The sequence below is a fragment of the Acidocella sp. C78 genome (genome assembly GCF_907164655.1).
The window spans coordinates 54,814-168,779 of record NZ_CAJQZK010000111.1 but is presented as its reverse complement, the minus strand read 5'-3'; the positions used below and the strand labels follow the sequence as shown (position 1 = coordinate 168,779).

Annotated in this window: 96 protein-coding genes, 2 tRNA genes, 1 other RNA gene, 7 pseudogenes and 1 riboswitch (2 of these 107 only partly in view); of the genes and pseudogenes, 30 read left to right on the top strand and 76 right to left on the bottom strand. The window is 66.5% G+C overall.

Annotation, left to right across the window (positions count from 1 at the left end):
• The 3 genes from hpnD to ACIDOCELLA78_RS83320 all read left to right on the top strand — a co-directional run.
• On the top strand, positions 1-456 hold the 3' portion of the coding sequence (hpnD, locus tag ACIDOCELLA78_RS83330) for a presqualene diphosphate synthase HpnD (RefSeq protein WP_249675071.1). Its footprint begins 411 nt before the window's first position; 456 of the gene's 867 nt are visible here — the last part of the coding sequence; the start codon falls outside the window, past its left edge; the stop codon is at positions 454-456.
• Positions 453-1,685 carry a hydroxysqualene dehydroxylase HpnE gene (gene hpnE, locus ACIDOCELLA78_RS83325; RefSeq protein WP_201727803.1) on the top strand — a complete coding sequence of 411 codons (1,233 nt, stop codon included), beginning with the start codon at positions 453-455 and terminating at the stop codon, positions 1,683-1,685. The genes hpnD and hpnE overlap by 4 nt, the downstream gene beginning before the upstream one ends.
• A 317-nt stretch (positions 1,686-2,002) precedes the next feature.
• On the top strand, positions 2,003-3,037 hold the full coding sequence (locus ACIDOCELLA78_RS83320; RefSeq protein ID WP_201727480.1) for an IS630 family transposase: 1,035 nt from the start codon (positions 2,003-2,005) through the stop codon (positions 3,035-3,037).
• A gap of 102 nt (positions 3,038-3,139) precedes the next feature.
• On the opposite strand, the gene ACIDOCELLA78_RS83315 is transcribed toward ACIDOCELLA78_RS83320, so the two are convergent.
• Positions 3,140-4,336: an ROK family transcriptional regulator gene (locus tag ACIDOCELLA78_RS83315; RefSeq protein WP_201727802.1), complete on the bottom strand. Its 1,197-nt coding sequence runs from the start codon at positions 4,334-4,336 to the stop codon at positions 3,140-3,142.
• Between the two features lie 377 nt (positions 4,337-4,713).
• On the opposite strand from ACIDOCELLA78_RS83315, the gene ACIDOCELLA78_RS83310 reads away from it, so the two are divergent.
• The gene (locus tag ACIDOCELLA78_RS83310; RefSeq protein WP_201727801.1) at positions 4,714-6,186 is read left to right on the top strand and encodes a hypothetical protein; all 1,473 of its coding nucleotides are present in this window, start codon (positions 4,714-4,716) and stop codon (positions 6,184-6,186) included.
• A gap of 181 nt (positions 6,187-6,367) precedes the next feature.
• Here the strand turns inward: ACIDOCELLA78_RS83310 and ACIDOCELLA78_RS83305 are convergent, their stop codons facing one another.
• The 7 genes from ACIDOCELLA78_RS83305 to ACIDOCELLA78_RS83275 all read right to left on the bottom strand — a co-directional run bounded on the left by ACIDOCELLA78_RS83305 (position 6,368) and on the right by ACIDOCELLA78_RS83275 (position 11,636).
• Positions 6,368-6,847: a hypothetical protein gene (locus ACIDOCELLA78_RS83305; protein ID WP_201727800.1), complete on the bottom strand. Its 480-nt coding sequence runs from the start codon at positions 6,845-6,847 to the stop codon at positions 6,368-6,370.
• Positions 6,848-7,000: 153 nt separating this feature from the next.
• The gene (locus ACIDOCELLA78_RS83300) at positions 7,001-7,384 is read right to left on the bottom strand and encodes a hypothetical protein (RefSeq protein ID WP_201727799.1); all 384 of its coding nucleotides are present in this window, start codon (positions 7,382-7,384) and stop codon (positions 7,001-7,003) included.
• 14 nt (positions 7,385-7,398) lie between these two features.
• Positions 7,399-8,115 carry a hypothetical protein gene (locus tag ACIDOCELLA78_RS83295; RefSeq protein ID WP_214006269.1) on the bottom strand — a complete coding sequence of 239 codons (717 nt, stop codon included), beginning with the start codon at positions 8,113-8,115 and terminating at the stop codon, positions 7,399-7,401.
• Positions 8,116-8,143: 28 nt separating this feature from the next.
• On the bottom strand, positions 8,144-8,860 hold the full coding sequence (locus tag ACIDOCELLA78_RS83290; protein ID WP_201727797.1) for a C39 family peptidase: 717 nt from the start codon (positions 8,858-8,860) through the stop codon (positions 8,144-8,146).
• A 23-nt stretch (positions 8,861-8,883) separates the two neighbouring features.
• Complete coding sequence (locus ACIDOCELLA78_RS83285; RefSeq protein ID WP_201727796.1) at positions 8,884-9,204, bottom strand: hypothetical protein; 321 nt, start codon at positions 9,202-9,204, stop codon at positions 8,884-8,886.
• 66 nt (positions 9,205-9,270) lie between these two features.
• The gene (locus tag ACIDOCELLA78_RS83280) at positions 9,271-10,263 is read right to left on the bottom strand and encodes a hypothetical protein (protein WP_201727795.1); all 993 of its coding nucleotides are present in this window, start codon (positions 10,261-10,263) and stop codon (positions 9,271-9,273) included.
• Positions 10,264-10,514: 251 nt separating this feature from the next.
• Positions 10,515-11,636: a sigma-54-dependent Fis family transcriptional regulator gene (locus tag ACIDOCELLA78_RS83275; RefSeq protein WP_249675068.1), complete on the bottom strand. Its 1,122-nt coding sequence runs from the start codon at positions 11,634-11,636 to the stop codon at positions 10,515-10,517.
• 515 nt (positions 11,637-12,151) lie between these two features.
• Here ACIDOCELLA78_RS83275 and ACIDOCELLA78_RS83270 point away from each other — a divergent pair.
• Positions 12,152-13,378, top strand: coding sequence for a hypothetical protein (locus tag ACIDOCELLA78_RS83270; RefSeq protein ID WP_201727794.1), 1,227 nt, complete (start codon positions 12,152-12,154; stop codon positions 13,376-13,378).
• 121 nt (positions 13,379-13,499) lie between these two features.
• On the opposite strand, the gene ACIDOCELLA78_RS83265 is transcribed toward ACIDOCELLA78_RS83270, so the two are convergent.
• The 4 genes from ACIDOCELLA78_RS83265 to ACIDOCELLA78_RS83250 are packed head-to-tail and all read right to left on the bottom strand — an operon-like array spanning position 13,500 to position 17,352.
• Positions 13,500-14,309 carry an ABC transporter permease subunit gene (locus tag ACIDOCELLA78_RS83265; protein ID WP_201727793.1) on the bottom strand — a complete coding sequence of 270 codons (810 nt, stop codon included), beginning with the start codon at positions 14,307-14,309 and terminating at the stop codon, positions 13,500-13,502.
• The gene (locus ACIDOCELLA78_RS83260; protein WP_201727792.1) at positions 14,306-15,163 is read right to left on the bottom strand and encodes a 2-aminoethylphosphonate ABC transporter permease subunit; all 858 of its coding nucleotides are present in this window, start codon (positions 15,161-15,163) and stop codon (positions 14,306-14,308) included. Before ACIDOCELLA78_RS83260 ends, ACIDOCELLA78_RS83265 begins: the two co-directional genes overlap by 4 nt.
• The gene (locus ACIDOCELLA78_RS83255) at positions 15,160-16,245 is read right to left on the bottom strand and encodes an ABC transporter ATP-binding protein (protein ID WP_201727791.1); all 1,086 of its coding nucleotides are present in this window, start codon (positions 16,243-16,245) and stop codon (positions 15,160-15,162) included. Before ACIDOCELLA78_RS83255 ends, ACIDOCELLA78_RS83260 begins: the two co-directional genes overlap by 4 nt.
• A gap of 48 nt (positions 16,246-16,293) precedes the next feature.
• The gene (locus tag ACIDOCELLA78_RS83250; RefSeq protein WP_201727790.1) at positions 16,294-17,352 is read right to left on the bottom strand and encodes a 2-aminoethylphosphonate ABC transporter substrate-binding protein; all 1,059 of its coding nucleotides are present in this window, start codon (positions 17,350-17,352) and stop codon (positions 16,294-16,296) included.
• Positions 17,353-17,514: 162 nt separating this feature from the next.
• Here ACIDOCELLA78_RS83250 and ACIDOCELLA78_RS83245 point away from each other — a divergent pair, with 162 nt between their 5' ends.
• From ACIDOCELLA78_RS83245 to ACIDOCELLA78_RS83225, 5 genes are all read left to right on the top strand, one after another.
• Positions 17,515-18,726 (top strand): glycosyltransferase family 1 protein, encoded by a 1,212-nt coding sequence (locus ACIDOCELLA78_RS83245; protein WP_249675066.1) that lies wholly within the window; start codon positions 17,515-17,517, stop codon positions 18,724-18,726.
• Entirely contained in the window at positions 18,723-19,769 is a 1,047-nt protein-coding gene (locus ACIDOCELLA78_RS83240) for a hypothetical protein (protein WP_201727789.1), read from the top strand. Before ACIDOCELLA78_RS83245 ends, ACIDOCELLA78_RS83240 begins: the two co-directional genes overlap by 4 nt.
• A gap of 112 nt (positions 19,770-19,881) precedes the next feature.
• The gene (locus ACIDOCELLA78_RS83235) at positions 19,882-21,039 is read left to right on the top strand and encodes a GNAT family N-acetyltransferase (protein WP_201727788.1); all 1,158 of its coding nucleotides are present in this window, start codon (positions 19,882-19,884) and stop codon (positions 21,037-21,039) included.
• Entirely contained in the window at positions 21,036-22,034 is a 999-nt protein-coding gene (locus ACIDOCELLA78_RS83230) for an NAD(P)-dependent oxidoreductase (protein ID WP_201727787.1), read from the top strand. The genes ACIDOCELLA78_RS83235 and ACIDOCELLA78_RS83230 overlap by 4 nt, the downstream gene beginning before the upstream one ends.
• The gene (locus ACIDOCELLA78_RS83225) at positions 22,031-23,326 is read left to right on the top strand and encodes a capsule biosynthesis protein (protein WP_201727786.1); all 1,296 of its coding nucleotides are present in this window, start codon (positions 22,031-22,033) and stop codon (positions 23,324-23,326) included. The genes ACIDOCELLA78_RS83230 and ACIDOCELLA78_RS83225 overlap by 4 nt, the downstream gene beginning before the upstream one ends.
• A 122-nt stretch (positions 23,327-23,448) precedes the next feature.
• Here the strand turns inward: ACIDOCELLA78_RS83225 and ACIDOCELLA78_RS83220 are convergent, their stop codons facing one another.
• Positions 23,449-24,489, bottom strand: a complete 1,041-nt coding sequence (locus tag ACIDOCELLA78_RS83220; protein ID WP_249675064.1) for a polysaccharide biosynthesis/export family protein — start codon at positions 24,487-24,489, stop codon at positions 23,449-23,451.
• A gap of 599 nt (positions 24,490-25,088) precedes the next feature.
• On the opposite strand from ACIDOCELLA78_RS83220, the gene ACIDOCELLA78_RS83215 reads away from it, so the two are divergent.
• The gene (locus ACIDOCELLA78_RS83215; protein WP_307850861.1) at positions 25,089-27,113 is read left to right on the top strand and encodes a type I polyketide synthase; all 2,025 of its coding nucleotides are present in this window, start codon (positions 25,089-25,091) and stop codon (positions 27,111-27,113) included.
• Between the two features lie 33 nt (positions 27,114-27,146).
• Here ACIDOCELLA78_RS83215 and ACIDOCELLA78_RS83210 read toward each other — a convergent pair whose 3' ends face one another.
• Positions 27,147-28,823 carry an IS1634 family transposase gene (locus tag ACIDOCELLA78_RS83210; protein WP_201727475.1) on the bottom strand — a complete coding sequence of 559 codons (1,677 nt, stop codon included), beginning with the start codon at positions 28,821-28,823 and terminating at the stop codon, positions 27,147-27,149.
• A 158-nt stretch (positions 28,824-28,981) separates the two neighbouring features.
• Between ACIDOCELLA78_RS83210 and ACIDOCELLA78_RS83205 the strand changes: the two genes are divergently transcribed.
• Complete coding sequence (locus tag ACIDOCELLA78_RS83205) at positions 28,982-29,557, top strand: FkbM family methyltransferase (RefSeq protein ID WP_201727819.1); 576 nt, start codon at positions 28,982-28,984, stop codon at positions 29,555-29,557.
• 17 nt (positions 29,558-29,574) lie between these two features.
• Here the strand turns inward: ACIDOCELLA78_RS83205 and ACIDOCELLA78_RS83200 are convergent, their stop codons facing one another.
• Together ACIDOCELLA78_RS83200 and ACIDOCELLA78_RS83195 are read right to left on the bottom strand one after the other, a co-directional pair.
• Complete coding sequence (locus ACIDOCELLA78_RS83200) at positions 29,575-30,906, bottom strand: glycosyltransferase family 1 protein (RefSeq protein WP_249675059.1); 1,332 nt, start codon at positions 30,904-30,906, stop codon at positions 29,575-29,577.
• 130 nt (positions 30,907-31,036) lie between these two features.
• A complete protein-coding gene (locus tag ACIDOCELLA78_RS83195) occupies positions 31,037-31,273 on the bottom strand; it encodes a TetR/AcrR family transcriptional regulator C-terminal domain-containing protein (protein ID WP_249675057.1) in 237 nt (78 codons plus the stop codon).
• An 827-nt stretch (positions 31,274-32,100) separates the two neighbouring features.
• Between ACIDOCELLA78_RS83195 and ACIDOCELLA78_RS83190 the strand changes: the two genes are divergently transcribed.
• The 5 genes from ACIDOCELLA78_RS83190 (at position 32,101) to ACIDOCELLA78_RS83170 (ending at position 39,046) form a co-directional block, all read left to right on the top strand.
• Complete coding sequence (locus ACIDOCELLA78_RS83190) at positions 32,101-33,429, top strand: efflux transporter outer membrane subunit (protein WP_249675078.1); 1,329 nt, start codon at positions 32,101-32,103, stop codon at positions 33,427-33,429.
• Positions 33,426-34,610, top strand: coding sequence for an efflux RND transporter periplasmic adaptor subunit (locus ACIDOCELLA78_RS83185; protein WP_201727783.1), 1,185 nt, complete (start codon positions 33,426-33,428; stop codon positions 34,608-34,610). Before ACIDOCELLA78_RS83190 ends, ACIDOCELLA78_RS83185 begins: the two co-directional genes overlap by 4 nt.
• Before the next feature lie 7 nt (positions 34,611-34,617).
• A complete protein-coding gene (locus tag ACIDOCELLA78_RS83180) occupies positions 34,618-37,680 on the top strand; it encodes an efflux RND transporter permease subunit (RefSeq protein WP_201727782.1) in 3,063 nt (1,020 codons plus the stop codon).
• A 25-nt stretch (positions 37,681-37,705) separates the two neighbouring features.
• A complete protein-coding gene (gene cueR, locus ACIDOCELLA78_RS83175; RefSeq protein ID WP_201727781.1) occupies positions 37,706-38,119 on the top strand; it encodes a Cu(I)-responsive transcriptional regulator in 414 nt (137 codons plus the stop codon).
• Between the two features lie 132 nt (positions 38,120-38,251).
• Positions 38,252-39,046 carry a YiiX/YebB-like N1pC/P60 family cysteine hydrolase gene (locus ACIDOCELLA78_RS83170; protein ID WP_201727780.1) on the top strand — a complete coding sequence of 265 codons (795 nt, stop codon included), beginning with the start codon at positions 38,252-38,254 and terminating at the stop codon, positions 39,044-39,046.
• An 88-nt stretch (positions 39,047-39,134) separates the two neighbouring features.
• Here ACIDOCELLA78_RS83170 and ACIDOCELLA78_RS83165 read toward each other — a convergent pair whose 3' ends face one another.
• Both ACIDOCELLA78_RS83165 and ACIDOCELLA78_RS83160 read right to left on the bottom strand, forming a co-directional pair.
• Positions 39,135-40,916, bottom strand: coding sequence for an IlvD/Edd family dehydratase (locus tag ACIDOCELLA78_RS83165; RefSeq protein WP_201727779.1), 1,782 nt, complete (start codon positions 40,914-40,916; stop codon positions 39,135-39,137).
• 11 nt (positions 40,917-40,927) lie between these two features.
• Entirely contained in the window at positions 40,928-41,680 is a 753-nt protein-coding gene (locus ACIDOCELLA78_RS83160; RefSeq protein WP_201727778.1) for an SDR family oxidoreductase, read from the bottom strand.
• Positions 41,681-41,806: 126 nt separating this feature from the next.
• On the opposite strand from ACIDOCELLA78_RS83160, the gene pncA reads away from it, so the two are divergent.
• The gene (gene pncA, locus ACIDOCELLA78_RS83155; protein WP_201727777.1) at positions 41,807-42,418 is read left to right on the top strand and encodes a bifunctional nicotinamidase/pyrazinamidase; all 612 of its coding nucleotides are present in this window, start codon (positions 41,807-41,809) and stop codon (positions 42,416-42,418) included.
• A 13-nt stretch (positions 42,419-42,431) separates the two neighbouring features.
• Positions 42,432-45,530 carry an AsmA-like C-terminal region-containing protein gene (locus ACIDOCELLA78_RS83150; protein ID WP_201727776.1) on the top strand — a complete coding sequence of 1,033 codons (3,099 nt, stop codon included), beginning with the start codon at positions 42,432-42,434 and terminating at the stop codon, positions 45,528-45,530.
• 77 nt (positions 45,531-45,607) lie between these two features.
• On the opposite strand, the gene ACIDOCELLA78_RS83145 is transcribed toward ACIDOCELLA78_RS83150, so the two are convergent.
• Positions 45,608-45,693 (bottom strand) — tRNA-Tyr (locus ACIDOCELLA78_RS83145).
• Positions 45,694-45,758: 65 nt separating this feature from the next.
• Here ACIDOCELLA78_RS83145 and rlmB point away from each other — a divergent pair.
• A complete protein-coding gene (gene rlmB / locus ACIDOCELLA78_RS83140) occupies positions 45,759-46,589 on the top strand; it encodes a 23S rRNA (guanosine(2251)-2'-O)-methyltransferase RlmB (protein ID WP_201727775.1) in 831 nt (276 codons plus the stop codon).
• On the opposite strand, the gene pqqE is transcribed toward rlmB, so the two are convergent.
• The 8 genes from pqqE to ACIDOCELLA78_RS83100 form a co-directional block, all read right to left on the bottom strand.
• On the bottom strand, positions 46,571-47,686 hold the full coding sequence (gene pqqE / locus ACIDOCELLA78_RS83135; RefSeq protein WP_201727774.1) for a pyrroloquinoline quinone biosynthesis protein PqqE: 1,116 nt from the start codon (positions 47,684-47,686) through the stop codon (positions 46,571-46,573). The genes rlmB and pqqE overlap by 19 nt on opposite strands.
• On the bottom strand, positions 47,683-47,958 hold the full coding sequence (pqqD, locus tag ACIDOCELLA78_RS83130) for a pyrroloquinoline quinone biosynthesis peptide chaperone PqqD (RefSeq protein ID WP_201727773.1): 276 nt from the start codon (positions 47,956-47,958) through the stop codon (positions 47,683-47,685). Before pqqD ends, pqqE begins: the two co-directional genes overlap by 4 nt.
• Positions 47,955-48,695 (bottom strand): pyrroloquinoline-quinone synthase PqqC, encoded by a 741-nt coding sequence (gene pqqC / locus ACIDOCELLA78_RS83125; protein WP_201727772.1) that lies wholly within the window; start codon positions 48,693-48,695, stop codon positions 47,955-47,957. The genes pqqD and pqqC overlap by 4 nt, the downstream gene beginning before the upstream one ends.
• A complete protein-coding gene (gene pqqB, locus ACIDOCELLA78_RS83120; RefSeq protein ID WP_201727771.1) occupies positions 48,692-49,615 on the bottom strand; it encodes a pyrroloquinoline quinone biosynthesis protein PqqB in 924 nt (307 codons plus the stop codon). The genes pqqC and pqqB overlap by 4 nt, the downstream gene beginning before the upstream one ends.
• 58 nt (positions 49,616-49,673) lie before the next feature.
• Positions 49,674-49,751 carry a pyrroloquinoline quinone precursor peptide PqqA gene (gene pqqA / locus ACIDOCELLA78_RS83115; protein ID WP_174504788.1) on the bottom strand — a complete coding sequence of 26 codons (78 nt, stop codon included), beginning with the start codon at positions 49,749-49,751 and terminating at the stop codon, positions 49,674-49,676.
• Between the two features lie 218 nt (positions 49,752-49,969).
• On the bottom strand, positions 49,970-50,764 hold the full coding sequence (locus ACIDOCELLA78_RS83110; RefSeq protein ID WP_201727770.1) for a xanthine dehydrogenase family protein subunit M: 795 nt from the start codon (positions 50,762-50,764) through the stop codon (positions 49,970-49,972).
• 12 nt (positions 50,765-50,776) lie between these two features.
• Complete coding sequence (locus ACIDOCELLA78_RS83105) at positions 50,777-53,182, bottom strand: xanthine dehydrogenase family protein molybdopterin-binding subunit (RefSeq protein ID WP_201727769.1); 2,406 nt, start codon at positions 53,180-53,182, stop codon at positions 50,777-50,779.
• A 66-nt stretch (positions 53,183-53,248) separates the two neighbouring features.
• Positions 53,249-53,746, bottom strand: a complete 498-nt coding sequence (locus tag ACIDOCELLA78_RS83100; RefSeq protein WP_201727768.1) for a (2Fe-2S)-binding protein — start codon at positions 53,744-53,746, stop codon at positions 53,249-53,251.
• A 188-nt stretch (positions 53,747-53,934) separates the two neighbouring features.
• On the opposite strand from ACIDOCELLA78_RS83100, the gene ACIDOCELLA78_RS83095 reads away from it, so the two are divergent.
• From ACIDOCELLA78_RS83095 to ACIDOCELLA78_RS83085, 3 genes and pseudogenes are all read left to right on the top strand, one after another.
• Positions 53,935-54,375: a GtrA family protein gene (locus ACIDOCELLA78_RS83095; protein ID WP_201727767.1), complete on the top strand. Its 441-nt coding sequence runs from the start codon at positions 53,935-53,937 to the stop codon at positions 54,373-54,375.
• A gap of 51 nt (positions 54,376-54,426) precedes the next feature.
• Positions 54,427-55,911, top strand: a complete 1,485-nt coding sequence (locus ACIDOCELLA78_RS83090; protein WP_201727766.1) for an exopolysaccharide biosynthesis polyprenyl glycosylphosphotransferase — start codon at positions 54,427-54,429, stop codon at positions 55,909-55,911.
• Positions 55,901-56,392 (top strand): annotated as a pseudogene (locus ACIDOCELLA78_RS83085) (glycosyltransferase family 2 protein); the annotation flags it as partial. The gene ACIDOCELLA78_RS83090 and the pseudogene ACIDOCELLA78_RS83085, both read left to right, overlap by 11 nt.
• 531 nt (positions 56,393-56,923) lie before the next feature.
• On the opposite strand, the gene ACIDOCELLA78_RS83080 reads toward ACIDOCELLA78_RS83085, so the two are convergent.
• Positions 56,924-57,703: a ComEC/Rec2 family competence protein gene (locus tag ACIDOCELLA78_RS83080; RefSeq protein WP_283770812.1), complete on the bottom strand. Its 780-nt coding sequence runs from the start codon at positions 57,701-57,703 to the stop codon at positions 56,924-56,926.
• Entirely contained in the window at positions 57,592-58,254 is a 663-nt protein-coding gene (locus tag ACIDOCELLA78_RS83075) for a ComEC/Rec2 family competence protein (protein WP_283770809.1), read from the bottom strand. The genes ACIDOCELLA78_RS83080 and ACIDOCELLA78_RS83075 overlap by 112 nt, the downstream gene beginning before the upstream one ends.
• On the opposite strand from ACIDOCELLA78_RS83075, the gene ACIDOCELLA78_RS83070 reads away from it, so the two are divergent.
• Positions 58,241-58,390: a hypothetical protein gene (locus ACIDOCELLA78_RS83070; protein WP_249675051.1), complete on the top strand. Its 150-nt coding sequence runs from the start codon at positions 58,241-58,243 to the stop codon at positions 58,388-58,390. The genes ACIDOCELLA78_RS83075 and ACIDOCELLA78_RS83070 overlap by 14 nt on opposite strands.
• A 67-nt stretch (positions 58,391-58,457) precedes the next feature.
• Here ACIDOCELLA78_RS83070 and ACIDOCELLA78_RS83065 read toward each other — a convergent pair whose 3' ends face one another.
• The 26 genes and pseudogenes from ACIDOCELLA78_RS83065 to ACIDOCELLA78_RS82940 form a co-directional block, all read right to left on the bottom strand.
• Positions 58,458-60,191, bottom strand: coding sequence for an IS1634 family transposase (locus ACIDOCELLA78_RS83065; RefSeq protein ID WP_201727483.1), 1,734 nt, complete (start codon positions 60,189-60,191; stop codon positions 58,458-58,460).
• A gap of 75 nt (positions 60,192-60,266) precedes the next feature.
• Positions 60,267-60,893, bottom strand: coding sequence for a DUF4131 domain-containing protein (locus ACIDOCELLA78_RS83060; protein WP_249675049.1), 627 nt, complete (start codon positions 60,891-60,893; stop codon positions 60,267-60,269).
• Positions 60,894-60,944: 51 nt separating this feature from the next.
• Positions 60,945-61,319 (bottom strand): hypothetical protein, encoded by a 375-nt coding sequence (locus tag ACIDOCELLA78_RS83055; RefSeq protein ID WP_201727816.1) that lies wholly within the window; start codon positions 61,317-61,319, stop codon positions 60,945-60,947.
• A 198-nt stretch (positions 61,320-61,517) separates the two neighbouring features.
• Positions 61,518-63,083 (bottom strand): cell division protein FtsZ, encoded by a 1,566-nt coding sequence (ftsZ, locus tag ACIDOCELLA78_RS83050; RefSeq protein WP_201727765.1) that lies wholly within the window; start codon positions 63,081-63,083, stop codon positions 61,518-61,520.
• 64 nt (positions 63,084-63,147) lie between these two features.
• Positions 63,148-64,455, bottom strand: coding sequence for a cell division protein FtsA (ftsA, locus tag ACIDOCELLA78_RS83045; RefSeq protein WP_201727764.1), 1,308 nt, complete (start codon positions 64,453-64,455; stop codon positions 63,148-63,150).
• A 13-nt stretch (positions 64,456-64,468) separates the two neighbouring features.
• A complete protein-coding gene (locus tag ACIDOCELLA78_RS83040; RefSeq protein ID WP_201727763.1) occupies positions 64,469-65,347 on the bottom strand; it encodes a cell division protein FtsQ/DivIB in 879 nt (292 codons plus the stop codon).
• Entirely contained in the window at positions 65,335-66,240 is a 906-nt protein-coding gene (locus tag ACIDOCELLA78_RS83035) for a D-alanine--D-alanine ligase (RefSeq protein WP_201727762.1), read from the bottom strand. The genes ACIDOCELLA78_RS83040 and ACIDOCELLA78_RS83035 overlap by 13 nt, the downstream gene beginning before the upstream one ends.
• A pseudogene (gene murB, locus ACIDOCELLA78_RS83030) lies at positions 66,237-67,161 on the bottom strand (UDP-N-acetylmuramate dehydrogenase). Before murB ends, ACIDOCELLA78_RS83035 begins: the two are co-directional and overlap by 4 nt.
• Entirely contained in the window at positions 67,158-68,597 is a 1,440-nt protein-coding gene (gene murC, locus ACIDOCELLA78_RS83025; protein ID WP_201727761.1) for a UDP-N-acetylmuramate--L-alanine ligase, read from the bottom strand. Before murC ends, murB begins: the two are co-directional and overlap by 4 nt.
• A complete protein-coding gene (gene murG, locus ACIDOCELLA78_RS83020; protein ID WP_201727760.1) occupies positions 68,594-69,730 on the bottom strand; it encodes an undecaprenyldiphospho-muramoylpentapeptide beta-N-acetylglucosaminyltransferase in 1,137 nt (378 codons plus the stop codon). The genes murC and murG overlap by 4 nt, the downstream gene beginning before the upstream one ends.
• Positions 69,727-70,890 (bottom strand): FtsW/RodA/SpoVE family cell cycle protein, encoded by a 1,164-nt coding sequence (locus ACIDOCELLA78_RS83015; RefSeq protein WP_201727759.1) that lies wholly within the window; start codon positions 70,888-70,890, stop codon positions 69,727-69,729. The genes murG and ACIDOCELLA78_RS83015 overlap by 4 nt, the downstream gene beginning before the upstream one ends.
• Positions 70,890-72,275, bottom strand: a complete 1,386-nt coding sequence (gene murD, locus ACIDOCELLA78_RS83010) for a UDP-N-acetylmuramoyl-L-alanine--D-glutamate ligase (RefSeq protein WP_201727758.1) — start codon at positions 72,273-72,275, stop codon at positions 70,890-70,892. Before murD ends, ACIDOCELLA78_RS83015 begins: the two co-directional genes overlap by 1 nt.
• On the bottom strand, positions 72,272-73,360 hold the full coding sequence (mraY, locus tag ACIDOCELLA78_RS83005; RefSeq protein WP_201727757.1) for a phospho-N-acetylmuramoyl-pentapeptide-transferase: 1,089 nt from the start codon (positions 73,358-73,360) through the stop codon (positions 72,272-72,274). The genes murD and mraY overlap by 4 nt, the downstream gene beginning before the upstream one ends.
• Positions 73,360-74,715 carry a UDP-N-acetylmuramoyl-tripeptide--D-alanyl-D-alanine ligase gene (gene murF, locus ACIDOCELLA78_RS83000; RefSeq protein WP_201727756.1) on the bottom strand — a complete coding sequence of 452 codons (1,356 nt, stop codon included), beginning with the start codon at positions 74,713-74,715 and terminating at the stop codon, positions 73,360-73,362. The genes mraY and murF overlap by 1 nt, the downstream gene beginning before the upstream one ends.
• A complete protein-coding gene (locus ACIDOCELLA78_RS82995; protein WP_201727755.1) occupies positions 74,712-76,157 on the bottom strand; it encodes a UDP-N-acetylmuramoyl-L-alanyl-D-glutamate--2,6-diaminopimelate ligase in 1,446 nt (481 codons plus the stop codon). The genes murF and ACIDOCELLA78_RS82995 overlap by 4 nt, the downstream gene beginning before the upstream one ends.
• A gap of 4 nt (positions 76,158-76,161) precedes the next feature.
• Positions 76,162-78,252, bottom strand: a complete 2,091-nt coding sequence (locus ACIDOCELLA78_RS82990) for a penicillin-binding protein 2 (RefSeq protein ID WP_201727754.1) — start codon at positions 78,250-78,252, stop codon at positions 76,162-76,164.
• Positions 78,249-79,103 (bottom strand): hypothetical protein, encoded by an 855-nt coding sequence (locus ACIDOCELLA78_RS82985; RefSeq protein ID WP_201727753.1) that lies wholly within the window; start codon positions 79,101-79,103, stop codon positions 78,249-78,251. Before ACIDOCELLA78_RS82985 ends, ACIDOCELLA78_RS82990 begins: the two co-directional genes overlap by 4 nt.
• Complete coding sequence (rsmH, locus tag ACIDOCELLA78_RS82980; protein WP_201727752.1) at positions 79,100-80,041, bottom strand: 16S rRNA (cytosine(1402)-N(4))-methyltransferase RsmH; 942 nt, start codon at positions 80,039-80,041, stop codon at positions 79,100-79,102. Before rsmH ends, ACIDOCELLA78_RS82985 begins: the two co-directional genes overlap by 4 nt.
• Complete coding sequence (gene mraZ, locus ACIDOCELLA78_RS82975; protein ID WP_201727751.1) at positions 80,038-80,496, bottom strand: division/cell wall cluster transcriptional repressor MraZ; 459 nt, start codon at positions 80,494-80,496, stop codon at positions 80,038-80,040. The genes rsmH and mraZ overlap by 4 nt, the downstream gene beginning before the upstream one ends.
• A gap of 308 nt (positions 80,497-80,804) precedes the next feature.
• Positions 80,805-82,547, bottom strand: a complete 1,743-nt coding sequence (locus ACIDOCELLA78_RS82970; protein WP_201727750.1) for a S49 family peptidase — start codon at positions 82,545-82,547, stop codon at positions 80,805-80,807.
• 83 nt (positions 82,548-82,630) lie between these two features.
• The gene (locus ACIDOCELLA78_RS82965; RefSeq protein ID WP_249675046.1) at positions 82,631-83,209 is read right to left on the bottom strand and encodes a lipocalin family protein; all 579 of its coding nucleotides are present in this window, start codon (positions 83,207-83,209) and stop codon (positions 82,631-82,633) included.
• A gap of 91 nt (positions 83,210-83,300) precedes the next feature.
• Positions 83,301-86,182 (bottom strand): annotated as a pseudogene (gene gcvP / locus ACIDOCELLA78_RS82960) (aminomethyl-transferring glycine dehydrogenase).
• 14 nt (positions 86,183-86,196) lie between these two features.
• Positions 86,197-86,571 (bottom strand): glycine cleavage system protein GcvH, encoded by a 375-nt coding sequence (gene gcvH, locus ACIDOCELLA78_RS82955; protein ID WP_201727747.1) that lies wholly within the window; start codon positions 86,569-86,571, stop codon positions 86,197-86,199.
• A gap of 11 nt (positions 86,572-86,582) precedes the next feature.
• Entirely contained in the window at positions 86,583-87,683 is a 1,101-nt protein-coding gene (gene gcvT / locus ACIDOCELLA78_RS82950) for a glycine cleavage system aminomethyltransferase GcvT (RefSeq protein WP_201727746.1), read from the bottom strand.
• A gap of 146 nt (positions 87,684-87,829) precedes the next feature.
• Positions 87,830-87,938, bottom strand: a riboswitch (glycine riboswitch).
• 122 nt (positions 87,939-88,060) lie between these two features.
• Complete coding sequence (locus ACIDOCELLA78_RS82945; RefSeq protein ID WP_201727745.1) at positions 88,061-88,240, bottom strand: hypothetical protein; 180 nt, start codon at positions 88,238-88,240, stop codon at positions 88,061-88,063.
• 89 nt (positions 88,241-88,329) lie between these two features.
• Positions 88,330-89,735, bottom strand: a pseudogene (locus ACIDOCELLA78_RS82940) (NAD(P)H-hydrate dehydratase).
• Positions 89,736-89,873: 138 nt separating this feature from the next.
• Between ACIDOCELLA78_RS82940 and ACIDOCELLA78_RS82935 the strand changes: the two are divergent.
• Together ACIDOCELLA78_RS82935 and ACIDOCELLA78_RS82930 are read left to right on the top strand one after the other, a co-directional pair.
• Positions 89,874-90,419, top strand: a complete 546-nt coding sequence (locus tag ACIDOCELLA78_RS82935) for a ParA family protein (protein WP_249675043.1) — start codon at positions 89,874-89,876, stop codon at positions 90,417-90,419.
• A complete protein-coding gene (locus ACIDOCELLA78_RS82930; protein WP_201727744.1) occupies positions 90,416-90,847 on the top strand; it encodes a hypothetical protein in 432 nt (143 codons plus the stop codon). The genes ACIDOCELLA78_RS82935 and ACIDOCELLA78_RS82930 overlap by 4 nt, the downstream gene beginning before the upstream one ends.
• A 367-nt stretch (positions 90,848-91,214) precedes the next feature.
• On the opposite strand, the gene ssrA is transcribed toward ACIDOCELLA78_RS82930, so the two are convergent.
• Positions 91,215-91,558: a transfer-messenger RNA gene (ssrA, locus tag ACIDOCELLA78_RS82925) on the bottom strand.
• A 60-nt stretch (positions 91,559-91,618) separates the two neighbouring features.
• Here ssrA and thyX point away from each other — a divergent pair.
• The 3 genes from thyX to ACIDOCELLA78_RS82910 all read left to right on the top strand — a co-directional run bounded on the left by thyX (position 91,619) and on the right by ACIDOCELLA78_RS82910 (position 94,031).
• Complete coding sequence (gene thyX / locus ACIDOCELLA78_RS82920) at positions 91,619-92,551, top strand: FAD-dependent thymidylate synthase (RefSeq protein WP_201727743.1); 933 nt, start codon at positions 91,619-91,621, stop codon at positions 92,549-92,551.
• Between the two features lie 131 nt (positions 92,552-92,682).
• The gene (hemA, locus tag ACIDOCELLA78_RS82915) at positions 92,683-93,909 is read left to right on the top strand and encodes a 5-aminolevulinate synthase (RefSeq protein WP_201727742.1); all 1,227 of its coding nucleotides are present in this window, start codon (positions 92,683-92,685) and stop codon (positions 93,907-93,909) included.
• Between the two features lie 47 nt (positions 93,910-93,956).
• Positions 93,957-94,031: transfer RNA gene (locus ACIDOCELLA78_RS82910), tRNA-Thr, on the top strand.
• 48 nt (positions 94,032-94,079) lie between these two features.
• Here the strand turns inward: ACIDOCELLA78_RS82910 and ACIDOCELLA78_RS82905 are convergent.
• From ACIDOCELLA78_RS82905 to rocF, 20 genes and pseudogenes are all read right to left on the bottom strand, one after another.
• The gene (locus ACIDOCELLA78_RS82905; protein WP_201727741.1) at positions 94,080-94,511 is read right to left on the bottom strand and encodes a CBS domain-containing protein; all 432 of its coding nucleotides are present in this window, start codon (positions 94,509-94,511) and stop codon (positions 94,080-94,082) included.
• A 291-nt stretch (positions 94,512-94,802) separates the two neighbouring features.
• Positions 94,803-96,257 carry an NADH-quinone oxidoreductase subunit N gene (locus tag ACIDOCELLA78_RS82900; protein WP_201727740.1) on the bottom strand — a complete coding sequence of 485 codons (1,455 nt, stop codon included), beginning with the start codon at positions 96,255-96,257 and terminating at the stop codon, positions 94,803-94,805.
• A complete protein-coding gene (nuoM, locus tag ACIDOCELLA78_RS82895; RefSeq protein WP_201727739.1) occupies positions 96,254-97,771 on the bottom strand; it encodes an NADH-quinone oxidoreductase subunit M in 1,518 nt (505 codons plus the stop codon). Before nuoM ends, ACIDOCELLA78_RS82900 begins: the two co-directional genes overlap by 4 nt.
• Positions 97,768-99,624 (bottom strand): NADH-quinone oxidoreductase subunit L, encoded by a 1,857-nt coding sequence (gene nuoL, locus ACIDOCELLA78_RS82890; protein WP_201727738.1) that lies wholly within the window; start codon positions 99,622-99,624, stop codon positions 97,768-97,770. Before nuoL ends, nuoM begins: the two co-directional genes overlap by 4 nt.
• A 4-nt stretch (positions 99,625-99,628) precedes the next feature.
• The gene (nuoK, locus tag ACIDOCELLA78_RS82885; protein WP_174502903.1) at positions 99,629-99,937 is read right to left on the bottom strand and encodes an NADH-quinone oxidoreductase subunit NuoK; all 309 of its coding nucleotides are present in this window, start codon (positions 99,935-99,937) and stop codon (positions 99,629-99,631) included.
• 4 nt (positions 99,938-99,941) lie between these two features.
• Positions 99,942-100,442: an NADH-quinone oxidoreductase subunit J gene (nuoJ, locus tag ACIDOCELLA78_RS82880; protein ID WP_201727737.1), complete on the bottom strand. Its 501-nt coding sequence runs from the start codon at positions 100,440-100,442 to the stop codon at positions 99,942-99,944.
• Positions 100,443-100,473: 31 nt separating this feature from the next.
• On the bottom strand, positions 100,474-100,986 hold the full coding sequence (gene nuoI / locus ACIDOCELLA78_RS82875; RefSeq protein WP_007423370.1) for an NADH-quinone oxidoreductase subunit NuoI: 513 nt from the start codon (positions 100,984-100,986) through the stop codon (positions 100,474-100,476).
• 13 nt (positions 100,987-100,999) lie between these two features.
• Positions 101,000-101,971 carry an NADH-quinone oxidoreductase subunit NuoH gene (gene nuoH, locus ACIDOCELLA78_RS82870; protein ID WP_201727736.1) on the bottom strand — a complete coding sequence of 324 codons (972 nt, stop codon included), beginning with the start codon at positions 101,969-101,971 and terminating at the stop codon, positions 101,000-101,002.
• On the bottom strand, positions 101,968-103,293 hold the full coding sequence (locus ACIDOCELLA78_RS82865; protein ID WP_374223221.1) for a molybdopterin-dependent oxidoreductase: 1,326 nt from the start codon (positions 103,291-103,293) through the stop codon (positions 101,968-101,970). The genes nuoH and ACIDOCELLA78_RS82865 overlap by 4 nt, the downstream gene beginning before the upstream one ends.
• 155 nt (positions 103,294-103,448) lie before the next feature.
• Positions 103,449-104,675 carry an NADH-quinone oxidoreductase subunit NuoG gene (nuoG, locus tag ACIDOCELLA78_RS82860; RefSeq protein ID WP_249675040.1) on the bottom strand — a complete coding sequence of 409 codons (1,227 nt, stop codon included), beginning with the start codon at positions 104,673-104,675 and terminating at the stop codon, positions 103,449-103,451.
• Positions 104,672-105,976 carry an NADH-quinone oxidoreductase subunit F gene (locus ACIDOCELLA78_RS82855; protein WP_201727735.1) on the bottom strand — a complete coding sequence of 435 codons (1,305 nt, stop codon included), beginning with the start codon at positions 105,974-105,976 and terminating at the stop codon, positions 104,672-104,674. Before ACIDOCELLA78_RS82855 ends, nuoG begins: the two co-directional genes overlap by 4 nt.
• Positions 105,976-106,473, bottom strand: coding sequence for an NADH-quinone oxidoreductase subunit NuoE (gene nuoE / locus ACIDOCELLA78_RS82850; RefSeq protein WP_201727734.1), 498 nt, complete (start codon positions 106,471-106,473; stop codon positions 105,976-105,978). Before nuoE ends, ACIDOCELLA78_RS82855 begins: the two co-directional genes overlap by 1 nt.
• A pseudogene (nuoC, locus tag ACIDOCELLA78_RS82845) lies at positions 106,460-108,237 on the bottom strand (NADH-quinone oxidoreductase subunit C/D). Before nuoC ends, nuoE begins: the two are co-directional and overlap by 14 nt.
• 10 nt (positions 108,238-108,247) lie before the next feature.
• Entirely contained in the window at positions 108,248-108,943 is a 696-nt protein-coding gene (locus ACIDOCELLA78_RS82840; RefSeq protein WP_201727733.1) for an NADH-quinone oxidoreductase subunit B, read from the bottom strand.
• A 4-nt stretch (positions 108,944-108,947) separates the two neighbouring features.
• The gene (locus ACIDOCELLA78_RS82835) at positions 108,948-109,346 is read right to left on the bottom strand and encodes an NADH-quinone oxidoreductase subunit A (protein ID WP_201727732.1); all 399 of its coding nucleotides are present in this window, start codon (positions 109,344-109,346) and stop codon (positions 108,948-108,950) included.
• A 373-nt stretch (positions 109,347-109,719) separates the two neighbouring features.
• Entirely contained in the window at positions 109,720-110,262 is a 543-nt protein-coding gene (locus tag ACIDOCELLA78_RS82830; RefSeq protein WP_201727731.1) for a hypothetical protein, read from the bottom strand.
• Between the two features lie 281 nt (positions 110,263-110,543).
• A pseudogene (locus ACIDOCELLA78_RS82825) lies at positions 110,544-110,969 on the bottom strand (ornithine cyclodeaminase); the annotation flags it as partial.
• A 25-nt stretch (positions 110,970-110,994) separates the two neighbouring features.
• On the bottom strand, positions 110,995-111,822 hold the full coding sequence (locus tag ACIDOCELLA78_RS82820; RefSeq protein WP_201727504.1) for an IS5 family transposase: 828 nt from the start codon (positions 111,820-111,822) through the stop codon (positions 110,995-110,997).
• 79 nt (positions 111,823-111,901) lie between these two features.
• Positions 111,902-112,549, bottom strand: a pseudogene (locus ACIDOCELLA78_RS82815) (ornithine cyclodeaminase); the annotation flags it as partial.
• Positions 112,546-113,514: an arginase gene (rocF, locus tag ACIDOCELLA78_RS82810; RefSeq protein WP_249675038.1), complete on the bottom strand. Its 969-nt coding sequence runs from the start codon at positions 113,512-113,514 to the stop codon at positions 112,546-112,548. The pseudogene ACIDOCELLA78_RS82815 and the gene rocF, both read right to left, overlap by 4 nt.
• 115 nt (positions 113,515-113,629) lie before the next feature.
• Between rocF and ACIDOCELLA78_RS82805 the strand changes: the two genes are divergently transcribed.
• Positions 113,630-113,966, top strand: partial view of an Lrp/AsnC family transcriptional regulator gene (locus tag ACIDOCELLA78_RS82805; RefSeq protein ID WP_201727730.1) — the 5' portion only. It continues 110 nt past the right edge of the window; the window shows 337 of its 447 coding nt (coding positions 1-337); its start codon is at positions 113,630-113,632; its stop codon lies off the right edge, out of view.

Sequence of the window (113,966 nt, the reverse complement as noted above, 5' to 3'; positions counted from 1 at the left end):
GTGGGGCGGCTGTCGATCAGGGTGTTCGGCGAGGTTTCGGCCCAGGGCGACAGGGTCGCGCATCATCTCGGCCGGGCCCTGCAACTGACCAATATCCTGCGCGATGTCGGCGAGGATGCGGCGCGGGGGCGGATTTATCTGCCGCGCGAGGCGCTGGAGGCCGCAGGTGCGGCCGCCGATCCGGGAACGCTGCTGGCCGATCCGGGACTGAAGCGGGCAATGGCCGAGATCGCCGGTCTGGCGGAGCAGCATTTCGCCGAGGCCGACGCCGCGATGCGCGGCTGCGACCGCCGCGCGGTGCTGCCGGCGCGGATGATGGCGGACGCCTATCGGCCGCTGCTCGGCGTGATGCGCGAGGCCGGGTTCGCCCATCCCGAGCGGCGTCCCAGCCTACCCGCCTGGCGCAAGCTGCGCCTGGCCGCTGAGCTCCTCATCCGGACCGACCGGCGCCGATGAGCCGCGTCCATGTGATCGGTGCCGGCATGGCGGGGCTCTCCGCCGCCACCGCCCTCGCCGCGCGCGGGCGGCAGGTCGTGCTCCACGAGGCGGCGAAATGGGCGGGCGGGCGTTGCCGTTCCTATCACGATACCGCTCTTGGCTGCCGCATCGACAACGGCAATCACCTGCTGCTGTCGGGCAACCACGACACGATGGCCTATCTGCGCCGAATCGGCGCCGAGGACACGCTGACCGGGCCGGACCGCCCGCTGTTTCCCTTCATCGATCTCGCCTCGGGCGAAGCCTGGACGCTGCGGCTCAACCACGGAAAGCTGCCCTGGTGGGTGCTGCGCCGGAGCTGGCGCGTGCCGGGCACGGGCGCGCTCGACTATCTCGCGCTGCGGCGGTTGGAGCGCGCCGGGCGGGACGACCTCGTGGCCGGAATGCTGGGCGGGCTCGGCACGCTGTATGACCGGCTGCTCGAACCGCTGGCGATCGCAGCACTCAACACGAAGCCGGAGGCCGCCTCCGCCGCGCCGCTGGCGGCCGTGGTGCGGGAGAGCCTCGCGCGCGGCGGCGCCGCGACCATGCCGCGGATGCCGAAGGTCGGGCTTTCGGAAAGCTTCGTCGATCCCGCCCTCGCCTATCTGCGCACGCACGGCGCCGAATTGCGGTTTGGCGCGCGGGTGGCCGGGCTGACGGTGACGGATGGGCGGGTGAGCGGCCTGGCCGGCCCGAATGTGGATGAGATCGTCGGTGCGGAGGATGCGGTGATTCTGGCGACGCCGCCCTGGGTCGCGGCCGAGCTGCTGCCGGGGCTCACGGTGCCGCAGATGCACGAGGCGATCATCAACCTGCATTTCCGTGCCGGAATCGAACCCGGACCGGCGGGGCTCTATGGGCTGATCGGCGGCACCGCGGAATGGGTGTTCGAGAAATCCGAGGTCGTGTCGGTCACCATCAGCGCCGCCAATGACCGGCTCGGACAGGATACGGACGAGCTGGCCGCCGAGGTCTGGGCCGACCTCCGGCGCGGTTTCGGGTTGCCGCGGACGATCCCGCCCTATCGGGTGGTCAAGGAAAAGCGCGCAACCTTTGCCGCAACGCCCGCGCAACTCGCCCGGCGGCCCGAAGCGCGCACCGCTCTGGCCAACCTGATTCTCGCCGGCGATTATACCGCGACGGGCCTGCCCTCGACCATCGAAGGGGCGATCCGGTCGGGCGGCAGCGCGGCAAACGAGATCTGATCTCGACTTTCGAGTCCCAGGAAAGCCGAAAGCCCAGGGCCGACGCCGTACTGGCACCGCACTGCCGCAACATTCCGTTTCAGACGGAAAATCAGGGATTTGGCATTATTTCGATGCTATCTCGCAACGGTTTCATGGCGCGCCGACAGCTTTGCAAATCTGCAACACTCGGCATTCGTTAGTTCGGCGGCCCCGCGATCCGGTTATTTCCGCTTGACCGTCGGTGACTTAGGCGGAATGGTTGACATTACTCACCAGTCGGTAATTAAGACGACATTTTGCTAGTCGTATGTTTGCGGGGATGATATAATTCTGGCATGAAACGGGACGGTCGCAGATTTGATCATCGCACCCTGGAAACCATCCGGCTGATGGCTGTAGAGCGGGTGCGCGAGGGCGAAGCGGCCTCTTTGGTGATTGCCTCATACGGGTTCAGCCGCACAACAATCTATAAATGGCTCAGCGCGGCATCGAAGCCTGGGGTCGGGGTGAAAGCCTTGCGGTCACGGCCGGCAACCGGCCGGCCGCGGCGTCTGACGCCGCGCCAGGAGCAGCAGGTGTTGCGTTGGATCAATGGCCGCGATCCGCGCCAATACGGCCTGGATTTCGGGCTGTGGACCCGGCACGTTGTGGCCGAACTGATCGAGCGCAAGTTTGGTATCAAACTCGGTGTGACGGCTGTGGGCGAACTGCTGTCGAAACTGGGCCTGACGCCGCAAAAGCCGTTGCAGCGTGCCTATCAGCGCGATCCGGAGGCGATCGAGGCATGGCGACGTGAGCGGTTTCCTGAAATCGCCAGGCAGGCCAAGTCCTGTGGCGGCGAGGTCTTTTTCTGGGACGAGTCCGGCTTTCGGGCCGACGCCGTGCATGGCAAGACCTGGGGCGTGAAGGGACAGACGCCGATCGTCGAGCGTCCGGGCCAACGGCAATCGATCAGCGCCGCCTCGGCGGTGACAGCCCGCGGCGGGTTCTGGTATTGCACTTATGAAGGCGGCCTGAATGCTGAGTTGTTCGTAGCGCTGCTACGCCGGATGATGCGGCACCGCACGAGGCCGGTGCACCTGGTCCTCGACGGGCTGCCTGCCCACAAAACAGCGCTGGTGAAAGCCTACGTGGCGTCGACCAATGGAATGCTGACGTTGCATTTTCTGCCAGGCTACGCCCCTGACCTGAACCCAGATGAACTGGTCTGGAGCCACATGAAGCGGACGGGCGTCGCCCGGACTCCGCTACGCCAAGGCGAAAAGCTTCAGGACAAAATCGAAGCCCAACTCGCCGCCATCAAGCGCAAACCACGTCTCGTGCAATCATTCTTCAAAGCACCAACTGTCGCCTATATTACCGACTGCTGAGTAATTTGTAAGAGTCATGGCGCGCAAGAACAGCGCCGGCATCGGGAGGCAACGGGAAACGGCATGCGCGCCTGCGGCATGACTGATCGTCTGGGCAATCGTTCACGACTCGATCATGGGCCGGGCGCGATCGAGGCGAACCGGCGGATCATCGAGGAATTGCTGGAGCGCGAGCGCGATGCCGCCCATGGACGCGGCGATGCCGCTCATTTCGGAGACGACGATCTCGACATCCCGGTAGATCGCGGCGAGCGCATTGGCTTCCAGCGTTTCCATCGCCGCGGGCAGCAGGAACGGCGCGAGTTGCGCGAGGCTGCCGCCGAGCACGATGCGGCGCGGGCTGATGATATTGATCAGGTTCGCAAGGCCGAGGCCGAGATGACGGCCGGCTTCGGCCATCACCGACCGCGCCACCGCATCGCCGGCCTCGCAGGCTTCGCGCGCGGCCGCAACATCGCAAGCGCGGTGGCCGCGGGCGGCAAGATCGCCCAGGATCGCGCGTTCGGAAACATAGGCCTCGAAGCAGCCGCGCGCGCCACAGCCGCACGGGCGCCCGCCCGGGACGATCTTCATGTGGCCGATTTCGCCGGCGAGCCCGTGCGGGCCGCGATAAAGCTCGCCCATCAGATAGAGCCCGCCGCCGATGCCGGACCGGCCCATGACATAGATGAAATCGGCAATGTCGCGACTGGCGCCGAACAGATGCTCGGCAAGGGCTGCGGCCTTCACGTCGTTCTCGACGCGGACGGGAACTTTCATCCGCGCGGTGAGCGTGCCGGCCAGGTCGAGATCCCGCCAGCCGATATTCGGCGCGAAGACGACGCGGCCGCCGGTGGTGACGAGCGCAGGCACCGCGACGCCGACCGCGAGCAGCATGCTGCGCGGGGCCCGGAGCGCGCGCAGGGCGGCGGTTATGCCGGCGCGCACGGCGGCGATCGCATCCTCGGGGGAGGTGCTGCCCGGCACGACGAGATCGGTGCAGGCGGCGCCATCGATCGTGGAGATCAGGATGCGGATGGCATCGGGCTCGACGCCGATGCCGGCCAGATAGCCGGCGCGCGGATCGAGACTGAGCGCGGTGGTCGGCCGACCGGCGCGGCCGGTCGGCGCCTCGGTATCGCGGCGGACGATCCCGCCCGATTCGAGATTGCTGATGATGATCGAGATGGTCGCGGGATCGATCCCCGAAATCTGCGAGAGCTTCTGCTGCGAGATGCCCGGATTCTGGCGGATCATGTGGAACAGCCGCGCCGAATTGATCCGCCGGACCAGTGCCGAATTGACGCGCGCCCGGGTCATTTCCCCTCCCCCGGCGGCCGGATCATCGCGCCCTGCCGGCCGCGAAACCGACGCCATGAATCTTTCTTGACATTGAAAACGCTCCTCTCTACTGGTTTCTTAAAGAGTAAAAATAATTCGTGCAAGCGAGATGCAGAGCGCACCGCACGAAGAACAGACGGGGACGAAACGATGCCGGTTGCGGCAACTGAACGACAGCATCGGGTTTGCGGACACCCGCGCGCGGCACAAGCCCGGCGCGCTTTCCACGCGGCATGGCCTGGCGCGGCCATCGCCTCTGTCCACCCGCCGCAGATGGCGAAGCGGCGGGCTGGATCCGCGCGCATGGCGCGGATTTCGCCAACAAAAAAATCTTTCAACATGGAGGTTCAACCATAATGCGAAACATCGGCAACCAGGCGGGCAGCGCCCCGGCCCGGTCCGCGACGCGGAAGCTGCGCCACGCCGCATGCGCCGCGGGCGTGATCAGCCTTTTCGGCCTCGCTCCGCTGGCGCACGCGCAAAGCCTGGGCGACGCGCTGCGGCAGACCACGTTCCAGGGCATGGTCGGCGCGATCCACTTCGACTATGGCAACAACGGTCACTCGACGAAGAGCACGCACTCCTTCGCGATCGGCGGCCATCTGATCGCCCATACCGGCTCGTTCGACGGGTTCAGCGTCGGCCTCGGCGGGTATACCGCACAGTCGCTCGGCCTCTACAGCAAGAACAACGCCGGTGACAAAGTTCACTACGATGGCGAACTCACCGGTTCGCATTACGGCATCCAGTCGTTCCGGCAGGCGTATCTGCAGTATCAGACGCCGAAAGTGGAAATCCGCTTCGGCCGTCAGCTGATCCAGACGCCGTATGCCAACCAGGATTACTACACGTTCAACCCGCGCGCCTTCATGGGCGTTGCCGGCGTTGTGAACGTGCTCGGCGACGGTTCGAACAAGGTCGATGCCGGCGCGCTCAGCCTCGATGGCAATCCGGCGGCGTTCAGCGTCTTCATGACGCGGATGTTCACCTATGAAAGCCGCTATGCAAGCTCCTTCGTTGCCAACAACCGCTATTCCGGCACCAAGCCGACCAACGGCTTCATCGCGATCGGCGCGCGGTATCACGGCAATGTCGGCTCGACCCAGCTGACGGCGCAGGCGTGGTATTACGATTTCTACCAGTACGCGCAGCTCCTTTATGGCCAGGTCGATCTCGTGCAGCCGCTCGCCAACGGCCAGGCCATCTTCGGCTCGGTGCAGGGGCTGACCGAGGGCAACTCGGCCGGCAATGCGTCGCGGATCGAGGCTTTCACCAGCAACAGCTCGAACTCGATCAATGCGCATCTGTACGGCGCCAAGCTTGGCTACTCGTTCGGCGACGGCAGCATCGCGCTCATCGGCAACTATGCTCCGACCGAATACAACTCGTTCCATCACGGCGGCGTGCTGCACCCCTATAACGACAATACCGGGACCAGCTTCACCGACACGATGCAGAACGGCGTTCCGAATCTCGGGCCGGGCTATGCGTACGGCATCACGTCCAACTACGACTTCCTCAACAAGAAGCTGAAGGTGGGCGTGACTTATGTGCGGTATCTCGTTCGCTACGGCTATGGCGGGGATGCGCAAAACTACACGAGCTATGCGGGCCCCTACAGCTTCCCGAATGCCAACTACATTCCGAACCAGCAGCTCTGGGCGCTCGACGCGAATGCGTCATACGATCTGTCCTCGATCCTCAAGGGGCTTTCGGTGGCGGAAGACACGGACGTGACCGTTGCGGAAAACCGGGCGGGCTATACCGGTACCGCGCATTACAACAACCCTTACTTCAGCAGCCGCTTCTACCTCGAATATAATTTCTGAGGTTTCCGGCCAAAACGACGCGCCCGGGTCAATGGCCCGGGCGCGTTTTCTTTTGCACGGCTCGGCAATGCCAATGCCGGATCAGACAGGCCCGGACGCAGGCCGGTTGCAGGAGGATGAGGCACAACAATTAGCCGATCAGAGAAGTCCCTCCGATCGGGCGAGGCTCCAGGACGGCGCTTCAAAGATGCCGGCCGCGCTCCACCAGAAACTGCGCCGGCAGCACATTCGCGCCGACGAAGAGCAGCGTCATCAGGCGGCCGTTCCAGTAAGGACGGAAACACAAGGGCTGCTGCTTGCCCTTCAGGCTCCAGCATGCATCCTTCGGATTGACCGACTGGATGCCAGTCTCATCGACGACGTGCCCCTCGGGACTGACCACGCGCATGGTGAGTTGGCCGCCCGGCGCAACATAGATCGAGGTCCGCCCGCCATCCGCAAGCGGGCGATACAGCGTGTTGCCCAGGGTCAGATGCAGGAAGCCGATCTTGGTCAGCGGCTGGCCGTAATTCGAATAGCCGGTCCCAAGGCCGGGGCCGGCGGCCGGTGCCACCGCGCTGGCGGACGCCGCGGCACTTCCGGAGGCAGGCTGCGCGCCCGTTTGCAGGCCATGACTCGACATGCAGCCGCCCAGAGCCAGGGCGGGGATCAGCCACGCCAAATGCCGCAAGCCTCGCGCTCGCCCCGGCGCAAAAGCAGAACGGTTCCGTTCCGCCCGCATCGACTTCACTCTCATGCTGCTATCCGATCCGGCAGGTTATCGTCGAGTTGCGGACATACCGGCCAGGTCTCGCATCGGCCGCGGCGCCGGGCTTCAGTGAACAATATTCAGGCTCACATTGCCATCCGATATGGGATTGGGCGCCGATATCCGGCCAGGTACCACTTCATCCCAGAGCAGAACGCCATTGCCTCCCTTCGATTGCGCGGAGAGCGAGGGGGCAACTGATGGGATGCCCTGGGCGGTGGCCGAGGACATCTGTTGAACCGATAGCGGCGAGAGGGGCAGACCGATCTTCTGGATGGTCACCAATTCGACATGGCCGCCAGACCGCACGGCGCGCTCCGCGCCCTGCGCTCTTGCAAGTCCGGGGGCGAGGGCGCTGGCGGCTACCGCCACGCCGAGCCAGAAGCGAAGAGATCGCACCAGTGCGGATTTTCCAGGAAGAGGCCCGAAGCCTCCGTGCATTTTTTGCATGAGCGGGTTCCATCTCACCGTGGCAGCATGGCCTGCATTACATGGTTGGCCTGGGCGGCATTCAGAAGCTGGGTCTGCATTCCGCTGATGTCGATGTTCAGCGTGCGGGTCTGCTGGATGATCTGGCCATTCACCGGGTTCTGGATCAGCGTCGACATTCCCGAAGAACCGACGGTATTGGCGATCATCGTGTAGAGCTGGTTACCCGAGACGCCACCGCCATTACCACCCGCCGGCGGAACGAAGCTTGTGAAGGTCGTGCCCGTGGGCGTCGAACTCTGCTTGTTGATGACGCCTGCAGGTTTGGCCGTATTAATGACATCGCCGAACGATGAGACCCTCTGCGGAGTCTGGGAGGTGGACGTGTATCCCTGCCCATTCAGGACGCCGCTCACCATATCGGGTGAAGTCGAGCGGAAGGCGGGGGAAATCTGCTGGGTCAGATGGCTGATGTCGCCTGACAGGTTCTGCACGGCCTGCCCGTTGACGAGCGTCTGGATCGAGAAGCCGAAATCGATGCCGATGCCGCGATCATTGGGCAGCGAAAATCCGCCGCGCATCCGGGCAAGTATCGCATCCGGCACAATCGGCAAGCCATGTGAGGCAAAGCCGCCCGCGCCGGCGGAAACGGCAAAGCCCGGCGATCCCCCGCCGGGCGGACTGGCCGCGGCCGAAGCCCGGCCGATCGAGAGAGGCAGGACGCTGGCGGTACCCAGAAGCATGATCAGCATCGAGCGTGACATGACGCGCACCATTTCCCTAAAACGTGTTTTGCAGCTGCCAGCCATTGGCCGGCAGTCCGAGATCGCGAAGCTGGAAGTGAGCCAGAGACACCGGCGGCTGCGGCACGGCGTTCCAGACCGCCGGATTGTTGAAGGCGAGCCGCGCCTGCGGCAGATCTGACGTGATCGCGAAAAAAATGCCGCTCCACTGCTTCGCGAAGGTGGCAACCGGCTCGGCCCTCAGGCCGAGGCTGGGATCGGAGAGCAGCACCTCGCCATCGCGCACGCCGCGGACGAGAACAAAATGATGATACCCGTGATAATCTATGAGGACGATCGCCGGCACCCGAACCTCGCTCAGCTTCGCGAGGCTGGCCTTGAACCCGTTCGACGGGATGTGATGCCGGGCAAGATAGTTCTTCATGTCGAGCAGGGAAAAGCCAAGCCGGCGGATCTTTGCCTCGTCGCCATGCCGGTACATGCTTTTGAAAACCGTCTCCTCGCTGACCGGCACGTGATAGACATAGGTCAGAAGCGTCGCCAGCGCCGCGGAGCCGCAGGAAAAATCATATTTCTGATGGACCGTGCTGGTGAATTTCATATCCTGCCAGCTGCGCACGTGCATATAGGCGCCGCTGATCGCGGTGTTGGGCAAGGCGAACTGCAAGACATCGGCCCGGGCCTGGGTGGAGGCGAGACAGGCCGCCACAACCAGGGCGATGGCTCTGCCAAATCTGAAAACCGACCCGAACATCGCGCCTCGCCCCCGATCGCGGCTTAGTGGTTGAGCGTGATGTTCACGACCGTCGAGGTCTGGAACAGCGCATTGCTACCGGTGTTCTGGATGACCGTGGTCAGCCCCTCGTTCCCGGAAATCGAGTTGCTGTTCGATATCGCGCCGGTGGTGCCGGATGCCGAATTGCCGAAGGACGTTGCCTTCAGCTTGCTCATCGGAATGTCGCGCCCGTGAGATGCGGCAAGGGCGGAGGCGGAAACCGGCGTGCCGAACGGATTGCCGCCACCGGCTGCATATCCGGCAACCGGGACCGCGATGATTGACAGCGCGAGGATGTAGGTGGCTGGGATCTTTTTTGGCATGAAGGCCGCTCCTCAGGAGAATGCGTGCACATCGCGAGGATGTGCACGCCAGGCTCACACGCGGCGTTAGCGGACCGCAGCCACGGAAACCGAGTTCTGGATCAGGCTGTTGGCGCCCGTATTCTGCGAGGCCTGCAGCACGCCCTGCGCACCGTTGAACGAGCTGTCCATGCTCACCTTGGCCGAACCGTTGGCGAGGTTCGCGGTATTGCAGTAGACGCCGCCATTCGTGTTGGCGTTGGCGACAGCGCCGGCGAGGGCGTCGGAGCTCGCCGCAACCAGCTTGACCGTTCCGATCGCGGCCGAATTCTGCATCAGGCTGTTCGCGCCGGAGTTCTGGTTCACGTTGACCACGCCGTTCACACGGTCGAAGGACTTGGTGATGGTCGAGGAGGCATTGGCGCTGTGCTCACGGGCGTAGTTGCCGGCGACGGCACCCTGATTGTCCGCATCGGCGAGCGAACCGGCGAGGGTCAAGGCGGTGCCGCTTACCGGGTTGACCGCCGCAACGGCCGCCGAGTTCTGCAGCAGGCTGTTGTTGCCGGCGTTCTGGTTCAGCTGGGCGACACCATTGAAGCCCTCGTAGGAGTTGCCGACCGTGGCGGTCTGGGTCACGCTGCCATCGTCACGGTCCCAGGAGCTGCGCGGGCCGATCTCATCCTCGTTGCCCATCACGCCGCCATAATTGCCCGCACCGGCAACCGCGAGACCGAGGCCGACCGTGTAGCTCTTGCCCTTCGGGTTGTGGACATAGGCGAGCGCCAGGGAGTTCTGCAGCTGGCTGTTGGCGCCGGCATTCTGCGCCTGGTTCGAAACGCCCTTGGCGCCCGAATTGTAGGAATTGGTCAGGCTGGCGCTGTTGGTCTGGCGGCCCATGTTCGCTTCGTTGCCGGCGACAGTGCCGCTATTGGCCGCAGAGGCCCAGGCAACGAACGCGTCGAAAGTGATCGGCGCCGGCGAATGGTTGTTGTGCTTACCCTGATGCGACCCACCGTCATCGCCGTTACGGGCGAAAGCAATAACCGGAGTCACCGCGAGGATGGAAAGGGCCGCGCCCATCAGAAGAACTTTACGCATGACAATAAATCTCCACTTCCCTAAGGGTTGGCTGCGCCATTTCCTTTGACGAAGCCCTTGTTTCATTCATTACAGACTGATGTTTTTCAAATCTGTCTGTGCATCTTGTTAAGCAATTGGCATGCCAACTGGATTTGGTTTTATTATATTGTTTGTTTTCAATGATTTTATGATTTCTGGAAGTATTAAAAATATCGAATACAATTATTTATGATTTCATGTGACGTATTGCGTTACGTTTTCGCCGTCTGCTCGGCGTAACATTCGCGATCCTCTTCGCGGCATTCGTTACGAATATCCTGGATCATCTGGTCGAGCTTGAACCGCTCGATCAGGCGATAGATCGTCATCCGCGAAATGCCGAGATTTTCCGCCGCTTCGGTCAGGTTGCCGCCGCACTGGCGGATCATGTCGACCAGCTCTCCGCGGCGCTCGGCGGCGGAGCGACGCCGCTCGGTCCGCGGCCGCCGCACCGTGTCGTTCGCCGGACGCGGCGCCGGCTGCACCGCCGGAGGTGAAGGCACCAGTTCCGGCACAAACCCGTCTTCGAGATCGCCCGCATCGATCGTGTCGTCGTCACAAACGACGACCGCCCGCTGAACCACCGCCATCAACTCGCGGATATTGCCCGGCCAGCCGTAGGACAGCAGGCGCCGCTGCGCCGCCTCGGTGAAATTCATCTCGCCCCGCCCCATCTCGCCGGCGAATTTGCGCAGGAAAAACAGGGCAAGGGTCAGAATGTCATGCCCACGTTCCCGCAGCGGCGGGCTGTGGATGGTCAGCACCTTGAGGCGGAAGAACAGATCGCTTCGGAACGTTCCGGCATCGATCAGGCTGGTGAAATCGACATTCGTTGCCGAAACGATCCGCACATCGACCGGAATCTGGTCGACGCCGCCAACCAGCTGGATGGTCTTTTCCTGCAGGACCCGCAGCAGGTATCCCTGCATGTCCGCCGGCAGATGACCGACCTCGTCCAGAAACAGCGTGCCGCCCTGCGCGGCCTCGATGATGCCTTTCTTGCGGGTCGCCGCGCCGGTGAACGCGCCTTTTTCATAGCCGAACAATTCCGAGGCGATCAGCGTCGGCGGAATGGCGGCGCAGTTGATCACACGAAACGGGCCCCGCGCACGCGGCGAACGATCGTGAATCGCATGGGCGATGAGTTCCTTGCCCGTTCCGGTTTCACCCGTGATCAGGACCGGCGCATCGCTCGCCGCATATTTGCGGATCAGGTTGAAGATCGTGCGGATTTGCGGGCTGTCACCGACGATGCACCGCTCCGAACCGGAGCGGAGTACCGCAGCAATCTTGGCCTCATCGACATCTCTTTGTGCATCGCTTCGGCCGACCACGCCGGAAGCGTATGAGCCGCGATAGGCGCTGACCGGAAGTCTCTCAGAGCATCCCGAACGTATCATTAAAAAGATTCTCCGGTCCCAAATTTTATGTTTATCACGCGGAAATCTTAATAATTAACCGTAACCCATTACGCAACACATTTTATACGTGTGTTACAAATCATGAAATAACTTTTAGTAGAATTTTCATGTATTTGTATATCGTTTATCGGAATATAACTTAAGGAAAATATTCCGGAAATCATACAATTCTTGGTTGTGTGACGTTGAGGTGACGCCGCAAGACTGTCGAAGGCGGCAATGCTGAGCACCGCGACAGATCGGACAAAATCATGAAAATTGTTTTAAATCAGTACTCTGTGAGAAAATTGGAATGGCACTAAAATTGCTTAATGAAAATTTAGAATAGCAATCTCAATTTTTATCCGAGCCTGCCACTGGCAGGACAAGACAAGGCGAGGCGAACAATGAAACAAAAAACAAGAATTATATTTGGAGTATCATCGGCTTTGATTTTCAGCGTGGCGGCGCGCGCTGGGAATCAGTCCATCGAGAGCTATATAAATCTTGCCGCTGCTCAGAATAATGCGCGCTCGATTCGGAATTTTTCGAATGATGGCGGCGTCAATATCGCCGGACAGTGGCATTTCATCGCCTCTGCCGTGTCGAACCGATCGTTCGACGAGAGCGCCGGGATTGGAACCAGCAGCCAGAATGCCGGCGCGAACAGCGTCCTGCAGAACTCCGTCTCGGTCGCATACATCTCCTCCTGCGGGCTCTGCATCGGCCCCGGGATTGGCAGACGCGGGGTGGTGATCGGCGCGGCCAGCAACATGGCGATTTCAGCCGGGAATCATGATTACCCCGGATACGGTCAGGCAAGCCCGGCATCCTCCGGCGGACAGCCCGGCAATAATGGCGGATCGGGGAGTAACGGCGGGACCAGCGGTGGGACCGGCGGCGGAACCGGATCGGGGACCAGCGGCGGGACCGGCGGCGGAACCGGATCGGGGACCAGCGGCGGCACCGGCGGCGGAACCGGATCGGGGACCAGCGGCGGCACCGGCGGCGGAACCGGATCGGGGACCAGCGGCGGGACCGGCGGCGGAACCGGATCGGGGACCAGCGGCGGGACCGGCGGCGGAACGGGAAGTGGTACGCCGGCCAGTTTCGGCCTGACCGCGCAGGGGAGCGATCCCTTCGCCACCGTCAACCAGTCGTTCAACAATGATGTCGGCATCTTCACCATCAACCAGAACGGTGGCGCCAACAGCACGGTCCAGACAGCGACAGCCGTGGCAGCGCTCGACACCGCGGGTTCGATCGGCGCGGCGGAGGCCGCGGCAAAGGCGCAGAATTCAGCGCGTTCGCGGCAAAACACCTCGTACAGCATCGACACCCCGACAACCTCGACCGTGCAGAGCAGCATGGATCATTCGACCGGCGTGCTTGGTCTCGCCCAGAATACCGGGTCGAACGCGGTCGTGCAGAACGCCGCTGCGGTCACGGCAATCAGCGCGCGGGTTGCCCCTGCCAGCGCACTGGCCCTGGCTGCGGCTTCATCGTTCAATCAGGCATCGCTCAGCGGAAACTATGCCTCTTCGATCGGGCAGACGAACGCGGTGTCGATGGGCCAGAGCTATAACGGGACGAGCGGTATTCTGATGGCTGCCCAGAATGCCGGAGCGAACTCGATCGTGCAGAACAGCGTGTCGGTCGCGTCGATCCGCCCGTAAGGGGCGCATGGCTAGAGCATCATCCGATCGGATTGAGTCATCTGATCGGATAAAGATGCTCTGGTTATCAACATCATAGGGCACTTTCCGGATCCGGCGGGGTCCGGAAAGCCGCCCTCAGTCATGGCCGGCACTCGCCCTGCCATGAAGCGCGGCGACTGAGCAGCGCCAGCACGGCAAACGCGCAGGCCAGAAGGGCTGCACCGAGGGCGGCGCCCGCGTAGATATCCCCGCGATCGGTCAGGGCGAAAACCTCGACCGGCGCCGTCACCCATTGCGGCGGATACAGCATGATCGACGCGCCCAGCTCTCCCATCGACAGGGCGAAGCCGAGCGAAAGCGCCGCCAGGATCTGCGGCAGAAGCAACGGCAGCGTTATCGTGATGAGAACCCGCGACCGCGTCGCGCCGAGCGACCCGGCGATCTCTTCAAGGTTTTGCGGCAGAAGCTCAAGGCCCGCACCGATCGTTGCATAGGCATAGGCCATGACCAGGACGACATGGGCGAGGATGACCAGAATCGCCGTTCCGTTCAGCAGAATCGGCTTGCGGCTGAAGGCGATCAGCAGGGCGAGGCCGATCGTCGACGAGGGCAGCGCGACCGGCAGGAAATAGAGCGTGTCGAGCGCGCGGCGGAGGGAACGCGGCAGGCCGCGCGCCGCCAGCGCCCCGCCACCCCCGAGCAGCAGCGCGCCGGCCGAGGCCAGCAACCCGGTTGCAACACTGTGCAGCAGGGCGGCGCCCTGATCTCCCGACGCCAATGCACGCATATGATGAAGTGTCAGGCGCGAAGGCAGCACTCCATTCCATTGCGCGGTGAAAGCGGCCAGCAACAGCAGAAGCAGGGGCAGGCCGAACACACCCCCGAACAGCGCCGCCACGGCAAGGCGGGCCCACCGCTTCGTCGTCGGCAGGAACACCAGCTGGCTCATGAGGCCAGCCACGCGCCGAGCCGGGTAATGCCGAGGCGGTAGAGCGCAAAGACGGCAAGCGAGAGACCAGCGTCGCAGACCGCGATGATGCTCGCCCCCGCATAGTTGAATTGCTGCACCGCATCGCCATAGATCAGCATCGGCAGGGTGATGACATTCTTTGCCCCCATCACCAGCATGATGCCGAATTCATTCAACGTCAGCAGCAGGCAGAGTCCGCCACCCGCCAGCAGGGACGGAAGCAGTGCCGGGACAACGACGCGACGGACCACGCCGATCGGCCCCTCGCCGAGACCGCTCGCCATTTCGAGCAGCGCGGGATCGAGCGACTGGAACCCGGCGAGCAGCGGACGCAGCACGAAAGGCGTATAGAACGTCACCTCCGCCAGGACGACACCCCAGAACCCGTAGAGAAAACTCGCCGACTGACGTGAACCGTCGAGCAGCGGCGCAAGCAGCGCCGTCATCAGGCCGGCGTTTCCGTAGAGAAACGTGAGGGAAAGCGCGATCAGAAACGAGGGAAAGGAAAGATAGGCGTCCACCAGCCGGCCAAGGGACGCCGCACCGCGGAACGGCGCCAGGTTGAGAAGCAATGCCAGGACAAACCCCAGCAGAAGACACAAGATCGTCGCGGTCAGGGCGATCTGCAGCGTGTGGCCGAGTGCGCTTGCAAAGACCCGGGAGCTGATGACCTGCAGTGCCGGCGCGAGGCTCCAGCCCTTTGCCCCGCGGAAGGCGGCGGTGATCATCAACCCAAGCGGATAGAGCAACAGAAGGAAAACCGCCGCGAGGAGCGGCACCAGTGTGATGGCGCGCCGCCATCGCCGGCCGGCGCCTGGCCCGGTGCCGTTCATGCCTCCGCAACCAGGCAGGCGCGGCCGGGATCGAAGCCGAGCGTCACCATGGCCCCGACCGCCGGAGCGCCCTGCCCTGCCGGCAGATCGATCCTGAGCGGGTGCGCTCCCGCCACGGCCTGGACGCGCTGCACCGGCCCCATCCACTGCACGCCGGTGATCCGCGCTGCAATCCGGTTCGGGCCGGTTGCGCCGATTTCGATCGCATGCGGGCGCAGACAGAGCAGCGGACGCGGAGCCGGGCTTCCCGATGCGGTCCTGACCGTCAGGTGCTGTCCGTCGAAATTCACCACCGCGAGATCGCGATGGCAGGCTTCGAGACGGACCGGGAGCAGATTTGCCTGGCCGAAAAATTCCGCGGCGTATCGATGTTCGGGCGTTTCGTAGAGGCTGCGCGGAGTCCCGCACGCGGCAATCCGGCCCTCGCGCATCAGCACGATCCGGTCGCCAAGCGCAATGGCCTCGCCCTGATCGTGCGTGACATAAACGATGGCCAGTGCCGGCAGTCTGGCATGAAGGCTGCGAAGTTCATCCAGCAGCCCGGCACGCAAGGGCGCATCGAGGGCGGAGAGCGGTTCGTCGAACAGCAGGACCGGCGGGCGAATCGCCAGCGCCCGGGCAATCGCGACGCGCTGCTGCTGACCGCCGGAAAGTTCGCGCGGATAACGGCCGGCAAAACCGGCCATGCCGACGAGATCGAGACAGGCGGCAACACGCTCGGCAATCTCCGGCTTCGGCAGGCGACGCGCGTTGAGACCGAAGCCGACATTGGCGGCCACCGTCAGATGCGGAAACAGCGCGTAATTCTGCACGACCATGCCAAGCCCGCGGGCATGGGGCGGCAGCGCGGTGACATCGCGCCCGGCCAGCATGATCCGCCCCGAAGTCGGCGGCACGAAGCCGGCAATCGCGCGGAGGATGGTGGATTTGCCCGACCCGGACGGGCCGAGCAGCACCTTGACTTCGCCCGGCGCCACAGACAGCGAAACGCGATCGAGCGCCACCGCCCCTCGATACCGCACCGTCACGGTATCGAGGGCGATGGACGCCGTCAGCGAAGTGTCGGGATCAGCGTCGCGCAATGCCTGGTCCCATCTGGCCCGTCACGCCGCGCGCGGCCGGCACCGGTCTCAACTGCCGGTGACGCGATGCCAACGGGCGATGTTGGCATCGAGCCCGCCCAGAACCCCGGTCCAGTCCGGCGACCAGACATCGACACCGTGCATGATCCCGGCCAGCGCCTCGGCCGTCTTGCCACGCGCCGGAACATCGCTCCGCACCGGAAAGCCGCGGGCGACATCATAGACGGAGTCCTGCGCCTCGCGACCCAGCAGGAAGTCGATCAGCCTCGCCGCCGCGGCGGCGTGCGGCGCATTCTTCACAAGGGCGATATCGTAGGGGATCGGCATGGTGATGCGGCGGCCGCCATGCGCCGGGAAGAAGATGCCGAGATGCGGGTATTGCCGCATCTGGGCGAAATTCATCTGCACATCGCCATTCGCCACGAGGATTTCGCCCTTGTCGACGAGCCCGGCAAGGCGCCCGGTCGAGGCCGACGGTCCCAGATTGTTGGCCTGGAGCTTGCGCAGATAGGCAAACCCCTGATCCGCGCCGCCCATCGCCTGGATGATCTCAAGCATCACCGCGGTGCCGTCACCGGCCTGGCCGGGGGTTGAATACTGCAGCCGGTTTTTCAGGCCCGGCGCGAGCAGCGCGGCGTAGGTCGCCGGCGGCGCCTTCAGTTCTGCCGTATTGTAGATCCAGCAGGCATAGTTGTTGACCAGCGGGAACCAGAGATCGCGGGCGCTGCGGGTGGAAGCCGGAATGACGCCGAGAGACGATGGCTTCATCGGCGCCAGCACACCGAGAGATGCCGCCTTCTGCATGAAGGGCGGCAGGGTCACCAGCACATCCGCCTGCGGATTGGACCGTTCGGCGAGCACACGGTTGACCACCACGCCCGAGCCCGCCTCGACATACCGCACCGCGATGCCGGTTTTTTTGGTGAAGGCGGCAAAGACGGTGTCAAACCAGTTGGGTTTGCCATCCTTCAGGCCATCGGCCGAATACACGGTGACGACGCCGCTGGCGCGGGCGGCGCGCGTGGCCGCCACGCTCGCCACAGCGGCGGAGCCGGCCAGCGCGGTGCGGCGCGAAACGCCGGTTCGGATCGGGGTCGGGATTGGCATCTTGAACTCCGCTTTTGCGTGTTTGCGGGTTCATAACAGGCATCACGCCAGGGGGGCCGATCAAGCGCGTCCGTGTTATCGTTTCGTGATACCCGCAAAAGGCTAGGCACCGAGACGAACGGGTTGGCATTGGCCATGCCATGCGTGGTAGAGGCGCTGCCGATGGCAGAAGCTGAAATCATGCGGCGCGGGGCGTCAGAGGGCGGGCGGCCCGACCTTCTGTTCGATGTCACCCGGCTTGCCGGCCGGCTGCTCGAAGGCAAGCGGCCGACGGGGATAGACCGGGTTAGCCTTGCCTATCTGCGCCATTTCGGGACCGGGGCGATGGCGCTGGTGAGGCACCGGGGGCGCTGGGTGCAGATTCGCGAACAGGCGGCGATGCGCCTTTTCGGCGCCCTGCTCGGCGAGCCGGGAGCGGCGGCGCGAGTGGTACGCACGCTCGTCGCGCAGCACTTTCTCGCGCCGCGCCGGATCAGGCCGGGTTCGATGCTGTTCAATACCGGCCATAGCGGGCTGGACGAGGTTTCCTATGGCGCCATGGTCCAGCGCTTCGGGCTGCGGCCGGTCTATTTCCTGCACGACCTGATCCCGATCACCCATCCCGAATATTGCCGGCCTGGCGAGACCGCGCGCCATGAAATGCGGCTTGCAACCATGATCGAGACCGGGGCGGGGCTGGCGGTGAACTCCGAGGTCACGGCGCGCGATCTTGCACGTTACGCGGAGGGGCGGAACCTGCGGATGCCACCGCTCGTGGTCGCCCCGCTGGGCACCGAACCGCTGAAACTGCCGGCGGCAGCGCCGCAGGAGACCGCTCCCTATTTCGTGATGCTGGGCACGATCGAGCCACGCAAGAATCACCTCGCGATGCTGCATCTGTGGCGCCGGATGCTGGAGACGACCCGCGCGGAGACGGTTCCCTCGCTCGTGATCATCGGTCAGCGCGGATGGGAGTGCGAGCAGGTGATCGACCTGCTAGAGCGCTGCGTCGTGCTGCGCGGCAAGGTCCGCGAGCTGAACGGCTGCGATGATGACACGCTGGCCACTTGGCTTGCCGGGGCGCGGGCATTGCTGTTTCCCTCCTTCGTCGAGGGGTTCGGCATGCCGCTGGCCGAAGCCCTCGCCCTCGGCGTTCCGGCGATTGCCAGCGACCTTCCGGTGTTCCGCGAAGTGGCCGGTGATATTCCGGACTATCTCGACCCGCTGGATGGTCCGGCCTGGCAACGCCTGATCCTCGATTACGCGATGCCAGACAGCGCGGCGCGCGGCGCGCAGATGACGCGGCTGCGACATTATGCCGCGCCGGACTGGGCCGGTCATTTCCGCATCGTCGGCGATTTCCTTGACCGGCTCGGCACGGGACAACCGGCATGAACCCGCCGCCCGCGCTTCTGTCTGACTGGCCGGACATCGTTACCGTTCATGGCTTCCCGCGATGGAAGTGGCGCTATGTGCGCCGCTGCCTGCCTGGCCGCAGGCTGAAATTCGTCGGCGCCGATGCCGGGGCGCCCGAGGCGGGCGGCCTGCTGCTCTGGGGCATGGCGCCGGTGCCGGCGGGGACGAGGGCGAATCTGCCGGTCGCGCGCATGGAGGATGGGTTTCTCCGATCGGTGGGCCTTGGCGCCGAACTGACCCGGCCGCTCTCCTGGGTCATCGACCGGCGCGGCCTCTATTACGATTCGTCCCGGCCATCGGATCTCGAGGAGCTGCTCGAAGGCTGGGCCATGCCGGAAGCGTTGCGGGAGCGGGCCGCGGCGCTGCGACAGGGCGTGCTGCGGGCGGGGCTTACGAAATACAATCTCGCGGGCCCGCAATGGCAGCGGCCGGCGGGGACGCGGGAGGTGGTTCTGGTGCCCGGGCAGGTGGAAAGCGATGCGTCGCTGGCGTTCGGCGCGCCGGGACTGCGATCGAATATCGGGCTTTTGCAGGCCGTGCGGGCCGCGAAACCGGACGCCTATCTGGTCTACAAGCCGCACCCGGACGTGGTGGCACGGCTGCGCCGCGCGGGGATCGCGGAATCCCGCGCCGCGGAAATCGCCGACGAGGTGATGACCGACACCCCGATGCAGAACGTGCTCGAATCGGTGGATGAGGTTCATGTGATGACCTCCCTCGCCGGCTTCGAAGCCCTGTTGCGCGGCCTGAAGGTGGTTTGTCATGGCCAGCCCTTCTACGCCGGCTGGGGGCTGACGGAAGACAAGCTGCCGATCCCGCGCCGGACGCGCCGGCTCAGCCTCGACGAGCTCGTGGCCGGCGCGCTGATCCTCTACCCCGTCTATATCGGCGCCACGTCACCGATCGAACCCGAGGATGCGCTGGCCGAACTCGCATCCTGGAAGTCGCGCGAGGCCGGCACAAAACGCCCATTTCAGGAACTCTATCGCGCCCTGCTGCGCCTCTTTATCGGGGTGCGCTGAGTCGATTCCGACAAGGCAGATTCTGGCCACCGGGCAGCGAATTTGCCCCTTTATTGCGCCGGACAAACGTGACAAAGGATTACATGGCAGTAGTACTTAAGGTGGGATGGGCGTGGCGAACCGGCGGTTGCGGGCGGAAATTTACCAGCGGATCGCGGATGTTCCCGGACAAATCTGGGACGACCTCATCACCGGCTCACATGAAACCTTAAGCCGCACGTTCTGGAGCGTTCTGGAAGCCTCGGGCCTTAACGATTTCGAGTATCGCTATGTGCTGTTCTTCGATGAGCAGGGACAGGCGGCGGGGCTGAGCAGCTTCTACAACGTGACCACCGACATCGCGATTTTCGCGACCGGGGTGCTTCGGACGCTGCTCAACGGGATGCGACGGGTTTTTCCCAATTTCCTCAAGCTGCGCATGCTCGAATGCGGCACGCCGATCACCATCACCAGCCCCCCTTTCGTGCGTCGCGACGATATCGAAGATGCCGATATCGTCGCCGCCCTGCATGAGGTGTTGATGCGCGTGGCCCGGCAGGAGGGCCAGCTCTTCATCGTGGCGCGCGATTTCGAGCCGGAAAGCTTCGCTCTTGAAACCGAGTTCCGCCGGCATGGCTATCACTGGATTGGCAGCCTTCCGAATACCTATATCGAGAATGTCTGGAAAAACCCCGACGACTATCTCGGCGCGATGCGGAGCTATTTCCGCAGCAAGCTGAAAAAGCATCTTCGCCGCAATGTCGAAGCGGGCGTGACACATCGTCTGGTCGAGGATTTCGACGAGCTTGCGACCATACTTCACCAACAATGGATGCTCGTTCACGAAAACGCGAAGGAATTCCAGCGCGAGGTGCTCACGCCGGAATTCTATCGCCATTACGCGCGCATGATGGGCTCTCGCTCAAAGGCGCTGCTGTTCTACCGGCACGGCGAGCTGGCAGGGCACGCTCTGCTGATGGTCGACGGCGACATGCTCCGGTGGCTGTATGTCGGCCGCGACGTTGCCGCAAACGATAATCTCTATCTTTATATCGCGCAGAAAGTCGTCGAGACCGCGATCCAGCTCGGCGTACGGCGCCTCGAAATGGGGCTGACCACCTACCCGATCAAACAGGATCTCGGCGCGGTGGTGACGCCGATCCGGGTTGCGGTCCGGGCGCGATGGGGGCTCATCAACCCATTCGTCGGCCTCGGCTACAACCTGTTGAACGAGGTCCCCGCGCCCGCGCCACGGGACATTTTCAAGGCCGCCGGGAGCAAGGCGGCATGAGCCTCGCCGAACCCGTTCTGGTCACCGGCGCCACCGGCTTCATCGGTGGCCATCTCGCCGCCCGCCTGCGCGGCATGGGCATGCGACCCCGGCTGCTTGTGCGCGACGCATCCCGATTGCCGGCGGATCTGCGCGAGACGGCGGATATCGTCATTGGCGATATGGCTGCCGCCGACCAGCTCAGAGACGCCGTGCGCGGTGCGGGGACGATCTTTCATTGCGCCGCCAACGTGAACACCTGGGATCGCTGGCCGGCCTATGCGGCGGTAAACATTTCCGGCATCGGCAACCTGCTCGACGCCATCGCCGCCGAACGGGCCAAACCGGCACGGCTTGTACACCTGTCGTCGGTGGATGTGTACGGATTCCCACATGCGGCCGCAACCGAGGCGGCCCCCGCGAACGGTGGCGCCTTCGGCTATGGCAGGAGCAAGGCCGCAGGTGAGGCCGTGCTGCGCGAGACGGCGGCAAGGCTGGGACTCCCTGTGGCGATCCTGCGCCCGACAAACGTGATCGGGCCAGGCAGCCAGTTCATCCGCCGGATCGGTGACGAACTTCGGCGCGGGCTGATGCTGACCATCGATGGCGGCAAGGCTGATTGCGGCTTTCTTTATGTCCAGAACCTGATCGACTGCATGATCTGGGCGGCGACGGCGCCTGCCGCGATCGGCCGGTGCTTCAATGTCCGCGACCCGGTATCGATCAGCTGGGGCCGCTTCGTCGGCGATCTTCGCGCGGGAATCGAAGGGCGCGGGATCGTCATCGATCTGCCGTTCCGCTTGGCCGATGCCGCCGCCATGCTCGCCGAGTTGCCGTGGCGCGCCCGCCTGCTGCGCGGCGAACCCCTGCTCCATCGCCTGCTGGTGCGGATTTTCGGCCGCACCTGCGGGCACGATATCTCGGCGCTGCGGGATGCCGGCGCCCCCCTCGGAGAGGTCGGCTACGAAGACGCGATGCGGCGCTCGGTCAGCTGGTATGGGGAGATCGCAGCATGACGAAGGCCGGCCGCCACGTCGTTTTCCTCCAGGGCATGCCTTGCGCCTTCTTCAAGGACGTTGCCGCGCGGCTGCGCGAAGCGGGGCTGCGCACCACGCGGATCAATCTCTGCACCGGCGATGCGCTGTTCTGGCGTGGCCCCTCTGCGGTGAATTACCGGGGAACCTACAAGGGCTGGCCGGACTTCATCACCCGCTTCTTCGAGCGCGAGGGAGTCACCGATCTCGTGCTGCTCGGTGAACAGCGTTACTATCATCGGGAAGCCGTCGCGGCGGCGAAGGCGCTGGGTATCGCGGTCACCGTCACCGATTTCGGCTATCTCCGGCCGGACTGGATCACCTTCGAACGCGACGGCATGAGCGGTGCGTCGCGCTTTCCACGCGACCCCGCCGCGATCCGGGGCTTGGCGAAGGGACTGCCGGAGCCGGACTGGTCGGCGCAGTACGCAGATAGTGGCGCCCGCATGGCCTGCGGCGATCTGATCCACAATTTCGCCAATGTGCTGCTGGGATGGCTCTACCCGTTCTACCGGCGCAGCGATCGCCGCCCGCATACGCTTCTCTACACCGCGGCCTGCGCGGTGCGGCTCTATGCCAACAGGCGGCTACGCGAGGGGGCGGAGCTATTCGTGCGCGACATTTCGACTTCCGGAGCGCGGTATTACGTCTTTCCGCTGCAACTGAATTTCGATTTCCAGATCGTCGCCTATTCGGATTTCGACGGTGTCGGCGATGCGATCCGCATGGTGCTGACGTCTTTCGCCCGCCATGCGCCGGAAGATACCCAGCTGGTTCTCAAGGAACACCCGTGGGATCCGGCCCTGGTGCAATGGCAGAGAGTGATGAACGAGATTGCCGGTGCGCTCGGCATCGCCGGGCGCGTGCATTACTTGCGGGGGGGGAGTCTGGATGACCTCATCCGCGGCGCCAGCGGTGTGGTTACCGTCAACAGCACGACGGGCCTCCGCGCGCTGCAACTTGGCCGCCCCCTCAAGGTGCTGGGGCAGGCCGTCTTCGACGTTCCCGGGATGAGCTTCCAGGGCACGCTCGATGCGTTCTGGACCGAAGGCGCGGCTCCGGATGCCGGGCTGGTGCGCGACTTTCTGCTCGCATTGTCTCACACGGTGCAAATTCGTGGAACATTTTTTGGAAAAGCCGGCCTGGCCGCAGCAGTCGACAACGCGGCATGGCGGCTTGCGAACAACCGCGTCGGCGAGCGGGAAATCGAGGGACGGAAACTACCGCAACACGAACGCAATCCGCTGATGGTGCCGCAACCCGACGCGATTTAAATTATGTGCATCCGATCCGTTAGGAGCGGATATGTTGCGCTATGCTATTGATGCTCTGGACCAAATATACCCGTTTGACCACCGCCTCTCCCAAAAGCCTCCGGCAGACATCCGTCGGAGCGCTATTTTATGATGCCCGCGCTCTGCAGGGTCTGGAACGGATAAACAATCGAACTGACGACGTTGAGCACCTTCTGCAGATCGGTCACCGGCGCGTTGCTCACATAAATCAGATCGTTGTTGTGCACCGGGAAGGTTTCGGCAGCGAAGAACGTCGCCGGATCGCGCAGATCGAACTGGAAAATAACCGGCACCTTTCCACGAACCAACATTTTTGGCGGTGTCGGCCATTTGAGTGCATCGGGCTTGGCGAACCGGAACAGGAACACCCCTGCCGGGTTCGAGCGATTATCATTAAGGCCGCCAGACCTGGCGATCGCCTGGGCGAGCGAGATTCCGCTCGCCTCGAAACTGACTTCGGCGTTCCGGCCGGTCGCCCCGAGAATGGTGAAACTGAGAGGCTCGTATAACGCGGTAACCACATCGCCGCCGCGCAGCGGGACATTTTCAGTCGGGTCCTTGAGGATGGTCTCAAGCGGCAATACGGCGACTTTACCATCCCGGGAAAGCTGGATCGATGTCTTGCTCACCGGCCTCGACACCCCGCCTGCCAGGGCCAGGGCCCGCAACAAACGGACTCCGCCGGGGGTGACAGGCACTTCCATGCTGCGCCGGACATCGCCCACAACGGTAATGTCCTGCGTATTGTTGGAAGCGAGACGCACGATCACCTGCGGCTCGTTGGCCTTGCCCGCCAGCCGCGCAGCGATCCGGGACTCGATCTGTGCGACGGACAGACCGGCGACATGGATCGTCCCCGCGAAGGGAACCCGGATGTTGCCCGCATTGTCCACCGTCTGCGGCGGCAGCGATACGGTTCCGGTGCCTCCGCCGGACAGTCCCATCGCCGTGGTGGTCTGCGAGGTGAACAGCACAGCCGGCGGCGCTTCCCAGATATAAATCGCCAGAACATCTCCGGCGGCGACCTCGTGATCGGCGTGAACGGGGCCGGAAAACGAAGCAGAGAACCGCGCCTGCCTCGCATCCTGCCGCAACGCGGCGGCGATGCCGTAATTTACCCTGACCAGTTCGATACCATGCAACGATGCGGTCTTCGGCGCCGATTCAACAGCCCCCGTGCGAGGGCCGGCACTTGGCAGATATCGCGAACAACCCGCAAGCCCAAGGCTTGCCCCGACCCCGAGCGCGAGGGAGAGGGCGCGAAAAGAGGAGCCGATCATAGGACGGTCATTCCCGGGCAAGGGCCTCGCAGGATTTGGCAATACCATCTCTTCGGTTTCGGCAAGACGACATGATCCCTTCCAACCACCACGCTGGCGAACATGCCCCCGGTTCTAACTGAACCTCATCCACGCGCAAGAGCGGTCGCCGCGATGATCGAAATGTGTTAATCATGTTACCGGGCCTCTATCGGAACGGCTGCGATGACCGGGTATCCTTTGATGAGGAGGCATTTGGGTCCAGGTCCACCGGGAATGTTGGTTGGCGCAACGAAACCGATCTGCGATCGCGCAGGTGGTTTGTTTCTGGCAGTCCTCTTGCCGTCTTGGTCCGACGACAGGATATAGAGTATGTATGTTGAAGATTTTGTTGTAGGAACAGAAAATACGTCAAACGAAAGAGTATTCTCTTTTTTCAACACTGTCATGGGCGTTTCATCATTGAGTTCAAGAATTCGTGAATGCCGGCCATAGTTTCTGATGTATCCTCGGTTGCGATCGTCGGCATGTCGCTTCGCCTTCCCGGCGGAATTTGTGGCGCCGACGATCTCTGGCGCGCCTTGTGCGAGGCACGCGATCTCGTAACCGAGATCGGTGACGATCGGTGGCCTGTCGGGCTGCTGATGCATCCGCGTCGCAACGAGCCGGGACGGAGCATCACATTTAACGCAGGTGTCATCGAGCGGGTCGGTGCGTTCGATGCCCAGTTTTTTGGCATTTCGCCGCGCGAAGCGGAACTGATGGACCCCCAGCAGCGATTGCTGCTTGAACTGGCCTGGGAGGCCTTCGAGGATGCCGGGATTCCGCCGTCGCGCATGGCGGGAACTGACTGCGCGGTCTATCTCGGAATTTCCGGACTCGATCATGGCGTTCGACTGGTTGACGACCTGGCGACGCTGACAGCCCACACCATGACCGGCAACACGATGAGCGTTGCCGCAAACCGTATCTCCTACGTGCTTGACCTGCGGGGACCGAGCATCGCGGTCGACACCGCATGCTCCTCATCGCTGGTCGCGCTGCATCAGGCATGCCTTGCGCTGAAAACCGGTGAGGCCAGCGCCGCACTCGTCGGCGGCGTCAATCTTCTGCTCCACCCTTATCCTTTCATCGGCTTCACCAAGGCCTCGATGCTTTCGGCCGGGGGCCGCTGCCGGTCGTTCGCCGAGGGGGGCGACGGCTATGTCCGCGCCGAGGGCGGCGGCATGTTCATGCTCAAGCCGCTCGCCCAGGCACAGCGGGATGGCGACCGTGTTCTCGGCATCATCCGCGCGACGGGCGTGAATACGGATGGCGCCCGCAAGACCGGCCTGACCATCCCGAGCGGCGCCGCCCAGGAAGAACTGATGCGGCGGGTTCTGACCGAAAGCGGCCTTGCCCCCGACCAAATCAATTATCTCGAAGCACACGGCACCGGCACCAAGGTTGGCGACCCGATCGAGGCTGGCGCGGTCGGCAGGGTTTACGGGCAGACGCGAACCGGCCCCCTGCCCATCGGCTCGGTCAAGAGCAATCTTGGCCATATGGAGGCGGCCGCCGGCATTGCCGGTCTTGCCAAGGCGCTTCTGGTGGCCCGGCACGGCGCCGTTCCGCCCACCTTGCACGCGGCGATACTGAACCGCGCCATCGACTTCGAGGGGCTTGGGCTCGACGTTGTGCGTCAGCAGCAGGCTCTCCCGACGGCGGGCCTGCGGCGGGTCGCGGTCAATTCCTTCGGCTTCGGCGGGGTGAATGGCCACGCGATCATTGAAGCGGGCGGGGATGCGCACGGCGACGCTCCCGAGCCGGCAGCCGGGCTGCCCCGGCCGCTCGTCCTTTCGGCACAGGATCCGGCGGCTTTGCGGGCCTTGGCCGGACGATACGCCGAACTGCTCGGCACGGCGCCGAATCGCGGCAGGATCGCCCATGCCGCCTGGACCCGGCGCGACTGGCTGCGCGAACGGCTGGCCATCGTCGATGTCGAGGACGAGGACCAGCGCGCCGCCCTGCTCGCCTTTGCATCCGGCGCAAACGCCCCCGGCGTGGTGCGCGGCGCGGCGCTCCCCCGCCCGGCGAGAACCGCCTTCATCTATTCCGGCAACGGCGCGCAATGGACCGGAATGGGCCGCAGCCTGTTGCGAAACTGGCCGGCATTCGCACGCGACGTCGCTGAAATCGGGCGGATGATCGGACGGCAGGGGGGGCCTGACATCCTCGCGGCCCTCGCCGCGGACGACACGTCCGTGCTTGAGGATACAGCGATTGCCCAGCCCGCGCTGTTTGCCCTTCAGGTCGCGACCACGAAGCGGCTGCGCGAACTCGGCATCGCGGCGGAAGCGGCCATGGGACACAGCGTCGGCGAGATCGCCGCGGCATGGGCCTCCGGCGCGCTGGATATCGAGGCAGCCTGCCGCGTGATCGTCGCGCGCAGCCAGGCCCGACTTGAACAGCGACCTGAAAATAGTCCAATGAAAACAGCCATGTATTGTGGGCGCGTGGTTTCTTAGCACCACACCCTGCGGCTTTCGGGAGGATTTGGATCAGGAAGCGGATGCGTCTCGCACGTTGGCTGGCAGGGCGACGCCGGCGGCCTTGAAGATCGGCCCGATCGAGTTGGTTGCTGGGGTGCGCAGGACGATCTGCTGCCCGCGCTTGCTGATGGTGACCTCCTGGAGGCGGTCGAGATCACGCAGGAGATCGGCCCATTCGACGCGCTTGCCGGCCCGGCGGAGTTTTTCGTCGAGCGCCTGGTGCAGGATCAGCGCGAGGAACGAGCAGAAGACGTGGCCGCGGATGGCGGCGTCGGAGGAATGGTAGATTGGCCGGGTGCGCATTGTCGCCTTCGCGACACGGAACAGCCGTTCGACATTCTGCAGGTCCCGGTAGCGGATCACCGCCTGCAGCGGTGAAATCCGGGCGTTGGAGCGCAGCACGAAGACGCCGTCGAAGCGGGCTTCCTCGGCGAGCTTGCCGGCGTCGATCTCGAACAGCTTGTGCTTGCGGCCGGGCTTTGCGTCACTGACCGGGCGCAGGAAGCGGCGATAGGCGGAGTTGCCGATCAGCGCCTTATCGCCGCGCGTCAGCTGACGATCGAGGGCGGCGACCACCTTGCGCCTGGTCTCGGCCTCTTCGATGGCCACCGCCTCGTTGCGGCAGACGATATAGCGCTTGCCCGCGACCTTGACCTCCTTGATGAAGAGCTGGGTCTCGTCGCCACCGGCGCGCTCGAGGCAGAGCGGGGTGTAGGGGCGCTCATCGGCCAGCACCACCTCGCGGACGATGCGGTCGGTGCGTTCCCTTGCGCCGAGCACGTATTCCAGCCCGCGCTCCTCCAGCGCGGCGATCGTCGCGGCACTGATCATGCCGCGATCGGCGACGACGCAGACCCGGCCGATGCCGAAGCGCGACCGCAGGCGGTCGATCACCGGCACCAGCACCGAGACATCGGCGGTGTTTCCTGGCCACATCTCGGTGCAGATTGGCCTTCCGTCCTGATCGATCACCACGCCGAGGATCATCTGCGCGAGCTGTGGGCGGTAATCCTTGGAGTGGCCCCGCGCGCCCAGCGTCTCGCCGCCGGCACCTTCGAAATACAGCGAGGTGGTGTCCATGAACACGACCGAGAGGTCGGTGAACAGATCATGCCGTCGGGCGAAGAGACGCTCTTCCACCAGATCCTTCACCGTCCGTGGCGCAAAGGGCGTGGCATCCCCCTGTTCCTCGTCCGGCAGCTCTTCGCCGAGCCAGGCCATGGCGCGGTAGAGGTGATGCAGGCCGAGCTCCTCGGTGCCGGGAATGTCGTAATCCTCGAGCCATTTGTCGCAGGCGCGATCCGAGCCCGAGACCATGATCCGGTGGAGCACGGTGGCGAACACCGCGCGCTCGACCGGGAACTCGAACTGCCGCCCGGCCAGCAGCTCCTCGAACACAGCAGCGATCCCGCTCTCCTGCCACAGTCGGCCGAACAACAGCGGCGCGCCGATCCGCTTGCAGCTCAGCCCGTCCGGATTGCCTGCCGCCAGCTGGGCCAGGACCGAGGCACGGTCGGCATAGCGCGCGATCGAGGCGGCGAGGCGGTCGAGACCTCCATCGGCCAGGACGACTTCCTTCCGGCCCAGGTTCTTGATGATGCGCTGCTTGCTGCGCCCGTCCTCACGGACGCTCTCGACCAGATAAAGGTAGCTGTAGCCGTTGATTCGCTTCTCGCGCACGAACATGCCGAATTGGCAGCCGAAAACCAATCATAAATCAAGTTAAAAGAAGCAATTTACGCAATTATTTAGCACCACGTTTTTGCAAAATCCCGACGTGCCTACGAAAATCTCGAGTGAAATCAAAGATCTCAACTTACGATACCGTATCGTTCCGGGTTTGACTGTTTAAGTCGGGCAAGAATGGAGATACTAGAGGTAAGGTTTTCGCGATTGAGCCTAATCCAGATGTTTTTAAAGTGTTAGAAATTAACGCAGCGCTAAATTCTCATATATGCGATATTATTCCTCTTCGTATAGCGATATCCGACGCGGATTGCGAGATTGTTATAAATGATCACGGAAATGCGAATTGTAATGGAGGAATCATTTCGGACACATTTTCAAATGAATTGCAGGAAAGACTGAAATCAATAACAGGATATTCCTTTAAAGCACATGGCTATACACTTGAATCTTTTGTCAAGAAATTCCTTACGGAAGATGAAGCAGAGTCTTTATCATTTATTAAAATTGATTGTGAAGGATACGATAAAGAGATATTACGCGCATCGCGCGATTTTTTAGTCAAAAGGCGTCCGATTATCCAAATTGAATGGTTTGATTGGTTTTCTTTGGAAGAATCGGCTGATATGTTCTCTGTGATTTCGTCGATAAATTATACGGCAATCAACCCGTTTACGGGTGCAGTCGTTGAATATAATGAAAAATTGCCAGATCTAATACTATTGCCAAATTGATTCGGTTCGTTTTGTGTTTATTTAAGTAATTTATCATAGATATTTTTTAGCCGCCCCGCATGCGCCTCCGGCGAAAACAACGCCCCCTGCCGGAGGCCACGCGTCGCAAGCTCGTCCCGCAGCGCCTCGTCGCCATCGACCATCGCGATGGCACGGGCGATTGCCCTGGTTTCATAGGGGTTGACCATCACACAGGCATCGCCCGCCACCTCGGGCAGGGAAGCGGCGTTCGAGGTGATCACCGGGGTGCCGAGTTGCATCGCCTCCAGCACCGGCAGGCCGAACCCTTCATAAAGCGAGGGAAACAGCGCCGCCCGCGCGCCGGCAATCAGCGTCATCAGCAGCGCGAACGGCACGTAGTTCAGGCGGATGATGTTGTTGCGCCGCCCCGTCCCCGTCTGCAGGTCTTCCAGGAGCTTGAGTTCATGCTCCGATTTCCACGCCTGCGCGCCGACAATCACCAGCGGCGTGGGCACGCCGCTTGAGAGATAGGCCTCGATCATCCGGCCGATATTCTTCTTGGGCTCGATCGAGCCCCAGAACAGATAGTATTTGCGATATTCAAGGCCGAATATGCCCTCCAGCTCCCGCGCAACCGCCTCAGCCGGGCGGTTGAGATAGGCCTCGGGCACGTAGACGGACTGGTAGGTGTTCGTCACCCGCGAGGGCGAAACCCCGAACAGCTGGATGATATCGGCCTTCGACGATTCCGAAACGGTGACGATATGGTCCGCCCGCTCACAGATCGCGGACACCAGGCGGAAATAGCGCCGCTTGTTGTCCAGCGTCGTGTGCGGAAGGCGCAGCGGCACGAGATCGTGCAGGGTATAGACATTGGGAATCCCCCGCGCATGCAGCGGCAAGGGGTAGGTCCAGTGCATCAAATCCGGCGGCGCCTCGAACTGCACCCGGCGCAGCGGCGCGGAACGGCTGAAATTCGCGTGCGAAACGCGGAACAGATCCGGGCTGTTATGAATGGCGTCGAAATAGGGCAGACGGGAGGCGAAGGAATCCGCGATCACGAGGCCGCTCATCGGCACCTGGGTGGCGGAGAAGCCAATCCTCGCACGCCCCCAGTTCAACACGTCTTTCCAGGCCTGGGTGAGCGGGGATATTCGCGGCTGGTAAGTGTCGAAGAACGCAATCTCCTTCATGGCCGGGCTCATTTTGGCGGACGGCTTGTTCCCGTAAAGCACACCCACCCGATAGCCGAGATCGCGGATGCAGTAGCTCAGATTGCGCGCATAGGTCGCAACACCGGTGCCGCGTTCGAGGTCGAGATTGCGGCCGTCGATCATGATTGTCTTGGCAGGGGGCGCCGCGCTGGCATCCGGGGGTGTCGCACTCACGCTCGTCAAGGTCCTCGTGATGTCCGGTCAGATGTGGTAACGGATAGGTTTAACACCGATACCCCGATCGGCCGGATGGCGCCATGCCCGGCATGCGACCCGCGTGAAGCAATGCGCGGCGGGAAACGCTTCAGCCGCCCGCCAGAGTTTCGCGGCCCGGCGTTGCGCATTCGCGCGCGGCGCGTGCCCCGTCGAGAAACAGTGTCACCGCGCGGGCGATGCGGGCGTCGATTTCCGTGCGGGTGCGCGTCTTGCCGATGCCGAGCAGCATTTCGATGTGGATGTTTCCGATCGCCATGCCGTAGAGCATGTGCGCGGTCTCCTCGGGATCGTCGATGGCGAGATCGCCGCGTGCATTGCAGGCCACGAAATAGTCGCGCAGGCATCGCGGCAGGGTTTGGCGCCCTCGCGGTCGAGCAGGCGCGACAGGGTTCGGCCATGCATGTATTCCGCCATGATCAGGCGCGCGAGGGCGATGATCGACGGGCTCATGACATGATGGGCCCAGAGCCGGATCATGTCGTTCAGCACGTCCTCCACCGCGCGGCCCTCGGTTTCGATGCCGGACACATCGAGCGGGCGGCGGCGGCGTTCGAGAAGGGCGGTGAACAGATCCTCCTTCGATTCGACAAGCTGATAGAGCGTCCGCTTCGACATCCCGGCCTCGGCGGCAATGTCGTCCATCGTCGTGGCGTGATAGCCTTTCCGCAGGAATATCCGCTCAGCCGTTTCGATCAGCGCGTCCCGCCGCTGTCGCGCCGAATCGGCGGTATCGCGCCGGCGGCAGACTTTCGTGACAATGTTCATCGGTCGGTTCCTCGCTGAACTCTCAATTCGCAAGAAAGACCGCCGATTTCAACACGAAAAACTTCCGCTCCGCGCATCTTGACGTATCGGCAGGAAACTCGATAGTTTCCAGACATCCATCAAGGAGGCTCTTGCGCGCTTGCTCGCGGCCAAACCGGACCAGACAGGCAGCGCGCGACAGGTGTCATATATCATGAAGTCCACTGTTACTCCGATGCGTCGCCGTGCCGGGCTGGCAACGGCCCTGTTTGGCACCGCGCTGCTCGCCGGCTGCGCGGTCGGGCCCGATTATCATCAGCCCGCGCCCCCGGCGCTGCGCGGCTACACCTCCACCCCCTGCCCCACCGGACCGCCGCGACCAGCGGCAAGGGCGGCGCGGCGCAGGATCTGGCGGTCGGGCGGAAAGTCGCCGGGGCGTGGTGGGAGCTGTTTCATTCACCGCGTCTGGACGCGCTGATCCGCGGCGCGCTCGCCAACAACCCGAGCCTCAAAGCCGCGCAGGATACCCTCCTCGCCGCGCGCGAGAGCACGCGGGCGACCGAAGGCGGATTTTTCCCCTCGGTGTCCGGCAGTTTCCAGGCGGAACGGCTGCGCAGCGCGCTGGGAACGACCGCGGTCGGCTCCGGCGGCGCCAACGCGACCTACGCGCTGCGCAACGCCTCGGTAGCGGTTTCCTATGCGCCCGACATGTTCGGCGCCACGCGCCGGCAGGTAGAGAGCCTGCGCGCCCAGGCCGAGCAGCAGCGCTTCGCGCTCGAGGCCGCCTATCTTTCGCTGACCGCGAACATCGTGACCGCCTCGGTGACCGAAGCGTCGCTGACGGCGCAGATCGCCGCGACGAAAAAGATCATCCAGGCGGAGAAGCGGCTGCTGGACATTCTCGACCGCCAGGTGGCACTCGGCGGCATTCCCGAGACGAACGCCCTCACACAACGGACGCAACTGGCCCAGACCGAGGCGACGCTGCCGCCCCTGCGCAAGCAGCTCGCCCAGAGCCGCGACCAGCTCGCCGCCTATGACGGCGTGGCCCCAAGCCAGTTTCACATGGCCGATTTCACCCTCGCCGACCTGACGCTGCCAGGTCGGCTACCGGTGAGCCTGCCCTCCGCGCTGGTGCGGCAGCGGCCGGATATTCGCGAGGCCGCTGCGGTGCTGCACCAGGACACGGCGCTTGTTGGCGTCGCCACCGCGAACATGCTGCCGCAAATCACCCTGTCGGCCGGCATCGGCCACGAAGCGCTGAACGGCCAGGCCCTGTTCGCGCCGCAGACGCTGATCTGGAACCTCGCCGCCGGACTCACCCAGCCGCTCTTCGAGGGCGGAACGCTGCTCAGCAAACGCCGCGCCGCGGTCGCGACCATGAAGGCCGCAGCCGAGACCTATGAGAACACCGTGGTGCTCGCCTTCCAGAACGTGGCCGACACGCTGGAGGCGCTGCATTACGACGCGATCGCCCTCGCCGCGGACACCGCCGCCGAACAGGACGCGCGGCGCAGCCTCGACCTTGTCGAGCGCCAGTTCCGCCTCGGCGGCGTCCCCTATACCTCGGTGCTGACCGCCGAGCAGACCTACGAGACCGCGGCGATCAACCGCATCAAGGCCACCGCCCAGCGCTATGCCGACACGGCGGCGCTGTTCCAGTCGCTCGGCGGCGGCTGGTGGCACCGGCAAGACGTGAAGAAGCAAGTCGAAACCTGCTGTGGAGTATTGCCATGACGGCGCCCACCCCCGGAACCACCGGCGAAACACCCGCGCGCAAGGCGAAGAAACCTTCGGTCGTGCTGCGCATGATCGTGATGCTCGTGCTCGTGGCTCTGGTGCTCGGCGCCATTTTCGGCTTCGGCGCGTTCCGCGACGTGATGATCGCGAAGTTCATCGCCAAGCTGAAGAACCCGCCGCAGACCGTCGCGACGATGGTCGCGAAGCAGACGCCGTTCCAGGACACCGAAAACGCCACCGGCAGCCTCGTGGCGCTGCAGGGCGCGGCACTTTCGGCACAGGTCGCCGGCATCGTCGACACGATCGATTTCCGCTCCGGCCAGGATGTGAAGAAGGGGCAGCTGATGCTGACACTACGCCCCAACAATGACGACGAGGTGCTCGCCCAACTCGAGGCGACAGCGAAGCTCGACGGCATCACCTATCGCCGCGATCTCGCGCAATATCAGGCGCGCGCGGTCAGCGCGCAGACGGTCGATACCGACCGGGCGAACCTCGCCAGCGCGGAAGCGCAGGTGCGAAGCCAGAAAGTGCTGATGCGGGAGAAGAAGATCTACGCCCCCTTCTCAGGGCGGATCGGCATTCGCGCCGTGAATGTCGGCGAATTCCTCGCCGCCGGCACGGCGATCGGAACGCTGGAGCAGCTCGATCCGATCGCGGTGGATTTCTACCTGCCGCAGACCGCTCTGAGGACGATCCATCCCGGCATGAAGGTCGAGGTGACGGTGGATGGATTCCCCGGCATCGTTTTCAGCGGCAAGGTCACGGCGCTCGACTCGGCGGTTGGCACCGCGACGCGGATGATCCAGATTCGCGCGGTGCTGACCAATCCGCATGACGAATTGCGGCCCGGAATGTTCGCGCGGGTCAGCATCGATATCGGCGCGCCCAGAACCGAGATCACCCTGCCCAAGACCGCGATCGCCTATAATCCCTACGGCGACACGGTGTTTCTCGTGAAACATGACAAGCAGAGCAAGACCGGCAAGTCCGCCGAGCAGGTCTTTGTCACACTCGGGCAGACAAGGGGCGATCAGGTCGCGGTGCTCAAGGGCGTCAAGCCGGGCGAGGAGGTCGTCGTCGCGGGGCAGGTGAAGCTGAAGAACGGCACGCCGGTGGCGATCAACAACAAGATCCTGCCGCAGAACCTGCCGAACCCCTCGGTGCCGAACGAATAAGCGCGCCATGAAAAATCTCACGACACTCTTCATCCGCCGCCCGGTGCTGTCGATCGTGGTCAGCGCCGCGATCCTCGTGCTCGGGCTGCGCGCGCTCGGCGGGCTTCCGGTGCTCGAATATCCGAAGACCGAGAACGCCACCATCACCATCACCACCAGCTATCCGGGGGCCGATCCGAACACGATCGCCGGTTTCGTGACCACGCCGATCGAGCACGCGATCGCCCAGGTCAACGGCATCGACTACATGACATCGCAGAGCCAGACCTCGACCAGCACGATCAAGGTCTATCTCATCCTGAACTACAATCCCGACAAGGCGCTGACCGAAATCCAGGCGCAGATCCAGTCGGTGCTCAACCAGCTCCCCTCGGGCACGCAGCAGCCGCAGCTCAAGCTGCAGGTCGGCCAGCAGCTCGACGCGATGTATATCGGCTTCAAGAGCAAGGTGCTTTCGCCGAACCAGGTGACCGACTATCTCACCCGCGTCGTCCAGCCGCAGCTGCAATCGGTGCCGGGCGTGCAGACCGCGGAAATTCTCGGCGCGCAGAACTTCGCGATGCGGATCTGGCTCGAGCCCGCGAAGCTCGCCGCCTACGGGCTGACCGCCACCACCGTCTACAACGCCCTTGCCGGCAACGACTTCATCAGCGCGCTCGGCAGCACCAAGGGCGCGATGACGCAGGACACGCTGACGGCATCGACCTCGTTGCACAGCGCCGCGGCGTTTCGTCGCCTGATCGTCAAGCAGTCGGGGAGCGCGATCGTGCGCCTCGGCGATGTCGCGCGGGTGCAGCTCGGCTCGGACAGCTATGAATCCGAAGTTGCGTTCGACGGCAAGCCGGGTGTCTATATCGGCATCCAGGTCGCCCCCTCCGCCAACCTGCTGTCGGTGATCCGCGGCGTCGAGACGCGCTTTCCGGAAATCAGGAAACAGTTGCCGGCGGGGCTGGACGGCGCGATCGTCTATAACTCCGCCGCCTTCGTGAACGCGTCGATCCACGAGGTGGTCGCCGCACTCATCGAGGCCCTGCTGATCGTGGTGCTGGTGGTGTTCGCCTTTCTCGGCACGCCGCGATCGGTGTTCATCCCCGTGATCGCGATTCCGCTGTCGCTGATCGGCACCTTCGCGGCGATGCTGATGCTCGGCTTCTCGATCAACCTGCTCACCCTGCTTGCCCTCGTCCTTGCGATCGGGCTGGTGGTGGACGACGCGATCATCGTCGTCGAGAACGTCAACCGCCATCTCGACAATGGCGAGACCAAACTGCACGCGGCGATCAACGCCGCCGCCGAACTGGCCAGCCCGATCGTCGCGATGACGGTCGTTCTCGCCGCGGTCTATGTGCCGATCGGCTTTCAGTCCGGCCTGACCGGCGCACTGTTCACCGAGTTCGCCTTCACCCTTGTCTCGGCGGTGACGGTTTCGGCGATCATCGCCCTCACCCTGTCGCCCATGCTCTCCTCGCGCCTGCTGCACCACATCCCGCGCGATGGCACCGACTGGGAGGCAAGACTGGTTCACTTCATCGACCGCCTCTTCAACGCGGTGCATCGGCGCTACATGCGGATGCTGCGGGGCAGCCTGCGGACCCTGCCGGTCACGCTCACCTTCGGCGCCATCGTTCTCGGCAGCATCTACTTCCTGGCGACGGGGGCGAAAAGCGAACTCGCCCCGCAGGAAGACCAGGGGGTGGTGATCCTGTCCTCGACCTCGGCGCCGAACGCCACGCTGCAGCAGAAGCTGCTCTGGGACCGCGAGCTGAACCGGCTGATGATGTCGCACAAATCCGTCGGGCATACGTTCCAGTTCGAAACGCCGACCTTCGCGATTTCCGGCATGGTGCTGAAGCCATGGACGGACCGGACGACGAATTCGACCCTGCTGCAGAACGAAATCCAGAAACAGGCGGCCGAAGGGATTGCCGGTCAGCAGATCGTCGCGTTCCAGCCGCCGCCGCTGCCCGGCTCGCAGGGCCTGCCGGTGCAGTTCGTCATCAAGACCACCGATCCGTTCAGCACGCTCAACGGCGTGGCGCAGAAAGTGCTCGGCGCCGCTCTCAAGACCGGCAAGTTCATCTTCCTGCAAAGCGACCTGAAGATCGACCAGCCGCAGGCCACGGTCGTCATCAACCGCGCCAAGGCGGCAACGCTCGGTCTGGACATGAGCCAGGTGGGCGCGGCGATGGCCCAGGCCCTCGGGGGGCTCTACGTCAATTATTTCAGCCTCGACAACCGCTCCTACAAGGTCATTCCGCAGGTGGGCCAGAAGAGCCGGCTGAACGTGTCGCAGCTGCTCGACTATCCGGTGGCCAACATCAACGGCGTGCCGATCCCGCTCGGCGCGATCGCGACGATCCGCAACGAGGTGATCCCGGAATCGGTCAATCACTTCCAGCAACTCAACGCCGCCACCATCCAGGGCGTCGCGGCTCCCGGCGTCTCCACCGGCGAGGCGGTGAAAGTCTTGCAGCAGATCGCCGCGAAAGACCTGCCGAGCGGCTATGATGTCGATTACGGCGGGCCGATGCGCCAGTTCATCCAGCAGCAGGGCGGCTTCCTGGCCACGTTCGGCTTCGCGGTGATCGTGATTTTCCTCGCCCTCGCCGCGCTGTTCAATTCGTTCACCGATCCGCTGATCATTCTCGTGTCGGTGCCGATGGCGGTCGTCGGCGCGCTGATCTTCATCTATCTCGGCTTCGGGCTCAGCCTGAACATCTATACCGAGGTCGGCCTCGTCACGCTGATGGGCCTGATCAGCAAGCACGGCATCCTCATCGTCGAGGTGGCGAACGAGGCGCAGCTCGCCGGCATGACCAAGCGCGAGGCGATCGAGCACGCGGTCGGCATCCGGCTGCGGCCGATCCTGATGACGACGGCCGCAATGGTGCTCGGCGTTCTGCCGCTGATCATCGCGAGCGGCGCCGGTGCCGCGGCGCGGTTCAACATGGGCATGGTGATCGCCGCCGGCCTGTCGATCGGCACGCTGTTCACGCTGTTCGTGCTGCCGGCGGTCTACATGGTGGTTGGGCAGAAGCATCGCACGGAAGAAGAGGTCAGCCCCGGCTGACCTCCTCCTGCCAGGGATTGGCGACATGACCGGAACCGGGATCACCATCGGCGAAGCCGCGGCGCTGAGCGGCGTTTCGGCCAAGATGATCCGCCATTACGAGCGGATCGGCCTGATCGCGCCGCCCCTGCGCGGCGAGACCAACAACTACCGGTTTTATGACGCGGCGCTGGTGCATGAGCTGGGCTTCATCCACCGGTCGCGCGATCTCGGCTTCAGCATCGCCGACATACGGGCGCTGCTCTCGCTCTGGCGGGATCGCAACCGTCCCTCGCGCGAGGTGCGCGCCATCGCCGTCGCCCATATCGCCGCGCTCGACGCCAAGGTGACGGCCTTGCAGGCGATGAGCGCACAGTTGCGCCACCTGGTCCATAGCTGCGAGGGGAGCGACCGGCCGGATTGCCCGATCCTCGACGAACTGGCGAGCCCCGGAGACTGACGCCCGTTCCCGCGCGGCGCCTTTGCCTCCCCTCCTGACCTCGGCTTATGATCGTGCGTGCGAAGCCGGCACGACACGGCCACCGGGAGAACGACGTTTGATCCGACACGGCGCAGCGGGATTACACGGGCGATGAACCGGATCGCCGGATGGATCGGCGGGCGGCTCGCGCGGTTTCTCTCCGCCCCCGCCCATCAGCACGCCATCGCCCCGGCCACCGATGTCGCGCTGCTCGCCTCATGCCTCGAGCCCGGAGATGTCGTGCTGGTCGAAGGGCACAGCCGGTTCAGCATCGCCATCAAATATCTCACCCAGTCCACCTGGTCGCATGTGGCGCTCTATGTCGGGCTGCGCCGCCGCAACCCGGCCGAGCCGCCAGAACCCTGCTTCGTCGAAGCCGACGTGGTGGAAGGCGTGCGGCTGGTCGGGCTCGAAGCCTTCCGGGATTACCATCTGCGGATCTGCCGGCCCGTCGGCCTGTCGGAAAACGAACGGCAGAGGGTGATCGATTACACCCTCTCGCGCCTCGGCGCGCAGTATGATCTGAGAAACGTGTTCGACCTGCTGCGCTACATGATCCCGATTCCGCCGGTTCCGGTGCATCTGCGCCGCAGGCTCATCGCCTTCGGCGCCGGCGACCCGACACGGGCGATCTGTTCGACGCTGGTAGCGCAGGCGTTCCACACGGTCCTTTATCCGATCCTGCCGATGACCGGCCCGCACGGCTCGCACGCCCATGACTGCGACGTCTGCGTCGCCGAAATCCTGCGCGTGCGCGACCATCAGCTTTTCGTGCCGCGGGATTTCGATGTTTCGCCCTATTTCGAGGTGGTGAAACCCTCTCTGGCCGGCGGGCCTGCCGCGCTCGAAGCCGCGCGGCAGGCGCTGCGGGGGCCGGATGGCGCGGGGCGCCACCTCTGGCGATAGAGCGTGTTCCGATCCTTCCGGGTCGAATGTCGCGCTCCACGGTCCTGAAGCCGCCGGGAACCGGCCCCGAGCGGCTTCAGCGGTGTGTTCAGTGATTGTCGCGCGGCACACCGAAACGTTCGGCGACGCGCTGATATTGCGGCGCGTTCTCCAGCACCGCGCCGGTTTCGAGCTGGCCGGTGAACCGGCGATGGATTTCCTGCCACGGCGTCTGGTTCACCAGATCGGGCAGTGACAACGCCGCCCGCCGCGCCGCGAGTTCCGCCTCTTCGATCAGGATGTTGGCGCTGCGATCCTTGAGATCGACGCGAATGACATCGCCGGTTCGCAGCAGCGCGAGCCCGCCGCCGACCGCCGATTCCGGCGAGGCGTTCAGGATCGAAGGGCTGCCCGACGTGCCGGACTGCCGGCCATCGCCAATGCAGGGGAGCTGGTTCACGCCCTGGCGGACCAGCGCATCGGGCGGCAGCATGTTCACCACTTCGGCCGAGCCGGGATAGCCGATCGGCCCGCAATTGCGGATCACCAGGATGCAGTTTTCATCGATATTCAGGGCGGGATCGTTGATCCGGTGGTGATAGTCCTCCGGCCCCTCGAAGACGATCGCGCGGCCCTCGAACGCGTCCTCGTCGCCGGGGCGGCGCATGTAGCGATTGCGAAACTCCTCTGAAATCACCGAGGTCTTCATGATCGCGCTGGAAAACAGATTACCGCTCAGCACGGCGAAGCCGGCGTGCTCGGCCAGCGGGTCGTCGAAGCCGCGGATCACGTCGGCATCGGCGCTGCGCTTGCCCGCATTCTCCTCGCCCATGCTGCGGCCGCTGACGGTCAGCGCGTCGGCGTGGAATTTGCCCTGGCGGATCAGCTCGCCAATTACCGCCGGCAGCCCACCCGCGCGATAATAGGATTCGCCGAGATACTTGCCCGCCGGCATCATGTTGACCAGAAGCGGGATCTCGTAGCCGATCCGGTCCCAGTCCCCGATGTCGAGTTCGACGCCGATATGCCGCGCGATCGCGATGACATGCGGCGGGCAGTTGGTCGAGGCGCCGATCGCCGAAGCGCAGACAATGGCATTCTCGAACGCCTCGCGGGTCAGGATCTTAGATGGCCGCAGATCCTCGTGCACCATCGCGACGATGCGCTTGCCGGTTTCATAGGCGATCTGCGCGCGCTCCCGATAGGGGCCGGGAATGGCGGCGCAGCCGGGCAGCGACATGCCGAGCGCCTCGGCCATCGCGTTCATCGAGGATGCGGTGCCCATCGTGTTGCAATGGCCGACGCTCGGCGCCGAGCCGGCCACCATGTCGATGAACTTGTCGTAGTCGAGCTCGCCGGCGGCGAGCCGCCGGCGCGCCTCCCACACGACGGTGCCGGAGCCGACCAGCTCGCCCTCGAAATGCCCGTCCAGCATCGGCCCGCCAGACAGCACGATGGCAGGCAGATCAACCGTCGCGGCCCCCATCAGCATCGCCGGCGTGGTCTTGTCGCAGCCCGTGGTCAGCACCACGCCGTCCAGCGGGTAGCCGTAAAGCACCTCGACAAGGCCGAGATAGGCCAGATTGCGGTCGAGCGCGGCGGTCGGCCGCTTGCCGGTTTCCTGGATCGGATGCACCGGAAACTCGATCGGCACGCCCCCGGCGGCACGGATGCCATCGGCAACGCGCCTGGCGAGTTCGAGATGATGGCGGTTGCAGGGCGAAAGGTCGCTGCCGGTCTGCGCGATGCCGATGATCGGCTTGCCCGATTGCAGCTCCTCGCGCGTCAGCCCGTAATTGAGGTAGCGTTCGAGATAGAGCGCCGTCATCCCCGGATTGCCGGGATTGTCGAACCACTCTGTGGAACGGAGACGTTTCGGGGTGCTGCTCATGGCATGTTCCTTCAGTTCGACCAGCCGCCGTCGATCACATGGGCGACGCCTGTGGTGAAGCGGGATTCATCGGACGCTAGATAAAGGGCGAGCGAGGCGATCTCCTCCGGCGTGCCGAGCCGGCCCATCGGCTGCCGGGCGACGAATTCGGCCTCGATGACCGTCTCACCGACACCGCGGGACGCGGCAAGCGCGGCGATGCGCCCGCGCAGCGACGGGCTTTCCACGGTTCCGGGGCAGATCGCATTGCAGCGCACACCCCGCGTCACGTAGTCCGCCGCGACCGATTTGGTCAGCCCGACCACGGCGGCCTTCGACGCGCCATAGGCGAAGCGGTTGGGCACACCCTTGATCGATCCGGCGGCGGAGGCGATGTTGACGATCGAACCGCCGCCGCCCTCCAGCATGCCCGGCAGGAACGCGCGGATCATGTGGAACATCGCCGTCACGTTCAGATCGAATGAAAACGTCCAGTCGCTGTCCGAGCAGTCGAGCACCGACCCGTGCGCCACATGGCCGGCCGCGTTCACCAGGATGTCGACCCGGCCGAGCGAAGCCGAAAGCGCGCGGATCGCGGCATCGTCCAGCACATCGAGCCGCGTCGTCTCGGCGCCGGCAAGGCCCGCGAGAGCCTCCGGATCGCGATCGGTCGCGATCACCCGCGCTCCCTCGCGCACCAGCACCTCGGAAATGGCACGGCCAATGCCCTGCCCCGCGGCGGTCACCAGCGCAGTCTTTCCCGCAACCCGCCCGAAATGTGCCATTTTATCGTTGCCTCCCCGCAGTGTTGCCCGCCTTCCGCCAGCAATTTGATTATTACCGATAACGGACATCCTCGGCAACCGTCACGCCCTCTATCTCGGCAGCCCCATGCCGGCTATTCTCCGCCGATGGATTCCCGCACGGCCCTTGTCGTCATCGATGTTCAGGCGGATTTCTGCGCCGGCGGCGCGCTGGCCGTGCCCGATGGCGATGCGGTGGTGCCGGTGATCAACGCGCTCGCGCGGCATTACCAGACCGTGGTGATCACGCAGGACTGGCATCCCGCCAATCACGTCTCCTTCGCCAGCCAGCACCCGGGACAGGACCCGTTCGGGACGATCCCCCTCGCCTACGGGCCGCAGGTGCTCTGGCCGGATCACTGCGTGATGGACACTGCCGGCGCCGCGCTGCATCGCGATCTTCACGTTCCCCATGCCGCGATGATCCAGCGCAAGGGATCGAACCGGCTGATCGACTCCTATTCCGCCTTCCTCGAAGCCGATCGCACAACCCGCACGGGCCTCGACGGGTGGCTCGCCGCGCGCGGCATCGAACGGGTCGATCTCTGCGGCCTCGCGACCGATTACTGCGTCGCCTGGTCAGCGCTGGATGCGCGGCGGTTCGGGCTGGAGGCGCGGGTGATCGAGCCGGCCTGCCGGGGAATCGACCTTGAGGGATCTCTGGCGGCGTCATGGCAGGCGATGATGGCGGCCGGCGTGGCGCGGGTCGCTTCGGTCTGATACCAGCGGAGACATGGACGAAGACGGCGATTTCCGGCGCAAGAGGCAGCGGGCCGCGCGCCGGCGGGGCGTTCTGGCCGCCGCCGCGATCGGGCTGATCGCGCTGCTCGGGCTCGCCGCGGTTTTCGGCCCGCTTCTGGTCTCGGGGAATTACCATCGTGGCGCGATCGAACGTCTGGCCAGCCACGTCGTCGGCCGGCCGGTGTTCATCGAGGGGCGGATCACCCTCTCGCTGCTGCCCGATCCGCAACTGGTGGCGGAGGACGTGATCATCGGCGGCCCGCACGGCGCGCAGGCGACCGCCTCGGTTCTCAAGCTCGAACTCTCTCCAGGCCCGCTGCTGTTCGGCCGGCTTCGCGCCCACAGGCTGACCCTGCGCCGGCCGGACATCAACCTGCCATGGCCGCTGCCCGGCGGCGCTGGCGCGATCGCGCCGCCGCCCTGGCTCGGCTCGCTGCACGCCACCATCGATGACGGCACGTTCCATGTCGGCCCGCTGCGGCTCGACCACGCCAATCTGTCGATCTTCACCGGCGGCCCGCGCGCGGTGATCGCCGCCGGCGGCACGATGCGGATCGGCGGCGTCGAGGCGGCGATGACGCTCGATATCGACGATACCGGCAGCACCGGGCCGGCGCCGGTGACCGCCACGCTCAAGCTCCGCGGCGACGGCCATGCCGAGCTGATGTTCCACGGCACGCTCGGCCATGACAGTTTCCTGGCCGGCGCCTTGGAGGCGAAAGCCGACAAGACCGCCGTGGCCGGCCTGCTGCCGGCACTGAAGGCATCCGCCGCGCCGTTCGACATCACGGCAAGACTCGCCGCGACCGGACAGCAGGTCCGGCTCGATGACGTCACCCTGCGAGCGGGAGCGATGCGGGCGGTCGGAGATACCGTGCTCGCCCTCGCGCCCGCGCCGCTGCTGCGGGTGACCGCCCGGGCGACGGGAGTCGACCTCGATCTGGCCGCCGGCCTGGTCTCCCGCTTGCGGCGTCAGCTGCCGGTCGCCGCCGCGCTCGACGTCTCCGGCACGCTCTCCGGGCTGCCGGTCAACGCCGCCCGCGGCTCGTTGCTCGCCGATGATGCCTCGCTGCGGGCGCAGCTTCTGTCCGCTCCGCTGCCAGGGCAGGCGAGACTCGGATTTTCCGGCGAAATGTCGCCAGCCCTGAACGGACATTTCACACTGCAGGCGCAAGACCCCGCGGCAACGCTCGCCATCTTGCGGCATCAACTGCCCTATCTGCCCGCATGGCCCGGAAACGCGGGCCGGCTCGACGCCACTGGCCTGGCGAGCGTTACGCCCGGCGGCACGCTGGCGCTCGACGATGTCGCCGGCCATGTGGCGATGGGGCCGGCCCTGACCGGCTTCACCGCCGCCTTGCGCCTGACCCCGTCGCCCGGCCAGGCAACGCGCATCGCCGCCCGGATCGACCTCGACCGGCTCACCCTTGACCAGACGATGGTCCAGGATCTGCTGGCGACGCTCTCCGATCCGGCACCACGCTATGCCGGGCCGGTGCGGATCGCCGTGGGAGCGCTGGAAACGCCAGCCCGTCGACCGAACGAATCTTCGCGGGTGGTTGGACGCGATCTCAGGATCGACGCCAGCCTGCGCGACAAGGCGGCGGGGGGCGGTCTTCATATCCGTCTCGCGACCCTGCGCATGGGAGGCGCGCTGCTGATCGGGCGGGGACTGCGCAAGGCGGATGGCGAGATCGTCAGAACCCGCCTGTTTCTGGCCGGGCCGGACGCAAGCCGGGAGGCGACGACCCTGGCGAAGGCGTTCGGACTGCCGGCCGCATGGGACAATCATCCCGCATTCCGGCACGATTTCTCGCTCACGGCCCTGGCGGACGGCAGGCCCGACGCCTTGGCGACGCATATCCGGTTGCGCATCGGCATGGTGCGCGCGGCGGCGCGCCCCAGGATCGATCTTGCCGCCGGCACCGCCGCCGGATCGCTCGCGGTCCGCGCGCCGAACGCAGCACGGCTGATCCTCAGCCTCGGCGGCGCCAGCCTGCTTGGCGAGCGCCAGGGGCTGGGCTGGCCGGGCCCGGGTTCGGCCAGTCTCAGCGCGGCCGGATACGTGACGCCCGGCGGCTTCGGCCTCTCGGATTTTGTCGCCTCGCTCGGCGCGCTCACCCTCTCCGGCCGGGTGGATGTCGACACGGCGCATGGCCCCAGGCGGATCTTCGGCCGGATGACGGCCGACACGCTGCCGCTTCCCGCCCCCGCCATGCTGATCGAGCTGGCGCACGCCGCCCTTGGCAGTGATATGCGGATCGACATGCCGCGTCTGACCGCCGCGCGGATCGAGCGTTACGGCGAGACGCTCGCCCGGCGGGCGGATTTCGGGATCAGGCTCGACCAGGGAAAGCTGGCGCCGCATCTGTCGATCGATATCGGCAGCGCCGGATTCGCCGGCGGCAAGCTCTCCGGCCGGGCCGTTCTCACCGGCGCCTCGGGCAGCACGCCGCCGACGCTCAGCCTGCGTGCCCGGCTTGCCGGCGGGGACTCGCAAGCGATCGCCGCCCTCGCGGCATCTCACGGGCTCGACCTGCCGCTTGCCGGCGGAACCCTCGATATCGGAGCCGATCTGATGGCGCAGGGGGATGAACGCCCCGCCTGGCTGCACACGCTGAGCGGCAGCGTGACGGCAACCAGCCATGACATTTCGCTGCGCGGGCTGAACCTCGCGGCCGCGGGCCAGGCCCTCGCCGCGGCGACCCGCGCGCCGCACCCGATCGGCATGATCGCGGCGTCTCACATGCTGCGGTCCGCCCTCAGTGCGGGGCACTCGGCTTTCAGCCTGCTCAACCTGACCGCGACGCTTGGCGACCGCACGATCCGGCTCGACCATGCCGCCCTCAGCGGGCCGGCCGGAAGCATGAGCGCAAATGGTCACCTCGATCTCGTCGGGGATCGGGTCGAGCTCGAACTCGCCGTCCATCCGACGAGTCCCGATGCGAAGCCCGGCCCCGAACTGTCGATCGATATCAGCGGCCCGACCTCACATCCGAAGCGGCGCGTCGACATCGCCAAGGGCATCTTCTGGATTCGCCACGCCCTCGCCGCGGCCAAACCCGGCCCAGCCGCCCCGCCGCCGCGATAGCGCACGCATGCGCCGGGCCGGCCAGCAAGCATCGCCGCTCGCCGAACCGAACCCACAATAATCGAATTTCCAGAGAGTGGTGGAGAGGGTTGGATTCGAACCAACGTAGGCGTGCGCCAGCGGATTTACAGTCCGCCCCCTTTAGCCACTCGGGCACCTCTCCGCCGCCCGTAATCTTCGATCAGGCCAGCGTTGTCAACAGCGCCCCGCGCACGCTAGAGAGCCGCCATGGACAGACGCGACCCTCAGTCACACCCGCGCGGCGGGCGGACGCACAAGCAAAATCGCACAACCCCGCCACATGGGCGCGGCCATGGCGACAACGCGCGCGAGCGGCGCCCGCAGGCGCCCGGCGGCGGCTTCTGGCTCTACGGGCTTCACCCCGTCGAGGCGGCGCTGGCGAACCCGGCGCGCCGGCTGCGGCGGCTGCTGGTGACGGAAGAGGGGGAAGCGACGCTTGCCGCCCGGTTGCCGCAACCCTGGGCCATCCAGCCCGAACGGGTTGAGCGCGACCGGCTGGAACACATGCTGGGCCGCGGAATCGTGCATCAGGGAATCGCCTTGCAGACCGACCCGCTGGTCGCCCCCACCCTGGCGGACGCCCTGAAGCGCCCCGGGCCGGTGCTCGTGCTCGATCAGATCACCGATCCGCGCAATGTCGGCGCCATCCTGCGCTCGGCGCAGGCCTTCGGGGCGGCGATGGTCATCGCGCAGGAGCGCAACGCGCCCGAGGAAGGCGGCGCGCTCGCCAAGGCGGCATCCGGCGCGCTGGAGCGCATGCCCCTGCTGCGGACGGTCAACATCGCGCGGGCGCTGATCGCGCTGAAGGCCGCGGGGCTCTGGGTGATGGGGCTCGACGCCGCCGGCGCGTCGTTCCTCTCGCGCGACGCGCTGGGCGGCAGGCGGGCGGCCCTCGTTCTCGGCGCAGAGGGCGAAGGTCTGCGGCGTCTCACCCGCGAAACCTGCGACGAGCTGGTCTCGCTGCCGATGCCGGGCGGGATGGAAAGCCTGAACGTGTCGGCGGCGGCGGCCGTCGCGCTCTACGAAATCATCCGGTAGACGAAGGTTTCGCTGCCGGCGGCACTTTCCTCGACCGCGAGGTTCAGCATCATGTCATGATGGGGGGACAGGCCGCAGGCCGGGTCGGTCGCGCCCGCATCGCCGGTGATGGCCAGCGCCTGGCAGCGGCAGCCTCCCCAGTCGATCTCGGCGCGATCGCACCCCTTGCAGGGCGCCGGCATCCAGTCAGTGCCACGATAGGCGTTGAAGGCTTCCGAATGCAGCCAGATTTCGGCGAGCGGCTTTTCCTGCACCGTGTCGAACCGCAGATGGCCGATCGTCTCGGCGGCGTGGCAGGGCAGCACCTTGCCCGATGGCGTGACGTTGAAGAACCGCCTCGCCCAGCCGCTCATGCATGATTTGGGGCGCGAGGCGTAATAGTCGGGAACGACGTAATCGATGTTCAGAACGCCTTCGAGCCGCTTGCGGGCGTCGTCCACGATGCGGGTCGCCTCGTCGAGCTGGGCGCGCGTCGGGATCAGTGCGGCGCGGTTCTTGAGCGCCCAGCCGTAATATTGCACATGCGCCACCTCGATGCGCTGGGCGCCGGCCTCGACCGCGAGATCCAGCATGGCGGGCAACTGGTGCAGGTTCTGGCGGTGCATCACCGCATTGACCGTGAGCGCGAGGCCGGCATCGCGCACGAGCCTGGCCGCGGCGAGCTTCTTGACATGGGCGTTGCGTAGCCCAGCGACGTGATCGGCGATGCCGCTCTCGGCCCCCTGAAAACTGATCTGGACATGATCCAGCCCGGCCTCGGCCAGCGCGTGCATCTTCTGCTGGTCGAGCAGGACGGCGGAGGTGATCAGATTGGTGTAGAGCCCTTCGCGATGCGCGTGCTGGACAAGCTGCGCCAGATCGTCACGCACCATCGGCTCGCCGCCGGAAAAATGCCCCTGCAACGCGCCGAGCGCCGCGGCCTCGCTGATCACGCGCATCCACGTCGCCGTGTCCATCTCCTCGCGGGCGCGGTCCATGGCGAGCGGGTTGGAGCAGTACGGGCATTTCAGCGGGCAGCGATGGGTCAGCTCCATCATGATCGCCATCGGCGGCGCGACGGCCGCGCGCTTCACCGCCGCGGGTGCAAGATCGTTCATGCCGCGATCATCCCCTTTTTCGCCAGATCGTTGAGCATCTCGATGCAGTCGGCAAGCACCGCGTCGCGCGGCGCCTCGTAGCGGGCCGCCAGAATGTCGGCGATGCCGCCGACACTCGCCGCGCCATCGACGGCCTCGAGAATGGCGACGGCGATCGCATCCGGCATGATGACCAGCTCGGGGGCGAGCAGAACGTGGCAGTTGCGCGCCGCATCGAACCGGAACCGGACATGCCGCGGCAGCCGGGGCACGCTGGCCTCGGTCAGGATCACGACCAGACGCCTTCGTGACCGAACGCGCCGGGCGGGATCAGGCCGGGGCTGACATAGGCATGGTGCAGGGCGTCGAGCTGCGCCCAGAGCACGTCGCACTTGAAGGTGAGCGCCGCGATCGCCTGCTGCTGCTGTTCGGGCGTGCGGGCATGGCGCTTGACATAGTCGAGCGCGAAATCGGCGTCGCGCGGCGCCTGATCCAGGCGCGCGTTGAAATAGGCCAGGGTTTCCCTGGTGATGAAATCGTAATTCGCGAGCATGCCCGAGACGCGTTCGGAAATGATCGTCGGCGAGAACATTTCCGTCAGCGAAGAGGCCACTGCCTCCAGCAGCGAACGGTCGCGCACGAAATCGACATAGGCGCGCACGGCAAAGCGGGTCGCCGGCAGGGCGCGGCGCTCGCTCACCACCGTATCGCGATCGAGCCCGAGCCCCTCGGCCAGGGCCAGCCAGCGGACGATGCCGCCCTCGCCCGGCGCAGTGCCGTCATGATCGACAAGCCGCTGCCGCCAGACCCGGCGCAGCTCGGCATCGTCGGTGCGGGCCATCAGCGCGGCGTCCTTGATCGGGATCGCCGCCTGGTAACAATAGCGGTTGAGCGCCCAGGCCTGCACCTGGCGCTTGTCCAGCTTGCCACCGTGCAGAAGCTGATGAAACGGATGGCGGTTGTGGTATCGCGCGGCGCCCACGGCGCGCAGCGCCGCTTCCAGCTCATCGGGGCTCAGCAGCACGGTCATAGCTCGATCTCCATCCCGTCATGCGCCACGGTCCAGCCGGCGCGCTCGGCCTCGGCCCGTTCGGGCGTATCGTCGAGGATCATCGGGTTGCTGTTATTGACATGAACGAACACTTTCCGCCCAACATCGAGCCCGGCGAAGGCGGCGATCGAACCTTCCGGCCCGCTGACGCTGATATGCCCCATCCGCGCGCCGGTCTTGGGCAGCAGTCCCGCCTCGATCATCTCGTTGTCGCGCCAGAGCGTGCCGTCGAACAGCACGAGCCCGGCGCCGCGCACCCGGGCGGCCACATCCGCCGAAACCCGGGCGCAGCCGGGAATGTAGAAGAACGCCTTGCCCGCATCATCGGCGATGCGCAGGCCGATCGTATCGCCCTCGGAGGAGCCGAAATCCGTCCGGCTGGCATCCTCGGCGTAAAGTGCCACCTTGCCTGGCACCACGAAGGCTTCGACCGTCATGCCCAGATCCCGCCCCATGCCATCCGCGAGCCGGGTCGGCATGTCGACCGGCAGTTCGCGGCGCGGCACCAGCCCGCCATCGAGCACACGAAATATCTTGCTGTCCTCGATCAGATCGAGAATCCGGCGCCCGGCATACAGGGCGAACCGATGGCCTTCGCGCAGATTGAGCAGGCCGGCGGTGAAATCCACATCCCCGCCCGTCAGCACGGCCGCGGCGATCGGGCTGTCGCGCAGGCCTGAACGGGGCTGCAGCGCTGGCGTCGCCAGGATCTGTTCGCGCAGATCGGGCGAGGCGTTGAAGATCACGTAATCGGAATTGTTGACGCTGACGGCGAGAGCCGCCTGGGTACGGGGCCGTGCCGCAGGATCACCGCGCCGGGCGCGCGCGCAATTGGCGCAGGCGCAGTTCCACTGCGGAAATCCGCCTCCGGCAGCGGCACCGAGAATGATCAGTTTCATCGATTCGGGAGTTCACCGGAACCGGCGCAACGCATCGGTTCCGGTGCCTTGGTTCAGATCAGCCGAGATCAGCGCAGGCGTAGCAGTTGATTTCGGTGCCAACGGCGATTTCGACGAGCTTCGGCTTGGTCCACATGGATTTGTCTCCTGGATCGTTGTGATAGGGATGCGTTTTCCGCTTTTGTCTCCGCGAGATGCGAAGTGACGTGACAATACGACATGTCGAATAGGACGCAAGTGGGGAAAGGCCGGTCACGCCCGGTTGTGACAAAACGGGACAGCACCTGGCCGGCAATGACCGCACAAAAAAGGGCGGCCGAAGGCCGCCCTTTTCCGATCACGTCCCGAAGACGCTCAGCCGCAGGCCGCAACCGCGCGGCGGGCCATCACCCCCACGAGATGCGCGCGATAGGCCGCACTCGCATGGATGTCGCTGTTCATGTCGCCTTCAGGCGTCTTCACGTCGCGAATCGCGTCCGGTGAGAAACTGGCCGAGAGCGCCTGCTCCATCGCGGTATGGCGGAACACGCCGTTGTTGCCGGCACCGGTCACGGCGAGGCGGACGCCACCGGCGGTCTTCGCCACGAACACGCCAACCATCGCATAGCGCGACGCCGGGTTGGGGAATTTTTCATACGCGGCCTTTTCCGGAATCGGGAAGGAGACCTCGACGATCAGTTCATCCGGTTCGAGCGCCGTCGTGAACATGCCCTGGAAATAGTCATCCGCGGCGATTTCGCGCCGGGTCGTGCGGATCGTGGCGCCGAGGGCGAGCACGGCCGAAGGATAGCACGCGGAAGGGTCGTTATTGGCCAGGGAGCCGCCCATCGTGCCGCGATAGCGAACCTGCCGGTCGCCGATATGGCTGGCCAGATGCGCCAGCGCCGGGATCGCGTCGGCCACGTCCTTCGAATTGGCCACCTCGCGATGCGTGGTCATCGCCTTGATGACCAGCGCATTGCCCTCGCGGCGGATGCCGGAGAGCCCGAGCCCGGCGAGATCGACCACCGTGCTCGGCTTGGCCAGCCGCTGCTTGAGCACGGGGATGAAGGTCATGCCGCCGGCAAGCGCCTTGGCCTCGGGATCGCTCCCCAGCGCCTTGACCGCGTCGTCGATCGCGGCCGGTTTCTGATAATTGAAATCGTACATTGCGTCTCTCCGTTACTCGGCAGCCATCCGCGGCGTCGCCGCGTTGATGATCGACCAGATCTTCTGCGGTGTCGCCGGCATGTCGATATGGGTGACCCCATAATCGCGCAGCGCATCGACGACGGCGTTGATCACCGCCGGCGGGCTGCCGATCGCGCCGACCTCGCCAACCCCCTTGGCGCCAAGCGGATTGTGGGTGCACATCGTCGACTCGGTCCCGACATGGATATTCACCAGATTATCCGCGCGCGGCATGGTATAATCCATCAGCGATCCGGACAGGAGCTGGCCGGTCTCGTCATAGACCGCGTGTTCGAGCAGCGCCTGGCCGATCCCCTGGGCCACGCCGCCATGCACCTGGCCGTGCACGATCATCGGGTTGATGACCCGGCCGATATCGTCGACCGCGGTGAAGTTGAGCAGGTTGACGACACCCGTGTCCGGGTCGACCTCGACCTCGCAGATATGGCATCCGCCGGGGAAGGTGAAGTTCTTCGGATCGTAGAACGCCGTCTCGTCGAGGCCCGGCTCGAGTTCGTCATGCGGGTAGTTGTGCGGCACATAGGCCGTCAGCGCGATCTCGCCGAACGCCTTCGACTTGTCGGTGCCGGCGACGGTGAACTTGCCGTCCTTGAACTCGATGTCGTCGACCGAGGCTTCCATCAGGTGAGCGGCGATCTTCTTGCTCTTGGCGATGATCTTGTCGACCGCCTTGACGATCGCCGAGCCGCCGACCGCGAGCGAACGGCTGCCGTAGGTCCCCATGCCGAACGGAATCTTGCTGGTGTCGCCATGCACGATCTCGACCTGCTCGAACGGCACGCCGAGCTGGTCGGCGACGAGCTGGGCGAAGGTCGTCTCATGCCCCTGGCCGTGGCTGTGCGTGCCGGTATAGAGCGTCACCGATCCGGTCGGATGGACCTTCACGTTGGCGACCTCGTAGAGACCGGCCCTTGCGCCGAGCGCGCCAGCCACCGCCGACGGCGCGATGCCGCAGGCTTCGAGATAGGTCGACATGCCGATGCCGCGCAGCTTGCCGCGCTTCGCCGATTCGGCACGCCGAGCCTCGAAACCGCTCCAGTCGGCCAGCTCCATGCAGCGCGCCAGCGTCGCCTCGTGGTTGCCGCTGTCATATTGCAGCGCCACCGGCGTCTGATACGGATAGGCGTCGGCCGGAATGAAGTTGCGCCGGCGGATGGCGACACGGTCCATCCCCATCGTCTTCGCCGCAACGTCGACAAGCCGCTCCAGCAGGAACGTCGTCTCCGGACGGCCGGCCCCGCGATAGGCATCGACCGGCACGGTATTGGTGAAGATCGCCTTCACTTCCGAATAGATCGCGGGCGTCGTGTAGACGCCGGCGAGCAGCGTCGCCGAGAGATAGGTCGGCACCGACGGCGCAAAGGTCGAGAGATAGGCGCCGAGATTGGCCATCGTCTTCACCCGCAGCCCGAGAAACGCGCCATCCTCGGCCAGCGCCAGCTCGGCATGGGTGATGTGGTCGCGGCCATGGGCGTCGGTGATGAAGGATTCGCTGCGCTCGCAGGTCCATTTCACCGGCCGGTTCACCTGCGCGGCCGCCCAGGTCACCGCCGCTTCCTCGATGTAGTGGAAAATCTTGGCGCCGAACCCGCCGCCAACATCGGGTGCGACGACGCGCAGCTTGTGCTCGGGAATCTGCAGCACGAACGCGCCCATCAGCAGCCGGATCACATGCGGGTTCTGGCTGGTGGTGTAGAGCGTGTGTTCGCCGGTCGACTGGTCGAAATCGCCGATCGCCGCACGCGGCTCGATCGGGTTGGGCACCAGCCGGTTGTTGACCAGGTCGATCGTCGCGACCTTGTGGGCCTTGGCGAAGGCGGCATCCACCGCGTCCTTGTCGCCGATATGCCAGTCGAAGCAGACATTGCCCTTGGCGTCGTCATGCACGAGCGCCGCGCCCTCGGCCGTCGCCGCGACCATGTTGGAGACGGCCGGCAGCGGATCGATGTCGATCACGAGGGCCTCGGCGGCGTCCTTCGCCTGGTCGACGGTCTCGGCAATCACCATCGCCACCGCATCGCCGACATACCGGACCTTGCCCTGCGCAAGCACCGGATGCGGCGGCTCGACCATCGGCGAGCCATCCTTGCTGTGAATCTGCCAGCCGCACGGCACGCCGCCGATGCCCGCCTTGGCGATGTCGTCACCGGTGAAAATCGCGACAACCCCCGGCATCGCCCGCGCGGCGGAGGTGTCGATCGACCGGATCACGCCGTGGGCGACATCGGAGCGCTTGAAGACGGCATGGGTCTGGCCGGGGCGGTTGATGTCGTCAGTGTAGTGACCGCGGCCTGAAAGGAACCGGCGGTCTTCCACGCGCTTCGGCGAGTCGCCAATGCCGCCCTTCACGATGTGCGGCAAGGTCGTGTCGTTCATGGATGATCTCCCGAAATTTTTCTTGCGCCCGGAAATACGGGCGCCTTACCTCTTGCGGCCCAAGCCTTATTCGGCGGCCTGCGGCAGCTCGCGCCCGTGCATGAGCGGCCAAGCGGCGGCAATCGCCTTGACGATATTATGATAGCCCGTGCAGCGGCAGATATTGCCTTCGAGTTCCTCGCGAATCTGCTGCTCGGTCAGCCCTTCCGGATGGCTCTCGACCAGATCGATCGCGCTCATCACCATGCCCGGAGTGCAGAAGCCGCATTGCAGACCATGATGTTCGCGGAACATTTCCTGCATCGGGTGCAGCGTGCCATCGGCCGCCGCCAGCCCCTCGATCGTGGTGACCTCGCTGCCATTCGCCTGCACCGCGAGCATCGTGCACGACTTCACCGACTTGCCATCGATCTTGACCACGCAGGCGCCGCACTGGCTGGTGTCGCACCCGACATGCGTGCCGGTCAGGTGAAGGTTTTCGCGCAGCATCTCGACGAGCAGCGTGCGCGCTTCCACCTCGGCGGTCGCCGGCTTGCCGTTCACCGTGAGTTTAACCTGGGGCATTGATTCCTCCGTTCATGATGGCGCGCGACCATCCGCCCGGACGATCCGCTTCCTTCACCCATGATGATGGGGCTATTCGGCGTTGGTCAAGAGAACCGGATGGCTTTCTTGGCGCAAGGTGCGAATTTGACAGAATTTGTCACAGGCCAGTTTGCGCCCTGCCGCAGGCCTGCTAACTGTCCAGCCGCATGCCGGCCCTGCCCTCGCCCATCGCGCTGATCACCAGCCGCCTTCCAGCGCGCCATCGCGACGCGGCGGGCGAGTTGCTGCGCTTCGGCACGGTTGGCGTCTTCGGCCTGCTCATGGATATCGCCGCGGTCTATGCGCTTATCCCCAGCCTCGGTCTGTACGGGGCGGGGATGGCGGCCTATCTCGTCGCGGCAAGCTGCAACTGGATGTTGCACCGGCTCTGGACCTTTCGGGCCCGCGCCCGGCAACCCGCCCACACGCAGTGGTTGCGCTTCCTGTTCGTGAACATGATCGGCTTCTCGATCAACCGCGGCGCCTATTCCCTGCTCATCGCCAGCTTCGCCTTACCCCGTCACTACCCGGTTCTGGCCGTGTGCGCGGGGGCCGTTTCGGGTTTCCTGATTAACTTTCTGCTTTCCCGACGCCTCGTTTTCGTTTAATTAAACACAATCTTCAGTTGTGTTTTTGAAAACCGAGGTCGTTCCGGACCGATGTCGCAAACCGTTTTCCAGTCTCCTGCCAAATCTGCCCGCACCGGGGCGCTGGGCCGAGAGTCGCGTGCGCGCAACCATCGCCCCTGGATTGGCGCGCATGCCGGAATCGGCCTGCTGCTGCTGGCCGATCTCGCCGCCACCTGGCTCGGCCCGCAACTCGGCTCGCAGTTTCTGCTGCCCGCCCCCACCATGGCGCGCGGGCCACTCGACCAGCTCGTTTACGCCGCACTGACCGTCATCACGCTGGCCGGCTCGGGACTGTACGAGGTGGGGCCGGTGCGCGCGCCGCTCGATCACGCCGCGGCGATCGCGCGCGCCCTCGTCGCGGCGGAGGTGCTCTCGCTCCTGCGGATCGCGATGCTGCGGCCGTCGCCGGCCACGCCGCCGCTCGGCACGTCGTTCGGCTGGGCGATTGCCGCCTTTGCCCTGACAGCGGCCCTGCTGTTCGGCGGCCGGGTTGCCGTGGCCCGGATCTGGCGGCGTCATGAGATCGGCGTTGCCCGGGGCGCCGCGGCCCTGGTCACCACCGCGCCGTGCGACCGCTCGGTCTGCGCCCGGCTCGATCGCCTCGCGGATCATCGCCTTGGGTATGTCTTCTGCTGGGGGCTCGCGGGCTCGTCAGGCCTGCGCGCGATTGCCGATGCCGCGACGCTGGAGGCCATGATCCGGTCCGGCCAGATCGGCGATCTCATCGTTTTCATCCGCCGCGGCGACGGGGCGGAGACACGCGCCCGGCTCGACGCGCTGCTCGCCCGCCTCGCCGACCAGCCGGTCAGGATACGTCTCGCCTTCGACGCCGCCGCGGAAATCGGCGCCGGCGACCTCGCGGCGAGTCTCGGGCTTCGCCTCGTCACGGCGCTCGACCGGCCGATCCGGCCGCTGGCCGCATCGGCGAAACGGGGGATGGACATTGTCGGCGCTGGCCTTCTGATCGTTCTGCTGAGCCCGCTCCTCGCCGCCATCGCCCTCGCGCTGCGCCTGTCCGGCCCGGTTCTGTTCCGGCAGCGCCGGATCGGGCTGGACGGCGTGCCCTTCACGGTTTTCAAGTTCCGCACGATGCGCCCGCTTCACGCCACGCAGGGCAACGCCCGCATCGTCCAGGCGCGGGCGGGCGACCGGCGGATCACCCGGCTGGGCCGCCTTCTCCGCCGCCTCTCGCTCGATGAGCTGCCGCAGCTCGTCAACGTGCTGCGCGGCGACATGTCGCTGGTCGGTCCCCGGCCCCACGCGCCGAATACCGGCAGCGGCGACTTCACCTTCGAACAGGCGATCACGTTTTACGGGGTTCGCCACCGGGTAAAGCCGGGGCTGACGGGCCTTGCCCAGGTGCGGGGCCTGCGCGGACCGGTGGACCGGCGCGACCTCGTCGCCGCGCGCGTCGCCGCCGACCTCGATTACATCGAACGATGGTCGGTCTGGCTCGATATCGCGATCCTGCTGCGCACGGTTCCCGCCGTTCTGATCGGGCGCAATGCGGTCTGAACCGCACCTGCTGGCGGGAACGCCGCCCCCCCGCCGCCGCTATGATGCGGATATCGTCATTCTCAGCCATCAGCGGCCGCGCGAAACCCTCGCCGCCCTCCGCTCCGCCGCCGCCCAGACCGGCATGGACAGCCATGTCATCGTGCTCGACCAGGCCTCAAATCCCGCCATGCGCGCGGCCCTGGCGACCGCCGCCAGCCAGTTCGGGCATGTGGCGCTTTATGGCGTCGCGCGAAATTTCGGCGTGCCGGGTGGCCGCAATCTCGCGGCGGCGCTCGGGCGCGGCAGCGCGATCATCAGCCTCGACAACGATGCCGTCTTCGCCGGCCACGACACGGCCGCGCGCGCCGCGCGGCGCCTCGCCGAAGCCGACCGCCTCGGCGCGATCGGCTTTCGTATCCTCGCCGCCGATGGCGCACGCCTCGACCGGACGAGCTGGGGATATCCCGCGCGCCTCGCGCGGCACGCGGCGAGGCATTTTACCGCGACCACCTTCGTCGGCTGCGGCCATGCCCTGTCGCGCGCCTGTTTCGAGCAGCTCGGCGGATACGACGCGACGCTGTTCTTCGCCTGGGAGGAATATGAATTCGCGCGCCGTGCCATCGCGGCCGGCTGGCGGATCGAGCATCACGGCGATCTGGCCGTCATCCACGCGGTGTCGCCCGAAGCGCGCATGGGCTGGAGCGCGGGACGATGGCGCCACTTCGTCCGCAACCGCCTGATCATCGCTCATGACTGGGATGGACCGGCGGGATTCGCGCTGCGCGCCGGCGTCTACCTCGCGCGCGGCGCCATGACCTCCCGCCTCGGCGAGACGGTCGCGGCGATTGCCGAGGCGCGCGCCCTGGCGCGCACCCGCCCCCGGCAGGACAACACCGCCGCCACGCGCCGCTATGTCTTCCGCCACGAAACCCGCCACCGGCTGCCGGGCGCGGCGCGCCTTATCGGCGCCGGCGCCAGCGCGGCGGCCAGTCCGGCACCCATGGCCGCGCACCCTGCACGCCCCGATCCGTCATCCGCCGCACACGCCCCCCCTGAACCGCAGGGCAATCGCGCCATCCCGCCAGACGCTGAAACGGTCGATCACCACACGCCCCCGGCCGCGGCAGGCGCCGCGCAGGGGCTCCGGCGACACCACCACGCGCGCGCCGCCACACCCGCCTTGCGCCGCGGCAGGACCGGCGAGATACAGCACACGCCCACGATCGAACCGGCACCGGCCGCCGGCGCAGACATCGGCCGCCCTGGCCACAAGCACGCGGTCATGGGCGAAGACCGGGCGCCACTGCGCCAGCGTGTAGTTGTCCGGCCGCCGGGATATGAGAACCCGCACCGCCGCGCCATCCCGCACCGCAATGAGTGACGCGGTCGGCGCGACGAGCACATCCGGCGCGCGGCCCATCATCATGCCCGCAATGCCGATCAGAACCAGCGGCGCGCCCGAGAGCCGTGCCCGGCCCCGCAGCAGGCCCAGCAGCGCCATGCCGAAGCCGAGCAGCGCGACCGGCCAGCCCGGGCTTGGCCCGATGACGATGAGGGCGTGCGGCAATGTGCCGACGAACCGGGCGACGGCCAGAATCGCGGCGATTCCCCACCCCATCGGCGCCAGCGCCAGCGCCTCGAGATGCAGCGGCATCAGCAGCAGCGCCACGATCCCCGCGGGCAGCACGATCAGCGCCGTCAGCGGCACCGCGACCAGGTTGGCGAGAATGTAGTATGGCTGCACCTGCTGGAACTGGTAGGCCGCGAAGGGCATCGACGCACCGCCGGCGAGCAGCGAGGTGAAGGCCAGTGCCGCCACATGCCGCCCGAGGCGCTGGCGCCATCCATCCCCCCTATCGCAAACCGGCGGCCCAGCGCCTCGTAGCCGGCAATCAGCGCCAGGACGGCCGAGAAACTCATCTGGAAGCTCGGGCCCGGAACCGATTGCGGCTCGATCAGGATCAGCACGAAGGCCGCCAGCGCCAGCCCGCGCAACGACAGCGCCCGGCGCCCCGCGACGATGCCAAGCAGCACCAGGCCCGCCATCGCGAGACTACGCACGATCGGAACGTGAAAGCCGGTGAGCGCCGCATAGACCAGGCCGCCGGCGAAGGCGACCAGCGAGGCGATGATCTTCGCCGGAACCCGCAGGAGCAGCGCCTCGGACAGTCCGGCCGCGAGGCGCGCCACCGTGAACAACGCGCCCATCACGATACCGACATGCAACCCGGCGACGGCGAGGATATGGGCAAGACCGGCGGTGATGAAATCCTGCCGCTCACGGGCGGGAATCGCCGACTCGAACCCGGTCAGCAAGGTCGCCGCCACCGGCCCGGTCTCCGGCGGCATGGCGTTCAGCACCCGGGCGGCGATCGCCTCGCGCAGCCGCCTCAGGGCGCCGGCCCATCCCGGCCGGCCGGCGCGGGTGATGACGACCTTGCTGACCGCGAAGCCGACCGCGCCAATCCCGGAGAAAAACTGGTCCCGCCCGAACTGAAGTTTTCACTGATTCGAAAGCAAATTCCCTGTATTTATCGGTGAACTTCGAGATCTGATTTTGCCGCTTACTGGACACGCATGGGGTCGATCCCGATCAGGGCGAAGGCGGTGGTTTGCAGCGACGTGGGGTTTGCCAGAGCGGTGAAGGTGGCGTTCGGCGCCTTGGGTAGGGAGGCGGTGTTGAGGGTCTGTGTGGCGAGATGCGCCATCAGGTCGGTGAAGCTCGAAATCGGCAGGTTCTGGTCGTTGCGGCGTCGCCCGCGCTTGCGATCGGCGGCCGGGGATATCGATGCGGGGGCAACCGGCGATGAGCGTTCAGTTTCCGCGCCTGGCCGGTCGTGATCCTGGAACAGCAGGGGCTTGAGGGCGTCGCGCAGATGCCATTCGACGTAATAGGCCATCATGCAGAGGAAGACGTGGGCACGCACCCGCGGCGAGAGCCAGTGATGCACCGGGCGGATCGCGAGATCGACCGATTTGAGGGACCGGAACGCCCGTTCCACCCGTGAGAGATCCTTGTAGGCTGACACGGCTTCGGTCTCGCTCATGACGTCCGCGCTCACACTGGTGCGGATGACATAGATGCCGTCGAGGGCCGCCTCGCGCGCGATGCTGGCGGCGTTGCGCTGGAAATCGAAGCGGCTGGCGGTGATGGTGAGATCGAAATGCTTGGCCATCTTGCGCTGGTTGATCACCGCCCCCACCGCCAGCCCGATCGCGGCCTCGCCATGAAGAGGAGCGCGTTTGCGCCGTGTCGCATCCCGGATCCGCGCCAGTTCCGTCTCGGTGGCCACGAGCAGCGCCTCGCGCTTGCGCCGTCGTTCGGTCGCCAGGGCGGCGTTGCGACAGGCGATCAGCCGCTCGCCCGGATAATCGGGCGACGTGATCGCGGCGATATCGCGCTCGTCGAACAGCGACATCTGCAGCGGTCCCTCGGCAAGATCCTGGATCTGCCCCGCGCGCAGGCAGCTGATCCAGTCCAGCCCCGCCGGCTTGATCGTCTCGCGGATCCGCGCCGTGGTGATCATTCCGCGATCACCCACCAGGACGACGCGCTCGAGATGGAACCGGCGCTTGAGTTTCTCCACCTGGGCGGCGATCGTCGCCGGATCGGCGGTGTTGCCTTCGAACACTTCCACTGCGATCGGCCGCCCCTCGCGATCGCACAGCAGACCATAGACGATCTGCGGCCGATCGGGCCGGTGATCCCGGCTGTATCCGTGGTGTGCCAGTTCGCAATGCCGGCCTTCGAGGTAGGATGAACTGACGTCGTAGAGCACCAGCGTGCCGTCGCGCAGATGGCGCCTTGCAAACTCCCGTTCGATCCGCCCCTGCTGCGTGCCCAGCCAGTCCAGCGCCGCATAGATCTCGCGCTCTTCAATGACACCGAGATCAAGCATCTGCCCGAGGCTCGATGTTGCGGTCTCCGGGTTCAGGCCGCGCAGGGTCGAGAGCTTCGATCCCGGCGCGATCACCCGGCCGGCGATCAGCGCCAGGGCGAGACTGCGCTCGCGCGACGCCCTCCGGCCCAGCAGGCGGGGTATCCCGAGCTTGCGCATCATCCCGAGTGCCGCCGCCACATGACCATGCGGCAGCGAACGCCGGATCTCCAGCGCCTGATCGGCACCACCAACCACCGCGCCACCCGCGAGCAGCGCTCGTAGGCCATCGATCAACGCGGGCGGCATCTGGCTCAGATTGGCGATGGTACGCTTGTGAACCTTCCGCCCCTCGCGGAAACTCTCCCGCAACAGCACGGCCGGCGCCGATCGGCCATTCGGAACCACATCGATGAACATAACCCGAGCGAATCACAGATCGAGTCGCACCGCAAGCCCCATTTATGGACACAAAACGCTCGCAAGAAATCAGCGCTACGCGAGGCTATCCGCCACGTTCAGGTCATTCCCAAGTAAAAACTTCAGCCCGAACGACCACCCGCCGGGATAGGCCGGGCGCGAGGGGGCGAACAGAAAGGCGCGCACATGGATAACGTCTCCGGCCGCAAGACCAAGATCGTCGCCCTTGCGAAGCTTGACCCGCACCGCGCGGGCCAGCGCAGGCCCGCCATTCAGCCGTGGCGATGCGAGTCTGACCCGGCGGCCGGTCGCGAGGAGATCGATCGAGCTGACGCGCCCGGCAACGGTGACCACGCCATGCGGCACCAGGATCGGCGGCGGCATCGCCATCGTCTGCCACTGCGCCCGACCGAAGCCGAGCGCCGCGAAAAGGGCCAGGGCGGCGATGCGCCGGAAAACCGGCCCATGCCAGCCAAAGGCAAGGCCGCCGCCCGCCACGACGATCGCCACGGGCGCGATCCACACGGGCGGTTCCCGGTCAAGATCGAAATAGAGCAGCACGCCGGCCAGCATCGCAACCGGCAGGAACAGGACGATGCGCCCGGCATAGGACGCGGTGCTATAGCCGGAAACCGGCGATTCGATCGCCGCCGGCCTCGTCGTTCTGTCGATGGTCAGTCCGGCGCCCAAAGGATGACTCAACTAAAAGTTGAGTTATCCTATTTCATCCCGGATCGTTGCGAAAGCGCAAAATCAGGCGAGCGCCGCGATGGCGAGGACGAGGGAGAGGCCTGCGATGGCGAGCGTGGCGTGAATCGCCAGCAGCAGGCCCGGAATGCGCCGCCCGCGCGAGGCGATGACGATCACGGAAAGGCCAAGGCAGAGGGCAAGCCCGAGCAGGAGTTCCGCGCCGGCGCCAAACCCGCCAAGCCCCATGCGCGGCGCCACCGGATGGCGATCCAGCGAGACGACAAGAGCCGCAAGACCAAGACTGCCGACGACGCCGTGCAGCATGGCCTTCGCGCCCGCATCGCTGGTCGGGCGCTCACCCCTGTCCCGCGTGGCGTCGAACGCCAGCCACGCACCGATCGCGGCGGCCAGCAGCAGCAATCCGAGAGCATCCGTCATGCGCGGGAAGATGGCGCCGCGATGGCGCACGCGGCAAGTGCACAACGCGGTGAGCGGGCGGATTTGGGCATCCGCCTGCGCAACCCAGCGGGTGATGCTCTGATCATCAATATCACAGAGCACGACATCAGAGCGCCGGCGGGCGGGGTCACCCGATCGGATGACGCGCCCGGTGCCGCCGGCCGGATCGCCGCGTCGTCAGGATTGCTGACGACGGAGGAATGCCGGGATATCGATGCCGATTTCCTCGTTGTGGCTGAGCCGCACGGCCGCACGCGGCTCATGCTGCTGCTGCTGCGGAAGATGGTGGGACGCGCCATCCGGCGCCCCGACATGCGGCAGGTCGCGCGGGGCCTGTTGCGGCGGATAGGACGCCTCATCCCGCGCCGGCCAGGCCGGCATCGCCGCCCGCGGCGGCTCTGCCGCCGGCTGGACGGGCTGGGGCGCGGCCGCGCTGCGGAACCCATTGGTCATCCGGCTGAACAGGCTCTGCTTGCGGGGCGGCTCGGCGGCCCGGGGCGCCTCACGATAGGCCGCCGGCGCCGAAATCGGCGCCCTTGCCGGCGCTTCCGGCTGGGCATACTGGCGCGGGGCCACAGGAGCGGCCGCAGGCTGGGGATGCAGCACCTGCGGCTGCGGCTGAGGCTGGGGCTGGGGCTGATGCAGGCCGACCGTCGGCGCGGCCGGACCGGCCGGCGCCTGAACCTGTGCCGCGACGGTGGCATTCGCCTCCACCATCACGCTGTCGCCCGACACCGCGGCAAGGCGCGGCCGCTCGGCCTGCGCGGGCACTGGCGTGTCGATCCCGGTCGCCACCACCGAAATCCGGACCCGGCTGCCGAGACTCTCGTCGAGCGCCATGCCAACCATGATGTTGGCATCCTCGTCGACTTCCTCGGCAATGCGGTTCGCCGCCTGGTCAAGCTCGTGCAGCGAGAAGTCGGAACTGCCGGTGATGTTGATCAGCAGCCCGCGCGCGCCCTTCATGTTGGTGTCTTCGAGCAGCGGATTGGAAATCGCCGCCTCCGCCGCGCGGATCGCGCGATCCTCGCCCTCGGCCTCGCCGGTGCCCATCATCGCCTTGCCCATCACCGACATCACCGAACGGATATCGGCATAGTCGAGATTCACCAGGCCCGGGACCACCATGAGGTCGGTAACGCCGCGCACGCCCATGTACAGCACATGGTCGGCCATCTCGAAGGCTTCCTTCCAGCCCGTCCGCTCGTTGGCCACCTTGAAAAGGTTCTGGTTCGGAATCACGATCAGCGTGTCGACGAACTGCTGCAGCTCGTTGATCCCGTCCTCGGCCGAACGCAGGCGGCGCCGCCCCTCGAAGGCGAAGGGCTTGGTCACCACACCGACCGTCAGGATGCCGCGCTCGCGCGCCATCCGCGCGATCACCGGCGCCGCACCCGTGCCCGTGCCGCCGCCCATGCCCGCGGTGATGAACACCATATGCGCGCCGTCGAGATGCCGTGCCAGATCTTCCGACGCCTCCTCGGCCGAGGCCTTGCCGATTTCCGGCCGCCCGCCCGCGCCATTGCCCTGGGTGATATGCGGCCCGAGCTGGATGCGGCGCTCGGCGCGCGAGAGCATCAGCTGCTGCGCGTCGGTATTGGCGACGACGAATTCCACGCCCGGCAGGTTCAGCGCGATCATGTTGTTGACCGCGTTCGTGCCGCCGCCGCCAACGCCGATCACCGTGATGCGCGGCGTGAAATCTGTCTGTGTCGTGGTCTGTCGGATCAGGTTCAGGGTCATGTCTGCGTCTCCTGGCAGGCGGGCGTGAAACGGGGGGCGGCGGGGATGCGATCGCGATCTGTCATCACATCCGCCGCACGAGAAAATTCATGAATCGGGCCAGCCGGCCCTGCGGCGCGGCGAGGCTGAAGTCGATGTCATGCATCGTCTGGCCATCGCCGGTGGCGAAGGCGAGCAGCCCGATCATCGTGGCGAAATTCGGCCCGGTGGCCGCGTCGGGCAGGCCGATCACACCGAGCGGCTTGCCGATCCGCACCTGGCGGTCGAGGATCTGCGCCGCGAGTTCGCGGGCACCGACCAGTTGCGATGCGCCGCCGGTCAGCACCACGCGCGCCCCAGCGGCGCGGCCAAGCCCGGATGTCTCGATCCGGTCGCGCACCAGCTCGAAAATCTCCTCGAGCCGCGGGCGGATGATCGAGACCAGGGCGCTGCGCGGCACCTTGGCGATCTGGTGCTCCGCCTCGCCCACGAGCGGCACGGGCAGCAATTCGCGGGCGTCGTCAGGGCTTTCCTGGCAAGTGCCATACAGCGTCTTCAGCCGCTCCGCATGCGCCACCTGGGTGGAGAGCAGCCGGGCCACGTCGTTGGTGACGTGATTGCCGCCGACCGGCAGTTGCGCCGTGTGCAGCATCTGCCCCTCGGCGAAGATCGCGATCGTCGTCGTCCCGCCGCCCATGTCGATCACGGTCGCGCCGAGTTCGCGCTCATCCTCCACCAGCGTGGCAAGGCCCGAGGCGAACGGCGCCGACACCATCGAGGCAATCTCGAGTTCGCAGCGCTCAAGACAGGCGGTGACGCTCTTGATCGCCGTGGTGGCGGCGTCGACCACGTGAAGCTGCGCGGTCAGCGTGTCGCAATAGAGGCCGCGCGGATCGGCGACGCCGCCGGTCTCGTCGGTGGAGAAATTGAGCGGCAGGGCATGGATCGTGCCGCGCCCCTCGGATGCCGCGCGGGCCCGCGCCTCGCGCACCACGCGGCGGATGTCATCCTCGGTCACGGCGCGGCCGTCGATCGGCCATTGCACGTTGAACAGCCGGCTCTCCGGCTGCCCGCAGGAGAGGTTCACCGTGACCGATTTCAGCCGCATGTCGGCCTGATCCTCGGCCGCGCCGACAGCGGCGCGGATGGCCTTCTCCGCCTCTTCCAGATCGACGATGCCGCCCGACTTCACGCCCCGCCCGCGCTGCCAGCCGAAGCCGAGCGCGCGCAGCCGTCCGTCGCTCTCGGCGCGGCCGATCAGGCAGGAAATCTTGGTCGAGCCGATATCCAGCACGCCGAACGGGCCGGAGCGCGCGGGCTGGCGGCGCGCGTCCTGCTGGCGAGGATCGGCCCGTGTCGCGGTGAGTGTCGCGCGGCGGGAGAGATCGTTCATGCCCGTGCCTCCCTCATGAATTGTGCTTCCCTGCGGCGGTCGATGGCGTTGCGGCTTCGGTCACGAAACCTTTCGGATAGGGGCGCACCACCAGCCGGTCGGCCAGCCGCAGATCGATCCGGCGCACCGGCCGCTCCAGCAGGCGGATCTTCCGCTCCGCCTGCATCAGCACGGCGAGCGCGCGCGCCGGATGGGAATCCGGCAGTTCCACAACCGTCCTGTCCCGCAGGATCAGGTTCCAGCGCAGCCGGTCGATCCGCTCGGCCGCGACGACCTTCGAAGCGATCGCGGGGAACCGCGCGAGCAGGTCGAGCAGGTCCTGCGCATGTTTCGGCGCGCCGGCGCCGACCAGCAACCGCAGGCTCGGGTCATGCACGCGTGCCGCGCCAGCGTCGCGATCCTCCAGCACGGCGCCGCCGGGGCCGACCAGCGCGAAACGTCCGTCCGGCCGCTGCCAGATCGCGAGGGCGCGGCGCTCGGTTACCTCGATCCGCAACGTGTTCGGCAGCACGCGCTCGACCACGGCGGTGCGGACAAGGCCCAGCGCGCCGACCCGCGCCGCCACCGCCGCCGGCGAGACCGCAAAGATCGGCTGGCCCCGCTCGACGTCGATGACCCGCTCGACCACGGCGCGCGAGCCCGGCGCCACGCCCTGCAACTCGATATGGGCAACACGGAATCCGGCGTCCGCCGCCAGGCTCGCCGCCGCCGCGCGCACGGGCCGGACCACGGCGACCACGCCGCGCAAGCCGAGCGGCACCGCGATCAGCAGAAGAACGACGACGCCCAGCACCGCCGTCGGCCGCCCCGCCCGCCGCAACCGGCGCAGCAGCAGGGTGCGCGGGCTCGGCCGGTCCTGCACCTTGGTCTTGCGCGACCTCACACGCGGCATGCGGCGTTCTCCACCATCCAGGCGCACAGCGCGGGGAAATCGATGCCGCAATGGGCCGCCTGCTCGGGCAGCAGCGAGGTCGGCGTCATGCCCGGCTGGGTGTTCACCTCCAGCAGCACCAGCCGGTTCGTTTCGTCATCATATCTGAAATCCGCGCGCGTCGCCCCACGGCAGCCAAGCGCCCGATGCGCCGCGACCGCGACATCCCGCGCCCGCGCGCCGACCGCGGGCGTCACCTGCGCGGGAATCTCGTGTCGCGAGGCGCCGGCCGCGTATTTCGCCGTATAGTCGTAAAACCCCTCGGCGCGGATTTCAGTGACGGCCAGCGCCCGGTCCTCGAGCACGGATACGGTGAGTTCCCGCCCGGGGACATATTCCTCGGCCATCGCCACCGCTCCGTGGCGCCAGGCATGCGCGATGTCGGCACGGCGATTATCGCCGTCGCGCAGGATGAACACGCCGACCGACGAGCCCTCGTTCACCGGCTTGATGACATAGGGCCGCGGCAGCGGATCGGCCGCCGCGAGTTCGTCGAGCGGGACGATGCGGTGCCGCGCCAGCGGCAGGCCGGCGGCGGCGAAAACCGCCTTGGCTGCGCCCTTGTCCATCGCCATCGACGATGCCCGCACGCCGGAATGGGTATAGGGGATACCCATGTAGTCGAGCACGCCCTGGATCGTCCCGTCCTCGCCGAAACGGCCATGCAACGCGTTGAACACAGCGTCCGGCGCCGGCGTCAGCGCCGCGATCACCGCGCCGAGATCGGCGCCGACCTCGATCTCGAACACGTCATATCCGGCCTGGCGCAGCGCCGCCGCGACCTGCCGTCCGGAAGCGAGGCTGACCTCGCGCTCCTCCGAAATGCCCCCGAGCAGGATCGCGACGCGCTTCATGCCGCCCCCCGGCCCGGCAGGCCGACCCGGCGGATTTCCCAGATCAGCTCGATGCCGGTCAGCTCGCGCACGCGCCGGCGCACCGTCTCGCCCAGCCCTTCAATATCCGCAGCCGTCGCCTCGCCGAGATTGATCAGGAAATTGCAGTGCTTTTCCGAAACCTGGGCGCCGCCGTGAACGAGCCCGCGGCAGCCCGCCTCGTCGATCAGCCGCCAGGCCTTGTCGCCCTCGGGGTTGCGGAAGGTCGAGCCGCCCGTTCGCGCCCGCACCGGCTGCGTCGCCTCGCGGCTCGCGCGGATCTCCGCCATCCGCGCCGCGATCGCCGCCGCGTCGCCCGGCCGCGCGTGCAGCCGCGCCCGCACCACGATCCCGCCCTCCGGCAGCCGCGCGTGCCGGTAGGTCAGCGCGAGATCGCCAGCGGCATAGCGCGCCACCGTCCCGTCCGCCCGACGATCTCGGCCCAGTCCAGAACATCGCGGATCTCCGCGCCATAGGCGCCGGCATTCATCGCCACGGCGCCACCGAGCGAGCCCGGAATGCCAGAGAGGAATTCGAGTCCCGCGAGCCCCGCCGCCGCCGCATGCTCGGCGATCGTCGCGTCGAGCGCCGCCGCCCCGCCACGATTCCATCCGGCTGAACCTCGATTTCGGCGAATCCGCGACCAGCCGCACGATCACACCCCGATCCCGCCATCCCGCACGATGAGGTTGGACGCGGCGCCGATCGGCAGCACCGGCACTTCCGGCGCGAGGGCGGCGAGAAAACGGCTCAGATCCTCGATATCGGCGGGGCGGAACATCACCTCCGCCGGCCCGCCGACGCGGAACCACGTCACCGGCCGAGCGGCACATCGAAGCCGATGCGTCCGCGCACCGCCGGCAGCGCGGCGCGCCAGTCGGCCATGACCGGTGCCGCCATCATCGCATGCCCCCGGCGCCGCGGCGGGTGGTCTCGATCAGCGCCTGCAACTGGTTGGGCAGCGCCTGCGCCCAGTTGGTGATCGACCCGGCGCCGAGGCACACCACGTAATCGCCGGCACGCGCCATCGCGTTGATCATCTCGGCCAGATGATCGGGGCTGCCGAGCGAGACGACCGATTTGTGGCCACGCGCCCGCAGCCCCTCCACCAGCGCGTCCCGGTCGATGCCCGGAATCGGCTCCTCGCCCGCCGGGTAGACATCGGCGACGATCACCTTGCCCGCATCGTTCATGCAGGTGCAGAAATCCTCGAACAGCGTGGCCAGCCGCGAATAGCGATGCGGCTGCACCACCGCGATCACGTCCCTCGCCCCGGCCTGCCGCGCCGCCCGCAGCACCGCCGCGATCTCGACCGGGTGATGGCCGTAATCGTCGATCACGGTAATGCCGGCCACCTCGCCGGTCTTGGTGAACCGCCGCTTCACGCCGCGGAAACTCGCCAGCGCCGCGCGCAGATCGACCTCCGGCACCTCCATCTCGATGCCGATCGCGATCGCCGCCAGCGCGTTCTGGACGTTATGGTTGCCAAGCATCGGCAGGCGAATCGGCGCGAGCACCCGCTCGCGCCCGGCCACGCGTTCGGACAGGCGCACCTCGAATGTCGCGCCATTGCGGTCGGACATGATCCGCTCCGCCCGCACATCCGCCTGCGGCGACAGGCCGTAGGTGATCAGCCGGTGATCCGACAGGTCCGGAATCATCCGCTGTACGCCGGGATGATCGATGCACAGGACCGCAAACCCGTAGAACGGGATGTTCGAGACGAACTGGCGATATCCCGCCTCCATCGCCTCGGCGGAGCCCCAATGGTCGAGGTGCTCGGGGTCCATGTTGGTGACGACCGCGATCACCGCCGGCAGGCGGAGAAAGCTGCCATCGCTCTCATCGGCCTCGACCACCATCCAGTCGCCGCCGCCGAGCCGCGCATTGGTGCCATAGGCGTTGATGATCCCGCCATTGATCACGGTCGGGTCGAGCCCCGCGCCTTCCAGCACGGCGGCGACCAGGCTCGTCGTCGTCGTCTTGCCATGGGTGCCGCCGATCGCGACCGACCAGCGCAGCCGCATCAGCTCGCCCAGCATCTCGGCGCGCCGCACCACCGGGATCATCCGCTTGCGCGCCGCCTGCACCTCGGGATTGTCGCGCGGCACCGCGGTCGACACCACAACGACCTGCGCGCTGCCGAGATTCCCCGCGTCATGCCCGATCGCGACCGGAATCCCGGCCGCGCGCAGGCGCGCGACATTGGCGTTTTCCGAAAGGTCCGACCCCTGCACCGAATAGCCGAGATTGTGCAGCACCTCGGCGATGCCGGACATGCCGATCCCGGCAATGCCGACGAAATGGATCGTCCCGATCGATAGCGGCATGGCCCTCATCGCACGCGCTCCGCGATTGCCGAAAGAACAAGATCGGCCAGCCGCGCCGCCGCCCCCTCGATCCGCGCGCCGGTCGACGCCTCGGCCATCGCCGCGAGGCGGGCCGGGTCCTCAAGCAGGGTGCCGAGCGCGCGGGCCAGAAGTTCGGGCGTCGTTGTCGCCTGGTCGAGCCGGAGCGCGCCGCCGCACCGCGCGAGAACATCGGCATTGTGCCGCTGGTCGGTGTTGATCGCGAGCGGAATGAAGATCGCCGGCCGCCCGATCGTCGCCACCTCGGCGACGGTCGATCCGCCGGAGCGCGCAATCAGCAGTTGCGCCGCCGCCATGCGCGGCGCCACATCGCTGAAGAAGGGCGCCAGCTCATGCCCGATCCCCGCGGCATCGAGCGCGCCGCGCGCTTCGCCGATCGCCTCAGCCGGACACTGCATGGTCAGCACGATCCGCCGGCGCAACGCCTCGGGCAGCAGCGCCAGCGCCGCCGGCACAAGGGCGGCGAACACGCGTGCGCCGAGCGAGCCGCCCAGCACGAGCAGCCGGATAGTCCCTCCGTTCGTGGTCCCCCCGGGCGTCGTCTCCCCGGGCGGCGCATAGGGCGATGCGGCAAGCGCCGAGATGGCGGCGCGCACCGGATTGCCGGTAACGGTCGCGCGCGCCCTTGCGGGCAGCCCCGCGGTGGCTTCGAAACTCAGCGCGATATGGTCGGCGAACCGCGCGAGGAAGCGGTTGGCGCCGCCAAGCACCGCGTTCTGGTCGTGCAGCACGATGGCGGGGCGCCGCCGCAGCGTCGCCGCCGCGAGAACCGGCGGCACCGAGGGATAGCCGCCGAACCCGACAACGGCGGCGGCATCGAGTTTCGCGAGAATGCGCCGCGCCGCGCCCGTGCCGCGCGCGAGTTGCGCCATACCGGACAGGCGGCGCCCAAGGCTTCGCCCCGCCAGCCCGGCGCCGGCCAGAACATGCCTCTCGCAGCCCTCGAACACCGGCGACTTGAGCGCGGCGGACCGTGCATCGGTCATCAGCACGATCCGCTGGCCGCGCCGCATGAGTTCATCGGCCACCGACTCCGCCGGAACCATGTGGCCACCGGTGCCGCCTGCCGCGATGACGATCGGATGCAGCATCGCGCCCCTCATGCCACCCGGTCCTGCGCGCCAAAGCTGAACAGCCCGTCCGCCGCACTCTCGGCATGCGACCGGCGCCGCGTCAGGGCCAGCAGGAAGCCCATTTGCAAGCCCGTCGCCAGCACTGCGGAGCCGCCATAGGACAGGAAGGGCAGCGTCATTCCCTTGGTCGGAATCATCGACAGCGACGACGCCATGTTGATGAAGGCCTGCAAGCCGAAACTGGTCAGCAGACCCGTCGCGGCAAGGGCGGCGAACGGATCGGTCTCGCGCAGCACCCGCGCGAGGCCGCGAAGCACGATCACGGCGTAAAGCGCGATGATGCCGAGGCAAAGAAACATGCCGAACTCTTCTCCCGCCACCGCGAACACGAAATCGGCGCGCGCATCCGGCAGGTAATGTTTCACCTGCCCCTCGCCCGGCCCGCGCCCCCAGAGGCCGCCATTGGCGAAGGCCGACAGCGCGGTGATCGCCTGGTAGGCCTTGTCCTTCGTCGGGTGCAGGAACAGCATCACCCGCTTGTGGACATGCGCGATCAGCTCGAAGGCGGCGATCCCGCCGATCCCGAACCCGGCAAGACCGAGACCGACAAAGGCGGGATTCAGTCCATCGAGGAAAAGCTGGACAAAGAACGTCGCCAGCACGAGCGCGGTGGTCCCGACATCCGGCTGGCGCAACAGGATCAGCACGACGATGGCGTTCAGCCCCACCGCCGCGAACATGCCCGGAAACCCCGGCGTGCGGCGCCGTTCGGCCAGCAGCCACGCCGAGGCGATCACGAGCGCCGGCTTGAGGAACTCCGAGGGCTGGATGGTAAAGCCCGGCAGCGCGATCCAGCGCCGTCCGCCATCCACAACGACGCCATGGACCAGGGTGAAGCCGGTCAGCACCAGAAACACCACCCCGATCGCGAGCGCCGCGAGCTTCACATGGTGCAGGTCGAGCATCGAGACGCCGACCATCAGCAGGCCCGAGGCGAACAGATAGACGATCTGGCGGACCATCACGATCGTGTTCGGATCGTCGAGCGACAGGCTGTTCGCCGGCGTCGCCGCGAAGGCGAGCACATAGCCCACGCCCACCAGCAACAGCAGGGCGGTGAGCATGACGCGGTCGACGCTCCACCACCACCGTCCGACGACCGAATCATCCGCGCGGGAAAGGACGGGCATTACATCGCCTCCATCTGACCGAGGCGCATGGCCAGTTCGGCGAAGCGCCGCCCCCGCGCGGCATAATCGGTGAACTGGTCGAAGCTCGCCGCTGCCGGCGAGAGCAGCACCGTGCCGGCGCCCATATGCCGCGCCGCCGCGAAGGCGGCGGGAACCGCGCGTTCGAGCGTCTGCGCGTGTTCGAACGATACACCCGCGTCACCGAGCGTCGCCGCGAAGATGGCCGCATCGCGACCGATCAGCACCGCATGGGCAATGCGGGAGAACCACGGCGCCAGCGATTCGATGCCGCCGTCCTTGCCGATTCCGCCGGCGATCCAGACCAGGCGGTCATGGCAGTCGAGCGCCCGTGCCGCCGACTCGGCGTTGGTCGCCTTGCTGTCATCGATGAAGGCGACGCCCGCAACCGTGGTGACGAGGCGCTGGCGATGCGGCAGGCCGGGAAAGGACCGCATCGCCCCGCCGATGGCCTCGCGCGGCACGCCGAGCGCGAGCGCGATCGCCGCCGCGGCGGCCGCGTTCTGCGCGTTGTGCGTGCCGGGGAGCGCGCCGGCCGCGTCGAGATCGGCGATGACACCGGCATGATCGACCAGCATCCGGCCGCGCGCGAAAATATCCGCGGCCCGGCTGCCGGAAATCCGCACGACTCGTCCCGCGTTTCCCTCGAATCGGTCGGCCATCGCCGCCGTCAGGGCGTCGTCGATTCCGAACACGGCAACATCCCCCGCCGCCTGCCCGGCAAAAAGCCGAGACTTTGCAGCTTCATATCCCGCCATATTGCCATGGCGGTCGAGGTGATCGGGGGTCAGATTCAGCATTGCTCCAGCACAGAAGCGCATGTTTTCGATTCGCTCCAACATGTAGCTGGACATTTCGAGCACATAGACGCCGTCATCGCCGAGCGGTGGCAGGGCGAGCGCGGCCGGCCCCAGATTGCCCCCCGCCGCAACCTCGACCCCCGCCTCGGCGAGGATATGCGCAAGCAGCGCCGTGGTGGTGGACTTGCCGTTGGTGCCGGTGATGCCGACGAACCGCGCAGCGCTTCCCGAGCAGCGAACGGCCCGGAACAGCAATTCGGCATCGGTCAGAATCGGCACGCCGGCCGCGATGGCCGCCGCCGCCTCGGGGTGCGGCGCCGGCAGCGCGTGCGGAATGCCCGGCGAAAGCACCAGCCCGTCGAGACGCGATGCCGCGCTCGGCCGGCCGAGCGCGAAGCCCTCGGCGGCGGCGGCGCCGCGCCGCGCCGCGTTATCGTCCCACGCGATGACCTCGGCCCCCATATCCCGGAGCGCCCGCGCCGCCGGCAAACCATTCACCCCGAGCCCCATCACCGCGTAATGCCGCCCCGCGAACACCGGTTTCCACGTTTTCACTGGCGCGCTCATCGGATTTTCAGGGTCGCGAGGCCCATCAGCGCGAGGATCATCGCGACGATCCAGAACCGGATCACCACGGTCGGCTCGGCCCAGCCCTTCTTTTCGAAATGGTGATGCAGCGGCGCCATCAGGAACACGCGCCGCCCCGTCCTTTTATACCAGAACACCTGCACGATGACCGAAACGGTCTCGACGACGAAGAGTCCGCCGGTGATCGCCAGCACGATCTCGTTCTTGGTCGCCACCGCCACCGAGCCCAGCGCGCCGCCGAGCGCGAGCGAGCCGGTATCGCCCATGAACACGGCGGCGGGCGGCGCGTTGAACCAGAGAAAACCCATGCCCGCGCCGATCAGCGCCGAGCAGAACACGGCCAGTTCTCCCGTTCCGGGCACGAAATTGATTTCGAGGTAATGCGCGAAGATCCGGTTGCCGACCAGATAGGCGATCAGCGCGAACACGCCGGCGGCGATGATCGTCGGCACGATGGCGAGTCCATCGAGTCCGTCCGTCAGGTTCACCGCGTTGGACGCGCCCATCATCACGAACATCGCAACCAGCGGAAACAGCGGTCCGAACGGGATCATCAGATTCTTGAACATCGGCACGGCGAGCGAATCGGCGATCGAGCCCGGCATCAGCCGGGTGATCCACACCGCAGCACCCAGCCCGAGCGCGGCCTGCACGACGAGCTTGATCCGCCCTGGCACGCCCTTGGTGTTGCGCTTGGTGAGCTTGAGAAAATCATCGGCGAAGCCGAGCGCGCCATAGCCGATGGTGATCATCAGCACCGCCCAGACATAGCCGTTGCGCGGATCGGCCCAGAGCAGCGTGGAGACGGTCAGCGCGATCAGGATCAGGAAGCCGCCCATCGTGGGCGTGCCCTTCTTCTCGATCAGATGACGTTCCGGCCCATCGGCACGGATCGGCTGGCCCTGCTTCTGGAGCGATTTGAGCCAGCGGATCAGCCCTGGCCCCAGCAGGAAACTCACGATCAACGCCGTCAGGCACGCGCCGCCCGCGCGGAACGTGATGTAACGGAACAGGTTCAGGACATGGAAGGCCGAGACATGCGGCAGAAGCAACGCGTAAAGCATCAGAATTCATCCTCGAGCGCCGCGACCACATCACGCATCCGCGACCCGTAGCTCCCCTTCACCAGAACCGCGTCGCCCTCGGCAAGAGCCGCGCGCACCGCCGGCGCGAGGGCGGCGGCATCGGCCGCCCAGGCGCCCCGCTGGCGCTGCGGCAGGGCATCGAACATCACGCGCATATGTGGCCCGCAGGCAAAAACGAGATCGGCGACGCCGGCCACCGGTGCTGCGAGATCACGATGCTCGGCATCGGCGAAGTCGCCGAGTTCGAGCATGTCGCCGAGCACGGCGATGCGCCGGCCGGGCAGCAGGGCGAGAACCTCGAGCGCCGCGCGGACGGAATTGCCCGAGGCGTTGTAGCTTTCGTCGAGCAGCGTGACGCTCGCGCCATTGACGATCGCCCGACGCCGCGCCCCGCGGCCGGCCATGGGCGCAAATCCGTCGAGCGCCGCGGCCGCCCGCGCCGGGTCGAGCCCGAGCGCCGCCGCCGCCGCCAACGCCGCCACCGCATTCATCGCCATGTGTGTCCCCGGCGCGGCGAGGTGGCACCGGAGCGGGATGCGCAGGATATTCGCCGCCACCGCAACCCCGTCGGCATCGTTCACCGCCTCGATCAACATGGCTTCGGCGTGTTCGTCCGCACCGAAGCTGATCACGCTCACGCCATCCCCCGCCCGGCGCGCAAGCCGCGGCAGGAACGGCCCGCGCGGCAGCACGGCGGCGCCGCCCGGCACCAGGCCGCGCAGCAAATCCGCCTTCTCGTCGGCGATCGCCTCGATGGAGCCCATCAGCCCCAGATGCGCCGATCCGATCGCGGTGATGATACCGACATGCGGCCGCGCGAGGGCTGCAAGCGGCGCGATCTCGCCCGGATGGTTCATGCCGATTTCCACCACCGCGAAATCCGCATCGGCCGGCAGCCGCGCGAGGGTCAGCGGCACGCCGATATGGTTGTTGAACGACGCCTCGGCCGCATGGGTGGCGCCGAACGCGGCGAGGATGCGCCGCAGCATCTCCTTGGTGGTGGACTTGCCGACCGACCCGGTCACCGCGACCACCCGCGCCCGGCTGCGCGCCCGGCCGAATGCGCCGAGCGCGGTCAGCGCGGCCTGCACATCCTCGACGAGCAATGCCGGCCCGGCGCCGACATCGCGCGACACGAGCACGCATGAAGCGCCCCGCGCCTCGGCATCGGGCACGAAATCATGCCCGTCGCGGGCATCCGACAAGGCGACGAACAACTCGCCCGGCGCGATCGTCCGGCTGTCGATCGAGACACCGGCAGCCGCCGCCTCGCCGCGCAGCCAGGTGCCGCTGGTGGCGGCGGCAAGGTCGCGCGCGGTCCACAAGGCGTTCATGCCGCGAGGTCCCTGATCACCGCCGCATCGTCGAAGGGCAGCACCACATCGCCGACGATCTGCCCGCTCTCGTGCCCCTTGCCGGCCACGGCCAACACATCGCCCGCCCGCAATTCGTCAAGCCCTGCCGCAATCGCGGCGCGCCGGTCGCCGATCTCGCGCGCGTCCGGGCAGGCCGCCAGAATTTCCGCGCGGATCGCGGCGGGACCCTCGCTGCGCGGATTGTCGTCGGTGACGATGGCGACATCGGCGAGCCGGGCGGCCACTTCGCCCATCAGTCTCCGCTTGCCGCGATCGCGATCGCCGCCGGCGCCGAACACGAGCACCAGCCGCCCCGCCGCGTGCGGACGCAGCGCGATCAGCAGCCGCTCCAGCGCATCCGGCGTATGGGCGTAATCGACATAGGCGGCCGCCCCGTTCGGCAGCACCGCCGCGCGTTCCAGCCGCCCGCGCACCGGCGCGAGGCCCGGCAGCAGGCCGAGCGGGTCGGATACGCCGGCGGCGCGCGCGAGTCCGGCGGCGAGCAACGCGTTATCCGCCTGGAACCGCCCCGGAAGCGGCAGGTCGATCTCGCGTGTCACGCCGCCTTGCGCCACCGACAGCACCTGACCCGACGGCGTCGCGGCGATGCCGCGCAGATCGAACAGATTGCCGCCCGCGCCCACCGTCGCGAAATCCAGCCGCCGCGCCTGCGCGATCTCGCGCAGCGCCGCCAGCGTTGCAGTGTCCAGATCCGCCATCGCCACCGCGGGCGCGCCGGGCTGGCACAGCTCGTCGAACAGGCGCAGCTTGGCCTTGCGATACGACGCCATGTCGCCGTGGTAGTCGAGATGATCGCGCGTCAGGTTGCTGAACCCGGCGGCGGCGAAACGCACCCCGTGCAGGCGGAACTGGTCGAGCCCGTGCGAGGAGGCCTCGAGCGCGACGGTGTCGATGCCGGCAGCCCGCAACATGGCAAGGGTTCCGGCCAGCGTCACCGGGTCCGGCGTGGTCAGGCTCGTCCCCGGCGCGAAGCCGGGCGCGATCAGCCCGAGCGTGCCGAGCGAGGCGGCTTTCCTGCCGCTGGCGGCGCTCATCTGGCGGATGAAATCCACCGTCGAGGTCTTGCCGTTGGTTCCCGTCACGCCGAGGATCGTCTCCGGCGGCGGCCCGGCCAGCGTCGCCGCGATCTCGGCGAGGCGCCGCCGCGGTTCGGCATCCTCGATCAGCGGGCGTGGCGGCACGCCCGGCGGCCAGCGCGTGCCAGCGGGCGCCAGCACCGCGGCAGCACCGCGCGAAACCGCCTCGGCAATGAAATCGCGCCCATCGGCGCGCGCGCCCGGCAGGGCCGCGAAGATCATGCCCTCGCGCACGGCGCGGCTGTCGGCGGTGATCCCCGAAAACGCGGCCTCCCGCGGCAGGGTCCAGCCCGGCGCGGCGCCGTAACGTGCAAGACCGTCCATCAGTTCACCCCCCCGCACGCGTCACCGGCAGGGCGATATTCATGATCCGGTTCCCGGGCGTGCGGGCGCCGGAAGCGGTCGCCGGGGGCAGGCTCACCGTCTGCGCCGCCGGTGCCGCCAAGGGCTGCCACATCTCGGTCCGTGCGAGCGCCCGGTCATGCGCCGCGACATCCATGTTCGCCGGCGGCGTCTGGTGCGCGAGAAGATAGGCGTATTTGCTCGCCCCCGGCGGGAACAGGTGCCCCGGCCCCAGCGCGAGCCGCCCCGGCGGCGCCCTGGGATCGAGCGGGATCGACAGTGCCGCCTGTGCCGCGGCAAGCGCCTGGCCGGACAGCGGCATGATGCCGAGCATCGGCCCGATCCGCGAAATGATCTGGGCGACGGCCGGCGCGGCGACATAGCCGCCGGTGGTGAACCCGTGGCAGAACGGCAGCATCTGCTTCGTCGCATGCGGCTGCAGCACGACGACATAGACCACATAGCGTGGGTCGTTCATCGGAAACGCCGCCATGAACGAGGCGTTGTTGAGATGCCGCAGATACCGCCCGTTCGGCCCGACGACCTGCGCCGTGCCGGTCTTGCCGCCCACCAGATAACCCGGCACCCGGGCATAGACGCCGGTGCCATCCGGTGCTGTGACGACGTTGCGCATCATCTTGCGCATGATCAGCGAGGTCCGCTCGCTCATCACCCGCACCCCCGCCGGCGGCGTACCCCGGTCGAGCAGCGTCGGCGGATACCAGATCCCGCCATTGACGACCGGCACAACCGCCGAAATCAGTTGCAGCGGCGACATCGCGATGCCGTTGCCGAAGCTGACCGTCATCGTCGTCAGCAGTTTCCAGCTCGACTTCGGATGATACATCGGCGGCGTTGCTTCCGGCAGCTGGATCGGCGGGCGGCGGAAGAAGCCGAGCTTGCGCAGCCAGGTGCGCTGGATTTGCGGCCCCAGAATGGTCGCGATTCGCGAGGCGCCGATATTGGATGACACGGCAAGGACATGCGGCACCGCCATCCAGATATGCGCGGGCTCGAAATCGGTCACGGTAAACCGGCCAACATGCAGCGGATGGGTGGTGTTGAACCGGTCCCAGGGCTCGATCATCCCGGAATTGATCGCCATCGCCAGCGTCTGCAGCTTGAACACGCTGCCCGGCTCATAATCGCCGGAAACGCAGCGGTTGAAGCGCGCATCGGCGGGTGCCGTGCCGAGATCGTCGGCCTTGTAATCCGGCACGCTGGCCATCGCCAGAACCCGGCCGGTCCGCACCGACATGACGATGCCGCAAGCGCCCTTGGCATCGTAATCCGACATCGCCCCCCAGATCGCCTGACGCACGATCCCCTCGGCGCCGATGTCGATCGACAGGCGAAGCGGCTTGCCAGGGTCGGCGGTCAGCCGCTTGTTGAACCAGTCCTCGACGCCGGCGATGCCGCGCTGGTCGGGCGTCACCCCGCCCAGAATATGCGCCGCGAGATTGCCCTGGGGATAGTGCCGCCGCTCCGTGTTCTCGAAATACACGCCGGGAATCCCGAGTCGGTTGACCGCCAGCTCCTGCGAGGCCGTCAACTTGCGATCGAGATACACGAAATCATGCGCGCGGTCGGCAAGCCGTGATTCGAGAAATCCCGGATCGAGCCCGGGAATCACCGCCGCGATCTCGCGCGCCGCGACGCCCGGGTCCTGAACCTGCTTCGGATTGGCGTACAGCGCCGCCGCCGGCAGCGAAACGGCAAGAATTTCGCCATTGCGGTCGGTGATCTCGGCGCGCGCGGGCGGCGGCAGCGCGATGGTGGTCGACGGCGTCTGCGCCGCGATCGCCGCCTTGTCGGGCGGCACCGGATGGACGACCGTGACATACACGACCCGCGCCGCGAGGAGCAGGAAGATCAGGACAAATCCGCCGAACCCGGCGGCAAGCCGCCGGTGCAGCGTGCCGATCGCGGCGCGGCGCACGAGATCGGGCGAGGTGACGCGCACATGCTCCATCCGCGGTGTCGCGCCGCGCTCGGGCGCGCCGGCGCGGCGCGTGGCGTCACGGCCGGTTCCGGGAACGCGGGGCGAGAGGCTGTCGCGGGGCGGAGGTGCGGTCATGGCACGCCTCCGTCCGCCGGGCGCGGTGGCGGCAAGCTCGCGGCATAGCCGCCGAAAACCGAGGCCGCATGCGGCGCCGGGGCCGCGGCGCGCGCGGATCGCGGCGGACGCCGGGAATGCGGGAACGGCAGGGGATCGCTGGCCCGGATCGGCCGGATCGCCGGTGCCACGGAATGATCCGCCGGCCGGGGCGCGAGGACCGAGGCGCCGAGCATCTGCGGCCGGCGCGCATCGGCGACGACGGATGACGAGGCAGCGTTGCGCTGGTGGCGGGCGGGCCGATCGACGGCAACGACGGCGTGATGGGCCGGTGCGTGCGCAGCCGAAACCGGCCGCGCAACCGTATGCGACTTCACCATCGCCAGCACGGTTCGCGCCCTGGAGGACGCCCGGTTCGCCACCGGCGGCGGCGGCGGGATCGTCGCGAGAGCGACAGTCCGAGGCGCCGCTGCCGCGGCGACAGTCCGAGGCGCCGCTACCGCGGCGACGGGCGCGGATGAGGGGGCGCCGGAGACATCCCCGGGCAAAGGCGGCGGCAGCGGCAGATGCGGCGCCTCGGCGCCCGGCGGCGGCAGCGCATCGGCCAGTTGTTGCCATGACACCAGCTGATCCGGCTTCATCGGCTTGAGCTGCGACATGAACATCGCGGCAAGCCGGGTCAGCCGGTTCGGATCGGTTTCAAGCGCCCATTCGGCACGCAGCACGCGGATGCGCTGTTCGGAGCTGCGGATCTGCGCGGTGACCCCGCCAATCTGGTGATCGAGCGTGCCGGCGCGGTGCTTCACCACGAACAGCCAGGCGCCCGAGCCCAGCATCAGCAGCCCGGTGACGAGGGTGACGGGGCGGATCATGCCGCAAGCCTTTCGATGCCCCGCAGCCGCGCCGACCGGGCGCGCGGGTTGGCGGCGGCCTCCGCCTCACCCGGCGTGACGACGCCGCGGGTCAGGGCGCGGAACCGCGGCGCGGCCGCTTGCCGCGCGAGACCGGAGGGATCGTGCCGCGAGGGCGCGGCGACATGACCGGTCGCCGCATTCATGAAGCGCTTGACGATGCGATCCTCCAGCGAATGGAACGAAACGGCGACGAGCCGCCCGCCGGGCGCCAGCAGCGAAGACGCCGCCTCAAGCCCGCGCTCGATCTCGGCGAGTTCCTGGTTCACCTCGATCCTGAGCGCCTGGAAACTGCGCGTCGCCGGATCGATCCCGGAGCGGTCGGGCCGGACCACCGAGCGGATCACCGACGCAAGATCGGCGGTGGTCTCGAAGCGCTGCGCGGCGCGGCGCCCGACGATGGCGGCAGCAATCCGCCGCGACGCCCGCTCCTCGCCGAAATGGAAAAGAATGTCGGCCAGCTCCGCCTCGGCAAAGGTGTTCACGATATCGGCCGCGGTCGGCCCGGCCGCGCCCATGCGCATGTCGAGCGGCCCATCGGCCCGGAAGGAGAAGCCCCGCGCCGGATCGTCGAGCTGGTAGGACGACACCCCGAAATCGAACACCGCGCCGTCAAGCGCTGTCACCCCACGATCGCGCAGCAGATCGAGCAGGTCGCCGAACCGGCCCTCGACGAGATGCAGCCGGCCGGGATGCCGGCTGGCCAGCGCCGCGCCGCGCCCGATGGCCGCCGGATCGCGGTCGATCGCCCAGACCGCGCAGGACGCCGCCTCCAGAATGGCAGCGCTGTATCCGCCGCCGCCGAAGGTTCCGTCGAGATAAACCCCGCCATCGCGCGGCGCGAGCATCGTCACCGCCTCCTCGCGCAGCACCGGCACATGGGAAAACTCGCCATTCATGCCGACGCTCCCGCCGGCAGGGTGAGTCCGCCAATCCGCGCGCGCTCCCGCGCCTCGGCCCGGCGACGGTCGGCCGCGTCCGGCTCCCAGATCTGGAATGTCCGCCCCAGCCCCATGAACACCACGCTGTCACGCAACCCCGCATGCTCCACGAGCGGCTCAGGCAGCAGAACCCTTCCTTCCTTGTCGGCTTCGAGCGGCCAGGCATCGGCGTAGAGCGCCGCCGCCATGTCATCGTGGGTATCGCTGAACAGGTCGAGACCTTGCAGACGCGTGGCCAGCGCCTCGAACACCGGCGTCGGCCAAGCCTCGATGCAGCGATGCTTGTGCGATGGCCGCAGGATCAGGCCGTGCGAGTCGCCATCCCGGCGCAGGGCGGCACGAAACGCCGCCGGGACCGATACCCGGCCCTTGGCGTCCAACCTGTTCCTGTGAGTGCCGAGAAACTGGCTCATCGGCGCTGTCGCGGCCCTTTCGTCTCGCCGTTGATATGCCTCGCTGCAAACATTCCGACATCAGGACGGTACGTCAGCCGGATTCGCTATGGGTTGTCATGGGATATCATGGGGAATCATGGGCGTCAAAGGGATTTATCTTTGTCGCTCGCAAAATTTCCACTTAAAAAGAGCAACAAATCGGAATCGCCAGTGACGCGGAGGACTTCGCCACCCGTCAATTCGATGTGTTTCTGTTTTGTTCCAGATTTGCGGCGAAAGGGTGGATTTTGATTAACCGTTTGTTAATGGAAGGCCGACTCGCGGCCCTACCGGAATTCGACCGGTATCATTGACAGCCGATGCAGCCGCGTGAGCGCGAGAAGCCCGCGCAGGGGCTCTGGCAATTCGGCAACGCCGAGGGGGCTCGCGCGCCGCGCCAGAGAGGCGATGAGCACGCCGAGCCCCGGTTGCGCATTGCCTGGCACGATGTCGAGCGGGGCGCCCGCCGGCAGATGGAGCAAGGCGCGCGCGGCCATGAAGGCTGCGTGATATCCACCGAGCCGGTCGACCAGGCCTCGGCTGCGGGCCTGCGCGCCGGTCCAAACCCGCCCCTGCCCCACCGCATTGACCTGCGCCGGGCTCATCCGGCGGCCGGCAGCGACCCAGCCGATGAATTTCTGGTAATCGAGATCGAGCTGCCCCTGCAGGCTGGCCAGTTGCGCCGGCGTCCAGGGCGTCACGGCGCTGTCGAACAGCGCGTTCGCCCCGCGCGAGGCCGCGCTGACGTTGACGCCCAGCCGGGCGAGAAGCCCACCGAAGCTGAACTTGCCGCCAAGCACGCCGATCGAGCCGGTCAGGGTTGCCGGATCGGCCACCAGCACCGCGCCGTGGCTCGAAATCCAGTAGCCGCCCGATGCATCGAGCGCGCCCATCGAGACGATCAGCGGCTTGTGGACACTGGCGGCATGCGCGACCTCGGCGCCAACCATGGCCGAGCCGGTCACCGTGCCGCCAGGCGTGTCGAGCCGCAGCACGATCGCGCGGATCGACTTGTCGGCCACCGCGACCGCGATTTCATGCGCGAGGCGCCCCGGATCGATCCCGCCGCTCCGCTCCGGTGCGTCCGGCGCGTTGATGTCGCCATGCGCGACGATCAGCGCCACCTTGGGGGCGCCCGCCGGCGCGGACCGCATCGCGGCGATATACTGAGCGAGCCGCACATGAAGGCCATGCACATGGGCAATCTGGGCCGAAAGCGGCAGCACGGTGTCGACCAGCCCATCCTGCTTCGCCTGTCCTGCGCTGAACGGCGCCTGGTCGAGCAGGGCCTTCACCTGGTCCGGGCTGCGTTTCAACCGTGCCGCGATCGGCACCAGCGCGGACTCGTAGAGCGAGCCGGCGAGGCTGTTCATCATCTCGGTCGCCGCGGCCGAGGGCCCCGATCGGGTGAACAATTCCGGATAGGTCTTGTATTTGCCGATATGGGCGAACTGCGCCTCGACCCCCGCCATCTTGAGCAGGTCCGCCGCGAACGGGCTTTGCAGGGCAAGGCCGGTAACCCCGAAATCGCCGGCATCGGAAAGCTCGATGCGGTTTGCCGCCGTGGCGACGACATAGGCGCCAAGCCCTGCCGCCCCGTCGAACGACATGGCCCGGGCGACCACCTGCCGGTGGGAAACCGCCCGGAAGCGGGAGAGCGCGTCATGCAACTCCTCGGCCGTGGTCAGGCCGCAGCACCCACCGCCGAGCAGAATGTCGATGCCGCGCACCCGCGGATCGGTGGCGGCACGGTCGATCGCCGCGATGGTCTGTTCGAGCGTCGGGCGCGCGCCGGTTGCCCGCGCCAGCAACGCCGGCGATGCGGCCACGTCCGGCGGCGCATCCTGCAAATCGAGGGTGAGCACGAAATGCGCCGGCAGCCGGACCGTCTGGCGCGCCAGCCGGTGAAGCCCCCACGCCCCCGCGCCCGCCAGCGCGATCGTCGCCAGCCCGACCACGAACACCGCCGCGCGCGCCACCCGCCACAGCAGCCTGGCCAGGCCGCGCAACGGCGCGGCGAACTCACTCATGGGCGGCGCTCGACCTCATGAACCCTGATATGCCGACGCATCGGGTCAGCGGCAAGGCCCCAAAAACGCCATGTCCCCGCCGTTCAGACGCGCTCGAAGCCGGGCTGGCCGATCTGGTCGGGAAACTGCGCGACGCGCCGGAACCGCCGCGCGTCGTAGCCCTGGCGATAGAAACGGTCGAGCATCGCGCGATAGGTCGCCGCGTCCATCCGCGGCGCGCGCGCGAATATCCAGCCCAGCGAACGGTTCGGAAACCCGCCGAGAAACACCGAATAATCGGGCTCGACATGCATGATCACATACGGCACGCCGATCATTCCGTTCAGCAGGGTGACGCGCCAGACCGCATTGTCCGTCCCCGGCTCCACCTCGTCGACCGAGGTGAACCGGAACCGTTTCGCGGCAAAGCTCCCGGGATAGGCGTTATACTGGTCATCGATCGCCCCGTCGGGCCGGCGCGTATAGACCGCATTGGCGCCGACATATCCGGCCTCGGCGAAATACGGGATATGGCCGATGATGTACCAGCGCCCCATGAACCGGTCGAGATCGACGCGCGCATGGCGCAGCGGCGGCAGGGGATAGGGGCTGGTGTCGAAGGTGCAGCCGGCGAGCAGCGCCGGGGCTGCCGCGAGCAGCGAGCGGCGGGCGAGTGTCATCATGATGGGTCTCCATTCAGGGCCATGCCGGGATTACGCTCCCCGCACAGCCCTGGATGTGGTCCCGCCCCGGTTTTCCGAAACCGCGCCCGGCTCAGTCCGCCGCCTCGGCATAGGCCGAAAGCGGCGCGCAGGAGCACACGAGGTTACGGTCGCCATACACGTTGTCCACCCGCTTGACCGGCGGCCAGTATTTCGCGGCGCGCAGATACGGCAGCGGGAAGGCGGCGCGGTCGCGGCCATAGCCGTGCGTCCACGCCGCCGCCATCACCTCGGCCGCGGTATGCGGCGCGTTCTTCAGCGGGTTGTCCGCCCGGTCGAGCGCGCCGGCCGCGACATCGGCGATCTCGCCGCGGATCGCGATCATCGCCTCGCAAAACCGGTCGAGTTCCGCCTTCGTCTCGCTTTCGGTCGGCTCGATCATCAGCGTGCCCGGCACCGGCCAGGACATGGTCGGCGCATGGAACCCGTAATCCTGCAACCGCTTGGCGATATCCTCGACCAGCACGCCCGCCTCGGCCTGGAAGTGCCGGCAATCGATGATGCATTCATGCGCCACCATGCCGTTCGCGTCGGTATAGAGGATCGGGTAATGCGGCGCGAGCCGATGGGCGATGTAGTTGGCGTTGAGAATCGCCACCGCCGTCGCCTCGCGCAGCCCGTCCGGCCCCATCATGCGGATATAGGCGTAGGGGATCGGCAGGATGGACGCCGAGCCGAACGGCGCGGCACTCACCGGCCCATAGCCGGTCGAGGGCCCGGCATCCGGCCGCAGCGGATGGTTGGGCAGATGCGGCGCGAGATGCGCCGCCACCGCGATCGGCCCCACGCCGGGCCCGCCGCCGCCATGCGGAATGCAGAAGGTCTTGTGCAGGTTGAGATGGCAGACATCGGCGCCGATCGCCGCCGGCGAGGTCAGCCCCACCTGCGCGTTCATGTTCGCCCCATCCATATAGACCTGCCCGCCCGCCGCGTGCACGCGCGCGCAGATATCCCGCACGCTCGCCTCGAACACGCCATGGGTCGAGGGATAGGTGATCATCAGCGCGGCGAGCTTCCCCGCATGCGCGGCGATCTTCGCCTCCAGGTCGGCGAGGTCGATATTCCCCGCCCGGTCGCAGCCGACCACCACCACCCGATAGCCCGCCATCGTCGCCGAGGCCGGGTTGGTGCCATGCGCCGAGGACGGGATCAGGCAGATGTCGCGATGCTCCTCGCCGCGCGCCGCATGAAAGGCGCGAATCGCGAGCAGCCCGGCATATTCCCCCTGGGCGCCGGAATTCGGCTGCAACGAGACCGCGGCGAAGCCGGTGATCCGCGCGAGATCGTCCGACAGCCGGGCGATCAGCGCCCGGTAGCCCCGGGTCTGCTCGATCGGCGCGAAGGGGTGGATGTCGGCGAAGGCGCGCCAGGTGATCGGGATCATCTCCGCCGTCGCGTTCAGCTTCATCGTGCAGGAGCCGAGCGGGATCATGCTGCGGTTGAGCGCGACGTCCTTGTCCTCGAGCTGCTTGAGATAGCGCAGCATCGCATGCTCCGAGCGATGCGCGTGGAATACGGGCGCATTCATGAACGCGCTCTGCCGCGCCAGCGCGGCGAGCGGCGAGGCCGCGGCATCCGCCGTGCCGCCGATCACGCCGGCCAGAGCGGCGATCTCCGCCGCCGTCACCGTCTCGTCGAGCGCGATGGCGACGCAGCCATCATCGACGCGCCGCAGATTGAACCCCGCGCGCAGCGCCCGCTGCGTCAGCGCGTCCGCCCCCGCGCCGGCCTCGATCGCGATCGTGTCGAAGAACGTGTCGTGCCGGAGCGGCAACCCCGCCGCCCGCGCCGCGCCGGCGAGCAGCCTGGCCGCGAGATGCACCCGCCGGGCGATCCGCGCCAGCCCTTCCGGCCCATGCCACACGCCATAGAACCCGGCGATCACCGCCAGCAGCACCTGCGCGGTGCAGATATTCGAGGTCGCCTTCTCGCGCCTGATATGCTGCTCGCGCGTCTGCAAGGCGAGGCGCAGCGCGGCCTCCCCCGCCGCGTCGACCGAAACGCCCACCAGCCGGCCCGCCATGTGCCGCTTCAGCGAATCGCGCGTCGCGAAAAAGGCCGCGTGCGGCCCGCCGAAGCCCATCGGCACGCCGAAGCGCTGGGCCGAGCCGAGCACGATATCCGCCCCCATCTCGCCCGGCGGCCGCAGCAGGGTGAGCGCCAGCGGGTCGGCCGCGACGATGGCGAGCGCCCCGGCGCGATGCGCCGCCGCGATCTCGTCCGACAGGTCGCGCACGGCACCGGTCGTCCCCGGGTATTGCAGCACCACGGCGAAGGGCTTCGTCCGCTCGATCGCGGCGGCATCCCCCGGCGCCACATCGGCCAGCGTCCAGCCGAGCGGTGCGGCACGGGTGGCGATCACCGCCCGGCTCTGCGGATGCAGGTCGGCGGCGACGGCGATCACCGTCGATCCGCCCTTGTGTACCGCATGCGCGAGCGCGACGCCCTCCGCCGCCGCCGTGCCCTCGTCGAGCAGCGAGGCATTGGCGAGGTCGAGCCCGGCGAGTTCCGCCATCATCGTCTGGAAATTCAGCAGCGCCTCCAGCCGCCCCTGGGCGATCTCGGCCTGGTACGGCGTATAGGCCGTATACCAGCCGGGATTTTCCAGCACGTTGCGCAGGATGACCGGCGGCGTGACGGTGCCGTGATAGCCGAGCCCGATCAGGCTGCGCTTGACCTCGTTACCCGCGGCGTAGCGGCGCAGATCGTCGAGGATCTCGCCCTCGGTCAGCGCCGCCGGCAGGTCGAGCGGCGCGGCGATGCGGATCGTCTCCGGCACGGTGCGAGCGATCAGCGCGTCGAGATCCGCAGCCCCCAGCGCGCGCAGCATCGCCGCGCGCTCGGCGGCCCGGGGCCGATATGGCGCAGGGCGAAGCGCTCCTCGGCCAGCAGGGCGGCAAAATCGTCGATGGTCTGGGGCGCGGTATCCGGCATGGCGGCGGCTCCGGTCAGAGCGTTGCGAGAAAGGCCTGGTAATCGTCGGCGGTCAGCAGGGCATCGAAGGCGGCGCGGTCGTCCAGGGTCATGCGGAAGAACCAGGCGCCGGATTCGGCCTGCGCGTTGACCATGCCCGGCTCGTCGGCCAGCGCGCCGTTCGCCTCGGTCACCGTGCCGGAGAGCGGCGCGTAGACATCCGACGCGGCCTTGACGCTTTCCACCACCGCGCAGCCCTCGCCGGCATCGACATGCCGCCCCGCCTCCGGCAGTTCGACGAACACGACGTCACCGAGCGCCGACTGCGCGTGATCGGTGATCCCCACGGTGGCGACGTCGCCGTCGAGCCTGATCCATTCATGGTCTTTGGAAAATCGGATCTCGGTCATCTGGTCCTCTTTCAGCGATGATAACGATGCGGAACGAAAGGCAGCGGCACGACGGTCATGCCGATATCGCGGCCGCGCAGCCCGGCGATCAGGGTCGAGCCATCCGCGGCGCAGTCGGCGCGGACATACCCGAGCGCGACAGGCCCGTTGACGCTCGGCCCGAACGTGCCCGAGGTGATGCGCCCGACCGGCTGCCCGGCGGCATCGCGGAGTTCGGCGCCGGCGCGCACCGGAGCCCGGCCGTCGGCGCGAAGCCCGACCAGGCGTTCGCGCGGGCCGGCATCGTGCACCGCCCGCGCGGCATCGCCGCCCAGGAAATCCCACCCCATCTTGCGCGTCTTGCCGATGGCGAAGCCGAGCCCGGCGGAAATCGGGTCCCGGGTTTCGTCGATATCGTTGCCATAGAGCGGCAGCCCGGCCTCAAGCCGCAGCGAATCCCGCGCGCCGAGGCCGGCCGGCTTCACCCGCGGATCGGCGAGAAGGGCGCGCGCCAGCGTCTCGGCGTCCGCCGCGGGCAGGCCGATCTCGAACCCGTCCTCACCGGTATACCCCGAGCGGGTGATCGTGACCGGAATGCCTGACGCCGACGTCTCGCGCGCATCCATGAAGCGCATCGCCGCGGCGTCCGGCGCGAGAGCGGCCAGAACGGCGCCGGCCTCGGGCCCCTGCAGGGCGAGCAGGGCGCGGTCGAATTGCGTGGTCAGCACGACGGTTTCAGGGAGGTGAGCGCGGATGTGCGCGACGTCGACATCCTTGCGCCCGGCATTCAGAACAAGGAGCAGGCGATCGCCCAGATTGGCGACCATCAGATCATCGACAATCCCGCCCCGCGCGTTCATCAGCAGCGTATAGCGCTGGCGGCCCGGCTTCAGCCCCCTGATATCGCCGGTCACCACACGTTCCAGCGCGGCCGCCGCATCGGGGCCTTCGAGCACCGCCTGGCCCATATGCGAGACATCGAACAACGCGGCCTGCGCCCGGCAATGCAGATGTTCGGCGATGATGCCGTCATACTGCACCGGCATGTCGTAACCAGCGAAATCGACCATTCGCGCGCCGAGGCTGCGATGCAGCGCATCGAGCGGCACGGTAAGCAATGCTGAATCGGCCAAGACCAGATCTCCCGCGACACCAGCGGACGGGTGCAGAACCGCCCAGTCTGACCCCCCTCTGTCGCGGAACCTGAGAGATTCGGCGCGGGGTGAACCGCGCCTTACGCCTTCGGTGCGGCGCATCGCGCCGGCTTTCCAGAGATCCTTGCTCCGTTGCGGTCCTTTTGCCTGAGCGTTTCCGGGGGCCGGTTGCGCCTTCGGCGGCGGCGCGACCCGGATGGACCCGGAAGCGCCGCTCTCTCCCGCATGGAGGAGTGAATGGCCTTGTGTAAACTCAGATCAGCGGGGAACGCAAGCGCTGCTTTTCGGCTTGCTGGCACCCTGCCGGGTTTTCCGGACAGATGCGAACCGAAAGCGAACCGGAAAAACCAGCCGGGTCAGACGGTGATGTCGAGATACGCGCCGCGCATCGCCCCCGAGGGCGCGGCAGACGGGCGGGACGTCGCCGAGGGCTCGCTTGATGCCGGCGAAGCGGGGGTCACACGGAGCGGCGGAATTTCCAGCGATGACGGGCCGATCGGCGCCGCAAAGGCCGATAATGACGCTGCACTGATCATGCAAAGTGCTATAACCAACATGACTTAAGAATAAGTTAACGCAGCGTTTCTCGCCACCGATCTTAAGCTGCATTTCCGGCCGATTTTGTTTAATTTTTGAAATTTTTTATTTCATCCGCAACCATCGGTAGGTATTCCGCCAGATCCTCCGCGATGAGCCCCGCCCCCGCCGCCGATGCCGCGGCGCCATGCAGCCAGACGGCGGCGCAGCAGGATTCGAACGCCGCCATGCCTGCGTCAGCAATCCGCCGACGATGCCGGCCAGGGTGTCGCCCGATCCGGCGGTCGCCAGCCAGGGCGGCGCATTGTCGTTGATCGCGGCGCGTCCATCCGGCGCCGCGATCACCGTGTCCGGCCCTTTCAGCACAACAACCCCTCCCACCCTCGCCGCGGCGATTCGGGCCCGGGTCAGGCGGTCTTGCGTCAGATCGGGAAACAGGCGGGCGAACTCGCCGTCATGCGGGGTGATGGCGGCAACGCCCCGCAGGCGCTCCGCCGCCCCGGCCGCCGAGGTCAGCGCATCGGCATCGGCCACGACGGTGCGCCCGGCGTCGAGAAGAGAGCGCAGCATGGCGCCCGCCGCGTCCACGCCCAGGCCCGGACCGCACAGCCACACCCGCCGCCGCGGGTCCGCGAGCAGGTCTGCGGGCCGAGCCGGGCTGACGATCACGCCCGGCGGCACCGCGCCCAGCCCGGCACCGTTCAGCGTCACCAGCCCCGCCCCCACGCGCCGGGCCGCGGCCGCGGCCAGAATCGCCGCCCCGCCCATCGGTCCCGCAAGGATCGTCAGGTGGCCACGGCGATATTTGTGGCCCGTCGCTTCGGGGCGCGGGAGCCGCCAGAGCGCCGGCGTGTTGCGCCAGGTTTTCGGTTCGACGGCTGCGAATGCCGCCGCGGGCATGCCGATCGCGGCGCGGAGGATCTCGCCGCAGAACCCCCGCCCCGGATAGAGAAGATGCCCGGGCTTGAACGCCTCGAAAGTCACCGTGAGATCGGCCCGGGCGGGCCGCCCCCGCGCATGGCCGGTTGCGCCATCGACTCCGCTGGGCATGTCGATCGCGACGATGCGGCGCGCCGCGGCAAGGAGGTCGGCGATGCCCGGGTCGATATCCCTCTTCAATCCGGCGCCGAACACGGCATCGATGACGATGTCGGCGGCGCCGATCCGCGCGCGGTCGGGCAGCACGACAGGGCCGCGCCAGAGCGCCGCCATCGCCGCCGCGTCGCCGCCCGGTCTTGGCGGCGCAACGGGCGCGACAACCACCGGCCAGCCCCACTGCGCCAGATGACGCGCGGCGACATACCCATCGCCGCCATTATTCCCCGGCCCGGCCAGAACAAGCACCCGGCCCGGACTGAAGCGCCGCCGGATGATCCGCGCCACCGCGGCCCCGGCATTTTCCATGAGCGCGATACCGCTCACGCCGCAACACGGCGCGGCGGCATCGATACGGGCCATGTCCGATGGAGAATACAATGCGTCCATGGCGCCCATGTGAGACAGAAAGCGCGGCGTTTGCTAGTCTCCCGAAGTGGAACAGGAGGTGTCGATGGCGCGGGTGATCGCGGTAGCGCAACAGAAGGGCGGCGCGGGCAAGACGATGCTTGCAGCGCAGCTCGGCGTTGCCCTCGCATGGGCGCACGCGTCGGCCTGCTCGATATCGACCCGCAGGGAACCCTCGGCGCCTGGGGACGGCTGCGGGCAGCCAATCCCAGGGCGAGGGCCGATCTCGCCGTCGAGTCGGTTTCCGGATGGCGGCTGGGCAACGCGCTGGAAAGCTTGCGCGGCAGTTGTGATCTCGTGTTGATCGACACGCCGCCGGTCCTCGATTCCAACGCGCGGCGCGCCATCCGCGGCGCGGATCTCGTGCTGATCCCGCTGAACCCCACGCCGCCCGATCTATGGGCCGCCGAGGGCACGCTGACCCTGGCGACCGAGGAACGCCGGCCGGTGGCGCTGATGTTCAATCGGGCGCCTGCCGCATCGAGACTGCGGCGGCGCCTCGAAGCGGAAATCACCGCGCGGCGGCTTCAACTGCTCGATACGGCGCTGGGCAACCGGGCCGCCTACGCCAACAGTTTCGCCGACGGTCTCGGCATCGCCGAAACCACGCCCGCAACCCTCGCCGGCCAGGAAATCATGGCCGCCGCCGAACGGCTGCGCGCACTCCTGTCGTGAGCGAGCCCGGCCTCGCGGCAATTTCAGCGCTACGACTGGCTCACATCGGTGGCTTTGCCGCATGGAGTGGATTGCTGCTCGCCCTTCTGGTGGCGGGGCGCCGCGACGGCGCCGCGTGGCGCAGGCAGTTTTCCGCAACGATCCCCGCCATGGCGTTGACCCTCGCATCCGGCTGGGGACTCGCCTTCGCCGAACTCGGACCGCCCCGCGACTGGAGCTGGACGGTCGACGCGATGCAGTCTCTCGGAATCGTGATGGCGGTCCTGACGCTCGTTCTCCGCTTCGGATTGCTGCCATTGCATGACGAATCCATGGCGAAGAACGATGCGGAGGTGCTGGCGACAGGCATCGGCCGGATCAACCGGCTGATCGCCGCCAATCTTCTCCTGGCCTTCATCATCCTGGTCATCGCCGTGACAGGGCAGTGAAAATTCAACGACTTGACGAAGCGGTGAGCGAGCGGAGGCCGCCGCATCCGGTAGAGCACTCCTTTGGCGAAGCCAGCCCGCGCAACACTTCGCAATCTTCGCCCGCTTCTCACATCATGTAACACATTTTTTCTTTCAATGACCCCCATGCGACACGAAAGGGTCTTGCCCGCGTCATGATTCTCGGTCATTTAATGACTGTGGCGTTACGATGTTTTCGGAAACCGCAAACGAACGTGGGTCGTGCGCAGGAACGATGGTTCGGACGCCAGCCGCCAAGTTTAGGGAGCCTCTTTAGTTAGCATCTAAATGATGCCGGCCGGTCAAAGACCGGCCGCTTTTTTTGTCCCATCCGAGACAGTGACAAGGTGGGGGGCTTCTGTTGCCCGGCGCCCCCCGTGCCGCGCTTATCGCTTATGCAGCGATAGCGAGCGCCTCGAAGTTATCGTTGGCACTTGTGATACGGCCCGATGACGGCGGAACCATGCCGAGCGAAAGATGGGTCTTTACCACGCGTGTCGAGCCTGTTTCGCCCCCGTTGATCCGCCGGCAGTTCGATTTGCGCAATGCGAACCGGACCGGCGGGGAAACTGGTGGAGGCGCCGGGTACTGCCCCCGGGTCCACTACGTTTATTCCACGCATCGTTTATCGCCATAGTCGGTGACCCCGACACTGCCTATATAGGCGAGGTCCATCGTCTGTGAAAGAGCCCCTTCTTGCCCCTGGCCGCCGGCGGGCATAGGAGGATCGCTCAACCAGGGACTGCCGCCATGCCGCTCAGCGATTCCGACCGCACCGAGATCGAGGCCGCGCGCGCCGAAACCGCGCCGACCCGCCGCGCCACCGTGCCGGCGCTCGAGGCCATGCTCTTCAGTGCGATGCCCGTGCTCGATCACGGATTCGTTCGCGTCATCGACTATATGGGCGACGATGCCGCGGTGGTTCAGGCGGCGCGCGTCTCCTACGGCCGGGGCACCCGCAAGGTGAGCGAGGACGAGGGGCTGATCCGCTACCTCATGCGCCACCGGCATTCCACACCCTTCGAAATGTGCGAGATCAAGCTGCACGTGAAGCTGCCGATCTTCGTGGCGCGCCAGTGGATCCGCCATCGCACCGCGAACGTCAACGAATACTCCGCCCGCTATTCGGTGATGGACCGGGAATTCTACATCCCCTCCCCGGCCAATCTCGCCGCGCAGTCAGCCAGCAACCGCCAGGGCCGCGGCGATCTGCTCGAGGGCGACGAGGCGGCCGAGGTGCTCGCCATGCTGCGCGCGGATGCCGGGCGGAACTATACGCATTACGAACACATGCTGAACGAGGGCGGCGCCGACCCCTCCCGCCGCGGCCTCGCGCGGGAACTCGCCCGGATGAATCTGACGCTCAACACCTATACCCAGTGGTACTGGAAGACCGACCTGCACAACCTCTTCCACTTCCTCTCGCTGCGCGCCGATCCGCACGCCCAGTACGAGATCCGCGCCTATGCCGAGGCCATCCTCGACATCGCCCGCGCATGGGTTCCGGCGAGTTGCCGGGCGTTCGAGGAATACCGCATGGGGGCGGCAAGCTTCTCGGCGACGATGCTGGCCGTCCTGCGCCGGATGCTGGCCGGCGAACCGGTTGATCAGCCGCAATCCGGCCTCTCGAAACGCGAATGGGACGAGATGATGGCCGCCCTCGCCCCGCCCGGGCCGATCTGACCGACGCCTTTTTACGAAATATTTCGGCTGTTTGAACTTATGTCCTTGACGAGACGCGCAACTTTCCGCGCAATGACATGCAATCCGGGCGCGGACACGGCATCGCCCCGAGGGACTGCGAGGAGCACCGTATGAATCGCGACCATCCGTTCATCGCCCAATGCGACAAGGCCCTGGCCGACATCCGCGCCGCCGGGCGCTATCGCCGGTTCGTCGCGCTGGAAAAGCTGGCCGACCGCTTTCCGTATTACAAGGTGACGATGGAAGGCCACACCCAGGACATCCTGGTCTGGTCCTCGAACGACTATCTGGCCATGGGCACCGACCCGGAGGTGATCGAAGCCTCGATCGAGGCCGCGCGCACGATGGGCGCCGGCGCCGGCGGCACCCGCAACATCGCCGGCTCCTCGCCGATCCATGTCGCGCTGGAGGCGGAGCTTGCCGCGTTGCATGGCAAGGATGCCGCCCTGCTCTTCACCTCGGGCTATGTCTCGAACCAGGCGACGCTGACCGCGATCCTCAACTCCATGCCCGGTTGGCACGTGTTTTCCGACGCGCAGAACCACAATTCGATGATCGTCGGCATCAAGGGCGGCAAGGCGGCGACGGTGCATGTCTTCGCCCATAACGACCTGGCCGATCTCGAGGCCAGGCTGGCGGCCGCGCCGGCTGACGCGCCGAAGATGATCGCCTTCGAGAGCGTCTACTCGATGGACGGTGACATCGCCCCGATCGGGGCGATCTGCGACCTCGCCGACAAATACAACGCCATCACCTATCTCGACGAGGTTCACGCCGTCGGCATGTATGGTCCGCACGGCGCCGGCGTCTCCGAGCGCGACGGCGTCGCCCACCGCCTCACCATCATCGAGGGCACGCTCGCCAAGGCCTATGGCTGCCACGGCGGCTATATCGCCGGCGATGCCAGCGTGATCGACTATATCCGTTCGGTCGCCGCCGGCTTCATCTTCACCACCGCCCTGCCCCCGCCCACCGTTGCGGCGGCGCTCGCCTCGATCCGGCGGCTGAAGGTGGATCAGGCCCGGCGCGATACGCTGTTCGAGCGGGCGAACCTGCTGAAATCCAAATTCGACCAGGCCGGCCTGCCGCGCTTGTCGACGGAAAGCCACATCGTCCCGCTGATGATCGGCAACGCGGCACGGGCAACCGAGGTCTCGATGCGGCTGATCCGCGAATTCGGCATGTATGCGACCCCGATCAACTACCCGACGGTGCCCGCCGGAACAGAAAGGCTGCGATTTACGCCCGGCCCGAAACATACCGAGGCAATGATGGACGAACTGGTCCGGGCGCTGCGCCACATCCTGTCCGGAGACCAGGCGACGGCCGCGGCCTGATTCGATCTTGCAGGGTGAGCCAAGCCTCGTTATAGGCTCCGGGACATGCCGACATAGCTCAGCGGTAGAGCAACTGATTCGTAATCAGTAGGTCCCCAGTTCAATCCTGGGTGTCGGCACCATCTCCCCTCCTTGCGTTCGAAACGAAGGGTCGAGGCCGCCGGGCCCCCTCACGACACGATGTATGCCCTCAGGGAGTCGACCTCGAATTCGGCTTCCTCGATGCGGGCTTTCACGAGATCGCCGATGCTCACCAGCCCCACGAGCGTATCGTCCTCAAAAACCGGAAGATGACGGCAGCGATTGGTGGTCATGGCCAGCATGGCGTCGAGAATGGTGACATCGGGCGTGCAAGAGGCGACCAGGCGCGTCATCAGATCCGCGACGGTGCGGGTCTTGATGTCGCCGTCGAAATCGCCGACCGATCTCATGATGTCGCGCTCGGACAGCATTCCGACAAGTCCGCCGCCATCGTCGACCACCGGCGCGGCGCCGATCCGCTTCGCGGCAAGAAACCTTGCCGCCTGGGGGACCGACTGCCGCCCCTTGAGGACGACGGCCCCCCAGCCTTTCTGGTCCAGAATCTGTCGAATCGTTGTCATCGCTCATTCTCCGTCGTGGCGATACGGGTCTTGTCACGATCGCCGGAAAGACGATCCTCGCTGAACGCCCCCTCGGGAACTCCGATCCGGATAGCCAAACCCCGATAGCCAAACTCCAAGAGCCAAACTCCAAGAGCCAAACAAAGACTTTACGGGAGCGGTTCCGATAAGCCGTTTTCAGAAACTATGATCCCTCCGCCCCGGCAGAACCAGTACTTTAATGATCTACGCCAGAGGCCAGCCATGCAAAAGGCAAGGGTTTCTTGAAGAATTACCCGGCCGGACGAGGCTCTACCCGAGCATCATCTTTATGAAAGACATCACCGGCGCGGGATAGGTTCCCAGAACCACGAGCGCCACCATGAGCACACCGATCAGAGCGCGGCCCGATACCGGCACATCGAGGCGACGCGCAGGATCATCCTCCGGCGAGGGCGGCAAGCCCATCGCGATCAACAGGCGCAGGTAATAGAACAGGCCAATCACGCTGCCGAGCAGCAGCGCCGCGACCGGCCAGAACAACGCGGTGCCGACACCGGCGACGACAAGGTAGAATTTGGCGATGAAGCCCATCGTCGGCGGCATGCCGGCAAGCGAGAGCAGCATCAACGCGAGGCCCGCGGCAAGGAACGGGCGGGTGCGGAACAGGCCGCGATAATCCTCGATCCGGTCGGCGTCGCGCCCCGCGCCGGGCGCGCTGAGCAGGGCGACGATGCCGAAGGCGCCGAGGCTGGTGACCGCGTAGGCCGCCAGGTAATAGGCCGCGGCATCCACGCCGAGCGCCGGGGCGGCGAGAAAGGCGACGAGCAGGTAGCCCAGATGGGCGATCGAGGAATAGGCGAGCAGGCGCTTCACGTTGGTCTGCAGCAGGGCGAGCAGGTTGCCGGCGAGCATGGACAGGATCGCGACCGCGGCGATGCCGGCGCGGAGCGAGGCATCCGCATGACCGCCGGCGAGGGCGAAGAAGCGCAGGATCACGGCGAAGACCGCGATTTTAGAAACCACGGCGATGAAGGCGGTAACCGGCGCGGGCGCGCCCTCATACACATCGGGCGTCCACATGTGGAACGGCACCAGCGAGAGCTTGAAGCCGACGCCGGCGAGAATGAGCGCGATGCCGGCGAGGCGGTAGAGATCGGCCGGGCCGGCTTCATGGACGAGCGCGCCGATGCGGGCGAAGGACATCGTGCCGAAGGCGGCATAGATCAGCGCCATGCCGAACAGCAGAAAAGCCGAGGCGGCGCCGCTGAGGATGAGATATTTGGTGCCGGCCTCGGCCGCGCTGCCGCGCGGGCCGGCATAGGCGATCAGCCCGAGCAGCGAGATGCCGAGCGTTTCGATGCCGAGGAAGAACGAGGCGAAATGCACGCTCGCCGGCAGAATGGCGGCGCCCAGAGTCGCGGTGAGCAGAAGCAGATAGTATTCCTCGCGCGGCCCCTCGCCCACCCGGTCGAGATAGATCCACGAGAGCGCGGCGACGACCAGGGCGGAGACGAGCACCAGCCCGGCGTAGAACAGCGCGGCGCCGTCGATCACGAAAAGCGGCGTCACCGCGACCGGGGATGCGGGGGCGGCGAGCGGCAGGGCGATGCAGCAAAGCAGCAGGCCGGCGATGGTCGACAGGGCGATAAGGCGATGATCGCGGCGAATGGCGATCAGCAGCATGACCAGGATCGTCACCGCGCCGAGCAGGGTGAAGGGCGCGAAGGCGGCGAAGGCCGGGGCGGTCAAGGCCGGGGCGGTCATGGCGCGCGCTCCGCGACATGTTCGGGCAACGCCGCCGAGACCGCGGCGCTGTGCTGCACGGCGGCGAGGCCCGGCGCCACCTCGTCAACGACCGGCTGCGGATAGAGGCCGAGCCCGACAATGGCGACCACCAGCACCGCCATGACGGCGAGATGCGGCGGCGAGAGATCGGCGATCGCGCGATGATGCGCCGGCTCCTGCGGCGCGCCGTGGAAGGCGCGCTGGACCAGCAGCAGCGAATAGGCGGCGGCGGCGACCAGCCCGAAAGTGGCGATGACGGTGAAGACCACACTGGCCTGGAAGCTGCCAAGCAGGATGAGGAATTCACCGATGAAATTGCCGAGGCCGGGCAGGCCGAGCGAGGCGATGGCAAAGAACATGCCGCAGGCGGACAGGCGCGGCACCATCCCCCAGAGCCCGCCCATGCGCCGCATGTCGCGGGTGTGGATGCGTTCCTGCAAGGCGCCGACCAGCACGAAGAGCGCACCGGTGCTGATGCCGTGCGCCAGCATCTGCACGACCACGCCCTGAAGCGCGAGCGTGCTCCAGGCGAAGACGCCGAGCAGGACGAAGCCCATGTGGCTGACGCTGCTGTAGGCGACCAGGCGCTTGAGGTCGTTCTGCCCGAAGGCGAGCAGCGCGCCGTAGAGAATTCCGGCGACCGCGAGCGCCATCGCCACCGGCGCGAAAGCATGCGCCGCCGCGGGAAACAGCGGCACCACGAAACGGATCAGGCCGTAGGCGCCGGTTTTCAGCAGGATGCCGGCGAGCAGCACGGAACCCGCGGTCGGGGCTTCGGTATGGGCGTCCGGCAGCCAGGTGTGGAACGGCACCGCCGGCAGCTTCACCGCGAAGGCGATGAAGAAGCCGAGCATCAGCAGGAAGCCTGTCGTCGGGCTCATCTTCGTGCCGAGCAGCGCAAGATAGTCGAAGGTCAGATCGCCGGTCGCGCGCTGGTGGATGAAGACGAGCACGAGGATCGACACCAGCATGAGCAGGCCGCTGCCCTGGGTGAAGAGGAAGAACTTGATCGCCGCGTAGGAGCGGTTCTCGTGCCCCCACAGCGCGATGATGAAATACATCGGCACCAGCATCAGTTCCCAGAAGAAGAAGAACAGGAACAGGTCGAGCGCGAGAAAGACGCCAATGACGCCGGCGGTGGTCCAGAGCAGGTTGGCGTGGAACAGGCCGGAGCGGTCGGTGATCTCGGTCCAGGAAATCACGACGCAGACGAGGCTGAGCACGATCGTCAGCAGGATCAGGACCAGGCTCAGCCCGTCGAGATCGAGTTCGAAGGAGATGCCGAGCTGCGGAATCCACGAGTGGTCGAACTGCGCGATCCAGGCGCCGTGGCCGGGTGCGAGGGCGGCGCCGATCAGGGGGAGTGCAACGAGAAGTTCGAGCGTGAGCACCGCGATCGCCACCCAGCGCGGCGCGTCCGGGTCGCGCGCGCCGGCGATCCAGGCCAGCACGCCGCCCACCGTCGGGAACAGGATGAGCCAGAACAGGATCATCGCAGCACCGCGATCGCGATGAGGCCGACCGAGCCGATGGCCAGGCTCGCGGCATAGAGGCGAACATTGCCGGTCTGGGTGCGGCGGATCGCCCGGTGAAGCGCCTGAGTGCCCCAGGCGACGCCGTCATAGACCCTGTCGATGAAATCGTCGCGGTCGATGCGGGCGGCCCAGATCACGGGGCGGACCAGCAGGCGGTCATACAACGCGTCGAACCCGGCGGCCCCATGCCAGAACCGCCAGAGCGGCGTTTCGGCCGGCGGGCGGGACGGGCGCCAGTAGAGCGCGGCGGCCAGCGCGATCCCGAGGATGGAGGCGGCGCTGGCGAGCAGCAGCGGGGTCATGTCGGTCACCTCCCTGGTCGGGGGCAGCACCGGCGCGAGGAGCCTGGAGAGCAGCGTGACGTGGCCGAAGGCCGGCGGCAGCTCGATGAAGCCGCCGACCAGCGACAGCGCCGAGAGCACCACCAGCGGCATGACGACGCGCCAGCCATAGGCGCCGCTGACAGGGGTGTGCTCCTCGCCGAAAAAGGCGATGAAGACGGCGCGGAAGATATAGATCCCGGTGACGAACGCGCCGATCACGCCGGCGAGCCAGAGCACGCGGCCGCCATTGCCGTCGGCCCAGGCGCCCGAGAGGATCGCCTCCTTGCTGTAGAACCCCGAGGTGATCAGCGGCAGGGCGGCGAGGGCGGCGCTGCCGATCAGGAAGCTCCAGAAGGCGGCGGGCAGGCGCCGGGCGAGGCCGCCCATCCGGTAGATGTCCTGCTCGTGATGCAGGCGCATGGTGACGGCGCCGGCCGAGAGGAACAGCAGCGCCTTGAAGAAGGCGTGCGTCATGAAGTGGAACATCGCCGCGCGCCAGGCGCCGACGCCGAGGGCAAGGAACATGTAGCCGATCTGGCTCATCGTCGAATAGGCGAGGATGCGCTTGATGTCGTTCTGCGCCAGCGCGCTGAAGCCGGCGAGCAGCAGGGTCGCCGCGCCGACGATGCCGACGGTGATTTCCGCCGCCGGCGCGAGCAGGAACAGCACATGGGTGCGGGCGATGAGGTAGACGCCGGCGGTGACCATCGTCGCGGCGTGGATGAGCGCGCTGACCGGGGTGGGGCCGGCCATCGCGTCGGGCAGCCAGGTCTGCAGCGGCAACTGCGCGGACTTGCCGACGGCGCCGCCGAGCAGGAGGAAGGCGATCAGCGTCGCGGCCGGCGCGCCGACATGCCAGGTGTGGGCGGCCTCGCGCATCGCCCCGGCGATGTTCAGCGTGCCGAGGCGGCTGGCGATCAGCAGCAGGCCGATCAGGAAGGCGGTATCGCCGACGCGGGTGACGATGAAGGCCTTGCGCGCGGCGAGCCCGTTGGCGGGGTCGCGCCACCAGAAGCCGATCAGCAGATAGGAACAGAGCCCGACCCCTTCCCAGCCGGCGTAGAGGGCGAGGAAATTGTCAGCCATCACCAGCAGCAGCATCGCGGCGACGAAGAGGTTGAGATAGGCGAAGAAGCGGCCATAGCCGTCCTCGCCCTCCATGAATTCGGTCGAGAACAGGTGGATGAGGAAGCCGACGCCGCTGGTGACGAGCATCATCAGCAGCGAGAGCGGATCGACCCGCAGGGTGATGCCGAAGGAAAAACGCCCGACCGCGAACCAGCGCCACAGGGCCTGCTGGTAGGCGGCGCCCGGCGGCGGGTGCAGCAGGAAGGCGCCGGCGATGGCGAAGGCGATGACGGCGGCGAGGCCCACCGAAAGCACGCCGGTCAGCGCCTCGGCGCGGTGCGACAGTCGCCCGGCACCGAGCATGAGCACGATCGAGCCGAGCAGCGGCAGGGCGGGGACGAGCCAGAGAAAATGCTGCATCGTTCTACCCTCTCAGACCGTCGCCGGCATCGGCGTCGAGCGTGGGAATGCGCCGGTGCATCAGCAGGATGAGCGCCAGCCCGACCGAGACTTCCGCGGCGGCGAGCGTGAGCACGAGGATGAACATGATCTGCCCGTCCGGCGAGGCCCAGCGGGCGCCGGCGACGATGAAGGCGACGCCGGCCGCGTTCAGCATCACCTCGAGCGACATCAGCATGAACAGCAGGTTGCGGCGGACCAGCACGCCGACGAGGCCGAGCGCGAAAAGGATCGCGGCGAGCAGCAGACCCTGGTCGAGCGGAACCGTCGCCATCGCGCTACTCCGGTCCCATGATCGAGCGGCCGAGATGAAACGCCGCGACCAGCCCGGCGAGCAGCAGGAACGAGGCCAGCTCGACCGCGAGCATGTAGGGGCCGACCAGCGCGACGCCGACCGCATGCGGGCCGATCACCGCGGCGGCGGGCCGCGGCAGGCCGCCGGAGAGGGCGACACCGCCGAGTTCGATGGCCAGCAGCAGGGCCAGGATCGACGGGCCGATCCAGGTTGCGGGGCGAAGCCAGCTGCTTTCGAGCCGGGCCGCCGCCTCGCCGATGTTCAGCATCATGATGACGAAGACGAACAGCACCATGATGGCGCCGGCATAGATGATGACTTCGAGCGCCGCGGCGAAGGGCGCGCCGAGCACGAAGAACACGAGCGCGACGGCGAGCAGCGAGACCGTGAGATAGAGCAGCCCGTGCACCGCGGACGGGCGGGTGATCATCATCGCCGTCGCGACGACCGCGATGATCGCGGAGATGACGAAGGTGGCGTTCATGATCCGTTATGCCTTCCCCTCCCGTCGCGGTTCATGGCAGCAGGCTGCGCGTGTCGATCGGCTTGCGCTCGCGCGCGGCCTCGCCCTTGTCCTTGCCCGGGATCGCGAGGCCGGACACGCGGTAGAAATTGTAGTCGGGATACTTGCCGGTGCCGCTGATCAGCAGGTGCTCCTTCTCGTAGACGAGGTTCTGCCGGTCGTATTCGCTCATCTCGAAATCCGGGGTGAGCTGGATCGCGTAGGTCGGGCAGGCCTCCTCGCAGAAGCCGCAGAAGATGCAGCGGGAGAAATTGATGCGGAAGAATTCGGGATACCAGCGCCCCTCGGCTTCGGTTTTCTGCAGGCTGATGCAGTCGACCGGGCAGGCGACCGCGCAGAGATAGCAGGAGACGCAGCGTTCCTCGCCGTCCGGGTCGCGGGTGAGCACGATCCGGCCGCGATAGCGCGGCGCGAGATAGGGCATCTCGTCGGGATACGACACCGTCACGTTGCGCTGGAACAAATGCAGGAACGTGTACCAGAGCGTGACCAGCGAACTCAGCATGACCCCCTCCCCTTCATGCGGCCGGCCCGGCGAGCATCAGCGCGCCGGTGACGAGAATGTTCAGCAAGGTGAGCGGCAGCAGGATTTTCCAGCCGAACGCCATGAACTGATCGTAGCGCGGGCGCGGCAGGGCGGCGCGCAGCAGGATGAAGAAGGCGACGAAAAACCCGGTCTTGATCGCGAACCAGAGAAACGGCGGCAGCAGCGGGCCATACCAGCCGCCGAGGAACAGCACCGTCGTCATCGCCGAGACGACGATGATGCCGATATATTCGCCGACGAAGAACATGCCGAACTTCATGCCGGAATACTCGGTGTGGAACCCGGCGCCGAGTTCGTTCTCGCCCTCGGGCAAATCGAACGGAAGGCGATGGGTTTCGGCGATGCCGCCGAGGAAGAAGACGACGAAGCCGATGAATTGCGGCACCACGTACCAGAGATGCCGCTGGCTGTGGACGACATCGGTCAGGTTGAACGAGCCCGCGAGCATCACCACGCCCACCAGCGACAGCCCCATGAAGACCTCGTAGCTGACCATCTGGGCGGCGGCGCGCATGCCGCCGAGAAGCGAGAACTTGTTGTTCGACGACCATCCGGCGAGCACCACCGAGTAGACGCCGAGCCCGCTCATCGCGAGAAAGAACAGCAGGCCGACATTGAGATTGCCGATGATGCCGATCATCGGCGTCGCCGGAACAACGGCGATGGCGAGCATCACCGTGACCATCGAGATCGCCGGGGCGATGACGAAAATGACCGGGTCGGCGAAGGGGGGAATCCAATCCTGCTTGAAAAGCAGCTTGATCCCGTCGGCGACGACCTGGAGCACGCCGAAGGGGCCGGCGCGGTTGGGGCCGTAACGGTCCTGCCAGAAGCCGAGCAGGCGGCGCTCGATCCAGGTCAGCAGGCCAGCCGCCGCCATCAGCACCGCGAGGCCGATCACGACGTTCAGCAGGCCGATGACGATCTCGTTGCCGTGGGTCATGACACCTTCGGCTCCGCCGGGCGCAGCCGCAGCCATGCGGGCACGGCGTGCGCCGTCTGCGCGAGGCCGGCGAGACCCACGACCCCGCGCGGCAGGGCGGGATCGATCTCGACCGCCAGATCCTCCCGCGCATCGCCGATCGCGCAGGAAACAGGCTGGCCGGCGGCGACGCCGAGCGAGGCTGCGTCCGCGGCGTTGAGGACGAGCGCGGGTGGTGCCGCGCGGTCACGGATCGCCGGGGCGCGGCCGGCCTGTTCATCGTCATTGAAGACGCGGGGCAGCAGGACCGCGCGCCACTCGTCCAGCCGCGGGGAGAACGCGGCGGGGATCGTTGCGTCGTAGCGAAGCGTGGCGTCCGGCCGCGCTTCGAGCAGGCGCACGCCGGGATCGCCGCCCTTGAGCGGGCCGTCGATTTCCGCCTGGAAGCGGTTGAGCGACTGCACCGAGTTCCAGCCCGGCGCCCAGAACACCGGGCGCAGGGCCGGCGGGATGGTGCCGTGATGGCCTTCCATCGTCGCGCTGAAGGGCGAGTCCGCCGGGACGGGCGGCATCGGTTCATGGACGCTGCGCCCGGCATCGATCGCGGTGCGGCCGGAATAGCGCCGGGTTTCGCTGGCGATGCGGGAGCCGACGACCCGGAAATCCGCCGGCGGCGCGACAGCAGGCAGGCCGGCGAAACGCGGCATCGCCGCCGCCAGGGCCGCGGCAATGGCCTCGATCGTGGTCAGGCCCTCGCAGGCGTCGAGACCCGCCGTGCGGGCGGCGGCGACAAGCCAGCGCCAGGATTCGGCGATGCCGTCTTCGGCGATGATCGGCGGGTAGAAGCGCTGCGCCCGCCCCTCGGCGCTGACCAGGGTGCCTTCGGCCTCGGCGAAGCTCGCGGCGGGCAGGACGAGATCGGCGCGGCGCGTGGTGGGGCTGTCGGAATGGTCGAGCACCACGAGGCGCGCGGCGGCGAGCCCGGCCTCGATCGCCGCCGCCGGCGCGCGGCGGTCGAGGTCGTTCTCGATCACGATGACGAGGGATGCCCGCCGCGCCAGCGCGGTTTCGACACTGGCCTCCCCCGCCGCCATCAGGGCGAGGCCGAGGCTGTTGCATTCGGGAACGTTCAGCAGCAGCGCCGGCGTCTTGCCGCGGGCGCGCAGGGCGGCGGCGATGTTGGCGGCGGCGCGGATGATGCTCTCCTCGCCGCTCTCGACGCCGGAGACGACGAGCGGGTTCGGCGCGGCGAGCAGCGCCTCGGCGATCTCGCGCGCGGCGGCGGCGAGGTCTTCGGTGATATCGGGAACATCCGGTGCCGCGGGGTCGATCCGGGCGGCCACCGCGAAGCCGAGCCGCGCGATGTCGTCCGGCGCGGCGCGGAGGGCGCGCTGGGCGATGTCGTCCAGCCGTGTCGAGGCGGGGGTGGCGATAAACACGGGGCTTCGCGTGTCGCCGGCGTGATTGCGCACGCCGGTATCCTGCCAGACGGGAATTTTCACCGCCGCCGCCCGCGCGATGCCGGCGCCGCGCGAAGCCTGACGGATGGAGAGCGCCGCGCGCGGGGCGGCGTTGGGCAGGTCCGAGCCGAGAACAAGCACCGTATCCGCCGTCTCCATCTCGCGCAGCGAGGGGACATGCACGGCGCCCGAGCCGAGAATATCGGCGACGAGGCGCAACAGGCGCGCCTCCCCGCGCTGACGCCGGGGTAGAAATTCCGGTCGCCGACGAGCTGGCGCAAAACGTGGTTCGATTCCAGCGAGGCGCGCGGCGAGCCGATGCCGATGACGGTGCCGCCGGCGCGCAGCAGGTCGGCGAGCCGGGCGATCGCGTCGTCGCGGTCGATCGCCGCCAGGCTTCCATCATCGCCGCGCCCCATCGCCGCGCGCAGACGGTCGGGTTGGTTGACGAAGCCATAGCCGAAGCGCCCGCGATCGCAGAGGAAATAGGTATTGACCGCGCCGTTGTAGCGATTGACGATCCGGCGCAGGCGATCCGCGCGGGCATTGGCGATGGTGTTGCAGCCAAGGCCGCAATGGGCGCAGATCGAGGGCGCGCCCCGCATGTCCCATTTGCGGACGTAATGGGCGGAAAACGTCTTGTCGGTAAACACGCCGGTCGGGCAGATCTCGATGAGATTGCCGCTGAACTCGCTCTCCAGCGCGCCATCGGCGTGGCGGCCGAAATAGACGTGATCATGGGCGGCGAAAACATCGATATCCCGGCCGCCGGCATAGTCGCGATAGAAGCGTGAACAGCGGTAACAGGCGATGCAGCGGTTCATCTCGTGCTTGATGAACGGCCCGAGATCCTGGTTGCGATGGGTGCGCTTGGTGAAGCGGTAGCGGCGATAGGTGTGGCCGGTCATCACCGTCATGTCCTGCAGGTGGCATTCGCCGCCCTCTTCGCAGACCGGACAGTCATGCGGGTGGTTGACCATCAGCCACTCGATCACGCTGGCGCGGAAAGCGACAACCTCGGGATCGGCGATCGAGAAGCGCGCGCCCTCCGGCACCGGGGTCATGCAGGCCATCACCATGCGGCCGGTCTGGTCGTCCGGCCCGTCATACTGCTTGACCGCGCATTGCCGGCAGGCGCCGACCGAATCGAGCGCCGGGTGCCAGCAGAAATACGGCAGGTCGAGCCCGGCGCCGAGGCAGGCCTGGAGCAGGTTTTCATCGGGCTTCGCGGTCAGGGTCTTGCCGTCCACCTCGAAGGTCGTCATGCCCAGCCCTCCGCCGTGTCGTGCCAGGGGCAGCGCCCTTCACTGACATGTCGTTCGAATTCCTCACGGAAGAATTTCAGGCCGCTGCGCAGCGGCGCCATCGCGCCGGGGGCGAGATCGCAGAAGGTGCGGCCGGGGCCGAGGAAGTCGACATGGTGGGCGAGCAGCTCGATGTCATCCGCCGCGCCCTCGCCGGCTTCCAGCGCCGCGAGAATGCGCTCGACCCAGGGCAGCCCGTCGCGGCAGGGGGTGCACCAGCCGCAGGATTCCTGGGCGAAGAAATGCTCGATGTTGCGCAGCAGGCCGACCGGGCAGCGCCTCTGGTCCAGCACCAGGATGTTGGCGGTGCCGAGCCAGCTGCCGATCTTGCCGACGGAGTCGAAATCCATCGGGACGTCGAAAGTCTCGCGCATGATGAACGCGGTCGACGCGCCGCCGGGCAGCACCGCGCGCGCCTCGTAGCCCTCGCGCATGCCGCCGGCATGCTCCTCGATGATCTCGTTGAGCGGCGTGCCCACCGGCAGTTCCCACAGACCCGGGCGCTTGACCCGGCCGCTGACGCCGTAGAGCTTGGTGCCGCCTTCGGTCGCGCTACGGCTCAGGCCGAGAAACCAGTCCGCGCCGCGCTCGATGATCGAGGGCACGCAGCACAGCGTTTCGACATTGTTGACGACGGTCGGCTTGCCCCACAGGCCGCTGGTCGTCGAGCGCGGCGGGCGGGTGCGCGGCACGGCGCGCTTGCCCTCCAGCGCGGAAAACAACGCGCTGGCCTCGCCGCAGATATAGCGCCCGCCGCTGCCATGGACGTGGATGGTGAGCGAGAAGCCGGAGCCCAGGATGTCGGCGCCCAGATAGCCGCGCGCCTCGGCCTCGGCCACGGCGCGGGAGAGCCGCTCCATCGCCAGCACGTATTCGCCGCGGACGAAGATATAGGCGGTCTCGGCCTGAACCGCGAAGGCGCCGATGATGATCCCCTCGATCATCAGATGCGGCGCGGCTTCGAGCAGGAGACGGTCCTTGAAGCTGCCGGGCTCCATCTCGTCGGCATTGATGATGAGGTAGCGGTGGCGCGGCGCATCCTCGCCGTGCTGCACGCCTTCCCATTTGCGGCCGGCGGGGAAGCCCGCGCCGCCGCGGCCGCGCACCTTCGCCCGCTTGACCTCCTCGACGACGCGTTCCGGCGACATGCCGAAGGCCTTGCGCATCGCCGCATAGCCGCCGGCGCGCTCGTAGCCGGCGATGTCGAGCGGCTGGCGGCCGGGCTGGATGTATGAAGTGAGCGGTCTGTCCACCATCGCCATCACCTGTATTGCTCCAGGATCGCGTCGATCCGCTCGGGGGTGAGGTCGCCGTGCAGGTCGTCGCCGATCATCATCGCCGGGGCGCGGTCACAGCAGCCGAGGCAGACGATCGGCAGAAGGGTAAAGCGGCCGTCCGGCGTGGTTTCCCCCGGCTCGATGCCGAGGCGCTGGCGCAGCAGGTTGCGCGCGGCGGTGGCGCCCATCACCCAGCAGGCCACGCTGTCGCACAGCAGAATGACATGCCGGCCCACCGGGCGGCGGAAGATCAGGTTGTAGAAGGTGGCGACGCCATCAAGCTCGGCGGGCGTCATGTCGAGAAGGGCGGCCACTTCGGCGAGATGGTCGTCGGAGACATGGCCGTGGCGCTTCTGCACCGCCTTCAGCGCGTCGATCCCGGCGGCGCGCGGGGTTTCGGACTCCCGCCTGAGAGTGGCGATCGTCTCGCGCAGGGCGGGATCGAGCGGCGCCGATGCCGGATCGTGTTCAGCGGTCGACATCGGCCATCACGAAATCGATGCTGCCGATGATCGCGATCAGATCGGCGACATAGGCGCCGCGGCTGATCAGCGGGATCATCTGCAGATGGGGAAAGGAGGGGGTGCGGATGCGGGTGCGGTAGGAGACGGTGTCGCCATCGGCGACCAGGTAATAGCCGTTGATGCCCTTGGTCGCCTCGATGCTGACCATCGCCTCGCCCGGCGGCAGAACGGGCCCCCAGCTGACATTGAGGAAATGGGTGATGAGGGTTTCGATGTCCTGCATCGTCCGCTCCTTGAGCGGCGGCGTCGTCAGCCGGTGGTCGGACTTGTAGGGCCGGGCGGCATGTTGTTGAGGCACTGGCGGATGATGCGCAGGCTCTGGCGGATTTCCTCGATATGGACGACCACGCGGTCGTAACAGTCGCCGTTGTGGCAGATCGGAATGTCGAACTCGAGCTGGTCGTATCCCGAATAGGGGCGCTCGCGGCGATAGTCCCAGCCAAGGCCGCAGGCGCGCAGCCCGGGGCCGGTCACGCCCCAGTCCAGCGCCTCCTCCAGCGTGTAGGCGCCAACGCCGATCGTGCGCGCCTTGAAGAGGCGGTTTCGCATGACGAGCTTGTCGTATTCATCGAGCCGCTTCGACTGGTAGTCGAGATAGTCGCGGATCATCCGGTCCCAGCCCTGCGGCAGATCCGCCGCGACACCGCCGATGCGGAACCAGGCCGGATGCATGCGGAAGCCGCAGATCGCCTCGATGATCTGGAACACCCGCTCGCGGTCGGAGAACATGTAGAAGACCGGCGAAAGCTGGCCGACATCCTGCGACATGGTGCCGTAGAAAACGAGATGGCTCGCGATGCGGAACAGCTCGGCGAGCATGATGCGGATCATCTGCGCGCGGGAGGGCACCTCGATCCCGGCGAGGCGCTCGACCGCCATCACGTAGGGGAAGTTGTTCATCACGCCGCCGAGATAGTCGATGCGGTCGGTATAGGGGATGTAGGTGTGCCAGGACTGGCGCTCGGCCATCTTCTCGGCGCCGCGATGATGAAAGCCGATCTCGGGCACGGCGTCGACGATTTCCTCGCCCTCGAGCTGGAGGATGATGCGGAACACGCCGTGGACGCTCGGATGGTTGGGGCCGAGATTGAGGAACATGAAGTCGGAGTTCTCGCTGTGCCGCTTCATGCCCCAGGCCTCGGGGTTGAAGCGCAGCGCCTCCTGTTCGGCGCGCTCCTTCTCCTCGGTGAGGATGTAGGGGCCCATTTCGGTGGCACGGGCGATATAGTCCTTGCGCAGCGGATGCCCGGTCCAGGTCGGCGGCGTGAGGATGCGGAACAGGGTCGGGTGGCCGGCGAAGCCGATGCCGAACATGTCCCAGACCTCGCGCTCATACCAGTTGGCGTTGGGCCAGATATCCGCGATGCTTCTCACCTCCAGCGCGCCCTCGGCGAGCGGCACCTTGATGCGCACATCGTCGTTCCGCTCGAAGGAGACGAGATGATAGACGAGGGTGAAATCGGCTTTCGGCAGGCCGTCGCGATGGACGCGCTGGCGTTCGTCGATCGCGGTGAGGTCATAGAGCATCTGGAACCGCTGCGCTGCGCCCTCGCGCAGGTGCCGGATCACGGCGTGCAGGATGTCGCGATCGATCCAGATGGTCGGGATTTGGTCGGCGGTCTGTTGCAGGGTGAACGCGATCGGCCCGAGCGTGCGGACCAGGTCGGACACGATGCGCTGTTCGGCCTCTGTGGCGGGGATGCTGTTGAATTCCGTCAGCATCCCGCCCTCCCTACACGCTGTCCGGCGTGGGGAGGCTGCCGGCCGCTTGCCTCTCCTGGTGTTTGAGATCGCGGAAGCTGGGCCGCTCGATCTTCTCGGCGCCGTTGGGCCCGATCATCCAGCTCAGCGGCCGGCGTTCGGAGCCGATCGAATTCTGCAACAGCGTCAGCCCTTCAAGCAGCGCGTCCGGCCGCGGCGGGCAGCCGGGCACGTAGACATCGACGGGCAGGAAGCTGTCAGCGCCCTGAACGACGGCGTAGATGTCATACATCCCGCCCGAATTGGCGCAGGCGCCCATCGAGATCACCCAGCGCGGCTCCAGCATCTGGTCGTAGAGATACTTGATGACGGGCGCCATCTTCACGAAGACGGTGCCGGAGATGACGATCAGGTCGGCCTCGCGCGGGGTGGCGCGCAGCACTTCCGAGCCGAACCGGGCGATGTCGAACTTGCTGGTGAAGGCCGTCGCCATCTCGACATAGCAGCAGGAGAGGCCGAAATTGAACGGCCAGATCGAATATTTCCGCCCCCAGGCCACCATGTCCTCCAGCCGGCCGAGGGCGACGTTGCGGCGCACGGCGTCGGTGAAGGTGCCGCCGCCGGGGGATGCGGCGGGCGGATGGCCGGCGGCGCCGAGGCCGCGGAGCAGCGGCGCCGTCGTGGAAGCCTGTTGTCCCGTTCCGCCTTTGCCGAAGGTGAACCGCATCGCCTCAGCGCCCCCGCGCCCTGGCAAGCCGCCGCGGCCTCGGCCCCCATTCCAGCGCCCCCGCGCGCCACAGATAGACGAGCGCGGCAAGCAGCGCGAGAACGAAGACCGCGATCACGCAATAGCCGGTCCATCCCGCTTCATGAACGGCGGTGGCCCACGCATAGAGATACGCCGCTTCAAGATCGAAGATCACGAAGAACATCGCAATCAGATAGAACTGCACGGGCAGCCGGAAGCGGGCGTAGCCCACGGTGACGATGCCGGATTCAAAGGGCTCGCTGGTGGCCCGCTTCAGGTGCCGCTGACCAAGAAAGTGGGACACCCCGATCATGCCCGCGACCAGCACGACCACGCAACAGGTATACAGCAGCATTACCCAATAATGGGCTGAATACTCCATAGTCGACGTCCTTCCCACCAGCAGCGCGGACACCGCGAAAAACGATGCCAACCGCAAAACGACAGGACTATTAGTTTCTTAACTGACACTACTCACTTGCCGTCTGTCAAGAAGACTTTCATCAATGGGAATATTCAAATTTCCAACGGCATGAAAATCAATATGTTATCGCCCCGTGCGACGGACAAACGGCAAGAGGCGAATGAAGCGCATCACGGCGGAGGGCGCCCGTCGCCCCGCGGCGAACCCGAAACGCATGACGCCTGCCCGACATGTCCGCCGCCGCCCGAGCCGGAGATAATTGTTTTTTCTGGAGCGCTTTCCGATCCATCCGGATCGGATGGAGTGCTCTATGGCATTGATAAATAGAGCATCAATCATCGCGCGGATGGATAACAATACCGAGGCCGATCCGGAGTCCCGTTCCGCTGGCCCGGCATTGTCTTCGAGCATAGTCATCCTGAGCGAGCGTGACAGCCTTGCCATTCACCCGGATGAAAGGCCCTTCGACTGGCTGAACCTGAAACATGGCGATCGATTTTTTATTGATCGAAACATCCTTTATTATGTTTGAACTGAAAGACATATCCACCATGAATCGACAGGTGGTTTCAGAAATATTTTTTATATTTATTCTGTATTTATTTGTATTGCTTTGATCGAATGAAATTGAAAAGTTTTTCTGTTTTTGATTTTCGCTATTGATCATATGAATCAACTGACCTGGCTCAAGATTTCTATAATTTTTTATCTGCTTGAAATAATACATACTTCTCTGATTGTAGTAATTTTTATTCGAAAATAAATATATATGATTATCATAAGTATATTTGGCGGCAAGGACAATGATTGCCGCTGAAAAACAGCCCGACAGGAGCCCGAGCAACAACCACTCCGACCGTTTGAAAAACTCCATGACCCAGCCTGCTTTTCGTAGGTTTTCAGTTCACCGCCGAGTCGCTTATCGTCTAATCATGAATATATAATTAATAATGTTATCAAACAATTTGATAAAATTCATAAATAAAAATCGATACCGTAAATCGAAACAAAAGAAGCCCCGACCAAGGCCGGGGCATTAGTTTGGAACAGGGAAAAAAACGTCTGGGAGAAACGTCTGTCTCGTCAATACAATGCTTTCACGGTTCCCCGACATGATCTGGATCAACAGGCGACGAAATTCGGCTTGGAGCATCTTTATCCCGCGCGGTCGTCATCGCTGGCCGGCCCCTTGGAGGCCCTGAGCAGCATGCCAAACAAGTCTCGCGGTTCGTCGGGATCGGCCAGCATGTCGAGTTCGTCGTAAAGCCCCGTTCCCGCCAGCAATGAGCGGACATAGCGCAGCGCCGAAAAATCCTCCGTCGCAAAGCCGACCGAGTCGAACACCGTGATCTGTCTCGCATCCCGCCGCCCCTCGGCCGTCCCGCAAATCACCTCCCAAAGTTCCGTGACCGGATGATCCGCGGGAAGTTGCTGAATTTCCCCCTCGATACGGGTCTGTGGCATGTATTCGACAAATATATCCGAACGCAGCAAAATATCCCGATGCAGTTCGGTTTTTCCAGGACAGTCACCGCCGACCGCATTGATATGAACTCCCGAGCCAACCATGTTGTCGCTCAGAGCCCGAATCTGAATGGTAGTGCGACTATCGGTGACGGGCGATTTTTCGTGTGAGCAGGCGGATATGGGCGAGGAAGAGCCATGCGGTGGCGCTGGTAACGGTGGCCTCGAAATCCCTTGCGAGACGTCGGCATCTGCCGAGCCAGGCGAAGGTTCTTTCTACCACCCAGCGCCGCGGCAGGAGTTCAAACCCGCTCGCGGCGTCGGAGCGCTTTACGATCTGTATGGTCCATTTGCCGATTTTGGCGAGGCGTCCATTGAGTTTAGGACCGGCATAACCGCCGTCAGCGAATATGTGCCGCAACCAGGGATACAGGGATTTGACGGATTTGAGCACGTCGGGCGCCCCGTCGCGGTCCTGAATACCGGCATGATGAACGACGGCACCGACGAGGTGGCCGATTGTATCTGTGATGATGTGGCGCTTGCGGCCCTTGATCTTCTTTCCGGCATCGAACCCGCGCGGCCCGCCGGCTTCGGTGGTCTTGACCGACTGACTGTCGATCACACCGGCTGTGGGCGAAGCCTCGCGTCCGGCCATTTCCCGCGCCTGCATGACTAGGACGTGATTGATGCGATCGAACGTGCCGTCACGACAGAAGCGGTAGAAATACCCCTGCACGGTGGTGAACGGAGCGAATTCCTTCGGGATCTGGCGCCACTGACAGCCGGTTGCCAGCATGTAGAAGATGGCCTCCACAATCCTTCGAAGCGCCACCCTTCGGGGTCGGCCTCGATGCTGCGGAGCGGGCATGAACGGCTCGATCATGGCCCATTCAGCGTCGGTGAGGTCGCTTGCGTAGCGCAATCCGGCCCGGCAATATCGTCGCCGAGCGATTTCAGTCCAGGTCATCGTGTCTCCGTCCGTCTTCGCAAACGAACTGAATCACAACTTACTGAAATCGCTCAACTATCTTTTTCGGTCCGGCTCTCAGAATCGTGGCGTATTGCTTGTCCGCCGTGACCGTTGTGATGATATCCGCGCCGGACACCGCCTCTTCCGCCGACCGGCAGGGCGTTACGTCGATATCGAATCCAGACAGGTTGCGCATGCATTTGCGCGTCGCGGCCGCATCGATGTCGAACAGCCGGAGCTGGCGGAGTCCAAGCAGGCTGCGGAACGCGATCGCCTGAAATTCCGACTGCGCGCCATTGCCGATAATGGCCATGCATCGGGCGTCCCGCGGGGCGAGCCGCCTTGCCGCGACCGCGGAGGTCGCCGCGGTCCGCAGCGCCGTGAGGAGTGTCATTTCCGAAAGCAGAACGGGATAACCGGTCCCGACATCGGCGAGAACCCCGAAAGCGGTGACCGTCTGCCGCCCCTCGCGCATGTTCTTCGGATGGCCGTTGACGTATTTGAACCCGTAGGTCCGGCCATCGCTGGTGGGCATCAGTTCAATCACCCCCTCGGGACTGTGCGATGCGACGCGGGGGGTCTTGTCGAAGCTCGGCCAGCGTCGGAAATCATCCTCGATCTGAGCGGCCAGCCCGGTGATGAACTGTTCAACGCCGTGGCGCAGCACCAGCTTCATCATGTTGTCGACATTCACGAACGGCACGATGTTCAATCTCGGATTCATCCGGCGTAACTCCTTGTCGGGGTATCCAGCACCCGCCGGCCGAGAAGGCTGGCGAGCAGGTCAACCATCAGAACGGCGGTGCGTCCGCGTTCATCGAGGAACGGGTTGAGTTCGACGAGATCGACACTGCCGACGAGGCCGCAGTCATGCAGCATTTCCATGACGAGATGCGCCTCGCGGACCGTCGCCCCGCCAGGCACCGTCGTCCCCACGCCCGGCGCAATCCCGGGGTCGAGAAAATCGACATCGAGACTCACATGCAGGTGCCCGCCCGCCGCCGCCACCCGCCCCAGAAACGCGCGGAGCAATGGCGCAATGCCGTGCTCGTCGATCGCCCGCATATCGTGAACGGTCATGCCGGCAGATTCGATCACCCGCCGCTCCGCCGGATCGACGCTGCGGATGCCGAGCATGCAGACATTCGCGGGGTCGACGATGGCCGGCTGCGGCGGGAAGAACCCCTCGAACCCCGGCTGCCCGGTCGCATAGGCCATCGGCACGCCGTGCAAGTTGCCGCTTCTGGTCGTCTCCAGAGTATGCAGGTCCGGGTGGGCATCCAGCCACAGCACGAAAAACGTCTTCCGCCACTCCGTCACCCTGCGGCAAAGCCCGGTCAGCGATCCCGCGGCAAGGCTGTGATCGCCGCCGAGGCAAACCGGAAACACATCGGGCGAATCGAACGCGGCATAGGCCGCATCGGCCAGGGCCGACGTCCAGCCCACAACCGCCGGCAACTCCCGGATCGCGCGATTGCCATGAGGCGCCGGCCGGGCCGGCGCAGGGGCGACATTGCCCAGATCCTCCACGGCATGGCCGAGTTCGGCGATCGCCCTGGCGATCCCGGCCGCCCGGAAGGCGCTTGGCCCCATATCGCAGCCAGGTCGTCCCGCCCCGTCCTGAACCGGGGCGCCAATCAGCCGGCATCGCTTTTGCTGCGCCATCACACCCCCGCGATCAATCTGCATCCATCCTCCAAGGGAACTACGGAACGATGGCGGAGGTGAGCCGAATTATTGATAAAAATGACTACCTGTTTTGCCAGTTTGCCTGATATTTTTGATCAGAATGCGGAACCCCTCCATGGAACAGCCCGTCTCTCTCGATGACAGACTCATCACCCTGTTGCGCCACAATGGCAGGCGAAGCATTTCCGACCTCGCCCTCGCGCTGGGCGTCTCGCGCGCCACGGTTCGCGCCCGGATCGAACGGCTGGAGCGTGGCGGGGTGATCATCGGCTACACGGTCGTGCTGCGTGCCGATACGGTCGCGGCCCCCGTGCGGGGGATCATGCTGATCGAGGTCGAGGGGCGCGCCGCGGACCAGGTCGTCCGCGCCCTCGGCGGCTTTCCCGAAATCATCGAGATCCACACCACGAACGGCAAATGGGATCTCATCGTCGAACTCGCCGCCCCAAGCC

Excerpts from the sequence above, each read along its gene's own strand:
- ACIDOCELLA78_RS83065 (WP_201727483.1), bottom strand. The coding sequence starts at position 60,191 with ATGTTCATCGATGTGGTTCCGAATGGCCGATCGGCGCCGGCCGTGCTG.
- ACIDOCELLA78_RS82945 (WP_201727745.1), bottom strand. The coding sequence starts at position 88,240 with ATGATCAGTGCAGCGTCATTATCGGCCTTTGCGGCGCCGATCGGCCCG.
- ACIDOCELLA78_RS83180 (WP_201727782.1), top strand. The coding sequence starts at position 34,618 with ATGAAAAATCTCACGACACTCTTCATCCGCCGCCCGGTGCTGTCGATC.
- ACIDOCELLA78_RS83240 (WP_201727789.1), top strand. The coding sequence starts at position 18,723 with ATGAACCCGCCGCCCGCGCTTCTGTCTGACTGGCCGGACATCGTTACC.
- ACIDOCELLA78_RS83095 (WP_201727767.1), top strand. The coding sequence starts at position 53,935 with ATGCCGGCCCTGCCCTCGCCCATCGCGCTGATCACCAGCCGCCTTCCA.
- ACIDOCELLA78_RS83100 (WP_201727768.1), bottom strand. The coding sequence starts at position 53,746 with ATGCCCCAGGTTAAACTCACGGTGAACGGCAAGCCGGCGACCGCCGAG.
- ACIDOCELLA78_RS83250 (WP_201727790.1), bottom strand. The coding sequence starts at position 17,352 with ATGCCAATCCCGACCCCGATCCGAACCGGCGTTTCGCGCCGCACCGCG.
- hemA (WP_201727742.1), top strand. The coding sequence starts at position 92,683 with ATGAATCGCGACCATCCGTTCATCGCCCAATGCGACAAGGCCCTGGCC.
- ACIDOCELLA78_RS83055 (WP_201727816.1), bottom strand. The coding sequence starts at position 61,319 with ATGACGGATGCTCTCGGATTGCTGCTGCTGGCCGCCGCGATCGGTGCG.
- gcvH (WP_201727747.1), bottom strand. The coding sequence starts at position 86,571 with ATGACCGAGATCCGATTTTCCAAAGACCATGAATGGATCAGGCTCGAC.
- ACIDOCELLA78_RS82855 (WP_201727735.1), bottom strand. The coding sequence starts at position 105,976 with ATGGCGATGGTGGACAGACCGCTCACTTCATACATCCAGCCCGGCCGC.
- ACIDOCELLA78_RS83160 (WP_201727778.1), bottom strand. The coding sequence starts at position 41,680 with ATGGCACATTTCGGGCGGGTTGCGGGAAAGACTGCGCTGGTGACCGCC.
- pqqE (WP_201727774.1), bottom strand. The coding sequence starts at position 47,686 with ATGAACGATCTTGCACCCGCGGCGGTGAAGCGCGCGGCCGTCGCGCCG.
- ACIDOCELLA78_RS82840 (WP_201727733.1), bottom strand. The coding sequence starts at position 108,943 with ATGCGGTTCACCTTCGGCAAAGGCGGAACGGGACAACAGGCTTCCACG.
- ACIDOCELLA78_RS82900 (WP_201727740.1), bottom strand. The coding sequence starts at position 96,257 with ATGACCGCCCCGGCCTTGACCGCCCCGGCCTTCGCCGCCTTCGCGCCC.
- nuoM (WP_201727739.1), bottom strand. The coding sequence starts at position 97,771 with ATGATCCTGTTCTGGCTCATCCTGTTCCCGACGGTGGGCGGCGTGCTG.
- ACIDOCELLA78_RS83150 (WP_201727776.1), top strand. The coding sequence starts at position 42,432 with ATGGACGAAGACGGCGATTTCCGGCGCAAGAGGCAGCGGGCCGCGCGC.
- ACIDOCELLA78_RS83300 (WP_201727799.1), bottom strand. The coding sequence starts at position 7,384 with ATGCAAAAAATGCACGGAGGCTTCGGGCCTCTTCCTGGAAAATCCGCA.
- ACIDOCELLA78_RS83165 (WP_201727779.1), bottom strand. The coding sequence starts at position 40,916 with ATGAGCAGCACCCCGAAACGTCTCCGTTCCACAGAGTGGTTCGACAAT.
- ACIDOCELLA78_RS83090 (WP_201727766.1), top strand. The coding sequence starts at position 54,427 with ATGTCGCAAACCGTTTTCCAGTCTCCTGCCAAATCTGCCCGCACCGGG.
- ACIDOCELLA78_RS83280 (WP_201727795.1), bottom strand. The coding sequence starts at position 10,263 with ATGGGCGCGGCCCTTTCCATCCTCGCGGTGACTCCGGTTATTGCTTTC.
- murG (WP_201727760.1), bottom strand. The coding sequence starts at position 69,730 with ATGAGGGGCGCGATGCTGCATCCGATCGTCATCGCGGCAGGCGGCACC.
- ftsZ (WP_201727765.1), bottom strand. The coding sequence starts at position 63,083 with ATGACCCTGAACCTGATCCGACAGACCACGACACAGACAGATTTCACG.
- murF (WP_201727756.1), bottom strand. The coding sequence starts at position 74,715 with ATGAACGCCTTGTGGACCGCGCGCGACCTTGCCGCCGCCACCAGCGGC.
- ACIDOCELLA78_RS82905 (WP_201727741.1), bottom strand. The coding sequence starts at position 94,511 with ATGACAACGATTCGACAGATTCTGGACCAGAAAGGCTGGGGGGCCGTC.
- nuoK (WP_174502903.1), bottom strand. The coding sequence starts at position 99,937 with ATGGCGACGGTTCCGCTCGACCAGGGTCTGCTGCTCGCCGCGATCCTT.
- nuoE (WP_201727734.1), bottom strand. The coding sequence starts at position 106,473 with ATGTCGACCGCTGAACACGATCCGGCATCGGCGCCGCTCGATCCCGCC.
- ACIDOCELLA78_RS83320 (WP_201727480.1), top strand. The coding sequence starts at position 2,003 with ATGAAACGGGACGGTCGCAGATTTGATCATCGCACCCTGGAAACCATC.
- ACIDOCELLA78_RS83185 (WP_201727783.1), top strand. The coding sequence starts at position 33,426 with ATGACGGCGCCCACCCCCGGAACCACCGGCGAAACACCCGCGCGCAAG.
- ACIDOCELLA78_RS83245 (WP_249675066.1), top strand. The coding sequence starts at position 17,515 with ATGGCAGAAGCTGAAATCATGCGGCGCGGGGCGTCAGAGGGCGGGCGG.
- pqqA (WP_174504788.1), bottom strand. The coding sequence starts at position 49,751 with ATGTGGACCAAGCCGAAGCTCGTCGAAATCGCCGTTGGCACCGAAATC.
- ACIDOCELLA78_RS83105 (WP_201727769.1), bottom strand. The coding sequence starts at position 53,182 with ATGAACGACACGACCTTGCCGCACATCGTGAAGGGCGGCATTGGCGAC.
- ACIDOCELLA78_RS83290 (WP_201727797.1), bottom strand. The coding sequence starts at position 8,860 with ATGTTCGGGTCGGTTTTCAGATTTGGCAGAGCCATCGCCCTGGTTGTG.
- ACIDOCELLA78_RS83210 (WP_201727475.1), bottom strand. The coding sequence starts at position 28,823 with ATGTTCGTGCGCGAGAAGCGAATCAACGGCTACAGCTACCTTTATCTG.
- pqqB (WP_201727771.1), bottom strand. The coding sequence starts at position 49,615 with ATGAAACTGATCATTCTCGGTGCCGCTGCCGGAGGCGGATTTCCGCAG.
- nuoJ (WP_201727737.1), bottom strand. The coding sequence starts at position 100,442 with ATGAACGCCACCTTCGTCATCTCCGCGATCATCGCGGTCGTCGCGACG.
- ACIDOCELLA78_RS83265 (WP_201727793.1), bottom strand. The coding sequence starts at position 14,309 with ATGAGCCAGCTGGTGTTCCTGCCGACGACGAAGCGGTGGGCCCGCCTT.
- ACIDOCELLA78_RS83230 (WP_201727787.1), top strand. The coding sequence starts at position 21,036 with ATGAGCCTCGCCGAACCCGTTCTGGTCACCGGCGCCACCGGCTTCATC.
- rlmB (WP_201727775.1), top strand. The coding sequence starts at position 45,759 with ATGGACAGACGCGACCCTCAGTCACACCCGCGCGGCGGGCGGACGCAC.
- ACIDOCELLA78_RS83215 (WP_307850861.1), top strand. The coding sequence starts at position 25,089 with ATGCCGGCCATAGTTTCTGATGTATCCTCGGTTGCGATCGTCGGCATG.
- cueR (WP_201727781.1), top strand. The coding sequence starts at position 37,706 with ATGACCGGAACCGGGATCACCATCGGCGAAGCCGCGGCGCTGAGCGGC.
- pqqC (WP_201727772.1), bottom strand. The coding sequence starts at position 48,695 with ATGACCGTGCTGCTGAGCCCCGATGAGCTGGAAGCGGCGCTGCGCGCC.
- thyX (WP_201727743.1), top strand. The coding sequence starts at position 91,619 with ATGCCGCTCAGCGATTCCGACCGCACCGAGATCGAGGCCGCGCGCGCC.
- ACIDOCELLA78_RS82990 (WP_201727754.1), bottom strand. The coding sequence starts at position 78,252 with ATGACCGCACCTCCGCCCCGCGACAGCCTCTCGCCCCGCGTTCCCGGA.
- ACIDOCELLA78_RS83315 (WP_201727802.1), bottom strand. The coding sequence starts at position 4,336 with ATGACCCGGGCGCGCGTCAATTCGGCACTGGTCCGGCGGATCAATTCG.
- mraZ (WP_201727751.1), bottom strand. The coding sequence starts at position 80,496 with ATGAGCCAGTTTCTCGGCACTCACAGGAACAGGTTGGACGCCAAGGGC.
- nuoI (WP_007423370.1), bottom strand. The coding sequence starts at position 100,986 with ATGCTGAGTTCGCTGGTCACGCTCTGGTACACGTTCCTGCATTTGTTC.
- ACIDOCELLA78_RS82970 (WP_201727750.1), bottom strand. The coding sequence starts at position 82,547 with ATGAGTGAGTTCGCCGCGCCGTTGCGCGGCCTGGCCAGGCTGCTGTGG.
- ACIDOCELLA78_RS83040 (WP_201727763.1), bottom strand. The coding sequence starts at position 65,347 with ATGCCGCGTGTGAGGTCGCGCAAGACCAAGGTGCAGGACCGGCCGAGC.
- ACIDOCELLA78_RS82835 (WP_201727732.1), bottom strand. The coding sequence starts at position 109,346 with ATGGAGTATTCAGCCCATTATTGGGTAATGCTGCTGTATACCTGTTGC.
- ACIDOCELLA78_RS82985 (WP_201727753.1), bottom strand. The coding sequence starts at position 79,103 with ATGATCCGCCCCGTCACCCTCGTCACCGGGCTGCTGATGCTGGGCTCG.
- ACIDOCELLA78_RS82965 (WP_249675046.1), bottom strand. The coding sequence starts at position 83,209 with ATGATGACACTCGCCCGCCGCTCGCTGCTCGCGGCAGCCCCGGCGCTG.
- ACIDOCELLA78_RS83225 (WP_201727786.1), top strand. The coding sequence starts at position 22,031 with ATGACGAAGGCCGGCCGCCACGTCGTTTTCCTCCAGGGCATGCCTTGC.
- ACIDOCELLA78_RS83285 (WP_201727796.1), bottom strand. The coding sequence starts at position 9,204 with ATGCCAAAAAAGATCCCAGCCACCTACATCCTCGCGCTGTCAATCATC.
- nuoL (WP_201727738.1), bottom strand. The coding sequence starts at position 99,624 with ATGCAGCATTTTCTCTGGCTCGTCCCCGCCCTGCCGCTGCTCGGCTCG.
- ACIDOCELLA78_RS83170 (WP_201727780.1), top strand. The coding sequence starts at position 38,252 with ATGAACCGGATCGCCGGATGGATCGGCGGGCGGCTCGCGCGGTTTCTC.
- ACIDOCELLA78_RS82995 (WP_201727755.1), bottom strand. The coding sequence starts at position 76,157 with ATGGACGGTCTTGCACGTTACGGCGCCGCGCCGGGCTGGACCCTGCCG.
- ACIDOCELLA78_RS83295 (WP_214006269.1), bottom strand. The coding sequence starts at position 8,115 with ATGCTGATCATGCTTCTGGGTACCGCCAGCGTCCTGCCTCTCTCGATC.
- ACIDOCELLA78_RS83260 (WP_201727792.1), bottom strand. The coding sequence starts at position 15,163 with ATGAACGGCACCGGGCCAGGCGCCGGCCGGCGATGGCGGCGCGCCATC.
- rocF (WP_249675038.1), bottom strand. The coding sequence starts at position 113,514 with ATGCAGATTGATCGCGGGGGTGTGATGGCGCAGCAAAAGCGATGCCGG.
- ACIDOCELLA78_RS82830 (WP_201727731.1), bottom strand. The coding sequence starts at position 110,262 with ATGGAGTTTTTCAAACGGTCGGAGTGGTTGTTGCTCGGGCTCCTGTCG.
- nuoH (WP_201727736.1), bottom strand. The coding sequence starts at position 101,971 with ATGACCCACGGCAACGAGATCGTCATCGGCCTGCTGAACGTCGTGATC.
- ACIDOCELLA78_RS82935 (WP_249675043.1), top strand. The coding sequence starts at position 89,874 with ATGGGCGCACGCGTCGGCCTGCTCGATATCGACCCGCAGGGAACCCTC.
- ACIDOCELLA78_RS82820 (WP_201727504.1), bottom strand. The coding sequence starts at position 111,822 with ATGACCTGGACTGAAATCGCTCGGCGACGATATTGCCGGGCCGGATTG.
- pncA (WP_201727777.1), top strand. The coding sequence starts at position 41,807 with ATGGATTCCCGCACGGCCCTTGTCGTCATCGATGTTCAGGCGGATTTC.
- nuoG (WP_249675040.1), bottom strand. The coding sequence starts at position 104,675 with ATGACGACCTTCGAGGTGGACGGCAAGACCCTGACCGCGAAGCCCGAT.
- murD (WP_201727758.1), bottom strand. The coding sequence starts at position 72,275 with ATGAGCGCGCCAGTGAAAACGTGGAAACCGGTGTTCGCGGGGCGGCAT.
- ACIDOCELLA78_RS83035 (WP_201727762.1), bottom strand. The coding sequence starts at position 66,240 with ATGAAGCGCGTCGCGATCCTGCTCGGGGGCATTTCGGAGGAGCGCGAG.
- ACIDOCELLA78_RS83110 (WP_201727770.1), bottom strand. The coding sequence starts at position 50,764 with ATGTACGATTTCAATTATCAGAAACCGGCCGCGATCGACGACGCGGTC.
- rsmH (WP_201727752.1), bottom strand. The coding sequence starts at position 80,041 with ATGAATGGCGAGTTTTCCCATGTGCCGGTGCTGCGCGAGGAGGCGGTG.
- mraY (WP_201727757.1), bottom strand. The coding sequence starts at position 73,360 with ATGCTTTACGCGTTGCTTCTGCCGCATGTCTCGGCCTTCCATGTCCTG.
- ACIDOCELLA78_RS83310 (WP_201727801.1), top strand. The coding sequence starts at position 4,714 with ATGCGAAACATCGGCAACCAGGCGGGCAGCGCCCCGGCCCGGTCCGCG.
- ftsA (WP_201727764.1), bottom strand. The coding sequence starts at position 64,455 with ATGAACGATCTCTCCCGCCGCGCGACACTCACCGCGACACGGGCCGAT.
- hpnE (WP_201727803.1), top strand. The coding sequence starts at position 453 with ATGAGCCGCGTCCATGTGATCGGTGCCGGCATGGCGGGGCTCTCCGCC.
- ACIDOCELLA78_RS83070 (WP_249675051.1), top strand. The coding sequence starts at position 58,241 with ATGGCGTTCAGCACCCGGGCGGCGATCGCCTCGCGCAGCCGCCTCAGG.
- murC (WP_201727761.1), bottom strand. The coding sequence starts at position 68,597 with ATGAGGGCCATGCCGCTATCGATCGGGACGATCCATTTCGTCGGCATT.
- ACIDOCELLA78_RS83015 (WP_201727759.1), bottom strand. The coding sequence starts at position 70,890 with ATGCCCGTCCTTTCCCGCGCGGATGATTCGGTCGTCGGACGGTGGTGG.